Source organism: Lentzea sp. NPDC058436, from assembly GCF_042721515.1.
In the GTDB taxonomy this organism is placed as follows: domain Bacteria; phylum Actinomycetota; class Actinomycetes; order Mycobacteriales; family Pseudonocardiaceae; genus Lentzea.
Window position 1 is genome coordinate 1 of the sequence record NZ_JBHXLF010000001.1, and the last position, 115343, is coordinate 115343.

Genomic DNA, 115343 nt, shown 5'->3' on the forward strand with positions numbered 1-115343 from the left:
AATCACTTTTTTTCGGTTTGCCGCTTGTTTTTTTTTTTTATTTGTGTGTGGGGGGGGGTGGGGGGGGGGGGGGGGGTGGGGGTGGGGGGGTGCGGCCCCCCCCCACGACCACTGAATTCCCTGGCCTGAGCGAAGTACTCAGTACTGGCGCTGGGGGAGCGCGGCCTTCGCCTGCTCCTGCGTGAACGTGCCCTCCTCGGTCACGACGCGGTTCGGCACCTCCTCACCCGCCACGACCTTCTTCGTGAGCTCCATCAACTGCTTGCCCAGCAACGGGTTGCACTCGACGATGAAGTTGATCTCGCCGTTGGCCAGCGCCGTCATGCCGTCCTTCACCGCGTCCACGGTGATGATCTTGATGTCCTTGCCGGGCACCTTGCCCGCCGCCTTGATCGCCTCGATCGCGCCCAGGCCCATGTCGTCGTTGTGCGCGTACACCACGTCGATCTTCGACTGGGACTTGAGGAACGCCTCCATCACCTGCTTGCCGCCGGACCGGGTGAAGTCACCGGTCTGCGAGGCGACGACCTTGATGTCGCCCTTGGCCGCGATCTTCTCCTCGAAGCCCTTCTTGCGGTCGATCGCGGGCGCCGCACCGGTGGTGCCCTGCAGTTCCACCACGTTCGTCGGGCCGGAGGCGTTCGCGACCAGCCAGTCGCCCGCCTTGCGGCCCTCCTCGACGAAGTCGGAGCCGAGGAACGTCTTGTAGAGCGAGGTGTCGTCTGAGTCGATCGAGCGGTCGGTGAGGATCACGGGGATGTTGGCGCGCTTGGCTTCCAGCAGCACCGTGTCCCAGCCCGTCTCGACGACGGGGCTGAACGCGATCACCGACACCTTCTGCTGGATGTAGGAGCGGATCGCCTTGATCTGGTTCTCCTGCTTCTGCTGCGCGTCGGAGAACTTCAGCTCGATCCCGGCGGCCTTGGCCTCGTCCTGGATCGACTTGGTGTTCGCGGTGCGCCAGCCGCTCTCGGCGCCCACCTGGGCGAAGCCCATCGTGATGGTGCCGCTGCCGGACGAGGCGGTGCCGCCGCCACCTCCCGAGCCGCACGCGGTGAGCGCGCTCAGCAGGACCACGCCGGCAATTGTCGTGACCTTCTTCAGCACTGGGATTCCTCCGGTGTGACGACGGTGTCGCGGAGCCTGACCGCCTGTCCTCGGCTGCCAGGTGCACAAGAGTGAACGCTCACAACTGCCGCGTCAAGACCTTGCCAGTAACAAGCACGCAGCCCTATGTTAACGCTCACTTCCGAGCTTGGGGAGGAACCCTGTGTCCCGCAAGCACGTCCTGATGAGCGCCGCACTCGCGGCCTCCCTGCTGGTCGCCGTTCCCGGATCCGGAGCGGCCGCTGAGACCGACTACACGCTCAAGATCGACGCCACGCAGAAGGGCGCCTCGATCGACGACTCGATGTACGGCGTCTTCTTCGAGGACATCAACCGCGCGGCCGACGGCGGCCTGTACGCCGAGCTCGTGCAGAACCGCTCGTTCGAGTACGACCCCGCGGACAACGCGGGTTACCACGGCCTGACGTCCTGGGCGCCGCACAGCGGCACGGTCGACGTGGCCGACGACGGCGAGCGCCTGAACGAGCGCAACCGCCGTTACCTGAAGCTCGGTCTGCCCGCCGGCGTCATCAACTCCGGCTACAACAGCGGAATCGCCGTGCGAGAAGGGCAGCGCTACGACTTCTCCGTCTGGGCGCGCGCTGATCAACAAGCTCAGCTGACCGCCACGGTCACCGATCCCGCCGGCACCGCGCTGGGCGACCCGGTGAAGGTCCAGGTCCGCGGTGACGGCTGGACCCGGTACAGCGGCACGATCCGCGCGAAGAAGTCCACCACGACGGGCAGGCTCCTCGTGACCGGCGGCGGTGCCGGGACCCTGCGCCTCGACATGATCTCGTTGCTGCCGCAGGACACCTTCAAGGGGCACGGCCTGCGGCGCGACCTCGCCGAGAAGGTCGCCGCGCTGAAGCCCGGCTTCGTCCGGTTCCCCGGTGGCTGCCTGGTCAACACCGGCAGCCACTACGGCTACGACGCGCCGGGCTTCGAGCGCCGCCGTTCGTACCAGTGGAAGGACACCATCGGGCCGGTCGAGCAGCGCGCCACGAACTGGAACTTCTGGGGCTACAACCAGTCCTACGGTCTGGGCTACTACGAGTACTTCCAGTTCTCCGAGGACGTCGGCGCGATGCCGTTGCCCGTCGTGCCCGCCCTGGTCACCGGCTGCGGCCAGAACCGCGCCACGGACGACCCCGCGTTGCTGGCGCGGCACGTCCAGGACACGCTCGACCTGATCGAGTTCGCGAACGGCCCCGCCGACTCGGTCTGGGGGCGCAAGCGCGCGGAGATGGGCCACCCCAAGCCGTTCGGGCTCACCCACCTGGCCGTCGGCAACGAGGAGAACCTGCCCGACGAGTTCATGGCGCGCTTCGTCCAGTTCCGCGACGCCATCAACGCCAAGTACCCCGGCATCACCGTCGTCAGCAACTCCGGCCCCGACGACGCCGGCGGCACGTTCGACCGATTGTGGCAGCTGAACAGGCAAGCCGGCGTGAAGATGATCGACGAGCACTACTACAACAGCCCGAGCTGGTTCCTGGAGAACCACAACCGTTACGACTCCTACGACCGCAACGGTCCGAAGGTGTTCCTCGGCGAATATGCCTCGCAGGACAACAAGTTCTTCAACGCGCTCAGCGAAGCGGCGTTCATGACAGGGCTCGAACGCAACGCCGACGTCGTGAAGCTCGCCTCTTACGCGCCGTTGCTGGCGAACGAGGACTACGTCCAGTGGCGCCCGGACATGATCTGGTTCAACAACCACGCGTCGTGGGGCTCGGCGAGCTACGAGGTGCAGAAGCTCTTCATGAACAACGTGGGCGACCACGTCGTGCCGAGCACCGCGTCCGCCACGCCGTCGACCCAGTCGCCGATCACCGGCGCGATCGGGTTGTCGACGTGGGCCACAGCCGCGACCTACGACGATGTGAGCGTTACCAGTGCCTCCGGCGAGACGTTGTTCAGCGACGACTTCTCCGGTGGTGACTCGAAGTGGACGAAGTCCGCTCGTGGCGCGTGGAACGTCGTGAACGGTGCCTACGTCCAGTCCGACGCCGCCGCCGAGGACACGCTCGTCACGGCGGGGGACAAGAGCTGGCGCGACTACACGTTGAACGTCAAGGCGGTGAAGCAGTCCGGGCGTGAAGGCTTCCTCGTCGCGTTCGGCGTGCAGGACACCGGCAACTACTACTGGTGGAACCTGGGCGGCTGGAACAACACCCAGTCGGCCGTGGAGAAGGCCGTCGGTGGCGGCAAGAGCACGCTCATCTCCAACGGCACGCGCATCGACACGGGCCGCGCGTACGACGTGCGCGTCGAGGTCCGCGGACGGCACGTCGCGCTGTTCCTCGACGGGCAGAAGTGGGGCGAGTTCACCGACGACAAGGTCGCCGAGCCGTTCCGCCAGGTCGTCACCCGCGACCTCGCCACCGGTGAGTTGATCGTCAAGGTGGTCAACGCCCAGGACAACGCCGCGCGTACTCGCATCGACCTCGGTGTCCCGGTGGCCCTGACGGCGCGGGTGACCGTGCTGCAGGGCCGTGCCGACGACGTGAACACCGAGTTCACCCAGCCGATCCGCCCTCGCCTGGACCAGGCGCGGGTGGCGAGCAGCTTCACGCACACCTTCCCGCCGAACTCCGTCACGTTCCTCCGGATCAGGAGCCGCTCGTGATCAACCGACGATCTCTGCTGGCCACCGGCGGTCTGCTGGCCGCGACCGGTGCGCTCACGTCCGCCGCGCCCGCCGCCGTCGCCGCCGCACCCGAGGCGGAACTGCCCACCCGCAACCCGCTCGTCGAACAGCGCGCCGACCCGTTCGTCACGCCGCCGACCGACGGCATGTACTACCTGACCGGGTCGGTGCCGGAGTACGACCGCGTCGTCATCCGCGGCGCGTCCACGTTGGACGGTCTGTCCGCTGCCCGTGAGCGCACGATCTGGCGCCGGCCGTCGTCGGGCACGATGGGCGGCTACATCTGGGCGCCGGAACTGCACCGCATCGACGGCAAGTGGTACGTGTACTTCGCGGCGGGCGACAAGGACGAGCCGTTCCGCATCCGCACCTACGTGCTGGAGTCCCCGAACGCCGACCCGCGCGAGAGCGGCTGGGTGCTGCGCGGGCAGATGGTGACGGCGTGGGACACGTTCACACTCGACGCGACCACGTTCGCGCACCGCGGCAAGCGCTACTTCCTGTGGGCGCAGAGCGAGCCCGGCATCGCCACGAACTCGAACCTCTACATCGCCGAGATGGCCTCACCGCTCGCGTTGAAGACCGCTCCCGTGCGCATCGCGACGCCGACGCTGTCGTGGGAGGTGCAGGGCTTCAAGGTGAACGAGGGGCCCGCGGTGCTGATCCGCAACGGCCGGGTGTTCGTGACGTTCTCCGCGAGCGCGACCGACGCCCGCTACTGCATGGGCCTGCTGACCGCCGACGAGAACGCGAACCTGCTCGACGCGCGGTCGTGGACGAAGTCGCCTTCGCCGGTGTTCACGACCAATGCGGCGACCTCGCAGTACGGGCCGGGGCACAACTCGTTCACCACGGTGGGTGCCTTGGACGTGCTCGTCTACCACGCTCGCGACTACCGCGACATCACCGGCGATCCGCTGTTCGACCCGAACCGGCACACCCGCGTGCAGAGAGTGCACTGGAACGCGGACGGCACGCCGTCGTTCGGCGTGCCGGTGGGGAAGGGCGGCCCGATCGTGCGGCTGTCGCCTTTGGACGCTCCGTCGCTGGTGGTGCGGCACTACGAGTACCGGCTGCGGGTCGACGGCAACGTCCGCGAGCTCGGCGACACGCAGTTCCGGTTCGTGCCGGGGTTCCTGGGCGCCGGCACGGTCGCCCTGCAGTCGGTGAACTTCCCGGACCGGTACGTGCGCGGCGATGTGCTCCGCATCGACCCGTTCGAGGACACCGACGCGTACGGCCGCGCGGCGAGCTTTGTTCGCGTTCCCGGGCTTTCGGACTCCGGCGCGGTCTCTCTGCGTGCCGGTGCGGACACGTATCTCGCACACGACAACGGCCGGCTGGTGTTGTCCAGACCAGGCGGCGACCGCGACGCGCGCCGACGTGCCACATTCCGCCTGGAATGAGTGGACAATGAGCACTGCATCGAAGCCGAACTGGTGTTATCGCTAACATCACCGGCGCAGATCAAGGATCGGAGACCGCTAGTGGAGAAGACCTCGCGTGACCCCGCGATGACCGATGTCGCACGACTCGCCGGGGTGTCGCACCAGACGGTCTCGCGTGTGCTCAACAACCACCCGAACGTCCGCGAACAGACCAGGCTGCGCGTGCAGGCGGCCATCAAGGAGCTCGACTACCGCCCCAACCGCGCGGCCCGCGCCCTCGTCACCGGCAAGACGCAGCTCATCGGCGTGGTGGCGCAGAACTCGACGCTCTACGGCCCGGCCTCCCTGCTGTCCGCCTTCGAGGAGGCGGCGGGCGAGGCCGGGTTCAACGTCAGCGTGGGCAGGGTCAAGGTCCTCGACCGCGACTCGATCGCCGCCGCCGTCGAACGCCACCGCGACCAGCGGGTGGCGGGCATCGTGGTGATCGCCCCGAACTCCTCGGCGGCGGACGCGCTGGCGGACGTCCCGGCAGGCGTCCCGCTCGTCACCGTAGACGGCGACCCCGACCGCCCGACGCCCCTGGTCACGGTGGACCAGGCGATGGGCGCGTTCGACGCGACGAAACACCTGCTGGACGCGGGCCACGACACGGTGTGGCACGTCTCCGGCCCCGCGGACTGGTTCGACGCGGCCGGCCGAGTGGACGGCTGGCGCTCGGCCCTCGACGCCGTCGGCGCCGAGGTCCCCCCGGTCGTGTCCGCGGACTGGAGCGCCGCCTCCGGCTACCGCGCGGGCCAGATGCTGGCCAGGATGCCCGAGGTCACGGCCGTGTTCTGCTCGAACGACCACCTCGCCCTCGGCGTGCTGCGAGCCATGAGCGAACGAGGCCGCAACGTCCCGCACGACGTGAGCGTCGTGGGGTTCGACGACGTCCCCGAGGCCGCGTACTTCATCCCGCCGCTCACCACGGTGCGCCCGGACTTCGCCGCGGTGGCCCACGAGACGCTCGGGCTGCTGCTTGAGCAGATCAGCGACGGCGAGACGACCCGGCCGCAGCGCGCGGTGGCGCCGATGCTGGTGAAGCGGAACAGCGTGGCCCCGCCGCCCCGGTAAGCGACGGCCGGTACCCGGTACGCGGCAGTGTCGGGCGGACTGGCGGGCGCTGGCCTGGCGGTCTGCGGGTGATGGTGGGCCGGACTCAACCGGGTCGCGGTTGACGGCCGCTGTCGCCTCCTGCCCGGCCACGCGGCCTCAAGCCGGCTCGCCCCACCTCCCGCCCGCTCCCGACCTCTCGTCGACCCGCCCCATCTCCGCTCCGCGCCCATCACCGGCCTCCCGTCCCACACCCGCCACGGGCCTCCCGGCCTTGCGGCCTCCCGCCTCACCTCTCGCCCGAAGGTCGCCTCCTGCCTGGCCGCCCGGCCTCGCACCGACCCGCCCAACTCCCGGCCCGTGCCTGCCAGCGGCCTCCCGTCCCGCGCCCGCCACGGGCCTTGCGGCCTCCCGCCTCACCTGCCGGTCGACGGTCGCCTCCTGCCTGGCCGCCCCACCTCGCACCGGCCCGCCCTACCTCCCGCCCACACCCGCCACCGGCCTCCAGCACCTTGCCGCCGTCCAGACCGCCCACACCCGCCATTCCTCCCCACCAAGTCCCGCCACCGCGGCCTGGGGCCGCGGCCGCCGCCCCAACCAGCCCCCAAGCGCGGTCCCGTTTGTCGTGCGCTCACCTCCCGGCACAATTCGCTCCCTCCCAGCGAAATCACGATGTCCGGGGCACACCTTGACTCCCTGATTGTTAGCGATAACACTCAGGTCGTGACTGACATGACGATCGACCGCGACGCGTGCGTGGTGGGTGTCGACTTCGGCACGCTGTCCGGCCGCGCCGTGGTCGTGCGCGTCCGCGACGGCGCGGAGCTCGGCACCGCTGTGCACGACTACCGCCACGGCGTGGTGGACCAGGTGCTGCCCGCCACCGGCCGGCCGTTGCCGCCGGAGTGGGCGCTGCAGGTCCCGTCCGACTACGTCGACGTCCTGCGCACCGCCGTCCCGCAGGCCGTCGAGGCGGCCGGGATCTCCGCGGATCAGGTCGTCGGCATCGGCACGGACTTCACGGCCTGCACGATGGTTCCGACAGCGGCGGACGGCACGCCGTTGTGCGAGCTCGAAGAGTTCAAGGAGAACCCGCACGCGTACGTGAAGCTGTGGCGTCATCACGCCGCCCAGCCTCAGGCCGACCGCATCAACGAGCTGGCCCGGCAGCGCAAGGAGCCGTGGCTCGCGCGGTACGGCGGGCTCATCTCGTCGGAGTGGGAGTTCGCCAAGGGGCTGCAGCTCCTGGAGGAGGCCCCCGAGGTCTACGCCGCCACCGCGCACTGGGTCGAGGCCGCCGACTGGATCGTCTGGCAGCTCACGGGTAGGTACACGCGCAACGCCTGCACCGCCGGCTACAAGGGCATCCACCAGGACGGCGCCTACCCGGCGGAGGAGTTCCTCAAGGACCTCAACCCCGAGTTCGGAAACTTCGTCGGCGACAAGCTCGACCACCCGCTGTCCGCCCTGGGCGACAAGGCGGGCACGCTCACGAGCCAGGCCGCCGGGTGGACCGGGCTCCGGGAAGGCATCGCGGTCGCGGTCGGCAACGTCGACGCGCACGTCACGGCACCGGCCGCGCAGGCAGTGGGGCCGGGGCAGATGGTCGCGATCATGGGCACCTCCACGTGCCACGTCATGAGCGGGGCCGAGCTGCGCGAGGTGCCGGGCATGTGCGGCGTCGTCGACGGCGGCATCGTGCCGGGGCTGTGGGGGTACGAGGCCGGGCAGAGCGGCGTCGGCGACATCTTCGCGTGGTTCCTGCGCAACCAGGTGCCGCCTAGCTACCACGAAGAGGCGCACGAGCGCGGCATCACCGTGCACGAGCTGTTGTCGGAACTGGCCGCGCAGCAGGAAGTCGGCGAGCACGGGCTCGTCGCGCTCGACTGGCACAGCGGCAACAGGTCCGTGCTGGTCGACCACGAACTGTCCGGTGTGGTCGTCGGCCAGACGCTCGCCACGAAGGCCGAGGACGTCTACCGCGCGCTGCTCGAAGCCACGGCGTTCGGCACGCGCGTCATCGTCGGCACCTTCACGGACGCGGGGGTCCCGGTCACCGAGCTCGTGATCGCGGGCGGCCTCACCAAGAACACGTTGCTGATGCAGATCTACGCCGACGTGCTGAACCTGCCGCTGTCGGTGATCGGGTCGGCGCAGGGGCCCGCGCTCGGATCGGCGATGCACGCCGCGGTCGCCGCGAACGCGTACGAGAACATCCGTGAGGCGGCGGCGAAGATGGGATCGGTGCGCCGCAACGTCTTCGTGCCCGACGAGAAGAACGTCGAGGCGTACGAACGGCTCTTCCGCGACTACCAGGAGCTGCACGACTACTTCGGCAGGGGCGCCAACGACGTCATGCACCGGCTGCGCGGGTACCGCCGCGCCGCCCTGGAGGGGAAGAGCTGATGTCGCCCACCGCAGAGCTGCGGCGCACGGTCGCCGAGCTGCACCGCGAGCTGACCCGCTACGAGCTGGTGAGCTGGACCGCCGGCAACGTGTCCGCGCGCGTGCCCGGCCAGGACCTGATGGTGATCAAGCCGTCCGGGGTGTCCTACGACGAGCTGGGTCCGCACGCGATGGTCGTGACGGACCTGCACGGCACGCTCAAGGAAGGCGAGCTGGCGCCGTCGAGCGACACCGCGGCGCACGCCTACGTGTACCGGCACATGCCGAACGTCGGCGGTGTCGTGCACACCCATTCCCCTTACGCCACGGCGTGGGCGGCGCGCGGTGAGCCCATCCCGTGCGTGCTCACGATGATCGCGGACGAGTTCGGCGGCGACATCCCGGTCGGGCCGTTCGCGCTGATCGGCGACGACTCGATCGGCAAGGGCATCGTGGACACGCTGAGCACCAGCAGGTCCAAGGCCGTGCTGATGCGCAACCACGGGCCGTTCACCGTCGGTGAGACGGCGGTCAAGGCTGTGAAAGCCGCGGTGCTGCTGGAAGACGTCGCCCGCACCGTCCACTTCGCACTCCAGCTCGGCAAGCCGGACGTGATCGACAAGCAGCACGTCGACCGGCTCTACGAGCGCTACCAGAACGTCTACGGCCAGTGAGCCCAGAAGGAGAGCACATGCCGGACAAGCCCCAGATCTGGTTCCTCACCGGCAGCCAGCACCTCTACGGCCCCGAGACGCTCGACCAGGTCGCGGCCCAGTCCCAGCAGATCAGGCGGATGCTCACCGACTCCGGCCGGATCAGCGCGGAGATCGTCTGGAAGCCGGTGCTGACCGACTCCGGAGCCATCCGCGCGGTCATGCAGGAGGCGAACTACGACCCGTCGTGCGTCGGCGTGATCGCGTGGATGCACACGTTCTCGCCGGCGAAGATGTGGATCACCGGGCTCGACCTGCTGCGCAAACCGCTGCTGCACCTGCACACCCAGCTCAACGAGGCGCTGCCGTGGTCCACGATCGACATGGACTTCATGAACCTCAACCAGGCCGCGCACGGCGACCGCGAGTTCGCCTACGTGCAGACCAGGATCGGGGTGGCGCGCAAGACGGTCGCCGGGCACGCGAGTGATCCCGTGGTGGCCGAGCGGATCGACGGCTGGGCCCGTGCCGCGGCCGGTGTCGCGCACCTGCGCGGCCTGAAGCTCGCCCGCTTCGGCGACAACATGCGCGACGTCGCCGTGACCGAGGGCGACAAGGTCGAGGCGGAGCTGCGGTTCGGCGTCTCGGTCAACACCTACGGCGTCAACGACCTCGTGGCCGTGGTCGACGCGGTGCCCGATGCCGACATCGACCTGCTCGTCGCCGACTACGCCGAGACCTACCGCCTGAGTCCGGAACTGACGCGCGGGGGCGAGCGGCACGAGTCACTGCGGTACGCCGCCCGCATCGAGATCGGCCTGCGGTCCTTTTTGGACGACGGCGGCTTCGGTGCGTTCACCACGAACTTCCAGGACCTGGGCGGGTTGCGGCAGCTGCCGGGCCTCGCCGTGCAACGGCTGATGGCCGACGGCTACGGCTTCGGCGGTGAGGGCGACTGGAAGACCTCCGCGCTGCTGGCCGCGGTGAAGGCGATGGGCACGGGAACCGGCCGCGGCACGTCGTTCATGGAGGACTACACGTACCACTTCGGGCCCGGCGAACCGAAGATCCTCGGCGCGCACATGCTGGAGGTCTGCCCGACGATCGCCGCGGACCAGCCGTCCTGCGAGATCCACCCGCTGGGCATCGGCGACCGGGAGGACCCGGTGCGGCTGGTGTTCGACGCCGCGCCCGGCCCCGCCGTCGTGGTCGGGCTGGCCGACATGGGCGACCGCTTCCGGTTGGTGGCCAACGAGGTCACGGTCGTCCCGCCGGACGAGCCGCTGCCGAAGCTGCCGGTCGCGCGGGCCGTGTGGCGGCCGGCGCCGTCGCTCTCGACGTCCGCCGAGTGCTGGCTCACCGCGGGCGGCCCGCACCACACGGTGATGACGCAGGCCGTCGGAGCCGAGGTGCTGCGCGACTTCGCGCAGATGGCCGCCACGGAGCTCGTGCTGATCGACTCCGCGACGACCCCCGCCTCGTTCACCGACCGGCTGCGCTGGAACTCCGCCTATCACCGCCTGGCGCTGGGGATCAGCTGACGCGCGTGGAACTCGGCGATCTGCCGCCACATCGCGACGGGGTTGGAGTACATGGGGAGCTGCCCGCTGTGCGGGATCTCCGCGAGCTCCACCCCGTTGGCGTCCAGCAGCGGCAGGTAGGACAGTCCGGCGCACTGCTCGCCGTAGAGGTACATCCGCGGGCACGGCAGGGAGAGGAACTTCCGCAGCAGGCTGCCGTGGTCGGCCTGCTCGACCATTGAGCGGAAGAAGGGGGACACGGCACCGCGGCGGACCTTGCTCGGGAGGTTCGCCGCGTACAGGCCGCCGCCGTAGCAGGACGACTCGCGGGTGCGCTCGGCGAGTCCGAAGAGGAACTCGCCGGGATCGCGGTGGTTCAGCGCCTCCCTGCTCAGCACGCAGTCCTCGGGCGCGAGGACGCCCTTGATGTTCACGAAGCTCAGCACCCGGCCCGGCTCGCTGTGCGCCAGCAGGAGCGCGGTGAGGGCCCCGGTCGAGTGCGCGACGACGTGGAACCGGCCGATGCCCGCGCGTTCCAGCACCGCGCGGGCGGTGTCGACGAGGAACGGCAGGTCGATCGCCCCGAGATCGGCGCATTCCGTTGCGCCGCAACCAGGTGCGTCGTAGGCGAGGAACCGGCGCCCTGCGAACTCGTGCCGGTGCGTGATGTCGAGGTAGTCCTCCTTGCTCGTGCCGAAGCCGTGCAGGAGGACGACGGGATCACCGGAGCCTTCGCGGCGCACCGAGGCGATCCTGAGGTTCACCCCGTGGACGCGGAGCGGGAGCTGCTCGTGCATCACTCTGGCTGCCGACGGCATGACTGGTACCCCGGTTTCTCGCAGGTGCGGGACTGCGGAATGATCTGCGAGCATGCCAGCGCCTGTGAACGCTCACAAGTAGTTGAACCTTTCATTTTCCCGGTCCGTATTCCCCTTGTGCCGGCAGAAAACGTCCCCTACTCGTGAGGTTCGGATATGTCGAGAGCGCATGCACGACCGCAACGGAGCAAACGGGTGATCGTGGCCGGACTGGGTGTCGCGGCGACGCTGACCGCGGTGACCGCGGCCGTGGCGTTCGCCGGAGGGGAGACCGCGACGGGTGCCGTCGTGTGCCCGCGGCCGGTCGTCCCCGCGGTGCCCGCCGCCGCCCAGGCCGAGGTGCAGCGGGAACTGGCGAACCTGGACAAGCAGATCGCGGAGGCCAACGAGCGGCTCCGCACGTCGGCCGGTGAGGGCGGGCCGAACTTCGTGCAGAACGCGATCCTCGGCCCGTTGGCGAGCAAGCGCGTCGCGGCGCTGAACCGCATCGAGACCGCCATCGGGCGGGTCGCCGAGAAGCCGGAGGGCCTGGAGAGGTTCGCGACCTGCGGACTCGGGCAGGCTCCCGCCGTGTCCGAGCCGCCGGCGACCTCGAAGCCGACTTCCAGCGGTTCCAGCGCCCCGGTCGCCGGCGGGGCGATCGAATGCCCGCTGCCCGTGGTCCAGGACGTGCCGGCCGCCGCGCGGGCCGAGGTCGACCGTGAACTGGCGAACCTCGGCAAGCAGCTGGCCGAGGCGAACGACCGGCTGCGCACGTCGGCCGGTGAGGGCGGGCCGAACTTCGTGCAGAACGCGATCCTCGGCCCGCTGGCGAGCAAGCGCGCCGCTGCGCTGGACCGGATCGCGATCGCCATCGGCCGCGTGCAGGCGCGGCCCCAGGGGCTGGAACGCTTCGCCACCTGCTCGCTCAAGTAACTCTCCTCGGGGTTCGAGCGAGCGGCTGCCCACAGGGGCGGGCGTTCCCAGGAGGCCTGCCGGACGGACGCGCCTCCGTCCGGCAGGACCTTGACGCACCAGTGGGTTCTCGATAGTTGTTAGCGTGAACATCGCGCGTTCAACGGAGAACCGATGACCAGACTCCCTGCTCTGCTCGCGGCTGTGGCGCTCACGCTCTCCACCGCGACCCCCTCCACGGCCGCCGTCGACGCCGTCACGGTGAGGCCGGATCCGACGTACCAGCAGGAGCCGTTCCAGGGCTGGGGCACGAGCCTGGTGTGGTTCGCCAACGCGACCGGCGGCTATCCGGACGAGATCCGGAACCGGCTGGCCGATCTGCTGTTCGGCGAGGACGGGCTCAACCTGAACATCGCCCGCTACAACATCGGCGGCGGCAACGCCCCGGACGTGCCGGAGTACCTGCGGGCGGGTGCCGCGGTGCCCGGCTGGTGGAAGGCGCCGGCGGGAACAACGCGGGAGGACACCGACTGGTGGAAGCCCGGCGATCCGCGTTTCTTCGACGCGGCGGCGGATCCACGTCAGCGCTGGTGGGTCGACCGGATCAAGCAGGACGTGACCAGGTGGGAGTCGTTCAGCAACTCACCACCCTGGTTCCAGACCGTGAGCGGCTACGTGTCCGGGGGCTTCGACCCGAACGCGGACCAGTTGCGGGAGGACAGGATCGGCGACTTCGCCGCCTACCTCGCGCAGGCGACCGCGGAGCTGGAACGCGCCCACGGCATCAGGTTCGCGACGGTCGACCCGTTCAACGAGCCCAACACCCCCTACTGGCGCACGACGCTCGGCCCTGACGGCAACCCGACGGGCGGACGGCAGGAGGGCGCGCACATCGGTCCCGCGCTGCAGGCGAAGGTCGTGCCCGCGATGGCGGAGGCTTTGCGCGCCGGCGGGCTGAAGGCGGTGGTGTCGGCGCCGGACGAGACCAATCCCGGCATCTTCGCCGACGACTGGGCGGGTTATCCCGCCTCGGTGCGCGCACAGGTCGGTCAGTTGAACGTGCACACCTACGGCACGGGTCGCCGCACGTCCGCTCGCGACATCGCCAAGGGCGCGGGCAAGCCGTTGTGGATGAGCGAGGTCGACGGGCACTGGGGCTCCGGGCAGAGCTTCACGAGCATGGACCCCGGTCTCGGTATCGCCGAGCGCGTGATCGACGACCTGCGCGAGCTGGAACCCCGCGCGTGGCTGCTGTGGCAGGCGGTCGAGGACTACAACAACATGCGGCCCGGCGCGGAGTCGCCGGACGGCATGAACTGGGGCGTGGTCCAGATCCCGTTCGACTGCGGACCGGGGGACACCCTGGCGACGTGCCCGGCGCGCGTGAACACGAAGTTCCACGCGCTGCGGAACTTCACCCACTACGTCAAGCCAGGCGACCGGCTGGTGAAGGTGAACACCACGACCGACGTCGCGGCGGTGCGCGGCACCGAGCTGAAGTCGGTGGTGCACCTGAACAAGACCGACCAGGCGCGGTCCGTGACGCTGGACCTGTCGGCGTTCGGCTCGGTGCGGCCGGGCGCGACCGTCCGTCCGGTCGTGACGGACCAGCACGGCGCGTTGGTCAAGGGCGCCGCTGTGAGCGTGCACAACGGCAAGGCGACCCTGTCGGTGCCCGCCAGGTCGGTCACCACGTTCGAGGTGAGCGGGGTGAGCGGGGTGAACCGCGCGGCGGGGCTGGGCGGGGAGTACCGGCTCACCGGCGTGCAGAGCGGCAAGTCGCTGGTGCCGTCGGGCACCTCGCTCGTCCAGCGGACCACCGACCTCGCCGCGGCGGACCAGGTGTGGCGCGTGGAACGGCGTTCGGGCGGCTACGACCACCGCGCCCAGTTCTCGATCGTCAACGCCGCCACCGGCCAGCGGATCGCGGTGAACGGAGCCGACGTCGTGCTGAGCGCTTCGGACGGTCCGGCCGCCAGGTGGGTGCTGTCGTCGACAGGGGACGGCACGTGGACGTTCGTGAACGCCTCCACCGGCAGCCTTCTCGACGTGATCGGGGAGTCGCGTGAGGACGGTGCCAGGATCGGTTCGTACCACGCCACTTCGGGCGCCAACCAGCGTTGGACAGCCGTTGCGCGCGGCTAGCGGCCTGCTAGTGCTGCTCCTGCTCACGGGCTGCTCGCCGGAGCCGGCCGCGCAGCCGGCGCCGCTCACCAGCACGCCGCGGAAGCCGCCGACGCTGGTCAACGAGCTGGTGCGGTCGGAGAGCGTGCTGCACTTCGTGCGGGACGTGGTCGACGGCCGGACCGTCGAGCTGGCGGACGGCACGAAGGCGCGGATCGCGCAGCTGGCGGCTCCGCCTGCCTGCGGCGAGGCGGGCGCGCTCACGTTCGCCAGGACGACGTTGCTGGCCAGTGCGGTCCGCATCAGCCCGATGCTGTCGGGCGACGTGAAGCTGGTGCTCGAAGACGGCACCGACTACGCGTTGCTGGCGGTGCGGCAGGGTGCCCTGCGCGCGGAGGGCGTGGAAGGCGGGGCTTTGCTGACCGCCGAGTCCGAGGCGGCCGCGGCCGACCGGGGGCTGTGGGGACCGCCCTGCGACGGTCCGGTCGCCCCGCCTCCGACGACGACCACGGTCCGGCCGGCGCCCCGCCCGACGACCACCACGACGCGTCCGCCCGCGCGGACGTGTGCCGTCTCCTACCGCCTGGCAGGGCAGTGGCCCGGCGGGTTCCAGGCGCATGTGACCGTGCGCAACACCGGCACGGCAACGATCACCGGCTGGGCCGTGCGGTGGGCCTTCGGCAGCGGACAGGTGATCACCGAAATGTGGAACGCGACGCCACGGCAGTCCCGTGGAACCGTTGACGCTGTGAACGCTCACTACAACACGCGAATTCCGCCGGGCGGTTCGGTGGAGATCGGGTTCAACGGGTCGGCGCAACGCGGAAACGCCGCTCCGGAGGCGTTCTCGCTCAACAACCAGCCGTGCTCGGTCGAATGATCACGCGCTGTCCCGCACTACGAGCGCCGACGGGTAGAAGGTCGCCCCGGAGGTGTCGCGGCGGTCGAGCACGGCCTGGGCCGCCGCGGTGGCGATCTCCTCCACCGGGTGCGTGCTCGTCGTGAGCGCCGGACGGCTGAGGCCCGCGAACGCGATGTCGTCGAACCCGGCGACCGCCACGTCGTCGGGCACCCGCACGCCGAGCGCGTGCAGTCCGTCGAGGACACCGAGAGCGGTGAGGTCGCTGAGCGCGAACACCGCGTCGGTGTCGGGCCACCGCGCCATGATCTCGATGGCGGCGTCGGCGCCCCGTGCGGCGGTGAAGTCACCGGGGACGACGCGGGGTTCGGTGCCGGTCTCGCGCAGCACGTGCTGGTAGGCCTCGACGGCGCGGTCGCCGCAGGGCAGCCACGACGGTCCGGTGACCATCGCGATCCGACGGCGGCCGGTGCGCGCCAGGTGCCGCACGACGCCGTCGGTGCCCGCGCGGTTGTCGACGTCGTAGGAGGGGACGTCCCTGGCGCCGACCCCGACCGAGGCGACCCGTCCGCGCAGGGTGCGCGGCACGGTTTCGAGCGCCGGTCGCGTCGCGTTCACGACCACGAGTCCACCGAGCCCGCGGCCGTCGGCGAGGCGGGCGAGTGAGCCGGGGTCGTGCAAGGGTAGCCAGTGCAATGAGACACCGACCTCGCGCTCGGCGGCGACGTGCGCCGCCGAGGTCAGCACCCGCCCGACGTACGGGTCGTCGAGCACGGCCGCGGTGTGGCCGATGACGGCGATGGCGAGCCGGGTGCCGGTGCGGGTGACCAGCGCGCGGGCGGACGCGTCCGGTACGTAGCCGAGTGCGGTCACCGCGGCGGCGACCCGGTCCCTCGACCGCTGCGATGCCGGTCCCTGTCCCGTGACAACACGTGAGGCGGTGGCCCGGGACACGCCCGCGGCCCGTGCCACGTCATCCAGCGTGGCGGTGCGTTCAGCCGTCATCTCAGCAGTATTGCGGTGGAAGCGCTTCCATGTGTGGGATAAGAACTTCTGTATCGAGAGAGGGAGGGACCGGGATGTCGGTCACGGTGCCGCGCAGTCAGGTCCGAGCCGCCGCCGCGGGGGTCGCGGTGACCTTCGGGCTCAACGGCGTGGCCGTGGCGACCTGGTTCGCCCGCGTGCCCGCCGCCCGCGACGCGCTGGGCCTGACGCCGGGTGCGCTGGGGTTGCTGCTGCTGTCGATGTCGGCGGGCGCCTGCCTGGCGATGCTCACCGCGGGCGAGGTCACGCACCGCCTCAGGCCGAAGCGCACGGTGTCCGTGTCGGCGGCGACCGTCGCGGTGGGACTGGCGGTGGCCGGCGTGGGCATCGGCGCGTACCCGTCGGCCGTCCTCACGGCGATCGGCATCTTCACCCTCGGCTACGGCTCGGGCCTGTGCGACGTGGCGATGAACGTCGAGGCCGCCGAGGTGGAACGCGCACTCGGCAAGACGGTGATGCCGCGCTTCCACGCCATGTGGAGCCTCGGCACGGTGGCCGCCGCCGGCCTCGCGTCGTTCGTCGCCTGGGCGGCACTGTCCGTCACCGCGCACCTCGTCGTGGTCGCTCTCATCGTGGCCCTCGGCACGCTGCTGGCCGCGCGGACGTACCGGTTCGCCGGCGAGGCGGAGCACGGTTCCGGCAGCGGCGTCATGGCCGCGTGGCGCGAGCCCCGCACGTTGCTGATCGGCCTGCTCGTGCTGGTGCTGGCGTTCACCGAGGGCACCGCGAACGACTGGGTGGCGGTCGCGTTCATCGACGGCTACACGGTCGACCCGGCTTTGGGCGCGCTGGTGTTCGGCGTGTTCGTCACGACCATGACGTTCGGCAGGATCTTCGGCACCATCGCGCTCGACCGGTGGGGCCGCGTGCCGGCGATCCTCGTGTCGATGGTGCTGGCGGCGTCCGGCGTGACGCTCGCGGTGTTCGCCGGGTCGCCCGCGGTGGCGATCGCCGGTGTCGCGGTGTGGGGGCTCGGGACGGCACTCGGGTTCCCGGTGGGCATGAGCGCGGCGGCCGACGATCCGGCGCGGGCGGCGGCTCGGGTCAGCGTGGTGGCGGTCATCGGGTACACGGCGTTCCTGGCGGGGCCGCCGTTGGTGGGGTTCCTGGGGAACGAGGTCGGGGTGCTGCGGGCCTTGCTCGTGGTGCCGGTGTTGTTGCTGCCCGCGCTGGCGCTGGTGCCGATGCTGCGCCCGGTGAAGGACTGACACGCAACTCACCGCGATCGCGGGCCGATAGCACCTGACCGACGCCGCGACGAGCCTGGTGTTCGCCGAGGAGGCGACGGAGTCGGTCACCCAGGGCCGGTACCGGTTCTACGCGTTGCTCAAGGACGGCGGCCGCGACCGGTGGCAGGCGTACCGCCTCGCCCCGGAGGAACTGGCGCCACGCGTGATGGCCCGCCTCCGCGAGCTCGGCGGCCAAATGAACTGAAACGCCCACTCGTTCGACGGCATTCGATTCGAACAATCGTCGAATACCGAGTCGAATTGTCGAATGAATTCACTTCGTTGACGCACGGCGGACGCATTCGTAATACTCGTTTCACGATCGTGGACGGTGTTCAAGAATGTGAATCCTTTCTGAAGGGTATTCCGTCATGCGGCTTTTCGTCAGCGCGCTGGTTCTGGCCTGCGCGGGGACCGGGGTGGTCCCGGCGCACGCCCACGACCCGGCCCGGCAGGTGCTGGCCGCGGGGGACGGCTGGGCCTCGGCCGGGCCGGGCACGAGCGGGGGAGCGAAGGCTCCTGCGGGGAACGTGCACGTGGTGCGCACGCGCGCCGAACTCGTCAGGGCACTGGCAGCCCCCGGCCCGAGGATCATCAAGGTCAGAGGTGTGATCGACGCCAACACGGCGGACGACGGCACGCCGTTGCGGTGCCAGGACTACGAGACGGACGGGTACACGCAGGCCGCGTACTTCGCCGCCTACGACCCGGCGGTGTGGGGCTGGGAGCGTGAGCCCGAGGGGCCGTTGGAGGAGGCGCGCAAGGCGTCGGCCAAGAAGCAGGAAGCGACGATCGCGCTCGACGTTCCTGGTGACACCACGATCATCGGGCACGGCAGGGGTGCCGGGATCACGGGCGGCAGCCTGCGGATCCACAACGCGCGCAACGTGATCGTGCGCGACCTGACCTTCCGCGACACCCGTGACTGCTTCCCGCAGTGGGATCCGACGGACAACAGTCCCGGCTCGCCGCCCGGCAACTGGAACTCGCTGTACGACTCGGTGTCGGTCCAGCGCTCGGAGAACGTGTGGGTGGACCACAGCACGTTCACCGACCAGCCGAACCCGGACAGCGCCCAGCCGCTCCACTTCGGACGGCCCTACCAGGTGCACGACGGGCAGCTCGACATCACGAACGGCGCCGACCTCGTCACGGTGTCCCGCAACGTCTTCGCCGAGCACGGCAAGACCATGCTGATCGGGTCGTCGAACAGCTCGACGGTCGACCCCGGCAAGCTGCGGGTCTCGGTGCACCACAACGTCTTCCGCGACGTGCTCGAACGCGCGCCGCGGGTGCGGTTCGGGCAGGTGCACGTCTACAACAACCTGTACGAGGGCGCGCAGACCTACAGCTGGGGCGTCGGCGTGCAGTCGCAGGTCTACGCGCAGAACAACTTCGTCCGGGGCATCGCGCCGGAGGAGGTCGTCTACAACTGGGGCGGCACCAGGATCACCGACGTCGGCAACCTCGCGAACGGCAGGCCGCTGAGCTTCGTCGACGCGCACAACGCCGCGTTCCCCGACAAGGCGCTCGGCACGGACGCCGGGTGGACGCCGACGCTGAACCGCGGACTTGAGCCCGCGCACCGGATCCGGCACCTGAAGGCGGGCGCGCACCGGTGAGGACCCGCACGTGGGCGCCCTACGCCCTGATCGCCCCGACGCTGGTGCTGATGGCCGTGTTCCTGGTCTACCCCATCGCCAGCGTCGGGTGGTTCAGCCTGCGCCAGCACACCGTCACGCAGCCGTGGAAGAACGGCTTCATCGGGTTCGAGAACTTCCGCCGGATGTTGTTCGAGGACCAGCTGTTCTGGCAGAGCCTCGCGTTCAGCGCCAAGTGGGTCGTGGTCGAGGTCGGCCTGCAGTTGGTGCTGGGGCTGGTCCTCGCGCTGATCGTCAACGAGACGTTCGTCGGACGGGCACTGGCGCGGGCGCTGGTGTTCTCGCCGTGGGCGGTGTCCGGGGTGCTCACCACCGGCATCTGGATCCTGCTCTACAACCCGTCCACGGGCATCTTCCAGCAGCTCGCGCAGTGGGGCATCGGTGATCCTGGCACGTCGGTCCTCGGTGACCCGGGGACCGTGTTCGAGGCCACCGTCGTCACCGAGCTGTGGCGCGGGGTGCCGTTCTTCGCGATCCTGCTGCTCGCCGACCTGCAGACCATCCCGAACGACCTGTACGAGGCCGCGTCCGTCGACGGCGCCGGGCGGTGGCGGCGGTTCGTGAGCGTCACGCTGCCGCACCTGCGGGACGCGATCGTGCTGTCCACGTTGCTGCGGGCGGTGTGGGAGTTCAACAACGTCGACCTCATCTACACGCTCACCGGCGGCGGGCCGGCGAACCAGACCACCACGCTGCCGCTCTACGTGGCGCGCAAGGCCGTCGACTCGCACGACTTCGGCTACGGCTCGGCGCTCACCATGGCGGGCTTCGTGATCCTGCTGTTCTTCTCGATCCTCTACCTGAGGCTGTCCAAGTTCGGGAGCCGGGCATGACCCAGACGCTGATCCGCCCGGAGACCCCGGTCGTGCCACCGCCTTCGCCGCCACGGCGCAGGAAGCAACGCGACCCCGGCCGGTACCTGAGGCTGCACCTGCCGCTGGTGCTCTACCTGCTGTTCACGCTGATCCCGTTCTACTGGATGCTGGTGTTCGCGCTGAGGCCCGCGGGGGAGACCTCGCTCGTGCCGTGGCCGATCACGTTCGAGCACTTCGACACCGTGTGGAACGGCGTCGGCTTCGGGTTGTTCTTCCAGAACAGCCTGATCATCGGGCTCGGCACGCTCGTGGTCGTCACCGTGTTCGCGCTGATGGGCGGCTACGCGCTGGCGCGCTTCAAGTTCCGCGGCCAGCGGGTGTTCCTGCTGGCGTTGCTGTGCACGCAGTTCATCCCCGGCGCGATGATGCTGATCCCGCTGTTCGTGATCTTCAAGTCCGCCGGGCTGCTGAACAGCCTCACCGGCCTGATCATCGCGGACACCGCGTTCCAGCTGCCGCTCGCGCTGATCCTGATGAGCGGGTTCGTGCGCAACGTGCCGGTCGAGCTCGAAGAGGCCGCGATGGTCGACGGGTGCACGCGGCTGCGCGCGTTCTTCGCGGTGACGCTGCCGCAGCTCAAGCCCGCGCTCGTGGCCGTCGGGTCGTTCGCGTTCATCGGCGCCTGGAACAACTTCCTGTTCGCGCTGATGTTCGCGAGCAAGCAGGACAAGTTCACGCTCCCGGTCGGGCTGAGCTACGCGCTGGGGGAGTTCAACACCGACTTCGGGGCGCTCGCGGCCGGTGGCGTCGTCGCCGCCGTGCCGGTCGTGCTGGTTTTCGCCGTCGTGCAGCGGTTCCTCGTGCAGGGGCTGAGCGCGGGTGCGGTCAAGGGATGAGGGAGAGATGATGAAGAGACTGCTGGTCGCGCTCGCGCTCGTGGTGAGCGCGTGTTCCGCCGGGCAGGACGGTCCCACCACGATCACGTTCTGGGACAACAACGGCGGCCCCGGCCGCACCCCGATCTACACCGAGCTGATCAAGCGGTTCGAGGCGGCGAACCCGGACGTCAAGGTCGAGTACGTCGGCATCCCGAGCTCGTCGGTGCAGCAGAAGTACGACACGGCCATCGCGGGCGGCGCGACACCGGACGTCGGTGGCGTCACGACGTCCTACCTCGCCCACCTCGTCGGGCAGGACGCGCTCGAACCCGCCGACGACCGGATCGACAACGGCGCGCTCAAGGGAAAGTTGTTGCCGGGCCTGCTGGAGACCGTGCGGCAGACCTCGCCCGACGGCAAGCTCTACGCCGTTCCCGCGTCCGGCAACATGGACGTGATCTGGTACCGGTCCGACAGGTTCGAGGAGAACAAGATCCCCGAACCGTCCACCTGGGACGATCTGGCCAAGGCCGCCACGCAGCTCACCAAGGCGGCGGACAACCAGTACGGCTTCACCATCCGCGGTGGCGCGGGGTCGATCTTCCAGCTGCTGTCGGAGGCCTACTCCTACTCCGGCGTCGAGAAGTTCTACGACGGCGGCAAGAGCACGGTCGCCGACCCGCGCAACGCCGAACTGGTGCGCAAGGTCGCGGAGCTGTACAAGAAGGCCACCCCCGAGGCCGACGTGAACAACAACTACACGCAGATGGTCGCCCAGTTCACCGGCGGCACGGTGGCGATGATGCACCACAACCTCGGCTCGACCGCCGACGTGATGAAGGCGCTCGGCCCCGAACGCGTCAGCGCCATGCCGCTGCCGAAGGGACCGTCGGGCAAGCGGACCGTGGTGCCGAACCCGACCGACGGCTTCGCCGTGTTCAAGGGTTCCAAGAACCGTGATGCCTCCTGGAAGTTCGTCGAGTTCCTCACGTCGGCCGAGAGCAACGGCTACTGGAACGAGAAGGTCGGCCAGATCCCGGCGAACACCGACGTGCGCGGCGCCGAGTGGATCCAGAAGAACCCGGCCGTGAAGATGGCGCTCGGCGTGCTGGAGGACCCGGCGACCGTGCTCGTGCCCGCGCCGGTCTACCTGCCGGAGTACTCGTCGATCACCAAGACCGACACCGAGCCGCTGTACCAGAAGGTGTTGCTGGGCCAGATGCCCGCGCAGGAGTTCCTCGACCAGCTCGCGGCCAAGCTCACCACCGCCCAGCAGGACTGGGAGAAGCGCAAGTGATCGAACGGGTGGTGGTGCGGACGTTCAAGACCACGGTGGCCACGTCCGTCGACCCGGAGGGCCACCGGCACCCGGCGCCCGAGCACGAGGTCGTCGAGGCGCTGCTGGAGGTCACCGACACCGACGGCGTCACCGGGTACTGCCAGGTCCAGCCCGACCAGGTGCGTCCCGCCGTGCTGGACAAGCACGTCCGGCCGGTGCTGCTGGGCCAGGACCCGTGGGACCGCGAACGGCTGTGGCGGCTGCTCGCGCGCCGGCAAAGGGGATCGCACGGCGGGTTCACCGACCGTGCGCTCGGGTTCGTGGACCAGGCGCTCTGGGACCTCGTGGCGCGCAGGGTGAACCTGCCCGCGTGGAAGCTCGCCGGCGGCGCCCGAGACCGGATACCCGCCTACGCCAGCACGATGTGCGGCGACACCGACGGCCTTGCGACACCGGCCGACTACGCGGACTTCGCGAAACACCTGGTGTCGGTGGGATACCGGGCGATCAAGCTGCACACCTGGATGCCGCCGATACCGGGCGCGCCGAGCGTCGCGCGCGACGTCGAGGCCTGCCGGGCCGTGCGGGAGGCGGTCGGACCGGACGTCGCGCTGATGCTCGACGCGAGCCACTGGTACTCGAGAACCGACGCGCTGCGCCTCGGCAGGGCGTTGCAGGAGCTGGACTTCTACTGGTTCGAGGAACCGATGGAGGAGGCCTCGGTCAGCTCCTACCGGTGGCTGGCCGAGCAGCTGGACATCCCCGTGATCGGCCCGGAGGTGGCGTGGGGCAAGCACATGACCCGCGCCGAGTGGGTCAGCACCGGGGCGTGCGACATCCTCAGAGCGGGCCCGGCGGGCAGCGGCGGCATCACACCGGTGCTCAAGACCGTGCACCTCGCGGAGTCGTTCAACGTGGACTGCGAGATCCACGGCAACGGGTCGGGCAGCCTCACCGTGCTCGGCGCGACCGACGCCGGCCGGTGGTACGAGCGCGGCCTGCTGCACCCGCACGTCGACTTCGACCGGGTCCCGCCGCACCGGAACTCGATCGCCGATCCGCTGGACGAAGAGGGGAACGTATCGTTTCCGGAGATATCCGGAATCGGTGACGACTGGAATTTCGAACACATCGGAGTTCACACTCTTGAAGTGTGGTGAGAAATCGAAGTTCTTATTATCGAATATCTTCGAATTGGTTGACCGCTCTGCCCGGTGCTGGTTTCGTGAGTTCTACCGCCGCTCACCTGATTTGGGAGCGTGAATGAATTCGAAACGTGCAGCACTGATTTCCGCGGCCGCGCTCGTCATCGGCGTGGTCTCCATTCCCCAGGCGACCGCCGCACCGTTCGGGCTGGTCGGCTGGGCCACCCAGGGAGGAAGCACGACGGGTGGTGGTAGCGCCACCCCGGTCACCGTGACCACGGCGTCCGCGTTCGTGGCGGCCGCGAAGGCGTCCGGCTCGGCGGTGATCAGGGTCTCCGGGACGATCTCGCTGTCGAGCATGACGAAGGTGGCCTCGAACAAGACCATCGAGGGTGTCGGCTCGTCGTCGGCGATCACCGGTCAGGGCCTGAACATCGCCAACGCCTCGAATGTGATCGTGCGCAACCTCAACTTCAAGAGCTGGGGCGACGACGCGATCAACGTGCAGTACTCGACCCGCGTGTGGATCGACCACAACACCTTCTCCAACGGCTACGACGGTGCGGTCGACGTCAAACGCGCCTCGGACTACGTCACGGTGTCCTGGAACAAGTTCACCAGTCACAACAAGACGATGCTGCTGGGCCACAGCGACGACAACGGCTCAGAGGACCGCGGCAAGCTCCGGGTGACCTACCATCACAACTGGTTCGCCGGCACCCAGCAGCGCCACCCGCGCGTGCGGTTCGGCAACCCGGTGCACGTCTACAACAACTATTACGGCGGCGTGACCGACTACGGCGTCGCGTCGACCGTCGAGGCCGGTGTCCTCGTCGAGGGCAACTACTTCGAGAACACCGAGGACCCGTTCCACCGCGGTGAGGGCAGCTCGCCCGGCGGTTCGCTGGTGGCGCGCAACAACCACTTCGTCAACTCCGGAACGGGCGACCAGGGCGGTTCGGTCAAGAGCCTTCCCTACTCGTACCCGCTGGACAGCGCGAGCAGCGTGAAGAGCGTGGTCACGGCCGGTGCCGGAGCCGGGCGCGGCTGATCAGACCAGGGGGCGCCCCCAGCGGCGCGGGCGCCCCCTTCCTCGCCTGGGACCGCTCCCAGAATTCCACTCGAAGGGAGCAGTAAGAGGAACCGGTAGAGCAACCTGTGTTGTGCCGCAAGGGCTAGTGCGGAGATCTGAACGGCGCAAAACCTGTTGCACCTGTGATCGATTGGTCGCTGTGGGCCACGTTACAGTGCCGTGAACTCTGGGAGCGCTCCCAGTTGTCGAGAGGGCGGCGGCATGACTCGACGAAAAGTGGCGTTGGCGGTTGCGGCGGTGGTGCTGATCGGCGGAACTCCCGCCGTCGCGGCACCGGCCGCGGTGGCGTGCACCGTCACCTACCAGGTCACCAACGAGTGGAACAACGGATTCGGCGCTGCTGTGTCGATCCGCAACGACGGGGAGGCGCTGAACGGCTGGAACCTCACGTGGACGTTCCCGGACGGGCAACGCGTCACGCAGGGGTGGAGCGGCAACTTCACGCAGACCGGCGCTGTGGTGAGCGTGACCAACCCGGCATGGGCACCCACGTTGCCCTCCGGCGGCACCGCACAGGTCGGCTTCAACGGCAGCAAGGGCTCGACGAACCGGCCACCGACGGACTTCGCCGTGAACGGCGTCTCCTGCACCGGCCCGAACCAGGCGCCGTCCGTGGCGCTGACGGCACCGGCGAGCGGCAGCAGCTACACCGTCGGAGCGCAGATCCCACTGGCGGCGACCGCGCAGGACACCGACGGAACGGTGGCCAAGGTCGACTTCTACGCCGGTGACACGCTCATCGCGACCGACACCAGCTCGCCGTACACCGGCACCTGGACCTCGGCGCCGGCGGGCGACCACAGCATCACCGCGCGGGCCACGGACAACCGCGGCGCCACCACGACCTCGGCACCGGCCGCGGTCAAGGTCCTCTCCGGGCCGGCGGTGCTCGCGTCCCCCAGCGCGGTCTCGGTCAAGCAGGGCCAGACGGCGACGTTCGACGTCTCCCTGGCCACGGCACCGAGCCAGCCGGTCACCGTCACCATCGCCCGCAGCGGCAGCACGGACCTGACGGCGACCCCGGCGACGCTCACGTTCTCCAGCACCGCGAAGCAGACCGTCACGGTGACCTCGGCGAACAACGGAGGCGCGCTCGGCACGGCCACGTTCACCGCGTCGGCCACCGGCTACAGCGCGGCGACCGTCACGGTCAAGGAGCTGGATCCGTCCATTTCGGACTTCAACAAGGCGTTCCTCGACCAGTACAACAAGATCAAGGACCCGGCGAGCGGCTACTTCCGCAAGTTCGGCGACCTGCTCGTGCCGTACCACTCGGTCGAGACGCTGATGGTGGAGGCACCGGACCACGGTCACCAGACCACGTCCGAGGCGTTCAGCTACTACCTGTGGCTGGAGGCGAGCTACGGCCGCGTCACCGGGGACTGGGCGCCGTTCAAGTCCGCGTTCGCGTCGATGGAGAAGTTCATCATCCCGGCGAAGGCAGACCAGCCGACGAACGACAAGTACGACCCGTCGAAGCCGGCGACCTACGCGCCGGAGCACCCGAGGATGGACCAGTACCCGGCGGTGCTGGACAGCGCCGTCCCGGTCGGTCAGGACCCGATCGCGGCAGAGCTCAAGACCGCGTACGGCAACTCGGACGTCTACGGCATGCACTGGCTGATCGACGTCGACAACACCTACGGCTTCGGCCGGTGCGGCGACGGCACGACGGCGCCCGCGTACATCAACACCTATCAGCGCGGTTCGTCGGAGTCGGTGTGGGAGACGATCCCGCAGCCCTCGTGCGACACGTTCAAGCACGGCGGCCCCAACGGCTTCCTGGACCTCTTCACCAAGGACGCCTCCTACGCCAAGCAGTGGAAGTACACCAACGCACCGGACGCGGACGCCCGCGTCGTGCAGGTGGCGCTGCTCGCCCAGCAGTGGGCCACGGCGCAGGGCAAGGCCGGCGACATCTCCGCGGAGATCGGCAAGTCCGCGAAGATGGGCGACTACCTGCGGTACGCCATGTTCGACAAGTACTTCAAGCGCATCGGCAACTGCAGCAGCCCGTCGTCGTGCCCCGGCGCGACCGGCAAGAACAGCGCGCACTACCTGATGTCCTGGTACTACGCCTGGGGCGGCGCGACCGACACGTCCGCCGGTTGGGCGTGGCGCATCGGTGACGGTGCCTCGCACCAGGGCTACCAGAACCCGCTGGCAGCGCACGCTCTCGCGAACGTGCCGGCGCTCAAGCCGTTGTCCGCCACCGGGCAGCAGGACTGGGCGACGTCGCTGAGCAGGCAGCTGGAGATGCTGCAGTGGCTGCAGTCGGCCGACGGCGGTCTCGCCGGCGGCGTGACGAACAGCTGGGAGGGCCAGTACGGCGCGGCTCCCTCGGGCACGCCGACGTTCTACGGCATGTACTACGACGCCCACCCGGTGTGGCGCGACCCGCCGAGCAACCGGTGGTTCGGCTTCCAGGTGTGGGGGATCGAGCGCACGGCCGCGCTGTACCGGCTGACCGGTGACGCGCGCGCCAAGAAGATCCTCGACAAGTGGGTGCCGTGGGCGATCGCGAACACCACGACCGGCACGAACTTCCAGATCCCCTCGGACCTGGAGTGGTCGGGAGCGCCGGACACGTGGAACGCCACCAACCCCGGCACGAACGCGAACCTGCGCGTGCGCGTGCTCAACCACAGCCAGGACGTCGGTGTGGCGGCGTCGTACGCCAAGGTGCTGCTGAACTACGCGGCGCGGTCGGGCAACGCCTCGGCCAAGACCACGGGTGAGTCGCTGCTGACGTCGTTGCTGCAGCACCAGGACAGCCTGGGCATCGCGACGCCGGAGACGCGCACGGACTACAACAGGTTCGACGACGTCTACAACACCAGCACCCGCGAGGGTCCGTACGTGCCGTCCGGCTGGACCGGGAAGATGCCGAACGGCGACACGATCGGCCAGGGCTCGTCGTTCCTGTCGATGCGGTCGATGTTCCGCAACGACCCGCAGTGGCCGAAGGTGCAGTCCTATCTGGACGGTGGACCGGCCCCGACGTTCACCTACCACCGCTTCTGGGCGCAAGCCGAGATCGCGACGGCGTTCTCCCTGCACGCCGAGATCTACGGGTGAGGAGTCCCGAGATGAGGAAACGAATAGCTCTCCTGGCAGTCGCTGCCGCTGTCGGCGCCGTTCTGGTGCACACCGGCGGCACGGCGGTCGCGCACGGGTCGATGGTCTGGCCAGGCAGCCGCACCTACCTCTGCTACGAGGACGGCCGCGCCGGCAGCGGTGGCGGCGATCTGCAGCCCACCAACCCGGCCTGTCAGGCCGCGGTCGCCCAGGGCGGGAAGCAACCGCTGTGGGACTGGTTCGGCAACCTGATCAGCAACGCCGCCGGGCGTCACCGGGAGATCATCCCGGACGGCAACCTGTGCGGTCCCACCACGAAGTACGCGGCCTACAACCTGACGCGCGGCGACTGGCCCACGACCCAGGTGCAGGCGAACAGCACGGTCACGTTGCGGTACAACGCGTGGGCGCCGCACCCCGGCACCTGGGAGCAGTACGTCACCAAGGACGGCTTCGACGTGACGAAGCCGCTCAAGTGGTCCGACCTCGAGTCGGCGCCGTTCGACAAGGTGACGAACCCGCCGCTCGCGAACGGTGAGTACGCCTGGCAGGCCCGTCTGCCCAACAAGTCGGGCCGGCACGTCATCTACTCGCTGTGGCAGCGCTCGGACAGCCCCGAGGCGTTCTACAGCTGCTCGGACGTCGTGTTCGGCGGGGGCACCGGCACCCCGGACACCACGGCGCCCTCGACGCCCGGCACCCCTGTCGCCTCCGGCGTCACCAGCAGCACCGTGAAGCTGGACTGGTCCGCGGCGACCGACAACATCGGTGTGACCGGCTACCGCGTCTACAGCGGTGGCCAGGTGGTCGCGACGTCGTCGACGAACTCGGTGACGGTCAGCGGCCTGAGTGCGGACACCTCGTACTCGTTCACCGTGGTGGCAACGGACTCCGCGGGCAACGCGTCGGCGGCCTCGTCGGGCGTCACGGTCAGAACCTCGACCGGCGGCGGCACCCCCACGGGTTCCTGCACGGTGGCCTACACGCGGCCGAGCACGTGGAACGGCGGCTTCACGGCGAACGTGGTGGTGTCCAACACCGGCACCAGTGCGATCAGCGCGTGGCAGCTCGTGTGGGCTTTCCCATCCGGGCAACAGCTCTCGCAGGCGTGGTCGTCGACCGTGACCGTCGCGAGTGGACAGGCCACGGCGAAGGGCGTGTCCTACAACGCGGACATACCGGCCGGCGGCTCGGTCTCGTTCGGGTTCAACGCCACGACGTCGTCCACACCGACGGATCCGACGTCCTTCACGCTCAACGGTTCGGCGTGCGCCGTCCGGTGACGAGGGCGTTGCTCGCCCTTCTGGTGGTGGGTTCGGTGACGTTCGCCCTCCTCGTAGGACGCGCCGAACCCACCCCGGACCTCAGCAGGGGCGTCGACGGCATCGCCGCGTGGCTGCACGACCTGACAGACGAGTGCTCGACCGTGCGGCGCGGTGACGACTTCACCGAGTTCGCCGGTCCGGTGCGGTCGAAGGTCTACGCGCCGTTCGTCGCGGAGTGGGGGACCTGCGCCAAGGAGCCGTACGGGCGGCTCGGGCTGCTGGTCCTGAGGCCTGGCCTGGACCAGGCCTGGCTGACGGCGCTCGCGGAGGGCGAGGTCCGGGGCGATCCGGACCTCGCCTTCGGGGACGGGTTCGCGCTCACCGGCTCGATCGGCATGGAGTACCTCGGCCTCAAAAGACTCGAGTGCACGCCCAGCGCGTGTTCGCTCGTGGAGATCAAGCACCATTGACAGACAGGAGATCCGGAGCAATGAAGCTCAACGGACAGAGGCGGTGGGCCGCGGCGGGAGTCGTGGTCGCCACTGCCGTGGCAACGTTCGGGGTGGCGATGAGCGCACCCGCGGGCGCCGCACCAGGGTGCCGTGTGGACTACACGGCGAACAGCTGGGGCGGAGGGGGTTTCGGTGCTGCGGTGAAGATCACCAACCTCGGTGACGCGATCTCAGGTGGCTGGACGCTCAAGTTCTCGTTCCCGGGAAGCCAGCGCGTGGCGCAGGGCTGGAGCGCGAACTGGTCGCAGTCCGGCAAGGACGTGACCGCGACGAGCCTGTCGTGGAACGCGAACCTCGGCACCAACGCCTCCATCGACCTCGGTTTCAACGGCAGCAACGCCGCGACCGGTGACGCGAACCCGTCGACGTTCACGTTGAACGGCACGACGTGCACCGGAACCGTGCCCACCAGCACGACCACGACGACCACGACGACGACCACCACGACCACGTCCAACGGCCCTGGCCCCGGCAACCGGGTCGACAACCCGTACGCGAACGCCAAGGTGTACGTGAACCCGGACTGGGCGGCCAAGGCGAGCGCGGAGTCGGGCGGCAGCAGGATCGCGAACCAGCCGACCGGCGTGTGGATGGACCGCATCGCGGCGATCACCGGCACCACCGGTGCCCGCGGACTGGCCTCGCACCTGGACGAGGCGGTGCGCCAGGCGGCGGGCTCACCGCTCGTCATCCAGCTGGTGATCTACAACCTGCCCGGTCGTGACTGCGCGGCTCTCGCGTCCAACGGCGAGCTCAAGGCCACGGAGATCGACCGGTACAAGACCGAGTACATCGACCCGATCGCGTCGATCCTCGCCCGGCCCGCGTACGCGAACCTGCGCATCGTGACCGTCGTGGAGATCGACTCGCTGCCGAACCTGATCACCAACGTGACGCCGCGGCCGACGCAGACGCCCAACTGCGACGTGATGAAGGCCAACGGCAACTACGTCACCGGTGTCGGCTACGCGCTCGCGAAGCTCGGCGCGGTGCCGAACGTCTACAACTACATCGACGTCGGCCACCACGGCTGGCTGGGCTGGGACGACAACTTCGGCCCGTCCGCGGAGCTGCTGTTCCAGGCCGCCAACGCGTCCGGCAGCACCAAGGCCAACGTGCACGGCTTCATCGCCAACACCGCGAACTACGGCATCCTGACCGAGCCGAACTTCTCGATCGACGAGTCGATCAACGGCACGCAGGTCCGCCAGTCGAAGTGGGTGGACTGGAACCGCTACACCGGTGAGCTGCCCTACGCCCAGGCGTTCCGGCAGAGGGCCGTGCAGGCGGGCTTCGACGCGAACGTCGGCATGCTGATCGACACCAGCCGCAACGGCTGGGGCGGCTCGGCACGCCCGACCGGACCTGGTCCGCGCACGTCGGTGGACGCCTACGTCGACGGCGGCAGGCTCGACCGGCGCATCCACCTCGGCAACTGGTGCAACCAGTCCGGTGCCGGTCTCGGCGAGCGTCCGAAGGCCGCGCCCGCCGCGGGTATCGACGCCTACGTGTGGATCAAGCCGCCGGGCGAGTCGGACGGCGCGAGCGAGGACATCCCGAACAACGAGGGCAAGGGCTTCGACCGGATGTGCGACCCGACGTACACCGGCAACGCCAGGAACAACAACAACATGTCGGGCGCGCTCGGGAACGCGCCGCTGTCCGGACACTGGTTCTCCGGTCAGTTCCAGGAGCTCATGCGCAACGCCTATCCGGCGCTGTGAGCTGCGGGATGTGAGCGTGCCCATGCGGCCGGCCTCGTTGCCCGAGGTCGCGCCGCGTGGGTGCGCTCTTCCGGCCTGTTCCCGAGTTCTGTCGGGCAAGTTTCCAGACGGTGCTGAATTCGTCTGGACCATCCGAAATGCGCAATGTTAACGCACACATAACACTTGATGTGATCAGAAGGTGCTCCCTATGGTGTCGGCACGCTCACTGAGCGCAAGCGCGAGAGGAGGCTGTGTGGTCACCATCGCGGACGTCGCAAGGCACGCAGGGGTAGCCCCGAGCACGGTCTCCTACGTCCTCACCGGCAAGCGGTCCATCTCTGCGGACACGAAGACGAGAGTCCGCGAGAGCATCAGAGCCCTGGGCTACCAGCCGCACGCCTCCGACCGCACCATGTCGGCGGGCCGCACGAACGTGATCGGGCTCGTCCTCCCGCTGCGCGCCGGCACGCACCTGCCCGCCGTGATGCGCTTCGTCACCGCCGCGGTCACCACCGCCCGCCGTTACGACATGGACCTGCTCCTCATGACCGCGGACGACGGCGCGGCCGGCCTGCGCCGGGCGGCGAACGGCGCCCAGGTCGACGGGTTCCTCGTGATGGACGTGGAGATGGACGACGACCGGGTGCCGTTGCTGCGGCAGCTGGCCAAGCCGTCCGTCCTCATCGGACACCCGGCGGCCGCCCGCGGACTCACCTGCGTGGACCTGGACTTCGAGGCGGCGGGCGCGAAGTGCGTCGACCACCTGGCGGACCTCGGCCACCGCTCGATCGGTTTCCTGGGCGCGCCCAGCGCCGTCTACCGGCGCAGCACCGGCTTCGCCCACCGCACCATGAACGGCTTCAGCGCGGCCGCGATGCGCCGCGGGATCGCCGCCACCGCACTGGCCGTCGAGGGCGACCACGACTCGGTGCTGCGGGCGACCAAGGCCCTGATCCGCGCACACCCGTCGATGACGGCCCTGGTGGTGCACAACGAGGCCGCCCTGGGCTGGATCACGACGTGCCTGCGGGCGGCGGGCCGGCAGGTGCCGGGGGACGTCGCGGTGGTGGCGATCTGCCCGGACGAACTGGCGGAGCAGACGTCGCCGTTGCTCACCTCGGTGCGGTTGCCGGCGGAGGAACTGGGGCGGCACGCCGTCGACCTGCTCGTGGCGAAGCTGGAGGGGAAGCAGCCGCCGCCGTTGATGTTGTTGCCGCCGCGGTTGTCGCGGCGCGCGAGCACACCGGATCCGGCGCCGCACCGCGGCACGGCCTGACTGGCCCATCGAGCGGACGGTCGCAGGGCGGCGTCAGCCTGCGCGGAAACGCGGCGCGCGCGGGCAGGGCGCGCCCGCAGACCGTCCCGGAGGAGTGCGCGACGCCACGGCGGAGCGACGGTCGCGCACTCCTCCACCCACCGGACCTAGACTCGCGCGGGTGGAACTGGCGGAAGCACTGGCGCGCAACGTGGTCGTGCTCGACGGCGGCATGTCGACGGCGCTGGAGCTCGCCGGGCACGACCTGTCCGACGAACTGTGGTCGGCGCGGCTGCTGCTCACCGACCCGGACGCCGTGCGCGCCGCCCACCTCGCCTACTACCGGGCGGGTGCCCAGGTCGCCATCACCGCGAGCTACCAGGCGAGCTTCGAGGGCTTCGCGAAGCGGAACATCAGCGCGAGCGAGACGGCCCGCCTGCTCAGGACCAGCGTGGAACTCGCGCGCTCGGCCGCGTCCGAAGTGGACGGACCGCGCTGGGTGGCGGCGTCGGTCGGACCGTACGGGGCGGTGCTCGCGGACGGGTCGGAGTACCGCGGCCGCTACGGGCTGACCAGGCGGGAGCTCGTGGCGTTCCACCGGCGGCGGATCGAGGAGCTGTGCGCGGCAGGGCCGGACGTGCTCGCGATCGAGACCATCCCCGACGTCGACGAGGCGGAGGCGGTGCTGGAGATCGTGCGTGGGCAGGGAGTTCCGGTCTGGCTCTCCTACAGCGCGCGCGGCGACCGGACCTGTGCGGGACAACCGCTTCGCGAGGCGTTCGGGTTGGCGGAGGCCGGCGAGGTGATCGCGGTCGGGGTGAACTGCTGTCCGCCGGAGGACGTCACGAACGCGGTCGCCACGGCGGCACGGGTGACGGGGAAGCCGGTCGTCGTGTACCCGAACAGCGGGGAGACCTGGGACGCGCGGAACCGGTCGTGGGGCGGCGACGGGACCGGGTTCGCGGCGGGGGAGTGGGTCGAGGGCGGTGCCCGGCTGGTGGGAGGGTGCTGCCGCACCGGGCCCGAGGCGATCGCGGTGCTCGCGGAGGAGTTGGCGGGGAGGTCCTGAGCGGACCGGGCCGGGGCGGTGGTCGCCCCGGCCTGGTCGGCGCTTCGGTCAGGCGGCGGTTGCCCTGGCCCGGTTTGTGCTTGTGTCAGGAGGTGGTCGCCCCGGCCGGGTGCGCGTTGCGGTCAGGCGGCGGTCGCCCCGGTCCGTGCTGCGGCCAGGGCAGCGGTCGCCGCCCTGGCCGTGCTTCCGTCAGGCGACGGCGCACTGCACGCCGTTGAGCGTGAACCCGCCGGCGGCCGCGCTGTTGCCCGTGTGCGTGGCCTGGAAGCCGATCGACACCTGGGCTGAGGGCGCGATCTGCCCGTTGTAGGAGACGTTCGACGCGGTCACCTGGCCGCTGGCAGGCGAGTAGGTCGCGCTCCAGCCGCCCGTGATCGTCTGTCCACCTGGGAGCGCGAACTGCAGCCTCCAGCCGTTCACCGCCGTCGACGACGTGTTGGTGATGGTGATCGTCTCGGTGAGGCCGTTGTTCCAGGCGTTCACCGCGGCCTTGACCGAGCAGCCCCCGGTCGGGGGCGGAGTGGTGGTCGTGGTCGTCGTCGTGGTGGTGGGATCCGTGGACGGGCGGTCCAGGCCGAGGAACGTGATGGCGTACCCGACCATCCCGGAGGTCGGGACGTCGTGGCCGGTGCCCTGGGCGCTGATGCCCTCGACGACACCCGTGGTGCCGTAGCGGGTGCGGGTCCAGTTGGACTGGGGCTGGTCCGTGGACGCCGGCGTCCTGCTCACGCCGTGCACGTTCGTCCACTGGTCGAGCGCCTCGCCGAAGTTCGGGTACGCCAGCGTGGTGTCGTTCGTGCCGTGCCACAGCTGCATCCGCGGGTAGGTGCCCGTGTAGCCGGGGTACATCGCCCTGGCCTGGTCGCCCCACTGCTGCGGCGTCTTCTGCAGGGTGCCGCCCGAGCACTGGCTGTTCCACAGCGAACCGTCGGTCGTCGCGAAGCACCCCGCGGGGACACCGGCGAAGGCCGACGCCGCGCTGAACACGTCCGGGTACTCGGCGGCCAGCACGTTGGTCATCATCGCGCCGGACGAGATGCCCGAGACGACGATGCGCGACGGGTCGACGTTGTAGCGCTGCCGTGCGTGCGCGACCATCGACATGATGCCGGTGGAGTCGCTGCCCCCGTTGCGGCGCAACGCGTTCTGGGTGGATACGTCGAAGCAGCGGCCGTCTCTCGTCGCCTCGGGGTAGACGATCACGAAGCCGTGGCGGTCCGCGGCGGTGACGTAGTCGCGGCCGCCGCCGTTGTGCACCGCGCTCGCCGTCCCGGTGCAGTAGTGGATCATCAGGAGCAGCGCGGGACGGGCGGCCAGCCGGTCCGGCGCGTAGACGTACATGTTCAGGTTGGTCGGGTTGGCACCGAAACCGGTGACCTGGGTGAGGGACGCGGCGTGTGCCTGCCGCGGCGCGAAGGAGAAGGCGACTGCGGCGATCAGCGACAGCGCGGCGGCGACCAGGGCGACGACGCGGTACCTGGTCACGCGCCGGTCGTGGTTCGGAATGGTCATGACGACCTCGTTCTCTTGCCGGTGTGGAGCGCGAGGGCAGGCCGGCGCCCGCGGAGGACGTCACGTCGCTCCGCGGGGCCTGCCTGTGGTGGGGGACGTCAGCGAGCCGTGCAGGTCGGGTTCAGGCCCGATCCGTTGCCGCTGCCCTGGAAGCCGAACTCGGTGGACCCGCCCGCGGGCACGCTGGCGTTGTAGTCCACGTTGGTCCAGTTGACGGTTCCGCTGTTGCCGCTGCGGGTCGCGCTCCACGCACCCGTGACCGTGCCGTTCGACAGAGTGGTCGTGACGGTCCAGCCGCTCAGCGCCCTCGAACCCGCGGTGACCTTGATCGTGGCGACGAAGCCCTCGTTCCACTGGTTCAACGACACCGTCGCCGTGCAGCCGCCGGTGCCGGGGTCGTTGCTCGTCGTCGTGGTGGTGGTTGTGGTCGTCGTCGGGTCGGTGCCGCCACCCGCGTTGAGCGCGTCCAGCGTCGAGTTGTAGGCGGCCTTCTTGTTGCCGCTGCCGTCGAACAGCAACGGGGTGCCTGACGCGCGCCACGAGTCGGTGTCGCGGATGCCCCACACGGTGATGCCGGTGCACCGGGTGACGGCGAGGCAGGCCTGGGTGACCCGCTGGAAGTTCTGGGCCTGCGTGCTGCCGGAACCCTCGATGTCGAGCTCGGTGATCTGCACGTCGACACCGAGGTTCGCGAAGTTCTGCAGCGTGGTCTGGTAGTTCGACGGCACCGGGCTGTTGCTGTTGAAGTGCGACTGCAGACCGACGCAGTCGATCGGGACGCCGCGGGACTTGAAGTCCTGCACCATCCGGTACACCGCCTGGGTCTTCGCGTGCGACCAGTCGTCGGTGTTGTAGTCGTTGTAGCAGAGCTTCGCGCCGGAATCGGCCGCACGAGCCGCGCGGAAGGCGGCCTCGATCCAGTCGTTGCCGGTGCGCTGGAGGTTGGAGTCGCGGCGGGCACCGCTGCTGCCGTCGGCGAAGGCCTCGTTGACGACGTCCCAGGCGTAGATCTTGCCGCGGTAGTACGTCGCGACCTGGGTGACGTGGTTGAGCATCGCGTTGCGTAGGGCCGTGCCGGACATGTTCTGCATCCAGCCCGGCTGCTGCGAGTGCCACGCCAACGCGTGTCCGCGCACCCGCTTGCCCTGGTTGCGGGCCTGGTTCACGATCCGGTCGCCGTTGGTGTAGCTGAACTGGTTCTGGTTCGGCTCGGTCGCGTCCATCTTCATCTCGTTCTCGGCCGTGACCATGTCGAACTCGCGGTTGAGGATCCCCACGTAGGTCGAGTCGCTCAGCTTGTTCGCGGAGACGGCGGTGCCGAAGTAACGGCCGCTCTGCTGGGCCGCGGCGGCGAGAGTGGTCGCCGCGTTCGCGGCGGGAGGTGCGATCAGGGTGGCGCCGATTACCGCTGTCGCGACCGTCACGATGATCGGGATCAGGGCCACTGACTTCGATGTCAGTTTCATCTTCCACACTTTCCGTGGTCGACCCGGAATGCAGGGCGGGTGATGGGCAGGGCAGAAGGCCGGACCCGGTGCGCCATTGCCGGATCTCGGTGGGCGGTGAGAATTGACGGAAGTTGTTCCGCCGCCGCCCTCCGTTGCCGTTCCGGAGTGTCGCAGCCGCCGGTCCGCGGTTACAAGAAGTGTCCGTCGAATTCGACTGCAGGTTGCCCTGATCGGCCTAGTGGTTTGAGGGAGCGCTCCCAACTACCACGTCACGACGTTGATCGCATTCCCTGTAAGCGTTTTCGAAACTTTCTTGGGGATGTCGCCGGCAGCGCTTCCGCCGTTGACGATTTAGCGTTCCCTGGTTACGTTGGCCGAAACTCGCATTCGCCTCTCCCTTGTTGCGAGAGCGCTCTCGCGTTGCTGGTCGTCACTTTCGGAAAGCAATGACGCTGCGAGAACCGAATCACTGCAACCGAGTGAACTGGAGACACCATGACACGGTGGAAGCGGGGCACGGGCGCGTGCGCACTCGCGGGCGCGGTCGTCGCCGGGGTCACCGCCCTGGTCGTCGGCGGCGGCGCGACGGTCAGTGCGGCCGAGTCGGCGTTCTACGTCGACCCGGCGACCGCGGGCGCGCGGTGGGTGGCCGCCAACCCCGGTGACTCGCGGGCGGCGGTCATCCGCGACCGCGTCGCGTCGGTGCCGCAGGCGCGGTGGTACACCACCACGAACACCTCGACGGTGAGGTCGGAGGTCAGCTCGTTCGTGGGAGCGGCGGCCTCCGCGGGGAAGATCCCGATCCTGGTTGTCTACAACATCCCCAACCGCGACTGCGGCGGCGCCAGTGGTGGTGGAGCGTCGTCCCACGCGGCGTACCGCGCCTGGGTCGACGAGGTCGCGGCGGGCCTCGCCGGCCGTCCGGCGACGATCGTGCTGGAACCGGACGTGCTGCCGTTGATGACCAACTGCCAGAACGCGGACCAGCAGAGCCAGACCAGGGCGTCGATGGCCTACGCGGGCAAGAAGCTGAAGTCCGGCTCCGGCCAGGCCAAGGTCTACTTCGACATCGGCCACTCCTCGTGGCTCACCCCGTCGGAGGCCGCGAACCGCCTGCGCGGCGCGGACATCTCCAACAGCGCCGACGGCATCTCGACGAACGTGTCCAACTACCGGTCCACCTCCGACGAGGTGAACTTCGCGAAGAACGTGCTCAACGCCGTCGGTGACAGCCGCCTCAAGGCCGTGGTCGACACCAGCCGCAACGGCAACGGCCCCGCCGGCAGCGAGTGGTGCGACCCGGCCGGACGCGCGATCGGCACGCCCAGTACGACGAACACGGGCGACTCGAAGATCGAGGCGTTCCTGTGGGTCAAGCTGCCGGGCGAGTCGGACGGCTGCATCGCGCCCGCAGGCCAGTTCGTGCCCCAGCGCGCCTACGACCTCGCGATGGCGGCGGGCCCGATCACGACGACGACCACCACGACCACGACCACGTCGGGCGGCGGCAACCCCGGTGGCGGCTGCACCGCGACCCACCGCGTGACGAGCCAGTGGCAGGGCGGCTACTCGGCGGAGGTCGTGATCGTGAACCGCGGCTCGGCGATCAACGGGTGGACGTTCTCGTTCTCCGCTCCGGGAGTCTCGGTGACGCAGGGCTGGAACGGCACGTGGACCGACGCGGGCGACGAGGTCCGGGTGGCCAACGCGGCGTGGAACGGCTCGATCGCGTCCGGTGGCCAGCTCAGCATCGGCTACAACGCGAACTACAACGGCACACCGCCGTTCTCGTCGCCGGTGCTGAACGGCGTCGCCTGTTCCTGACGCGGTGAGGTCCCCGGCCTGGATCAGGCCGGGGACCTTTTGCGTGTTTGCGTTAACAGGGGAGTGACAATGCGCTTCACTCAGAGCGTTCCGGAATCCAGCGATTCCGAAGGTTAGCGATAACATCGAGCTCTTTTATGGCTCGATGACGCCGTTCTCCTGCAGCGCGAGCCTCAACGCGTGCAAGCCGTGCTGCAGCCGCGTTTTCACGGTGTCCCGAGGCAGTCCCAACGCGTCGGACACCTCGGCCACCGACTCACCGCGGTAGCAGGCCCGCACGACCACCACCCGGTGCTCGGGTTCGAGCGCAGACAGGGCGTCGGCGACGAGTGAGGCACCGGCTGGGCGGGATTTACGCGCGTTCACAGGACGTCTAAGCGCGCAGGGCCGGTGCGCGGCGTCCGTCGAGGCTGTTCAGGAGTGCGCGCCGGTCCACCTTTCCGCGCGCGGTGGTGGGCAGCGCGTCGAGCGGGACGATCAGCGTGGGCACGCAGTAGTGCGGCAGCCGTTGGGAGACCGCGCGCCTGGCCAGCTCCGGTGCCGCGGTGCGGGGGCTGATGAACCCGACGAGTCTCCCGTCGTGCACCACGGTCGCGGCCCTCTCGCAGGCGCGCTCCAGCGCGGCGGTGACGGTGAGCAGCTCGAACCGGTGCCCGAGCACCTCGACCCGGTCGCCGGCCCTGCCGCGGTGCTCCAGCTGACCGTCGGCCGTCCACCTGCCGAGGTCGCGCGTCCGGAACATCACCCCGCGGCCGAGGAACGGGTCGGGGAGGTAGCGCTCCGCTGTCAGGTCGAGATCGCCCGCGTACCCGGCGGTCACGCCCGCGCCGCCCACCCACACCTCGCCGATCTCGCCGACGGGACGTGGCCGCAGGTCGTCGTCGAGCACGTACGCGGTCGTGTTCGGGACGGGCCGTCCGGCGGTGAGCGGTCCGGTGCCCGGCTCGTAGCGCTGCACGGTGCTGACGACGGTCGCCTCGGTGGGTCCCCAGGCGTGGTGGAAGGCCGCCCGGCGGGACCACGTGTCCGCCAGCGCCTGCGGGCACCGTTCACCGGCGACCACGACCGTGCGCACCCGGTGACACGCTTCAGGGGACAGGGAGGCCAGCAGTCCGGGTGTGGTGATCAGGACGTCCGCGGTGCTCGCCGCCCGTTCGGCGTCCTCGCCGCGCAGCACCAGGGTGCCGCCGTTGGCGAGCGTGCCGAGCACCTCCCACATCGCGAGGTCGGACCCGATGTCCAGCAGCTGGGCCACCCTCGTCCCCGGCGTGACGCCGAGTGATCCGGGAGCGGTGAGCACGAGGTTGCACAGGCCGGCGTGCGTGACGCGCACACCGGTGGTGCCGGCGAAGACGACGGCGGCGACGTCCGACTCGGCGGTGATGGTCCGGCAGAAGCCGCCCGCACCGGGCAGGGCGTCGATGGTGATGACGGTGGCGAGGTGCTCGGGCAGCACGTCCGCGCTCGTGGTGAGCACGACGTTGATGCGCGCGGTGCGGACCACGTGCCGCAGCTGCGCCTCCGGCGTGGTGCTCACGTCCTGCGGCACGTAGGACGCCCCGGCCTTGAGCACGGCGAGAACGCCCACGACCATCGAGATCGACCGCGTGAGGAACAGTCCCACGTGGTCACCCGGCCGCACACCGGCGCGGACCAGCAGTTCGGCCAGCAGCCCTGCCCTGGTGTCCAGTTCGGCGTAGGTGATCGACTCGCCGAGGTGCTCCACCGCTGTCGCGCGAGGACGCCGAGCGGCGTGCGCCTCGAAGGCGTGGTGGACGTGGTCGGACGGCGGTGTGCGGATCGGCCCGGCGCCGAACGCCCGGAACAGCGCGCGGTCGGTGGTGGTCAGCTGCCTCAAGGCGGTTTCCAGGAACTCGGCTGTCACGACAGGACCTCCCCACGAGTGGTGTTCTCCCCATCTTGAACGAGACAGACCATGCGTGGTGACAACCTGTCGATTCGCCAGTCGAATCGATAAAGTCGTTGTGCCGCAGCGACTTGCGCGGTATTGCCCCAAACGACGGGAATCGGAAGTGGACGAGGGCACGAACATCGTGATGGTCAACCCCGCGGGCCAGGTGCTGCTGTACCTGCGCGACGACAAGCCCGAGATCAGGTTTCCGAACACCTGGTGCCTGCCCGGCGGTTATCTGGAGGAGGGCGAGACCCCGCACGAGTGCGTCCGGCGGGAGATCGAGGAGGAGATGGGCGTCGTCCTCGCGGCGGGCGACGTCCACCACCTGGCCTCCGAGCAGCGGTTCTACGGAGTGGAGCACACCTTCTGGGCCGAGGCGGACCTCGACCTCGACGAGGTGGTGCTCACCGAGGGCCAGCGACTGAGGTGGTTCACGCGCGAGGAGGTCGAGGCGCACGAGCTCGGCTACGAGGACAACGTGATCCTCGCCGAGTTCTTCGCACGCGCGGGCCATCACCCAGGTGGATGATCATCAGCCCGCCGGTTTGTCATGGTCGTCTGCGCATATGAGCATCTGTCCTATGACGACAGTCGAGCACGCTCCCGCCGAACTGCACCGCCACACCCACGGACCCGGCTGCGGCCACGACGCGATCGTGCACCGCGACCACGTCGACTACCTGCACGACGGCCACCTGCACCGCGAACACGTGACGGACCGCGGCGTGCACTACGACGAGTGCGACAAGTGCCGATGCGCGCACTGCGCGGACTCCTGCGCGCAGTGCGACTGCTCGGAATGCGACTGCCCGACCTGCAACCACGCCATGTGCGCGTGCGACGGCTGCAACGACTCGTGCGCCAACTGCACGTGTGCGGAGTGCAGTTGCCCCACGTGCGCGCACGCGGCGTGATTCAGTCCGCAGTGGACAGTTGGAACACCGTCTCCTGGTGGTAGACCTCGCCGGGGCGCAGCACCGTGCTGGGGAAGTCGGGGCGGTTCGGCGAGTCCGGGAAGTGCTGCGCCTCCAGGGCGAAACCGGCACCGGGCCCGTACGCGCGCCCACCGGTGCCGACCAGCTCGTCGGTGAGGAAGTTGCCCGAGTAGAACTGCAGGCCCGGCTCGGTGGTCCACATCGTCAGCAGACGGCCGGACGCCGGGTCGCAGGCCTGCGCGGCGAACGACGCCCCGGACGAGTCCAGCACCCAGTTGTGGTCGTAGCCGCCCGCGATGCCGAGCTGCGGGTGGGACGCGCCGATGCGGGCGCCGATGGCGGTCGGCAGCCGGAAGTCGAACGGGCTCGCGTCCACGGGAACGGGATCTCCCACCGGGATGAGCGTGTCGTCGACCGGGCAGAACCGGCCCGCGTTGAGCATCAGCGTGTGGCCGTGCACGTCGCCGCTGCCCTCCCCGGCCAGGTTCCAGTAGCTGTGGTTGGTCATGTTGAGGACGGTGGGCGCGTCCGCGGTCGCGCGGTAGGTGATCGTCAGGCGGTTGTGCCGGTCGAGCCGGTACGTCACCTGCGCCGCCACCGCGCCGGGGAAGCCGCCGTCGCCGTCCGGGCTCACCAGGTCGAGCCGCACGCCCACGCTGTCCGGTTCGCGCAGTTCCGTCGCGGACCATACCCGCGTGTCGAACCCCTCCGGCCCGCCGTGCAGGCTGTTCGGGCCGTCGTTGACCGGAAGCCGGTACCCGACGTCGTCGAGGGTGAACGCGCCGCGGGCGATCCGGTTGGCGTAGCGGCCGACCGTGGCTCCGAAGAACACCCTGTTCGCGCCGGGCTCGCTGTTCTTGACGTAGTCGTCGAGCGAGGGGAAGCCGAGCACCACGTTGGCGGGGACGCCGTCGCGGTCCGGCGCCTCCAGCGACTGCAGGACGCCGCCGTAGTCCAGCACCCGCGCGGTGAGCCCGCCGGGCCACGTCAGGACGTACCGGTGGACGGCGGTGTCACCGATGTGGCCGAACAGCTCCCGGTGGAGCGCGGGTTCCCGCTGCGACATCGAACTCCTCGTGATCAGTTGACCAGGCCGCGGCCGGATCCGTTGTGTTGCCCTGCTTTCCAGGGCGGTCCGGCAGGGACGGCTGAGCCGTCCTGATCGAACCTCGTCCTGTCTATCGTGGTCTCCCGGTCAGTGCCATCCCCATCCGGGATGGCGAACGCCCGCGCTTCGAGTCAATCGTGTGCGAATGACCGGATCAAGGTGACGTCGCGCGGGGGAGCGCGGCCACCTCGGCGCCGGACAGCGCCCGGTCGTACAGGCGGACGTTCTTCATCCTGCCGAGCAACGGCTTGTCGGCCGCGTAGACCGACCGGCCGAGGTGGTTGGCCGTCGTGATCCCGCCGCCGATGTCGGACGGCCTGGTCGTGACGCCTGTGGTGCGCGCCACCTCGACACCGTCCAGGTAGAGCGCTTCCACGCCGTCGCCGACGGTCAGCGTCACCGTCTTCCAGACGCCGCGCGGCAGGGCGAGTCCGGAGTTCACGCCCTGCTCGGTCGCCCAGTTGCCGGTGGCGATCGCGCCGCGATAGGTGTCGCCGGTGCTGAACAGGTAGCCGTCGCCGACGCCGTTCGCCGCCGTGTTGCCGAAGCCGTAGAGGAAGTACGGAGTCTGCTGGGCTGGGTCGACCAGCACGTCGGCGGAGATCGTGGCCGCCGCGGCGCCGGTCAGCAGGTTGTTCGGCAGCTGGACGTGCCCGCCCCTGAGCAGCAGGGAACCTTCGGACCACGTGGCGTTGCCGGCGAGCACGCCGTCGTAGCCGTGCCCGGTGACGTCGGTGGCGGACCCGTTGAGCGGCCAGTGCGCCACCAGGCCGCGCGCGTCCGCCCGGACCGGTGACGGGGGAGCGGTGAGGCGGTTCAGCTCCGCCCGCGTCACCGGCAGCACGGTGCCGTGCCGGGGAGAGGCGGGCAGGCGGGCGCCGGTCGACATGGTCCACCTCCCGGACGCCAGATCGGTCGTCTCGAACGGCACATAACCACGTCCGCCGTACTCGTCGATGAACAGGTACCACCTGTCCTCGGTGTTGGACTTGAACCCGGTCGGGCCCTCTCCGGCGCTCAGGCCGGGGCTCGTCGGGGTGGCCTTGCCGATGCACTCGGCGACGAAGTCGTAGGCGGGAGCGAGCAGGTCGGCCGACTTCTCTGCGGTGATGTACTTGCTGCACGGCGAGGACGACGAGTTGTTCCGCTCGTCCTTGGTGTAGCGGTAGTACGTGCCGTCGTGCTCGATCACCGTGGAGTCGATCACCGAGTAGCCGGGGTCGATCCACACCTTCGCCGGGCTGAACGTCACGAAGTCGCGCGTGGTCGCGTACATCATCCGGTTGTAGCTGGTGCCGGTGTGGCCGGGATCGCTCTCCGCGTAGAGCTTCGAGGCCCAGTAGACGACGTAGGTGCCGCGCCGGGCGTCCCAGAACGCCTCGGGCGCCCAGGTGTTGCCCGCGGTCGGCGGGGAGACCTGGACACCGCGCTGACGTGACCAGGTCCGCAGGTCCGTCGACTCCCACACCATGATCGACCGGCTGCCGGTGCGTTGCGCCGCGTCCCAGCCGCGGCCTCCGTTGATCTTCAGATCCGTTGCCAGCAGGTAGAACCTGTCGCCGTCGGGGGAGCGCAGGACGAACGGGTCGCGCACGCCGAGTTCGCCGAGACCGGACCTCAGGATCGGCCTGCCGTTGTTGACCTCGGAGAAGTCGAGGGGATTGTTGCCGTTGCTGGCGGCGGCGTAGATCTGCTCGCCGATCGGGCTGCTCTCGCCGGTGAAGTAGAAGAAGCCGTAGCCCTCCAACGGTTCCGCGACGGGCAACGGGACCACGGTGGCGATCAGCGCGCGCGTGGCGCTGTGCCGGCCGCGGCTGACCTTCGCCGTCAGCACGACCTTCACCGGTCTGGCACCGGAGCGAGGACGGTTCACCTCGCCGGTCGTGGTGATCACCCTGGTGTTGGACGACCTCCACGTGATGGTCGTGCCGTGGGCGCCGGTGGCCGGAAGCGTGAGGTGGCCGCGGACGTCGCCGATGTTCGGCACCTCCACGGCGGCCGCCGCCGACCGCACGAGCGGTTCGGCGGCGGCCGGTACGCCGGGGAGCAGCGCGGCCGTAACGACCACGACGAGGCTGAGGTGGCGCAGGGATGCCATGGTCGCCTTCCGGGAGAGGTCAGGCGCGTCGCTTGGTCCACACGTCGTAGGCGACGGCCACGAGCAGGACGAGACCCTTCACGAGCATCACGCGTTCGCTGGGCGCGCCGATCAGCGACATGCCGTTGTTGATCACGCCCATGATCAGGCCGCCGGTGATCGCGCCGACGACCTTGCCGACACCGCCCTGCACCGCAGCGCCGCCGATGAACGCGGCCGCGATGGCGTCGAGCTCGAAGGACATGCCCGCGGTCGGACCGGCCTGGTTGAGCCGCCCTGCGAAGATCACGCCGGCGAGCCCGGCGAGCGCGCCCATGTTGACGAACACCCAGAACGTGACGGCCTTGACCTTCACGCCGGACAGCGTGGCGGCCTGCAGGTTGCCGCCGATCGAGTAGATGTGCCGCCCGAACACGGAGTTGTTCGCCATCAGCGAGTAGCCCAGCGCGAGCGCGGCGAGGAGCACCAGCACCCACGGCAGGTTGCGGAACCGGGCGAGCTGGACGACGACCGCCATCACGACGACCGCCACGCCCGCGATCTTGAGCGCGAACACCGGCATCGGGTCGACGGTCTGGCCGTAGCCGAGCCGCGCGGACCGCTTGCGCCACTGCGACAACGCGAAGCCCGCGACGCACGCGAGACCGGCGAGCAGGCTCACCAGGTCGGCGCCGCCCAGCGGCCCGAGGCCGATGTTGCCGAGGTAGCCGCCCGTGAACCCGTTCGACAGCGACCGGATCTCGTCGGGGAACGGCCCGATGCCCTGGTTGCCGAGCGTGGTCAGCGTGAGCGCGCGGAACACCAGCATGCCCGCCAGCGTGACGATGAACGCGGGGATGCCGAAGTACGCGATCCAGTAGCCCTGCGCCGCGCCGATCACCGCGCCGGACAACAACGTCAGCAGCACGGCCACCGGCCACGGCAGTCCCCATTGGACGGTCAGCACCGCGCAGATCGCACCCGTCAGCGCCACGGTCGAGCCCACCGACAGGTCGATGTGCCCGCCGATGATCACCAGGATCATGCCGATCGCGAGGATCAGCACGTACGAGTTCTGCACGATGATGTTCGAGATGTTCTGCGGCTGCAGCAACGCGCCGTCCGTCAGCACCGTGAACAGCACGACGATCAGCGCGAACGCGACGTAGATGCCCGACTGCCGCAGGTTGATCGAGAACCGCCGCGGCTGCGACGGGGGAGCGGCGGCAGGTGAGGGCGCGATCTTCGTGGTCATGAGCTCTGTCCTCGCGTCATGTATTGCATCAGCCGTTCCTGCGTGGCCTCTTCACGGCTCACCTCGCCGGTGATGCGGCCCTCCGACAGCGCGTACACGCGGTCGCACAGGCCGAGGAGCTCCGGCAGCTCCGAGGAGATCACCAGCACCGCGCGGCCCTGGGCGGCGAGGTCGTTGATGATCGAGTAGATCTCGTACTTGGCGCCGACGTCGATGCCGCGCGTCGGTTCGTCGAGGATCAGCACGTCCGGGTCGGTGAACATCCACTTCGCCAGCACGACCTTCTGCTGGTTGCCGCCCGACAGCGTGCCGGTCGGCGTCGACACGGAGGCCGTCCTGATGCCCATCGAGCCGCGGAACCGTTCCGCGACCGTGTACTCCTCGTTCTCGTTCACCCACCCGCGGCTGGAGAGCTTGTCCAGCGCCGCTGCGGAGACGTTGCGCTGCACGCCGTCGATCAGGTTGAGCCCGTAGCGCTTGCGGTCCTCGCTGACGTACGCGATGCCGTGGTCGATGGCTCCGCGCACGGTGCGCGTGTCGATCTCGCGGCCGTCCTTGACGACGCGTCCGGAGATGCCGACGCCGTACGACCGGCCGAACACGCTCATCGCGAGCTCGGTGCGGCCGGCGCCCATCAGGCCCGCGAGACCGACGATCTCCCCGCGCCGCAACGTGAGCGTGGCGTTGTCGACGACCCTGCGGTCCGGCTGGGCGGGGCTGTGTACGGTCCAGTCCTCGATGCGCAGGATCTCCTCGCCGACGTCCGGCGTCCGCGGCGGGAACCGGTGTTCGAGGTCGCGGCCGACCATGCCGGCGATGATGCGTTCCTCGCTGAGTCCCTTGGCGGGCAACGTCTCGATCGTCCTGCCGTCACGCAGCACGGTGACCGTGTCCGCGATCCTGGTGACCTCGCCCAGCTTGTGGGAGATGATCACGCAGGTGATGCCCTGCGACCGCAGCCCGTCGAGCAGGTCGAGCAGGTGCTGCGAGTCGTCGTCGTTCAGCGCGGCCGTCGGCTCGTCCAGGATGAGGAGGCTGACCTCCTTGGACAGCGCCTTGGCGATCTCGACGAGCTGCTGCTTGCCGACACCGAGGTCGTTGACCGGCGTCGTCGGGTTCTCCCGCAGGCCGACGCGGTCGAGCAGCGCCTGCGCCTCGTGGTTGGTGCGGTTCCAGTCGATGAACCCGCGCCGCGCCCTCTCGTTGCCCAGGAACAGGTTCTCCGCCACGGAGAGCTGACCGCACAGCGCCAGCTCCTGGTGGATGATCACGATGCCGCGGCGCTCGCTGTCACGAACGCCGTTGAACGAGCACGGCTCGCCCTCGAAGAGGATGTCGCCCTCGTACGTGCCGTGCGGGTGCACCCCGGACAGCACCTTCATCAGCGTGGACTTGCCCGCGCCGTTCTCACCGCAGATCGCGTGGATCTCACCGCGCCGCACGGTCAACGAGACCTCGTGCAGCGCGGTGACCCCCGCGAACCTCTTGGTGATGCCGCGCATCACCAGGATTTCGTCGGACACCGGACCTACCTGAGCTGGTCGGCGGTGTAGTAGCCGGAGTCGATCAGTTCCTTCTGGTAGTTCGCCTTGTCCACGGGGACGGGCTGCAGCAGGAACGACGGCACGACCTTGTTGCCGTTGTCGTAGTCCTTGGTGTTGTTGACCTCGGGCTTCTCGCCCTTGAGGACCGCGTCGGCCATCTTCACCGTGACGTCCGCGAGCAGGCGGGTGTCCTTGTGGATGGTGGAGTACTGCTCACCGGCGATGATCGACTTCACCGAGGCGACCTCGGCGTCCTGACCGGTGACGATCGGGTAGGCCTGGCCGGCCGTGCCGTAGCCGCCGCTCTTGAGCGCGGAGAGGATGCCGATCGAGATGCCGTCGTAGGGCGACAGCACGCCGTCGACCTTGGCGCCGCCGTAGGTCGAGGTGAGCAGGTCCTCCATGCGCTTCTGCGCGGTCGCCGGGTCCCAGCGCAGGATCGCGACGGTCTTGAAGTCCTTCTGGCCCGACTTGACGCTGAACTTGCCCTGGTCGATGAGCGGCTGGAGCACGGACATCGCGCCGTTGAAGAAGAACGTGGCGTTGTTGTCGTCCGGCGAGCCCGCGAACAGCTCGATGTTGAACGGCCCCTCGCCCTTGGTCTTGAGACCCGCGACGAGAGAGTTCGCCTGCTCCACGCCGACCTTGAAGTTGTCGAACGTCGCGTAGTAGTCGACGTTCGGGCTCTTGCGGATCAGGCGGTCGTAGGCGATCACCGGGATCTTCGAGTCGGCGGCCTGCTGCAGCTGCGACGTGATCGCGGTGCCGTCGATCGAGGCGACGATCAGGAGCTTGGCGCCCTTGGTGATCTGGTTCTCGATCTGGTTGGCCTGGGTGGGGATGTCGTTCTCCGCGTACTGGAGATCGACCTTGTACCCCTTGCCCTCCAGGGCTTTCTTGATGTTGTCCCCGTCGTGGATCCAGCGTTCCGACGACCGCGTGGGCATGGTGACACCCACCAGCGCGCCTTCGCTGGACCCGCTCTGCTGTTCGGTCGTCTTCTGCGCCGAACCGCAGGCGGCGAGAGTGACGGCCAGCGCGGTGGTGGCCGCGATCCGGGCAAGCCTCATTGCTTCTCCTCGATGGCACCGACAGGCAACAGTGCTGTAGGCGGCGAGTGTTATCGCTAACAACATGTCCGTCAAGTTCCATCTGGATAACGCCAGGTGACGCCTGTTAGCGCTCACAGGGGGTGATCGGGGTGCGGTGAGGGAGGTCGCCAGGAGGTCTCGCGGGGGCTGTTCGGGCGGCAGTGATGAGCCGGTGGGCGTAGCGGGCATTGCTCGGCAGGTGGTGCCGGAGTGACTGAGGGTGCGGCCCGTCCGAGTTGGAGCGAGGTGGGTTGCTGCCGCTGCAGTGGCTGAGGGTGCGATCTGTCCGAGTCGGAGTGCGGCAGGGGTTCCCCGGAACGCCGTGCGCCCGCCGCCACCGAGGTGACAGCGGGCGCACATCCCTGGTGCCGGGTCAGACGGTCCGGCAGGTCTTCCCGTTGACGGTGAAGACGCTCGGATCGGCCCCGGAACCGGACCCGTTGAATCCGATCTGGACGGACTTCCCGGGCTTCACCTCCCCGTTCCACGAGAGACTGGCCGCCGTCACGTCCCGCCCGGTCTGGCTCCAGGTCGCGGACCAGCCGGAGGTGACCCGCTGCGTCCCGGGGAGCGCGAACCCGAGCTTCCACGACGTCCACGCGGCCTTGCCGGTGTTCGTGATCTTCACCTGCGCGGTGAGGCCGTCGTTCCAGCGGCCGGCGCTGAAGCTCACCTCGCACTCCGGCCTCGCCACCGTCGTGCCGGACTTCTCGGCGGCCCAGCCCGACACCCAGGCGAGGGCGGAGTTCCAGTTGATCGCGACCTCGTTCACCGAGTAGGCGCCGATGTCGTCCACCCAGCACTTCTGCTGCGGGCACCCCGCCAGCAGCCGCTGGGCCACCGGGTCCTGCAACGCGCTGTTCGGGCCGCCGGACAACGATCCGGGCGGCGCGATCGGCAGGGACGGGTCGTTCTGGTGCGCCCAGAAGCGGTGGTGAGCGTTCACCATCGCCTGGTCGCCGTAGCCCGCCACGTACGACGTGCTGAGCGGGTTGCGGCCGAGGACGTAGTGCAGCGCCTCGAACACGCCCTCGCGGTACTTCGCGGTGCCGGTGAAGTCGAAGGCGAGCGCCAGCACCTGGGCGTTGTTCAAGACCGTGGAGTTCGAGCCCCAGACGTACCCGGCGGTGCTGTTGTCGTACGGCGCGGCGTAGCCCATGCCCGCCATCGCGGTCAGGTGCTGGTCCGCGACCGAGGCGAACGCCGACCTGATCGCGGACACGTCGGACGCGGGCAGGCCGTTGGGCGCCAGGGCGAGGGTGATGTCGCCCAGCGGAGCCGTTCCGCCCCAGTGGAAGCCGCCGCGGTTCAGGCTCGCCGCCTTGTAGTGCGAGGAACCGGTCACGTCGGTGCGGTAGGCGCCGTCGCCCGTGGTCGCGTACAGCTCCGAGGCGGCCCAGTAGAACTCGTCGGTCACGGTGTCGTCGCTGTACGCGCCGCCGCCGGTGCCGTCGTTCGGGTCGGCGAGCTTGGCGGGGTTCGCCTTCGCCGCCGCGTAGGCCTTGCGGGCCGCGGTCAGCAGAGTCGCGGAGTACGCGGGGTCGATGCTCTTCCACAGCCGGGACGCCTGCGCGGCGACCGCGGCCAGGTTCAGCGTCGCGGCCGTGCTGGTCGCGGACAGGCGGCGCGGCTGGTCGTCCAGTTCGGGACGGGTGGGCAGCGCGGTCCAGTTCGCGTCGTGGATCTTGTGGTGCGCCATGCCGTCGGGCGCCTGCATCTTCAGCAGGAAGTCGACCTCCCAGCGCGCCTCGTCGAGGAGGTCCGGCACGCCGTTGGCCTTCTCCGGGATGTTCAGCGAGCCGTCGCGGTACGCGGTGGCGTCGCCGATGCGGGAGGCGCGCTCGTAGGCGTTGAGCAGCTGCCAGGTGGCGATGCCGCCGTTGACCACGTACTTGCCGTGGTCGCCCGCGTCGTACCAGCCGCCGCGCACGTCGAGCGTGTAGCCGCACGCGAGGTCGGCGCGGCACGGAACGTTGTTGTCGCCCTGGTTGGGCGCGACGTTCAGGTGGCCGGCGGGACGCGCGTACTCGTCGCCGACGTACTGCGCCTCGATCGGCGTGCCGCTGCGCTGGTGGTAGAAGAACGCGAGCGAGTCGTAGCGCAGCCGCTTCACCGGGTCCGCGGAGATGTCGAACGGGAAGCTGCTGTCCTCGCCGACGACCAGCGTGTAGCCGGTGCCGGGCGTGTCGAACGACGAGAAGTCGATCAGGTGCACCGAGTCGCCGGACGTGGCGTCCAGGCCCTTCGGCGTGCTCTGGCCGGACGCCACGGCCGCACCCGCGGAGTTCTTCAGGGTCCACGTCTGCGCGGTCGTCGCCGTGGACACGAGCGTCGCGCGCTTGGGCAGGCCCGGCACGTAGGCGACCAGGTCGACCTGGACCTTCTTGGCGGGGTTGGGGTTCACGCCGCCGGGAGGCTTCACGCCGCCGACCAGTGAGACGTTGTCCACGCAGATCGTGTTGTCGGACGGCTGGCCGCCCAGCTGGAACGCGACCTGCCCGTTGCCCGCGTCCGGGAAGTCCAATGTGGACGTGAAGGTGAACGAGAAGCGTTGCTTCTCCGGTGAGAGCGCGAACTGCTGGCTCGCGATGCCGCGGTAGGGGCTGACGCTCTCGCCCGCTGCGGCCGTCACGGGCTGCGCGGTCGTGGCGCGGGCGTCGAACGAGAACGTGTAGGACTGGCCGGTCTCGAACGGCACCCCGTTCTGGCCGATCAGCGCGTCCCAGGGGTTCGTCGTGCCGCCGGTGACCGCCGCGCACAGTTCGCCGCCGGTGACCCGGTTGGTGACGCCGGCTCCGCTCCACCAGGGATCGGCCGACCCGCTCTCGAACGTTCCGTTGAGCACGCGTTCGTAGTCCGCAGCCGCGGCGGAGGCGTGGAGTGAGGCCGCCGTCAGCGTCGCGAGCAGGGTCGCGGCGAGCAGGCGTGGGGGTTGGAATCTCATGGGACTGAGGTTCTCCGTCCTCGTCGACGGTGCTGCGTTCTGGGAGCGCTCCCAGAACGCACCGTAGGGCGAGTGCGGCAACGGCTACAACCCTTGGCGGGCGACCGATTCCGTTCGACTGTCGATTTCGACTCGATCCTCAGCCCAGGAGGCGGTCGAGCAGGTCGTGCCAGCCGGCTTCGAGTCGCTCCAGCGACGCGCCGGGCCGCAGGAAGTGGTCGACCAGAACGACGTCCACCGACGCGAGGAGCGTGTGGGCGAGCAGTTCCGCGTCGGCGTCCGGGAGCGCGGTGCGCAGGAGCAGGGCGACGTGCCGGTGGCGCAACCGCCTGGCCGGCACGGTGAACCGGCGTTCGGGCGTCGGCTCGGCCGCGAGGTAGAGGTCGCGGTGGGCGTGCTCGTGGCGCAGCAGGGCCGGTCCGAACGCCCTGAGTCGCGCCGCCGCGTCGGCGCCGGGTCCGAGCGGCGGCGGCCCGCTCAGGAACGCCTCCTGGAACAGGACCTCCGAGCGGTCGAGCAACGCCTGCAGCAGCCCGTTGCGGTCGCCGAAGCGCCGCGACACCGTGCCCTTGCCGACGCCTGCCTCCGCCGCCACCGTCTCCATCGTGATCGCCGCGGCACCCCGTTCGTCCGCCAGCCGGGCGGCCGCCTCCAGCAGCAGGGCGCGGTTGCGCACGGCGTCCGCCCGCAGGTGCGACTGCGGGCCGGCGAGGGGCAGGGATGTGCCGTCGATCACCTCCACAGCCTAGACGGAAGATAAACGGGCCGCATCCCGTTTAGGCTGTAGTCGTTCAACCACAGTCTGCATCTGGGAGTCACGTCATGGCCGTTCGGATCCTCACGCTCGTCGGCAGCCTCCGGTCCGGTTCGCACAACCGCAGGCTCGCCGAGGCCGCGGTCCAGATCGCGCCCGAGCACGTCGAGCTCGGCGTGTACGACGGCCTGGGCGCCATCCCGTTCTACAACGAGGACATCGACCACGAGGGCACCGTTCCCGCCGAGGCCGTGAAGCTGCGCGAGGCCGCCGCCGAGGCCGACGCGCTGCTCCTCGTGTCGCCCGAGTACAACGGCACCATCCCCGCCGTGCTGAAGAACGCCATCGACTGGCTGTCGCGCCCCTACGGCGCGGGTGCCCTGTCCGGCAAGCCGGTCGCCGTCGTCGGCACCGCGTTCGGCCAGTACGGCGGCGTGTGGGCGCAGGACGAGGCCCGCAAGGCCGTCCGGATCGCCGGTGGCGTGCCCGCCGAGGACCTGACGCTGTCGATCCCCAGCTCCGTGGTCCGCTTCGCCGAGCTGCACCCGGTGGACGACGCCGAGGTCACCGAGAAGCTGACCGGCGTGATCGAGGGCCTCGCCGCGAAGGCGACCGCCACCGTCTGACGCACCTCAGCGCATCGTGACGGCGCGCCAGTCGTCCGCGTTGTCGTCAGGGCCGGTACCGGGGCGGTTGTCCTGGTACCAGGCCATGATGCGGCGCCGGCCCTCGTCGGTGATGTGGTAACCGAGGTGGTCGCCGACGGGCGCCCAGATCAGCTCCTCCTTGAGCGCGTGCTTGATGGCGTCGCGGCGGCACATGCTCTGCAGCAGCCACGGCCACACCATTCCCTGCGCGGTCATCCACAACACGCGCAGCACCGCGGTCTCCGGCAGCTCCGGACCGCCCGGTGACTCGTCGAAGAATCGGCCCGCCTGCATCCGCAACCCCCGCTCGACTTCGCTCGTACGTCGTAATACGGCCTGGTCGGGGCGCTGGTTCAGGGTTTCGGGCGATTGTTTCCGCTGCGAATGGATCAGGCGCTGGCCCTGCGCACCAGCGAGGTCGGCAGCAGCATCGACTGCGGCAGCTTCTCCTCGCCCGCCAGTTCGGCGAGCAGCCGCCACGTCATGGTGCGCCCGAAGCCCTCCACGTCCTGCCGCACCGTCGTGAGTGGAGGGACGGCCGTCGAGGCGAGCACCGAGTCGTCGAACCCCACCACCGCCACGTCGTCCGGGATCCGGTAGCCGCGGGTCTGCAGCACCCGCAACGCGCCCAGCGCCATGATGTCCGCGGCGACGAAGACCGCGTCGAGGTCGGGGGCGCGGCGCAGCAGCTCCTCCATGGCGAGCGCGCCGCTCTCCGGCGTGAAGTCGGTGGCGTGCGCGACGAGTTCCACGGGCATGCCGTGCTCCGCGAGCCCGCACCGCCAGCCGCTCAGGCGGTCCATGCCGACGGCCATGTCGTGCGGCCCGGCGATCGTGGCGATCTTCTCGCGGCCCAGCGATATCAGGAATCGAACGGCGCCCAGCGCGCCGTTGAAGTTGTCCGCGTCGACGAACGGGACGGTGCCGCCCACGAGCGGACGGCCGCCCACCACCGTGGGCAGCCCCGTCTCGTGCAGCGTTCTCGGCAACGGGTCCTCGCCGTGCAGGCTCACGACGAGCGCCCCGTCGACGTGCCCGCCGGTGAGGTAGGCGACCTGGTCCTCACCGTCGAGCGGCTGGTTCATCATCAGCAGGAGCTGGACGTGCCGTCCGGCGAGCTCGGCGTGCACCCCGCGCAGCACTCCGGCGAAGAACGGGTCGGCGAGGACCCGGCTGCCCTGCTCGGAGATCACCAGCGCGATCGCGTTCGCCTTGCTGCCCGCCAGGGTTCTCGCGGCGTGGTTCGGGCTGTACCCGAGCATGGCGATGGCGCGGTGCACCGCCTGGCGCGACCGCTCGCTCACGTACTTCTCGCCGTTGATCACCCTGGAGACGGTGGACTTCGACACCCCGGCCACGCGCGCGACCTCCTCGATGCGCGGGCCGGGGCGGCGACTCCTGCCTTCCGTCATGAGACGGCGACCAGCGCGTTGTCGCGAGCCACCCTGCTGAACCACCTCGCACTCATCTTCGGCGTGCGGATCTGCGTGTCGTAGTCGACGTGGACGATGCCGAACCGCTTCGCGTACCCCTCTGCCCACTCGAAGTTGTCCAGCAACGACCAGCAGAAGTAGCCGCGCAGGTCCACTCCCGCCTCGATCGCCGCGTGGGCGGCGCGCAGGTGGGAGGCGATGAAGCCGGTGCGGTCGACGTCGTCGATCGCACCGGTGCCCGAGAAGTCGTCGCGGAACGCCGCCCCGTTCTCCGTGATGTAGAGCGGAAGCCGCGGGTAGTCGTTGTGCACCCGCGTCAGCACGGTCGTGAGCCCGTCCGGCCTGACCTCCCAGCCCATGTCGGTGACGGGGGCGTCGCGGGGCGGGAACGAGGCGTGCTGGACACCGATCCACGGTGACGGCCCGGCCTCGCCGTTCGGCGTCGAGCTGACGTAGTGCTCGGTGTAGTAGTTGACGCCGAGCATGTCCATCGGTCCGGAGATGATCTTGAGATCACCGTCGTGGACGTGCTCGCCGAATCCCAGCGGCTCCAGGTCCGCGAGGACGTCGGCCGGGTACTCGCCGCGCAGCAACGGGTCCAGGAAGATCCGCTGCTGCAGCCCGTCGAGCCTGCGCGCGACGTCGAGGTCGGCCGGGTTCGCCGGGTCGACCGGGATGATCGGGTACATGTTGAGCGTGATGCCCACCTTGGCGTCCGGCTGGGCGGCGCGGATGGTGTCGTTCGCCAGCCCGTGTCCGAGCAGCAGGTGGTGCACGGCCGCCGCGGCGGCGGCCGGTTCCGTGCGGCCGGGGGCGTGGATTCCCGCCGCGTAGCCGAGGAACGCCGAGCACCACGGCTCGTTCAGCGTCGTCCAGGTGCCGACCCGGTCACCGAGCGCCTCGACGGTGGCGGCCGCGTAGTCGGCGAACCGGAACGCCGTGTCGCGGTTCGCCCAGCCGCCCGCCTCCTCCAGCTTCTGCGGGAGGTCCCAGTGGTAGAGGGTCGGCCACGGCACGATGTCGTGCGCCAGCAGCGAGTCGATCAGGCGCTGGTAGAAGTCGAGACCGGCCTGGTTGACCTTGCCGCCGTCCGGCCGCACGCGCGGCCAGGCGATCGAGAACCGGTAGGCCTTGATCCCCAGGTCCGCCATCATGGCGACGTCCTGCTCGAAGCGCCGGTAGTGGTCGGCGGCGGGTTCACCGCAGTCGCCGCCCACCACCTTGCCGGGTTGCCGGCAGAACTCGTCCCAGATGGAGTCGGTGCGACCGTCCACTTCGGTCGCCCCCTCCACCTGGAACGCGGCGGTCGCGGCTCCCCACAGAAAACCCTGCGGGAAAACAATGTTCTCCATTTTCACCCCTTGACGGCGCCCTGCATCACACCGGCGACGATCTGCCGCCCGAGCACGAGGAAAACGATGAGGACCGGAACCGTGGCGAGCGTGGTCCCGGCGAGGACGAGCGAGTAGTCGACGTAGTAGCCGCTCTGCAGCTTCTCCAGGGCGACCTGCAGCGTCGGGTTGTCGGCGTTGAGGACCACCAGCGGCCACAGGAAGTCGTTCCAGGACTGCATGAACGTGAACACGCCCAGCATCGCGGCAGCCGGGCGGGCGGCGGGCAGGGCGACGTGCCAGAACGCGCGCCACAGGCTGCAGCCGTCCATCCGCGCCGCCTCGACGAGCTCGTCGGGGATGGCGTCGAGGAGGTACTGGCGCATCCAGAACACGCCGAACGCGGTCACGAGGTTCGGCACGATCACGGCTTCGAGCTCACCGGCCCAGCCGAACTCGGCCATCGCCATGTACAGCGGGATGATGCCGAGCTGGGTCGGCACTGCCAACGTTGCCACCACGAACAGGAACAGCACGCCGCGGCCGCGGAACCGGAGCTTGGCGAAGGCGAACCCGGCCAGCGTCGACAGCAGCACCACCGAGAACGTCACGGTGCCGGACACCAGGAAGCTGTTGCCCAGCGCCTTCCAGAACGGGACCGTGTCGAACACGCGCACGGCGTTCGTCCAGAAGTTCCCGCCGGGGATCAGCGTGAAGTCGCCGGTCAGCACCGAGTTGTCGCGGCTCGCGACCAGGAACGACCAGTAGAACGGGAAGGCGGAGCCGAGCACGAACGCGCCGAGGATCCCGTAGATCGCGAAGGACGGTCGCTTCATCATTTGACGGCCCTCCTGGTGAGGAAGAAGTTGAGGCCGGCGACGGCGATGACGACCATGAACAGCACCCACGCGATGGCGGAGGCGTAGCCGAGGTCGAGGCCCTGGAACGCCGACTGGTACAGGTAGAGCACGACGGTCTGGTACTGGTGCTCCGCGCCGCCGCCGCTGCCGCCGGAGGGCTCGAACAGCTTCGGCTCGGTGAAGATCTGCAGACCGCCGATGGTCGACGTGACGACCACGAAGATCAGCGTCGGCTTCAGCAACGGGAGCGTGATGCTGAAGAACCGCCGCAGCGCGCTCGCGCCGTCCACCAGCGCGGCCTCGTAGACGTCCTTCGGGATCGCCTGCATCGCGGCGAGCACGATCAGCGCGTTGTAGCCCGTCCACCGCCAGTTGACCATCGACGCGATGGCGACGTGGCTGCCGAACGTGCTGGCCTGCCAGTCGATCGGGTCGATGCCGACCAGCCCGAGCACGTCGTTCACCAGGCCGTACTGCGGCCCGAAGAGGTTGCCGAAGATGATCGTCAACGCCACGAGGCTCGCCACGTAGGGGAGCAGCACGCCCATCCGCCACCCGGTGCGGGCCCGCAGGTTCGCGTTCAGCAGTGCCGCGATCAGCACCGCGACGACGATCTGCGGTGCGCTCGACAGCAGGAAGATGCTGAAGGTGTTGAACAGCGCGTTCCAGAACTGGTCGTCCTGGAACAGCGTGCTGTAGTTCTCCAGGCCGATGAACAGCGGCTCGTCGGCGCCGACCTCCCAGTCGAACAGGGAGACGTAGGCCGTGTAGAGCAACGGGAACAGCCCGACGGCGATGAAGAGCACGAAGAAGGGAGCGACGAACAGGTAGGGCGACACCTTGGCGTCCAAGTTGGACAGCCGGTACCGCCGCGGAGGCCGCGGGCGAGCCTCCTGCGCTCGCCCGCGGTCCACCTTGGAGAGAGTGGCGGTCACTACTTGGCCGCCTTCTGAGCGCCTTCGACGGCCGCCTTCCACGCTTCGTCGGAGGTCTTGCCCTGCTCGACGGACAGCAGCGCCGGGCTGAAGACCGTCTCCTGGATCTGGCCGTCGGCCGGACCCTTGTACTGCGCGGCCTTGATCTTCTTGGCCTGGGTGGCGAACAGCGCGCCGGCCTTGACGTCGCCGAAGTAGGCGTTCGTCTGCTCCAGCAGTTCGGGCGCGTCGAGGGCCTTGACCTGGCTCGGGAACGTGCCCTTGGCCTTGAACGCCTTGATCTGCTGCTCCGGCGCGGTCAGCCAGGCGGCGAGCTCGGCGGCCTTCTTCGCGTTCTTGCTCTGCTTCGGCACGGTCAGGTACGAGCCGCCCCAGTTGCCGCCACCGTTCGGGAACGCGTCGGTGACCGCCCAGAGACCCTTGTTCTCGGGACCCGCCTGCGACTCCACCACGCCGAGCATCCACGACGGGCAGGTCTTGGTGGCGAACTTGCCGAGCTTGAAGCCGGTGTTCCACTCGTTGCTGAACGCGCCGAGCCGCGCCGACTGTCCCTTCGCGACAGCCGCCGTCACCGTGTTCCAGTTGGCCTTGATCGCGGCGTTGGAGTCGACGACCAGCTTGTCGGACTTGTCGTAGTAGCCGGTCTCCAGCTGGTTGTGCATGGCGTTGTAGACCTGCGCGGCGCTGTCGAACCACGCGACACCGGGAACCTTGGCGATGAACTGGTCACCGGCCGCGAAGTAGCTGTCCCACGAGGCGAAGAGCGCCTTGACGCCCTCGGGGTCGGACGGCAGGCCGGCCTTGTCGAACAGGTCCTTGCGGTAGCACATGGCGAGCGGGCCGATGTCGGTCCCGTAGCCCATGAGCTTGCCGTCCTTGGTGGTGATCGCCTGCGTCTTCCACGCCAGCCAGCGGTCGTCCTCGACCTTCGGGCCGATCTCCTTGAGATCGTTGAACTGCCCGGCCTTCGACATGAACTGGCTGAGGTAGCCCTCTTCGACCCCCTCGATGTCCGCGAGACCGGAGCCCGCACCGAGCTTGGTGAACAGGTTCTGGTGGTGCGGCTGGCCCTGGCCGGTCTTGCGCTGCGTGATCTTGACGTCCGGGTGGGCTGCCTCGTACTCCTTGAACAGCTCCTCGTACCCGAACTCGTTGAACGTCGCGATCGTGAGCTCGGTCTTTCCATCCGCGGACTGACTGGCCCCGCCTGACCCGCACGCAGTGGTGGCGGCGGCGGACACGGCGGCACAGATCAGCACGCTGATCCAACGGTGTCGCACGGGAGAACTCCTCTGGTCTCGGCGGCGGGTTCTGGGAGCGCTCCCAGACGGGGAGGAGTGTCGTCCCGGCTTCGAACGTGTGTCAAGACACACTTCGGGCCGCACCAGGCGTTTTCCGGCGCTCTCGACCTGGTGACCTGGCTGTTCATGGCTCAGGTCACAGTTGGGAAACCTGGGAGCGCTCCCGGAGATGTGACCGATGGGTTAACAGTGCGTGCTGAGATCGGCACGGAAAGCGTCAGCGAGGGGTGAGAGCGGGGGAGGGGGCGTGGCCGCTGTGGGAGGGGCCTGGCGGTGCGTGATTCGCCGTGCCGGTGGTTCCGGGCAACGGCCTTCGCCACGGGCGCCCCGAATCCGATCTGCTCGTGGGTTGCCGCCCCGCAGGCCCACCGAACCCGGCCGCGCTACCGCCCTCCGCTCCCGTCGCGCCACCCGTTCCCCGGTGGCGCCTCCGTCAGGCGCTCGCCCGCCGCACCAACGAGGTCGGCAGCAGCAGCGAGGGCGGCAACCCGGAGTCGCCCGCCAGCTCGCCCAGCAGCCGCCACGTCATCGTCCGCCCCAGCTGCTCGACGTCCTGCCGCACGGTCGTGAGCGGCGGAGTCGCGGTCGAGGCGAGCAGTGAGTCGTCGAAGCCGACCACCGCCACGTCCTCCGGCACGCGCAACCCGCGGGCGTGCAGCACCTGCAGCACGCCCAGCGCGATGATGTCGGCCGCCACGAACACGGCGTCGAGGTCGGGGGCGCGGCGCAGCAGGTCCTCCATCGCACTGGCGCCGCTCTCCGGCGTGAAGTCGGCCTCCACCACGAGGTCCGCGGACAGCCGCGCCTCGCCGAGACCGCGCCGCCAGCCGCTGAGCCGGTCGAGGCCCGCCGCCATGTCGCGCGGGCCCGCCACGGTCGCGATCCTCGTGCGGCCCAGGGACACCAGGTGCCGCACGGCGTCCAGGCCACCCGTGAAGTTGTCCGAGTCCACGAACGGGACGGTGCCCGCGGCGAGGGGGCGGCCGCCGACCACCACGGGCAGGCCGATCTCCTGGAGCAGGTGCGGCAACGGGTCGTCGCCGTGCAGGCTCACCAGCAGCGCGCCGTCCACGTGGCCGCCCGCCAGGTACGCGAGGAGGTCCTCGTGGTCCTCCGGCCGGCTGAGCATGAGCAGCAGCTGGATGCGCCGCCCGGTCAGTTCGGCGTGGACGCCGCGCATCACGCCCGCGAAGAACGGGTCGCCGAGGACTCGGCTGCCCTGTTCGGACACGATCAGCGCGATGGCGTTGGCCTTGCTGCCCGCGAGGGAGCGCGCCGCCTGGTTCGGGCTGTACCTGAGGTGCGTGATCGCGTCGTGCACGGCGTCGCGGGCCTTGGCGCTCACGTACTGCTCGCCGTTGATCACCCTGGAGACCGTCGACTTGGACACCCCGGCGAGCCGCGCGACCTCCTCGATCCGCGGGCCGGGCCGTCGTTGCCGGTCGATCTCCGTCATGGCGCTCATCGTAGGAGTCCGCGAACATCAATTCGAATGTGACGAAACGCCCGCGTGTCACATCGTGGGAGCGCGTTCCCGGCACGCCGCTGTGCCGGGAACGCGGCTGGGGGTCGGGGCGGGACGCCTGTGCCGCGCAGAACGTCCCGCCCCGAGGTCTGTCAGGGCTCTGCGCCCCACACGAGCGTGCCGCCGGTGTGGGCGGTCACCCGGTCGAAGTCCGTGAGAGCGCTCACTCGGTAGCTGTGGTCGTCGGCCTGGTTGAAAGCGGACCAATCGGACTTCGCTGTCCTCACCTGGATCTCGCCCGTGCTCGCCCCCGCCGCGAGGCTGCCGGACGTGAACGCCACCTCGACGTACGCGTCGGCTCCCGGACGTGCGGTCGCGAGCTTGACGACGCGCACCTGGACGGTGGCGCAGCCGATCTGCGCCCAGTCGCACCACACCTGGTAGCTCGGCGACGGCGCGTCACCCGTGAACCAGTAGCGGATCGTCGTGCCGGTGAGGCTGACGGGTGTCGTGCCGCGGTTCGTCAGCTGGAGCGTGGCACCGATCTGGTTGGACGTCGCCGCACCGGATCCCCTGTGCTGCACCGCAAGCGTGCTCGCGACACCGGGCAGCGTGCGCGCGGAGACCGGCGTGCTGGCCGCCGAGGTGTTGCCCGCCGCGTCCCGGGCGCGCACCGAGAACGAGTACGGCGTGTCCGGGGTGAGGCCGGTGACCGTGAAGCCGGTCGCCGAGGTCGAGCCCGTGACGGTAGTGCTGCTGAGCACGTCGTACCCGGCGACCCCGACGTTGTCCGTCGACCCCGTCCAGTTCAGCGTCACGCTGGTGCTGGTTGCGCCCGACGCGGTCAGTCCACTCGGGACCGACGGCGCCTCGCTGTCCGGCACGCCGCCGCCGGGTTCGTTGCCCCACACGGTCCTGCCGTCCTGGCGCAGCACGATCCGGTCGGTTTGGGCGACGGTGTTCCCGCTGCCGAGTCCGGCGTGCGACCAGTCGTTGGACGGGTCCCACGTGCCGGTGCTGGTGATCCGGAACTGGACCTCCTTGCGGTACGCGGACTGCCCGGCGGGAGCCACGCCGGGACACGGGACGTCCACGTAGTACACCGAACCGCTGTGCTGGACGGGCGCGCTCGGGGTGCCGCACTGGTTGTAGTTCGTGGTGACGGTGATCTGGCTCGGCGTGGTCGAGCCGTCGAGGGTGAAGTAGTAGCGCAGCGAGCCGTTGAACGTCCGCGCGGGCCAGGCGCTCTTGTTGAGCACGAATGCCTTGATCTCGGTGAACTGGGCGGCGCTCTGGTTCACCGACGCCTGCACGGTCAGTTCGGGGCCGTCCGGGGTCTCCGCCACCGGGAACGAGGTGAGCGGGGTGCCGCCGAACTCGCCGTACAGGCGGGCGAGGGCGCCGGTGAAGCCCGCGTTGTAGTCGAGCGCGACCTCGTTCATCACGTAGTCGCTGCGGCTGTCGGTGTACGCGTCGTTGTTGGTGCTCGGGCCGCCGACCAGCGCGCCGTACAGCACGTGCCGGCTGACGGCCGGTTCCTGGATGCTGTCGGCCCACGAACCGTGCGCGCCGCGGTGGTGCGGGTTGCGCGGCGGGTTGGTGCCGAAACCGACGACGTAGCTCGCGTTGCGCGGGTTGTCGCCGAGGGCGTAGTTGATCTGCCGGACGCCGAAGTCGTGGTAGGTCCGCGCGCGGGTGCTGTCGCGGGTGGACAGCCAGTCCGAGTACGTGAGGGCGGCGAACGCGGTGTTGGCGGCGTACCGCAGCGATCCCCAGCTGTCCAATACCGCCTGGCCGCCGGGGGAGTAGCGCACCCGGTTGCCGTTGTAGCCCGTGGTCCAGAAGTCGAGCCAGCGGTTCGCGTCGCTGATGTACGTCTGCTCACCGGTCAGCTGAGCCATCAGAACGTAGGCGCCATAAGACTTGTCGTCCCACGCGATGGTCCACTTGTAGGAGCGTTCGGAGCTCTGCGGTTCGGTGCCGAGCTTCTGGTACTCCGTCCTGGCCTTGGTCAGGTAGCTCGCGTCCCCGGTCGCGCGGTGCAGCCAGATCGCGCCCCACACCAGTTCGTCCTGGTAGCCGCTCCACGAGTTGTAGAAGTTCGCGGCGTCCGTGATGCACGAGCTGTACTTGCCGCGGTAGGTGTCGGCGAACGAGTAGAGCTGCCTGGCGTGCGTGAGCAGGGTGGCCGAGTAGGTCGGGTCCGTGCTCTTGAAGACCATCGATGCCGACGCCATCGCCGCCGCGTACTCGCCCGCGAGGTCGGAGCCGGGACACGAACTGTCCACTTTGTACGACGGGCGCGCCATCGTCATGACCTCGGGCGACCCCCACCAGGCGTGGTCGGGGTTGCCCGCGCCGACCTGCCCGTAGACGACGTTCGGCGACGGGTGCGCCTTGATGATCCAGTCGGTGCCGTGCCTCAGGTTCGCCAGCAGGTGCGGGAGCTGCCCGGAGCTCGCGTAGGCGGCCCGGTTCTCCACGGCTCCCCAGGCGAGCATCGACACGCTGAACGCGAACGGCAGCCCGAACTTGACGTGGTCACCGGCGTCGTAGAAGCCGCCGGACAGGTCGAGCCCGGCGTCGGAACCGTCGCGCAGGGCCGAGTCCGCGCGCCAGCTCACGCGGTTGCCCGCCGGCAGCTGACCCGACCGCTGCGCGTCGTAGAACCAGACCGACTTCTGCAGCGCCTCGCCGTAGTTGAACGCGGGCGCCGCCGCCGACGGTGACGCGAAGGACCCGGTGATCCCCGCCAGCGCCACGGCGAGGACGGCTGCCACGGCGCTCGACCTGCGACTGTGCACGTCAGCCTCCAAAGACGGAATCTGGGAGCGCTCCCAGGCCGGGACTGTAACGGTCATGAATCCGGTGCGACAGAGGCGTTTTCGCGTTCGACGTCGAATCGACGGCACGTCTGTCCGCCTTCTTGGCCGCTCATTACAGTCCCGAAGTCTGGGAACGCTCCCAGATTCTGGAGGTGTGTCATGACCGGAAGGCGTGTCGCCGCACTGGCGGCGGCTTTCGTCTCGGTGGCGGCGAGCGTCGGCCTTGCGATCGTGGCCCCCGCCGCCGCGGCGCCGGGCTGCAAGGTCGACTACGCGGTGCCGAGCCAGTGGCAGAACGGCTTCACGGCGAACGTGTCCGTGACGAACCTGGGGGAGCGCGTCGACGGCTGGCGGCTGACTTGGACGTGGCCGTCCGGGCAGCAGGTGACCCAGGCGTGGAACGCCACCGTCACCTCGTCGGGCGCCCAGGCCACGGCCGTGAACGTCGGCTACAACGCGGTGATCGAACCGAACGCCAAGGTCTCGTTCGGCTTCAACGGCAGCTGGTCCGGCACCAACACGGCGCCGCAGTCGTTCGCCCTCAACGGTGTCACGTGCACCGGCGAGCCCGGTCCGTCCCCGACGACGACCACCACCACGACGGGAAACCCGGTGCCGGGCGACGCGATGGCGCAGGTCGCGGCGATGCAGCCGGGCTGGAACCTCGGCAACACGCTGGACTCGACCGGCAGCGACGAGACGTCGTGGGGCAACCCGCGCGTCACGGAGGCCTTGCTGGACAACGTGAAGGCGCAGGGCTTCAAGAGCATCCGCATCCCCGTGACGTGGGGGCAGCACCAGGGCTCGGACAACGTCATCGAGGCCGCGTACCTCAACCGCGTCAAGGAGGTCGTCGGCTGGGCGCTCGCGGACGGCTTCCAGGTGATGATCAACATCCACCACGACTCGTGGCAGTGGATCTCCGCCATGCCGTCGAACAGGACCGGCGTGCTCACCCGGTACAACGCGATCTGGACGCAGCTCTCGGCCGCCTTCAAGGACTCACCGGGCAAGCTCGTGTTCGAGAGCATCAACGAGCCGCAGTTCACCGGCAGCTCGGGTGACGCGCAGAACGCCCAGCTGCTTCACGAGCTGAACTCGTCGTTCCGCGACATCGTGCGGCGCTCCGGCGGCAACAACGCCAGCAGGCTCCTCGTCCTGCCCACCCTGCACACGTCGTCCGACCAGGCCCGGCTCGACGAGCTGGCGACGTCGATCCGCGGGTTCAACGACCCCAACCTCATCGCGACCGTCCACTACTACGGCTACTGGCCGTTCAGCGTGAACGTGGCCGGCGGCACGCGGTACGACGCCACGGCGCAGAAGGACCTGACGGACTCGTTTGACCGCGTGTACAACACATTCATCGCGCAGGGCGTGCCGGTGATCCTCGGCGAGTACGGACTGCTCGGGTTCGACCGGCACACCGGCACGATCGAGCAGGGCGAGAAGCTGAAGTTCTTCGAGCACCTCGGCTACTACGCGCGCACCAAGAAGATCACCACGATGCTGTGGGACAACGGCCAGCACCTCGGCCGCACGTCCTTCCAGTGGAGCGATCCCGAACTGGCCGCGCAGATCAGGTCGAGCTGGACCACCCGTTCCGGCACGGCGTCGACCGACCAGGTGTTCAGCGCCCGGTCGAGCGCGATCGCCGCCAAGACGATCACGTTGAACACCAACGGAACCACGTTCAGCGGCCTGCGCCAGGGCACGACGGAACTGGTGCGCGGCACGGACTACACGGTGTCCGGTGACCAGCTCACCCTGACCGCCTCGGCGATGACCAGGCTGAGCGGATCACGCAACTACGGCACGAACTCCGTGCTGACAGCGCACTTCTCCGCGGGCGTGCCCTGGCGGGTCAACCTCGTCACTCACGACGTACCCGTGCTGACGGCTGCTACCGGCACGACGAGCTCGTTCTCGATCCCGACCACGTTCCGCGGCGATCTGCTCGCCACGATGGAGGCGAAGTACGCGGACGGGTCGAACGCGGGCCCGCACAACTGGACGTCCTTCAAGGAGTTCGACCGGACGTTCGCGCCGAACTACAGCACCGGCGCGACGACGCTGACCCCGGAGTTCTTCGCCGAGGTCAACGACAACGCGCGGGTGACGCTGACGCTCCACTACTGGAGCGGCGCCACCGTCACCTACTACGTCACGAGGTCGGGAAGTTCGGTCACGGGGACTCCGTGACCTTGAGGCCGCGGCGGAGCGCGTCGATCTCGTCGGAGAACATCCGGCGCGTGATCGCCGCGCTCTCGACCAGCGCCGTGCCGTGGAAGGTCGCGGGGTAGAGGCGCAGTTCGGTCGCCACGCCCGCGTGCGCCAGACGTCGCGCGTACTCCATGCCCTCGTCGCGCAACGGGTCGTACTGGCAGACCGTCACGAAGGCGGGCGGAAGCCCGGCCAGGTCGGTGGCGCGGGCGGGCGCGGCGTACGGCGAGACGTCGTCGCCACCCGGTTCGGTGCCCAGGTAGGCGGTCCAGCTGTAGATCGCGTTGGGGCGGTTCCACAGCGGGGTGTCGACGTAGTCCCGCATCGAGTCGGTGTCGAGGCGGTCGTCCAGTTCGGGGATGCCGAGGTACTGGAAGGAGAGCGCGGGGCCGCCGCGGTCGCGCGCCAGGAGCACGGTGCCGGCGGCGAGCCCACCGCCTGCGCTCTCCCCGCCCACGCCGAGGCGGGCGGGGTCGATGCCCAGCTCGTCCGCCTTGGCCGCCGTCCACACCAGGGCCGCGTAGCAGTCCTCGACCGGTGCCGGGAACGGGTGCTCGGGCGCCAGCCGGTAGTCCACCGACACGATGACGACGTCGAGCTCGTCGATGATCTTCAGCGCGTGCGCGTCGAACATGTCGACGCTGCCCACGATGAACCCGCCGCCGTGGATGTACACCAGGCCGGGCACGGGGTTCTCGGTACCGGCGCGGCGGTAGACGCGCACGCGGACGTCGGGGGCGCCGGACGGGCCGGGGACCGTCTCGTCGCGGACGTCGATCTGGTTGACGGGCTCGTAGGTCGGCATGAGGTGGGCCAGCTCGGACTGCTGGGAGCGCGCGAACGTCACGGCCTCGTTGCTGGTCATGTCGAACTGCGGCAGCATGTCGAGCCAGGGCAGGACCTCGGGATCGATGTCGTAGCTCATGTCGTTGATCCTCGGCTCGGAACGGCGCTGCGGGCAGCCGACACGTGGCGGGTGATCCGAGTCTCGGACCAGCCACCTGTCGGGGGCTATGGTGTCAAAATGAGAGGTTTGCTGCTGAGGCTGTCCGGGCTGGACGCCGACGCCGAGAGCGCGGTGAGGGTGATCGGGTTCTTCGATCGCCTGATCACCGAGCGCGCGAGCCTCGACACGTTGGTGCGCAGCACGTCCGAGCTCGCCGGCTGCCCGGTCGGCCTGCACGCGCCCGGCCAGGGCCTCTCGCTGCGCGCCGACGCCGGTGGTGCCGTCACGGCCGGTTCCGTGCCCGCGCGGGCCTCGGTGCGCGCGCTGGAAGGCGGCGTGGAGGTCTGGGTCGCGCGGCAGGGCACGGCCGTTCCGCTCGACGACATGCTGCTCGAACGGTTCGCGATCGCCGCCGCCGTGCTGCTGGAACACTCCAGCGTGCCGTTGCCGGAGCTGGGCGATCCCGCGCTCATCGAGCTCGTCCTCTCGGAAAGCGTTGGCACGGCGGAACGTTCGCGTGCCCTGCACCTGCTCGGCATCGCCGCCACGGCGTCGTTGCGCGTGCTGGCCACGACCGGGGAGGTGCCCGGCCGCTCGGTGGTGCTGGGCAACGTGCGGGCGGTGCTGAGCACCGACGTGCCGGAGACCGGCGGACGGCTCGGCGTCGGACCGCTGCTGCCCGCGATGGACGCGGCGAAGTCGTGGCAGGGCGCGCGAACGGCGCTGCGGTACACATCGGACGGTGAGCCGGTCGTGTGGTGGGACAGGCTCGGCAGCCTCGGACTGCTCGCCGAGCGGCTCACGCCCGCGGACGTCACGGCGTTGCCCGACGTCGGCGCGCTCGACCGGCTGGCGGCGGAGCCGGGCATGATCACGATGCTGGACGCGGTGTGCGCCACCGGTTCGCTGCGCAAGGCCGCGACGGTGCTGCACCGCCACCACAGCACGATGACGGCCCGTCTCGCGCGCGCCGAGTCGGTGCTGGGGTTCGGGCTGGACGAGGCGCACGGCCGGTTGCGGCTGCACCTGGCGCTGATGCTGCGGCGGCTGCGGGAGAACGCCGCCGACTAGGGTGTTTTGCATGATCGACTTGACTGCCGAGTCCGTGGAACAGCTCGCCGTCGGCTGGCGCGCGATGGTGCTGGACCGGGACCCGGACGCCGACGTGCGCGACCTGCCCGGCATCGCGGTGAGGTGGGCCGACTGCGGGTTCCCGTTCTGGAACTGCGTCACGCTGACCGAGACCGACGCCGACCTGCTCGCGCAGCGGTTCGCCGAGGCGGCCGAGGTCATGCGCGCGAAGGAGCGGTTCGGGTTCCTGTGGGTGTTCGAGGGTCTGGTGCAGGGCGTGGACCTCGACGCGCTGGCGGCCCGTGCGGGGCTGGAGTTCGCGTTCCCCGGCACTGGGATGGCGGGTGACCTGCTGGCGATTGCGGAGCCGTCGCACCCCGAGCTGACGTTCGAACGGGTCACGACGGACGAGCAACTGCTGGCGTACGCCGACCTCAACTCCCGCGCGTACGCGTTCGAGCAGGGCGCCGGACGCGACGGTATCGGCGGGTCGGCGTTGTGGAAGAGCGAGGTGCGCGCGTACCTCGGGCTCCGCGACGGCGTGCCGGTGACGTGCGCGGCGACCGTCGAGACGGCCGGGCGGTTGTTCGTGGTGCTGGTCGCGACCGATCCCGCGTGGGAGCGCCACGGCTACGGCGAGGCCGTGACGCGCAAGGCGGTGTACGAGGGGTGGCGGGCGACCGGAATCACCCGCGCCACGCTGCACGCGACCGTCGCCGGAGCGCCGGTCTACCGCCGGATCGGGTTTGAGCCGAGCTCGCCGATCCGGTTCTACGCGCTCAAGGGCTGACCGGCGCCTGCCACAGCCCGACGAGGGCGTCGACCAGCCCGGTGGCGGCGTCGTGCCAGCTCGCGCGCGGGGTCCGCGTGTTCTCGGCGAGGGCGCGCTCGCGTTCGGCGATCATGTGCACGAGCAGCTGCCGGGCCATGTCGTGGCGTTCGGCCCGCACGTCGTCGGGCAGGTCGGTCAGGCACGCGTTCAGACCGGCCAGGATCCGGACCTGCGACGGGGACGAGCGCGTCTCCTCGATGATGATCGGCCGCAGCGTCGGGTCGGTCATGACCTGCGCGCCGAACCGCGCGAACCACGTCGGGCTGCCGACCGCGTCCAGGTGCTCGATCACCGGGCGGACGAGGCAGGTGAGCCAGTCGCGCAGGTCGGGGTCGGGACCGAGGTCGGAGACCATCCGCTGCCGGATCTCCTCGACCTGCGCGAGGTGCTTGCGCGCGACGGCCCGCACGAGGTCGGCCTTGGTGCCGAAGTGGTAGCCGACGGCCGTGTTGTTGCCCTGCCCGGCGGCCTCGCTGACCTGGCGGTTCGACACGGCCAGGACCCCGTGCTCGGCGAACAGGCGCTCCGCCGCGGTCAGGATCAGCTCGCGGGTGGCGTGGGCCCGTTCCGCCCGGGACGGGTTGTCGACCTTGCTCATCACGCCACCATCTTCCACCGGGAGCAGCTCCGGACATCACGGACATCATCCGGCCGCTCCAGATTAAGTCAAGTGACTGACTTAGACTCGTGTCGTGCTCCTCGAAGAAACGCGTCCGGTGACGCGCCCGAACGTCGTCGTGGCCGTGCTGGCGATGGGCGGCATCGTCGTCTCGCTGATGCAGACCCTCGTCATCCCGCTCCTGCCGAGGTTCCCGCAGCTCCTGGGCTCGTCGCCCGGCGACACGACCTGGGTGATCACCGCGACGCTGCTGGCCAGCGCCGTCGCGACACCCGTCATCGGCCGGCTCGGCGACATGTACGGCAAGCGCCGCATGCTGCTGGTCAGCCTGGCGATGGTGGTCGTGGGCTCGGTGATCGGAGCGCTGAGCTACTCGCTGGTGCCGCTCATCGTGGGACGCGTGGTGCAGGGCATGGCGGTCGGCGTCATCCCGCTCGGCATCAGCATCATGCGCGACGAACTCCCCAGGGAACGGCTGGCCGGCGCGACCGCGTTGATGAGCGCCTCACTCGGCGTCGGCGGCGCGCTCGGCCTGCCCGCGGCGGCGTTGCTGGTCGAGCAGAGCGACTGGCACATGCTGTTCTGGACGTCGGCCGGAGCGGGTGTCCTGGCCGTGATCGCGGTGCTGGTCTGGGTGCCGGAGTCGCCGGTGCGCAGCGGAGGCCGGTTCGACGTGCTGGGAGCACTGGGTCTCTCGGTCGCGCTGATCAGCCTCCTGCTCGGCGTGTCGAAGGCGTCGGAGTGGAGCGGCGGCACCGTGACGGGCCTGTTCGTGGTGGCGGCCGCCGTGCTCGGGCTGTGGGGCTGGTGGGAGCTGAGGTCGCCCCAGCCGTTGGTCGACCTGCGCACCACGGCCCGCCGCCAGGTGCTGCTGACGAACATCGCGTCGGTGTCGTTCGCCTTCGCCCTCTTCGCGCAGTCGCTCGTGCTGCCGCAGGTCCTGCAGCTGCCGGCGTCCACTGGCCACGGCCTCGGGCAGTCGCTGCTCGTCACGGGCCTGGTGCTGGTGCCGTCCGGCCTGGTCATGATGGCGACGGCGCCGATCTCCGCCCGCATCTCGAACGCCAGAGGCCCGCGCGTCACCCTGATCCTGGGCGCTCTGATCGTCGCTTTCGGTTACGGCGCAGGGGTTTTCATGCTGTCGTCGATCTGGCAGCTCGTCGTCGTCTCGGCCGTGATCGGCGCGGGCATCGGCCTGGGTTACGGCGCGATGCCCGCCCTGATCATGGCCGCCGTGCCGGCGTCGGAGACGGCCGCGGCCAACAGCCTCAACGCGTTGATGCGCGCGATCGGCACGTCGGTGTCGAGCGCGGTGGCCGGCGTGGTGCTGACGCAGGTGGGCGCGCCGTTCAGCTTCCAGCTGATCATGGGGCTGGGCGCCGCGACCGCGCTGCTGGCAGTCGTGGTCGCGACGTTCATCCCCGCGCACCAGGTGCGGCCGGTCAGCTGAAGAAGCGGGTGATCTCGCGGGCGACGACGTCCGGCTGCTCCTCCGTGAGCCAGTGGCCGGACCCGTCGACCCGCACGACCTCGTACTGGTTCGCGACGGTCGGCAACGCGCCCGTGAACTGGTCGTAGGACAGCACCGAAGCGAGCCCCAGCACCGGCGGCGTGAGCTTCGCGTAGGTCTTGCCGTCCGCGATGTCCTGGTGGAACGCCTGGTACCAGCCGTTGCCCGCGCGGATGGCCTCTGGAGAGTTGTAGGCCCGCGCGTAGATCTGCCGCGTCCGCTCGTCGATGGCGGCCGGCGTGAACGCGGTGTTCGCGAACAGCCAGTCGAGCAGGTGCCGGAACCGGACGGCGAGCAACTGCTCCGGAAGTTGCCGGACCTGGTTGAACGCGAACCACCACGGCGTGAAGCCGCCGGGCGGGGGCAGCAGCGGGAGCTGGTAGAAGCTCTCGTCGGGGTGCAGCACGTCCAGGAACGCCGCCTTGGCGGTGGCCTCGGGGAAGTTCGCCGCGAACGAGAACGCCGTCATGGCGCCGATGTCGTGCCCGACCACGTTGACCTTGCCGTACCCGAGCCTGCGCACCAGCTCCCGGACGTCGGTCGCCATCGTCCTCTTGTCGAACCCGCCCTGCGGCTTCTCCGACGAGCCCTGTCCGCGCAGGTCGACGGCGATGACGCGGAACTTCGTCGCGAGCGCGGGCATGATCTTGTGGAACGTCCACCAGGTCTCCGGCCAGCCCGGCAGCAGCACGAGCGGTTCGCCGCGACCGCCGGTGACGTAGTGCAGGCGCACGCCGTTGACCTGCGTGTAGTTGTGCTGGAAGCCCGCGAGGTTCGGCTCCGGTGCCGGCCCGGCGTGAGCGGTTCCCGTGCCTGCGGCGAGTGCGGCGCCCGCACCCAGTGCGAACACGCTGCGTCTGTTGAGTTCCATGTCCATCGGCCCCCAGCCTCTGTTCGGAGCGGACATCCGAACAGAGGGACCGACCTGCGTCAACCCAGCTCGGCGGAGTCCGTGAGCCGCAGTTTGCGCCGTGCCCGCTGGTAGAACGTCGTCATCCCGAGCCGCACCACGCGGGCTGCGGCGGCGCGTCCGCGCAGCGACACCCGCTGGCCCGGTTCGACGTAGCCCGCGACCTGGCCGTCCACCTCGACGGCCAGGCGGCCGCTGGACGGGAGCAGGTCCAGCTCGACGTGGTCGTTGACCGAGAGGACGACGCCCCGGCTGTAGGCGGAGTGCGGGGCGGCGGGGGTGACCAGCAGTGCTTCGACGGACGGGCTGGTGATCGGGCCGCCCGCCGAGAAGCTGTACGCGGTGGAGCCGGTCGGGGTGGCGACGATGACGGCGTCGGCGGCGTAGCTGACGAACGGCTGGCCCGCCACGCGGACGGCGACCCGTGCGCCGCCCTCGCCGGGGATGCGGACCACGGCGATGTCGTTGAACGCGGTGACCTTCTGGTCGTGGAACTCGGCGTCGACGGCGAGGCGGGGTTCGACGGTGAAGTCGTGGGCGTCGATCGCGCTCAGGGCGGCGGGCAGGTCCGGGACGTCGACCTCGGCCAGGAAGCCGAGCCTGCCCAGGTTGACGCCCAGGACGGGAGCCTTCTCGCCGTCGGCCAGGCGCATGGCGCGCAGCATCGTGCCGTCGCCGCCGAGGCTCACGACCAGGTCGGCGCGGCGGCCCAGCTCCTCCGCGGTGACCGGGGTGGCCTCGCAGCGCAGGCGCTGGATCTCGTCCGCGATGCCGAGGATCTCGACACCGCGGTTGGTCGCCCAGCCGAGGACGGCCTCGACGGCGGCGGCGGAGTCGCGTTGCGGGTGCAGCACCAGGCCGGCGGCGTGCACGTCAGGTCGTCCTCAGTCGGGTCACGGGTCCAGTCTGCCGAATTTCTCCTCCGTGTGCGCCCCTCGTCCGAACGGCTGATGTTCACGGTCTTGAACCGGCCGTTCGGCGTGCGGGCGTGGCCGTGAGGAGGAGTCCGCAGTGGACGCACGTTCCTAGGTTGGCTGCATGACCATCCTGCTAGCCGATCCGGTCGTGCGCGCCGTTCGCGTGCTCGACAACGGAGATCCTTTGGTGCCACTGGACTTCGCACCTGGCGTGTGGGTGCGGGAAGGGCTCGCGCGGCGGCTCGACGTGGCACGGGCGCTGCTTCCGTCCGGTGTGGACCTGCGGGTGATCGAGGGGCATCGCGGCGTCGCCGACCAGAACGCGATCATCGAGCGCTACACGGCCGAACTGCGTGAGCTGCACCCGGCCGCGGACGCCGTCGAGCTCGGCCGGTTGTCCAGCCGGTTCGTGGCGCCGCTGGCCGTCGCGCCGCACGTCGCGGGCGCGGCCGTGGACCTGACGCTGGTCACGGCTTCGGGGACGGACCTGTGGATGGGCACGGAGGTCGACGCGACGCCCGAGGAGAGCGACGGCGCGTGCTTCTTCGGCGCGCCGGTCGACGAGGAGGCCCGCCGCAACCGGACGGTGCTGGCCGACGCGCTGGCGGCGGCCGGACTGATCAACTATCCGACCGAGTGGTGGCACTGGTCCTACGGTGACCGCTACTGGGCGTTGCTGACGGGCGCCGACCACGCCGTCTACGGACCGGTGGAGGTGCCTGCGTGGGCGCGCTCGTGACGAGCGTCCGGCAGGTGTCGGCGGCGCCGGAGCTGTCGGTCGACCTCGCCGCGGTGGCCGCCAACACGAGCCGGTTCGTCTCGTGGGCCCGTGGCGCGGTGATGGCGGTGGTGAAGGCCGACGGGTTCGGGCACGGGCTCGGGGACGTCGCGCGCACGGCCGTCGCGAACGGGGCTTCGTGGATCGGGGTCACGTCGCTGGCGGAGGCCGTGCGGGTGCGGGAGTCCGGTGTGGACGTTCCGGTTCTCAGCTGGCTCAACCCCGCCGACGTGGACGTGCGCACGGCCGTCCGGTACGGGATCGACCTGAGCGTGCCGAGTCTGGAGCACCTCGGCGCGTTGCACGGGCGGGTGCGCGTGCACCTGCAGCTGGACACGGGAATGGCGCGGGACGGGGCCGCGCCGGAGTCGTGGCTGTCGCTGATGTCGGCGGCACGCCGTGCGGAACTGGCCGGGAGGGTCTCGGTCGTCGGAGTGATGGGACATCTGCCATGTGCGGACACGCTTGGAGCGAATGAGCCGGGCAAGCGGGCGCTGCGGCGAGGGGTCGAGATGGCGCGCCAGGCCGGTCTGCGGCCCTCGGTGCGGCACCTCGCGGCCACGAGCGCCGCGCTGACGGATCCCGGCACCCACCTGGACGTCGTCCGGATCGGGGCCGGGCTGGTGGGGATCGACCCGTCCGGGACGACCCGGCTGCGTTCCGCGTTGCGGTTCACGGCGCCGGTGGTGCAGGTGCGCAGGGTCGCCGCGGGGACGGGGATCGGGTACGGGCACGCGCACGTGACCGACCGTGCGACGACGTTGGCGTTGCTGCCGGTGGGCTATGCGGACGGCCTGCCGCGCAACGCTTCCGGTCACGCGGAGGTGTGGCTGGCCGGACGTCGCCGGCCGGTCGCCGGGGTGATCTCGATGGACCAGGTCGTGGTCGACGTCGGTGATGACGTCGTGGTGGCGGGCGAGGAGGCGGTGGTGTTCGGGCCGGGGGACGACGGCGAGCCGACGGTGGGGGACTGGGCCCGGTGGGCGGGAACGATCCCGCACGAGATCGTGACGGGGATCGGGGCGAGGGTGCGCAGGTGCGTTCGATGAGGGGGATCCGCGTCGCCGTGATCGGCGGCGGCCAGAACTGCGAGCACGACGTCTCGGTGGCGTCGGCGGCGTCGGTGCGCCAGGCGCTCGACCCGGCGAAGTACGAGGCGGTGGCGCTCACCATCGGCCGCGACGGCCGGTGGCACGGGCCGGACGGGCAGGTGCTCGACACGCTGACGTCCGGCAGCCTCGCCGCCGCGCTCGACGTGCTCGCGACCTGCGATGTGGTGTTGCCGCTGGTCCACGGGCCGCTGGGGGAGGACGGCACGCTGGCGGGCCTGTGCGAACTGGCGGGCGTGCCGTACGCGGGCTCACCGCTGCGGGCCGGGGCGCTCGCGATGGACAAGTGGGCCACCAAGCTCGTCGCGGAGGCGGTCGGGGTTCGCACGGCCGCGGGCAGGCTGGTCACGAACCCGTCCACCGTGGACTTCACCGGGCCCGTCGTGGTGAAGCCGGTGGCGGCGGGGTCGAGCTTCGGGGTGACGCTCGTCGAACGCGAGGAGGACCTCGAACCCGCTGTGCGCCGGGCGCTGGAGCTGGACGACCGGGTGCTGGTCGAGGAGGTCCTGGCCGGGCGGGAGATCGACGTCGCCGTGCTGGACGACCCGGACGAGGGGCGGCGGACCGGGCCCCCGCTGGAGATCCAGGTGCCCGGCTTCTTCGACACCACCGTGAAGTACGACGGCAGCGCCCGGTTCGTGATCCCGGCCCCGCTGGCCGGCACCGAGCTGAAAGCGCTGGAGGACTCGGCGTTGCGCGTCTACGAGGCGCTCGGCTGCCGTGGCCTCGCGCGGGTCGACTTCTTCCTGACTCGCGACGGGTTCGTGCTCAACGAGGTCAACACCATGCCGGGCATGACGGCGGAGTCGCAGGTGCCCAAGATGTTCGCGGCCGCCGGACTGTCCTATCCGGACCTGCTGGACAAGCTCGTGCGCGGAGCGATGCGGTGAAGCGCATCGCCGGACTGGACGTGTTGCGCGGCATCGCGATCCTCCTCGTGATGCTGCGCCACGCGTTCCCCGACGTGTTCCCCGGTGCGGGCGTGGTCGGCGTGGTCGTGTTCTTCACGTTGAGCGGGTACCTGATCACCGGCGTCCTGCAGAGGGAGCTGACCAACACCGGACGCGTCGACTTCAAGCGGTTCTACCTGCGCCGGGCGCGCAGGCTGCTGCCGGCGCTGATAGCGCTCGTGGTGGTGTTCGCGGTGGTCACGCTCGTGTTCGACCCGTTGGGGGAGCGCGACAAGCTGCTCAGGACGGTGATCGTCCTGGTGACGTTCACCGGCAACCTGCCGATCGGCGGCGTGAGCCCGGCGGCGTTCCACGGCTGGACGCTCGCCACCGAGGAGCAGTTCTACCTGCTGTGGCCCGCCCTGCTCGCGTTCGCGTGGGTGCGCGACCGGACCGGCGCGGTCCTGGTCGTCACCGCGCTGGGCGCGCTCGCGGCCTGCACGGCGACGCTGGTCTGGCTGTGGCCGAACGCCGACAACGCCTACGCGCTGCCGACGTCGTGGTTCGTGTGCTTCGTGATCGGCGCCGCGACCAGGCTCAAGCTGACGAACGCCCCGCGCTGGGCCGTGCCGGTCGCGCTGACCGGGCTCACCGTGCTCTCGGTCGTCCCGCTGCGGGGCCACGCGCTGACCTACCTCGTCGCGGGTCCGGCGATCGCGGTCTGCACCGCCGTGCTGCTGCTGGTCTGGTCGAAGTGGGAACAGGTCGCGACGCCGATCCGGCCACTGGTGGCGCTGGGCACCCTGTCCTACGGCGCCTACCTGTGGAACTACCCGCTGACGCTGTGGCTGCGGCCCGAGCTGGGCGCCGCCGCCGGGCCGATCGCGGCGGTGCTCACGATCGTGGCGGCGGCGCTGAGCTGGCGTTACGTCGAGGAGCCCGTGATGCGGTCCCGCGTGCTCAGCGGCAGAACTCCCTGATCGTGCCGGTCAGGACGTCCGTGAGCCGGTCGAGCGACGCCAGGTCGACGTACTCGGTGGCCGCGTGGGCGCCCGCGCCGTCGACGCCGAACAGCAGGCACGGGATCCCCGCGCGGTCGAGCAGGGCGCAGTCGGTCCAGAACGGCTCGGCGCGGATCACAGGGGGGTCTCCGAGGCAGTCGACAAGCGTGCGGACGATCTCCGCGTCCGGATCGGCCTCGAAAGGGTCCCTGGCCAGGCCTCGCGTCAGCGTGGCGCGGAAGTCCGGGACCGTCGCGGTGAGGTGGTCGAGGATCGTCCGCAGCTCGTCCTCCGTCTGCTGCGGGGACTCGCCGGGGACCGTGCGGCGTTCGAGGGTGATCCGGCACGCCGACGGGTAGGTGGAGGCCTCCTCGCCGCCGCTGATCAGCGACGCGTGGACCGTGCCGGTGCCGAGCAGGGGGTGCTTCGGGCCTTCAGCGAGGTCGGCGCCGAGCCGGTCCAGCGCCACCAGGAAGTGGCCGGCCTTGGCGATGGCGTCGATGCCGAGCTCGGGCCGGGAGCCGTGGGCCGCCCTGCCCGCGACCTCGACCTCGAACCACACGAAACCCTTGTGCGCCAGCGTGACCTCCAGGTGGCTGGGCTCGGTGACGATGGCGGCGTCGGCGGTGAAGTGAGCGAGAACCTCCTCCGTGCCGAAGCTGCCGTGCTCCTCGTCGGCCACGCACGCGACGATGACGTCGCCTCGCAACGGACGTTCGGTGGCTCGGGCGGCGGCGACCATCATCGCCGCGATGCCGCCCTTCATGTCGAACGTGCCGCGGCCGTACATCCTGCCGTCCCTGACCTCGGGTGCGAGCGGGTCGCCGTCGTAGCCCGCGAGGCCGACCGTGTCGACGTGACCGTTGAGCATCAACGACCTCCCGCCGCCGGTGCCCTTCCTGACGGCGACGAGCGACGGTCTGCCGGGACGTTCCTCCAGGCGGTGGACCTCGAAGCCGCGGGCGTGGAACCAGTCGGCGCAGAAGGCGACGATCTCGCGTTCGCCGTTGCCGCCGGGGACGAGGTCGGGGTTGACCGAGTCGATGGAGATCAGGCCGGCCAGCAGGTCACGTGGGTTCACGGGCGTCCTTCGGTGCTGATGAGCACTGCGGTGTCGATGTCGCCGAGTTCGGCGCGGAGGGCACGCAGACCTGCGAGAGGTGCGGCACCGCACGGTCCGGAGTGGACGTTCAGGGCGTGGAGGTCCTTCATCGCTGTGGTGCACTCGTCCTCGGAGATCGCCACGGCGGCGTCCAGGCCGTTGAACAGGAACGGCCACGAGGTGGCGGACGGGGTGCCGCAGTTCAGCCCGGCCATGATCGTGTCGCCGGTGGGGACGGTGGTGAGTTCGCCTGCCTTCAGGCTCGCGAGGACGCAGGCGGCGCTGTCGGGTTCTACGGCGAGGAGTCTCGTGCGGGACTCACGGCTGCGGTAGTGGGTGATCACGGCCTGGGCGAACGAGCCGACGCCGACCGGGACGACCACCAGATCGGGTTCGTCGTCGAGCTGCTCGTCGATCTCGTGGCAGAGCGTGCTGTAGCCCTCGACGATCCAGGCCGGGACCTCCTCGTAGCCCGGCCACCCCATGTCCTGCACCAGCACGCCGTCAGCTCGCGCGGCTTCGGCGACCGCGTCGTCGTAAGTGCCGTCGACCACCGTGACCTGGGCGTTCTCGGCGTGGATGGCCTCGATCGCCGGGGCGGGCACGGTGTTCGGCACGAAGACGTGGGCACGTTGGCCGTGCAGACGGGCCATGCGGGCGACCGCGCGGCCGTGGTTGCCGTCGGTCGCGGTGGTGAGCGTGACCGGGCCCGTTCGCTGCAAGAGGACGCGGTGAACGGCCCAGGACGCGCCCAGAGCCTTGAAAGCGGGCAGGCCGAGCCGGGAGGATTCGTCCTTGACGAACAGGCGGCCGATCCCGAGCTCGGCGGCGAAAGCCGGCAGCTCCGTCAGCGGCGTCGGCGCGTAGCCGGGCAGTCCGGAGTGGAAGTCCCGCACCTCGGTGGGCGCGGGCGGGCATCGCCAGCTGCGGGCCTGCGGCCGCGAGAACGTCATGGGAGACAGCCTGCGGTGGTCCGGATCATCGGTCCAGCGCATGTTTTCGACCTGTATCGGTGGGAGAATTCGACGAGTCGGGGAGGAGGTCGCCGGATGAGCGACGAGGAGCTGATCGTCGAGTTCGCGCTGGTTCGCCTCGACAACCCCGGCCTCGACCTGGAGGAGGTCGCCGCGCTGGTGGTCAGGCGGGTCGGGCCGGAGCGCATGGTCGAGTTCGCCGGTCAGACCCTGGTGCACCGCGACGAGCTGCGGGGAGCGGTGTTCCCGGCGGCCGTCGAGCACGTGCTGCGAGTGGTGCTGACGTTGCGCGGACCACGCGACTAGAGCCGTTCGGTGACCTGCCTGGTCAGCTCGATCACGCGGGTGGCCAGCGGGGACAGCGTGCGGTTCGCCTGCCAGGCCAGGTAGATCTCACGCGGGGGCAGCGCCGGTTCGAGCTCGTGCGTGTGCAGGTCCGTGGGCAGGTCCAGCGCCAGTCTCGGCATCACGGCCAGGCCCATGCCGGCGCGGACCATCGAGACGACGCCGCGGTTGTCGGCCGTGCGGAAGACGATCAGCGGGGCGATCCCGGCGTCGGCGTAGACGCGTTCGATCCTGACCTGGTCGCAGATCGGTGGCTGGGCGACCATGGCGACGCCGTGCAGCGCCTGGAGCGGGACCGGCCCCTGCGGGAACTGGCCGGGCCGGGTGACCAGCACGTACGGGTCGTCGAGGATCTTGGTCTGCTCCACGTCACCGGTGAGGCGGCCGTCGAAGAAGACCAGGTCGAGGCCGTCGGCGGTGGGCTGGTCGGTCTCCTCCTCGAACAGCCTGATGTCGGCCTGAGGGTGCTCGGTGAGGAGCTGGCGCACCACCGCCGGGAGGATCACGTTGGTGACGCTCTGGAAGGTGCCGATGTCGACGCGTCCCTCGCCCGCTTTGAAGCGTTCGACGGCGTCCTCAGTCGCTTTGGCCCGTGCGAGGATCTCGCGTCCGTGGGCGAGCACGACCTCGCCCAGCGGCGTGAGGCGGACGGGTTTCGGCCCGCCCGGCCGGTCGAACACGGCGCCGCCGACGGCCTTCTCCAGCGCGGCCACCTGCTGGCTCACGGCCGACTGGGTGTAGCCGAGGCGGTCCGCCGCCCTGCCGAACGTGCCTTCGGTGGCCACGGCGTCGAGGGTGGCGAGGTGGCGGAGGTCCATCACGGCTCTGATGATAAGCACAGCTTGTTGTTCTGAGCAGAATCTATCGCTTTTGTTAATGCTCTCCGGTTTCTAGCGTTGCCGTCATGACCACACGATGCGCACTTTGGTTGCCGCTGTTCGACGCGCTCGCCGATCCGTCGCTCGTCGCCCGGCTCGCCGCCGAGGCGGAGGAGGCGGGCTGGCACGGGCTGTTCGTCTGGGACCACGTCCGGTGGCGCGAGCCCGTGACGCACGTGGCCGATCCGTGGATCACCCTGGCCGCGGTCGCCGCCGCCACCTCGACGCTGCGGTTCGGGCCGATGGTCTCGGCGATCACCCGGCGGCGGCCCGTGAAGCTGGCCCGCGAGACCGCGTCGCTGGACCTGCTCGGTGGCGGGCGGCTCGTGCTCGGCGTGGGGCTGGGCAGCGACCGGTTCGCCGGGGAGTTCTCGCGGACCGGCGAGGAGTGCGACGACCGGGTGCGCGGGCGGATGCTGGACGAGTCGCTGCAGCTCCTGCGGGCGGCGTGGTCCGGCGAGCCCGTGCACCACCGCGGTGAGCACTACACAGTGGACGGCGTGACCTTCCTGCCTCGGCCGGTGCAACGGCCCGGAGTGCCGGTGTGGGCCGCGGGCTTCCCCGGGAACCCGCGTCCGCTGCGCCGGGCCGCCCGCCTGGACGGCTTCTTCCCGGTGAACCTGTCCTCGGCTGGTGAGTTCGCGGACGCCGTGGGGCAGGTGGAGGCTTTGCGCGGTGGTGACGGGCCGTTCGACCACGTCTGCGAGGTCGAGCCCGGTGCGGACGTCACGCCGTTCGTCGAAGCCGGTGCCACGTGGTGCCTGACCGCGTTCGACCCGGCTTCCCTGTCCGTGGATCACGTGCGCGGCGTGCTGCGCGACGGACCGGCGGTGCGGTGATGGACGTCAACGGCGTGGAGTTGTGCGTTGAGACCTTTGGGGACTCGTCGGATCCCGCGGTCCTGCTGATTCACGGCGCGTGCGCGTCCATGTTGTGGTGGGAGACGGAGTTGTGCACGGCTCTCGCGGCACGGGGTCGGTTCGTGATCCGTTACGACAACCGCGACACCGGGTTGTCGGTGAGCTATCCGCCGGGTCGGCCGGGGTACGCGTTGTCCGACCTGGTGCTGGACGCCGTGGGGATCCTCGACGCGTTGGGCGTCGCACGGGCCCATGTGGTGGGGCGGTCGATGAGTGGGGCCATCGCGCTGGCGTTGGGCGTGGAGCACGCGGACCGGGTGGCGTCGCTGACGTTCGTGGCGACCACGACCGGTGACCCGGACCTGCCGCCGATGACCGAGGCGTTCCTGTCGGCGTCGGCGGAGGAGGCCTCGTCCGACGTGGAGAAGATCGTGTCGGTGCTGCGCGCGTACGCGGGTCCGTCGCCCTACTTCGACGAGGAGCACGTGCGGCGGCTGGCCGTCGAGGACGTCGCACGGACGGTGAACGTGGCGTCTGCGATGACCAACCACTTCTGCATCGAGTTCGACGCTCCCCGTGTTCTTGGGTTCGGTGACGTCGTCGCGCCCACCTTGGTGGTGCACGGTTCACTCGATCCGGTCTTCCCGCTCGCGCACGGGAAAGCGCTGCGTGACGCGGTGCCCGGTGCGTCGTTGCTCGTGCTGGAGGCGGTCGGGCACGACCTGCCGCGCCCGGTGTGGCCGGAGTTCGTCGAGGCCCTGGTGGAGCACACGGCGTCGTGACTTCGCCTCGGCTGGTCCGTTCGGCCGATCAGCGCGTGCCGTTCATCGGGCCCAAACGACCTGTCGTCCTGTCCGCGTCTCGCCTGAAGGCGGATCGCTGATCGACTCGGTGGGGTGGGTAGGACGTATGAGCGGGCCGAGGTGCTCGCGGCGCGGTTCGCCGGCGACTTGCTGCTGGACGAGGTGACGGGTGGTGAGCTCCAGATCCCGGTGGGTGCCGACGTCCTGCGCCTGGTGCCGTCCTCGGACGACGACGTGGTCGCGTGGCTGGACGTGTGGAACTCGGCGAACGCCCGTCACCTCGCCGACAGCGACACCGGCACGTTCGACGAGCGCCTGGTCGCCCGGTTGACGTGGGACGTGCTCGTCGATCTGCTGCGCGGTGGACCTGGCGACGGCCTGTTGCGGGAGCTGTTGTCGTTCTCCCCGTTGACGTCGAGTCCGGCGGTGATCGAGCTCCTGCAGGAGAGGGCGCACGTGTCGAGGCGTCGCGACGAGCTCGCGGACCTCGTGCGGCGGCTGTTCGCCGCGGCGTCCGACTCCGGTCAGCCGGTGGCCAGGTGTGCGGTCCACACCCTGAACCTGGTGCTGCTGCACGTGGTGCTCTCGCCGTCGTGCTCCTCGCTGGACGTCGGGGTGGAGGACTGGCCGAAGCTCGCGGCGTTCTGGAGGTCGCAACTGTCCGATGAGGACTGGCGCACGCTGGTCGCGTCGGTGCACGTGAGCTGGGATCAGGCGCCCGCACCGGTTCTGGGCATCGGGACGGCCGGACCGGGCACAGTGGACCTCAGCGGGCTGGTCTGCGACGTGCCGTTGCGCGAGGCGGCGATGGAGGCCCGCTTCACCGGTGATCCCGCGGGAAGCGGGTTCGGCTACGTGCTGGAGGCGTTGCCGCCGGGCCGTCGCGACGTCCACTACGCGCGGGCGGTGCTGGAGCTCGCCGCGTCACCGGTCGAACCGTGGGTGCGTGCCGCGCACTACGTGTGGTGGTCGGACAAGTTCCCCGACCTGGTGCTGGACTGCCTGCGCCGGGACGTCACCGTGGGTGCGGAGACCATGAGGGAGCTCGCGAAGACACCGGTGGCGGAGAGCAGCGCGTTCGTGGTGCAGATCTGCGACCGCATTGGCAGGGGAGGCGACGATCCCGGCCTGCTCGACGTCTTCGACGGCCTCGGGACGCCGCGCAGCGACCACGGCTCCCGGGTCGCGGTGCTGGACGCGTGGCTGCGACTGCACGAACAGGGGTACCGGCATCCTCCGCACCGCCGGACGGACTTGAGGGCGGTGTTGCGCGCGGTGGACTTCGACGAGATCCGGCGCCACCGCCCGGATCTGGTCTACCGGGCGGGGACGGTGGCGCACGAGATCGGCCTGTTCGAGTGAGCTTTCGAGTGAGTTGAGGGGGACTCGACCGCGGCTCCAGCCGCGACCGTCCATTTTTGTCAGGGGTGCCGGGTAACGTCCCGTTCATGAGTGCTGGGGATCGGATTCAGGAGCTCGCCGCGCGGATCGTCGAGCTGCGTGACGCGTACTACCAGGGCGAGCCGTTGGTGGCGGACGCCGAGTACGACGCGATCGAGGACGAGTTCCGCGGTCTGGTCGCCGAGCATCCCGAGCTCGCGCCGGAGGACAACCCGCTCGACCACGTGGGCGCGCCGTCGGTGCTGCACGCGCCGGTGCGGCACTCGCGGCCGATGCTGTCGCTGGAGAAGGCGAACAAGCCCGAGCAGGTCGAGTCGTTCTTCTCGCGGTTCCCCGGCCAGCCGGTGGTCGTCATGCCGAAGCTCGACGGCCTGTCCCTGGCGCTCGTGTACGAGAACGGACGGCTGGCGCGCGCTGTCACGCGTGGCGACGGCACGACAGGCGACGACGTCACGTTCCTGACGCGCGCGTTGTGCGATGGCGTACCGGACAAGGTGGACGCGCCGGGCCGCGTCGAGGTGCGCGGCGAGTGCGTGATGCTGCGCTCGACGTTCGACAAGTACAACGCCGCCCACCCGGACAAGCCGTTGATCAACCCCCGCAACGCCGCCGCAGGCACGTTGCGCGCCAAGGACCCGAAGGCGGTCGAGGGCAGGCGGATGCAGTTCTTCGCGTTCGACCTGACGACCGAGCCGGAGAGCGCCGACTCCGACCTCGACGCGGGCCTGCGCAAGCTGGGCTTCAGCGTCGCGGAGATGAAGCACTGCTCGACCGCGGCCGAGGCCCAGGAGCTGATCGGCGGCATCGAGACGGCCCGCAACACGCTCGACTACGACCTCGACGGCGCCGTGCTGCGCCTGGCGAACCGCGACGCGTTCGCCGCGGCGGGCACCCGTTCGTCGTCCCCGCGCGGCGCGATCGCGTACAAGTTCGCGGCCGAGGAGAAGACGACGGTGCTGAAGGACGTCGTCTGGGACGTGGGCAAGACGGGCAAGATCGCCCCCGTCGCGTGGCTGGAGCCGGTGTTCGTCGGCGGCACCACCGTCACGCGGGCGACGCTCGCGAACCAGGAGGTCATCCGCTCGAAGAACATCAAGATCGGTGACACGGTCCTGGTCCGCCGCGCCGGCGACGTGATCCCGTTCGTCGCGGGCGTCCTCGACGAGTCGAAGCGCACCGGCACCGAGCAGGAGATCGTGCCGCCCTCGGAGTGCCCGTCCTGCGCGCAGCCGCTCACCGAACAGGGCAACAGCCGCGAGCTGTTCTGCACCAACGCCGCCTGCCCGGCGCAGACCGTCCGCCGCCTGATCCACTGGTCCTCCCGCGCGGCCGCGGACATCGACGCCATCGGCCAGGTGTGGATCGAACGCCTCGCCGAGACGGGCGACCTGGTGAACCCGTCCGACTTCTACACCCTGACCAAGGAACGCCTGCTGGAGTTCGACCGCGTGGGCGAGGTCTCCGCGACGCGCATGATCGAGTCGATCGACCGCAGCCGCTCCGTGGGCCTGCGCAGAGCCCTGATCGGCCTCTCGATCCCGATGGCCTCCGAAGGCACGGCCGCCCGCCTGTGCCGAGCGGGCTTCGGCTCCCTGGAGGAGGTGGCGGACGCGGGCGTCGAGAAGCTCGTGGCGGTGGAGGACATCGGCCAGAAGGTGGCGGAGTCCCTGACCCAGCACCTGGCCCGCCTGCGCCCGGAGATCGAACGCCTCCGCGAACGCGGCGTCTCCCTGGAGGTCCGCGACGAGGACCTGCCCCCGGTGGTCGTCGCCGGCGCACCCCTGGAAGGCAAGTCCGTGGTCATCACGGGCTCGATCAGCGACCCCCGCTCAGGCGAGAAGGTCACCCGCCCGACGTTCCAGAAGATGTGTGAACGGGCCGGCGCCACCGCCGCCTCCTCGGTGTCCGCCACCACCGACCTCCTCATCACGGGCGAGGGCGTGGGCGCGAACAAGCTGACGAAGGCGGAGAAGCTCGGCGTCGAGGTGGTGGACCAGGGCGAGATCTGGACGAAGCTGATCGCGGCGGGCATCGCCTGACTCCGGCGGGCATCGCCTGACCCTGGCGGGCATCGCCTGATCCAGGCGGTGCAGCGGGTCCGCGTTGCGTGGGTTGGACCCGCGCTGCGTGGGGGTGGGGCCGGTTGGGGTGGAGGCTTCAAGCTGTTTGACGGCGACCCAGGTGCGGTACGCGCCCCAGACTGCCTGAGTAACCTGCACCTGTCGCTGGAAGGCACCTGACGCTGCCTGAACAGTGCCGCCGCGCGATGCCGGTAGGTTCCTGCGCCGGCCGGTAGCGGCGAGCAGGAGCCCTTCCCGGAGCGTGCGGCCGCGTCAAAGCGGAAAGGCCCCTACGCTGCCTGGGGGAGGACAGCAGCCTAGGGGCCGGGAAGCCCTCAATCCGTTTGGGGGTAACGACTTGAGGGCGGAGCTTGTGGTCGGTGCGGCGGTCGCCTCTCGGCGGTGGGCACGACGCGGCTCCTGCTGAAGCGGTGTTCCGCGAAGGCGATTGTGTTGGGGCCCGGGGACTCGTTCCGCACCGACCACCCCGTTCAACGGAGCGGGGTTCTGTTGTGTTCCAAGGGGTCCTGTGTGCTCGCTTACCGCGCGTAATGCTGATCAACCTGTGGTGCAAGGGAATCGCTGTTCCCGAAGTTGAGGACCCTCAAGCCGCCGGGGGGTGACGACTTGAGGGTGGAGCCGGCGGAACCGTGGACTCCCTCTTGGGGGTGAGGGCACGTTCCCGCCGGCAGGAAGCCCTCAAGTCGTCTGGGGGGTAGCAACTTGAGGGCGGAGCTTGTGGTCGGTGCGGCGGTCGCCTCTCGGCGGTGGGCACAACGCGGCTCCTGCTGAACGGTATTCCGCGTAGGCGATTGTGTTGGGGCCCGGGGACTCGTTCCGCACCGACCAACCTGTACAACGGCGCGGGGTTCTGTTGTGTTCCAGGGGAAGCTGTGTGGCGGGTCACCGTCCGAACGGACGAAGACCTTCCCGCACAACGACAAACGGGTGGTCGGCGCGGCAGGAGAGGTCCGCGCCGACCGGACGCCCTCAAGCCGCCTGTCGGGGAGGCCGACGGCTTGAGGGCGAGTTCGGTGAGGCCGGTGCGATCGGTCGCCTCTCGGCGAGTGGCTCTGCGCGGTACCAGCGAATGGTGCTCCGCGGAGGCGTTGAGGTGAGGCCCGGGGGACACGGATCGCACCGACCAACACGTATAACGGGTGTGGTGCCCGAAGTGTTTCCGGAATGATCTGTGTGGTCGCTCACCGTGTGCCGGGAACTCCGCGAAAACCAGGACCTGCAGGCCAACGCTGGACTTCACGGCCAACCTTGGACCTGTCAGCCAACTCTCGCCCTTGTGGGTGACGGTTCGCGTCACAGGCCGCGACGCACAGGTCGTGACGCACCGACTAGGTCGCAGGTTGCGAAACACGGTTCTACGTCACACGTTGCGACGCACCGCCCACGTCACAGGTCGCTAAACACCGCCCCACATCACAGGTTGCGGAGACCTGGCGGCGTTCGTAGTCCCAAACATCAGCCCCACCGCCCACCACCCACCGCCCACCTCTCGCGCCACGCGGGCGGAGCCGGGCGACGGCGAAAAGACGCTCCTGCCCGCCACGTCCGAGGCGTCCCCGGACGTGGCGAGCAGGAGCGGGGCTCAGTAGAAGCAGCCCGTGCGGGGCAGCGACGAGGGCGCCGGAGGCGTCCGGCCGTCGTAAATGGCGAGCAGGAAGTTCTGCGGGCAGTAGGACGTCCCGCTGATCTTGATCGCGATGTGCAGGTGCGGGCCCGTCGAGTTGCCCGTGTTGCCGGTCGTGCCGACGCGGTCGCCCGCCTTGACGGACGCGCCGTTGGAGACCGACCACGACGAGAAGTGGCAGTAGATGTAGTCGACGCCGCTCTTGACGATCCGCAGGCCGTTGCCGCAGCCGCTCGGCTCGTTGATGCGGTAGGCGGTGCCGGTGACCATCGCGTACGCCGGCTTGCTGTTCACCGGCAGGTCGATGGCGGGGTAGTCGTGGTGCGGGTCGTCGTACTCGCTGCGCGGCAGGGCGCTCTTGGCGAGCGGGAGGCTGTAGGTGCCGCCGCCTCCGCCGCCCGAGCCCGCGCCGCCCACGAGGGTCTGCCACGTGTTGGGGCCGACGATGCCGTCTGCGGTCAGGCTCTTCGACTTCTGGAACGCCACGGCGGCGCTGTGCGTGCCGCCGCCGAAGTCGCCGTCCTCGGCCAGGCCGTAGTTGTAGCGGTTGAGCTGGACCTGGGCGGCGCGGACTGCGTTGCTGTTGTTGCCCTGCTTGACGCTCACGATCAGCTTCGGCCAGGTGTTCGGGCCGATCTGGCCGTCCGCCGAGAGGCCGTTGGCGCTCTGGAACTGCTTGACCGCGGCCTCGGTGGCGGGGCCGAAGTCACCGTCGGCGCTGATGTTGTAGCCGCGGTGGCGCAGCAGGTGCTGGGCGGTCAGCACGTTCGCGCCGTTCTGGCCCTCCTTGACGTTCGGCCACGACGGCAGGGCCGCCTGAGCAGGGCTGACGACACCTATCAGCACCCCGAACGCGATCAGGGCGGCAACGAGGATTCTCATGGCCAGCACGCTAGGAACGCACCGCAGACGGGCGCCCTAGTCGCGAGACCAGTTGTGTGCGGTCTCGGCAGCCGAACTTCCGCAGCAGGTTCGACACGTGGTACTTCACGGCGCTGACGGTGATGAACATGGCCGCGGCGATCTCCGCGTTCTCGTGTCCCTCGGCGACCAGTCGCAACGTCTCGCGCTCGCGAGCGGTCAGCGACGCGGGCGGGGGACCGGGCAGCAGCGACGACACCAGCCGCGGCGAGACCCAGCCGCCGTGACGGTGCACGTCGTGGACCGCCCGCACGATGTCGTCCGGTGGGTCGTCGGCGAGCACGAGGCCGGTCACGCCGAGGCGCACCAGGCCGTCCACGGCGTCGAACGACGACAGGACGGCGACGGTGCCCGGACCGGCGGCGTCGGAGGCGTCGGCGACGACCACGTCGGCGGGATGGCGGAGAACGGCCCAGGGCGCGGCGGCGAGGCGGGACGAGATCTTGTCCGTCAGCAACGCGCTGCGCAGCGACAGCGAGACGTGGATGGTTCGCACGTTCCGGAACAGTCGGGACAGGACCGTATTTTCGCGTATCGGGTGCGTATAACGGCAGGTCGTTGTTACCGTTCCGCCGATCATCGGGGGAGGGTGCGTGCGGTTCCGGGTGCTGGGTCCGGTCGTCGTCATGGCGGGGGAGAACGAGGTTCCGCTGCGGTCCGCGAAGCAGCGCACCCTGCTCGCGATGTTGTTGCGGCACGCGAACACGCCCGTCTCCCCGCAGCGGCTGATCGAGGCGCTCTGGGAGCGGCCGCCGGCCTCCGCGCAGGAGAACGTCCGGCTGTACGTCCACCAGCTCAAGCGCGGCCTCGGCCTCGCCGACCGGATCACCCGCAAGCCGGACGGGTACGAGCTCAGGACCGAACCCGGCGAGCTCGACGCGGACGTGTTCCGCCGGTTGGCCGCGGACGGTGAACGCTCACTCGCGGCAGGAGACCCCGCCAAGGCCGCTGAACTGCTCACGGAGGCGCTCGGCCTGTGGCGGGGCGCCGCCTACCCCGACCTGGCCGACCAGTTCGCCGCGAGGCTTCAGGAAGCCCGTTTGCGTGCCGCTGAGACGAGGGCCACCGCCGAGCTGGCACTGGGCCGGCACGCCGAGGTGATCGGTGGTTTGGCCGAGCTGGCGGAGGCGAACCCCTACCGGGAACCCCTGCACGCGCAGCTGATGACGGCCCTCTACGGCGCGTCACGGCAGGCGGAAGCGCTGGAGGTGTTCCGGAGAGCCCGCGAACGGCTCGTCGGCGACCTCGGCATCGAACCTGGCGCCGAGCTGCGCGGCCTGCACGAGACGATGCTGCAGGGCGCGCCGCTGCACGAACCCGCGCCGCCTAAGCCCGCCCGCGCGGACTGCCCGTACCGCGGCTTGATGGCTTACCAGCCGGAGCACCACCCGTGGTTCTTCGGCCGTGGCGACCTCGTCGACCTGGTCACGCGCCGGATCGAACGGCATCCGGTCGTCGGCGTGTTCGGGGCGTCCGGCAGCGGCAAGTCCTCGCTGCTGCGCGCCGGTGTCGTCGGCGGGCTCGACGCGACCTGGCGGCCCGTCGTCATCACGCCGACCGCGCACCCGGTTCAAGCGCTGACGAACGCGCTCGCGTCGATCACCGGCAAACGGCCAGACATCGGCGCTGACCCGTCGGCGTTCGACGTCGAGGTGCGCAACGCGCTCGCGAACGGCCCGGACGACGTGCGCGTGCTGCTCGTGGTGGACCAGCTGGAAGAGCTGTTCACGTTGTGCACCAACGAAAGTGAACGCTCACAGTTCATCGGGGTGCTGCTCGACGCAGCCCAGGGACCGCACCGCCGCACACGGGTCGTGCTCGGTGTCCGCGCCGACTTCCTCGCTCACGTCACGCAGCACCCCGGCCTGGTGCAGGCGCTGGCGGACGAGGCGACCGTGCTGGTCGGGCCGCCCTCCGCCGCCGACCTGAGGGACATCGTCCTGCGCCCGGCCGCGATGAGCGGGCTGTCCGTCGCGTCCGACCTGCTCGCGACCGTTCTCGCCGACGTGGACACCGCACCGGGCGCGCTTCCGCTGCTGTCGCACGCGCTCGTCGAGACGTGGCAGCGGTCCGGCGCGGAGCTGACCCTGGCCGCTTACCGGGCCGGTGGCGGGGTGCGCGGGGCGATCGCGCAGACCGCCGAACGCGCCTACGACGAGCTGGAGGACGCCGAGAAGCAGGCCATGCGCCGCATCCTGGTGCGGCTCACCGCGTTCGGCGACGGCACCGAGGACACCCGCAGGCCGATCCGCCGCGCCGAGCTCGACGGCATCGCCGCGCCCGAGGTGATCAACGGCGTGCTCGGCCGTCTGGTCGCCGAACGGCTGGTCGTCCTGGACGAGGACACGGCGGAGATCGCTCACGAAGCGCTGATCCGCGCGTGGCCCCGGTTGCAGCGCTGGTTGTTCGACGACCGCTCGACGTTGCTGGTGCACCGCAGGCTGACGGCCGCCGCGGACACCTGGACCGAGCTGGACCGCGACGAGGGCGCGCTCTACCGGGGCGCCCAGCTCGTCGCCGCGGCCGCCTGGGCCCAGGACCACCCCGGCGAGCTGAACGCGGCGGAGGAGGCGTTCCTCGGGGCGAGCCGCGCGCGCGACGAGGCCGAGCAGGTGACCGTGAAGCGGCGCACCAGGCTGCTCACGAGACTCGTCGCGATCATGGGCGTGCTGCTCCTGCTCGCGGCGGGCGGTGGTGGCGTCGCGTGGTGGCAGTCGCGGGAAGCCCGGCTGCAGCAACGGATCGAGCAGGCGCACCAGCTCGCGTTGTCCGCCAGGGGCCTCGTCGACACGGCACCCGACCTGGCCGGGCAGCTCGCCGTCTCCGCCCACCGGCTGCACGCGGACGACGACACCCGTGGCGCCCTCCTGAGCGCCGCGTCCGCGCCACGCCGGCGCATCGAGCTCAACGCGGACGGCCCGCCCGTGCTCGACGTGAGCGTGTCGCACAAGGGCGACGTGATCGCGACGGCCGACCGCGACGGCCACGTCACGCTGTGGGACCTGCGAACGCGCTCGCGGAAACTCCTGCTGGCCGACCACAACGCGTTCACCGACGGCGGGTACGCCCGGCAGGCCGAGTTCAGCGCGGACGACAGGTTCCTCGCCTCGACCGCGTCGCTGCCCGCACTGGCCGGAAGCCGCGGGGACGTGGTGGTGTGGGACCTCACGGCCGGTGAAGCCGTGTTCTCGCACCAGTTCGACGTGCTCACCGCCGGGCTCGCGTTCCACCCGTCCGGCACGTCGTTCGCGGTCGGGGTCGCCGGCGGCGCGGTCGAGGTGTGGGACATCGCCTCCAGGACCAGCCGGACGTTCCAGGGCCACAGGCACGAAGTCACCGCGCTGGCGTTCAGCCCGGACGGAACGCGGCTGGTCACCGCGAACGGCAAGGAACACCCGCAGGTGTGGGACGTCGTCTCCGGCACGCGGGTCGGTGAGATCGGGGCGCTGGAGGTCGGCAGCGTCGCGTTCGACGGCCCGGCGATCGTCACCGCGAGCCTGCGCGACGGCGTGAAGTTCTGGGACGCGAACGGAAAGCTGCTGTCCGAGCTGCCGAAGCAGGGCGCGTACGCGTGGGAGGCGTCCGCGCCGGTGGGCGGCCGGATGGCGGTGGCGGACGAGGACGGGCTCATCACCATCTGGGACGTCCGCGCCGGCCGTCCCGTCACGACCTACCGCGACCGCGGCCGCACCGAGTCCAGGGCGATCGCGCTCGGCCGCGACGGCACGCTCCTGGTCTCCGGCGGCTACGGCCGGATCGTCGCGGTGCGCGAGGAGGCGGTGCCGCCGTTCACCGGGCACGCCGACGGCATCAACGACATCGCCGTGCACCAAGGCCTGGTCGCATCGGCCGGAGACGACAGGACCGTGCGGCTGTGGGATCTCGACGGCACCGCACTGGCCACTTTGGACGGTCACTCCGACCGGGTGGAGTCGGTGGCGTTCAGCCCGGACGGCTCCCGGCTGTCCGCGCTGACCCGCGACCACGCGGTGTCGATCTGGGACGTCGCCCGGCGCGAACGGGTGTCGTCGTTGTCCTACAGCGGTCTGGGCGCCTCGACCGACATCGCGTACCAGCCGGACGGGCGCGGGATCGTCGCCGCGTCGCTCGGCCGGTTCCGCTGGAGTCTGCCCGAGCTGAAGGAGAAACCGCTCTCCGGCGGCCCGTACATCGCGAGCGCCGTCGAGTTCACGCCGGACGGCCGCCTGCTGATCTCCACCGACCCGGCGGGCGGCGCGATGCTGTGGGACCTGGCTTCCGACAGGCTCGAACGGCGGGTCAGCACGGGCCAGGGCGACGTGCGGGACGTCGCGGTCAGCCCGGACGGCACGAGGTTCGCGACGGCCGGAGCCAACCGGACGGTGAAGGTGTGGGACGTGGCCACGGGCGCCGAGCTCATGACGCTGACCGGGCACTCCGCTCCGGTGGTGGCGCTGGCGTTCAGCCCGTCCGGCACCACGCTGGCGTCCGGGGGTGAGGACGACGCGGTCGTCGTGTGGGACCTCGGCACGCGCGCCGGCACGACGCTCACCGGGCACGCCGGTCCGGTGCAGGCGCTCGCGTTCACGCGGGAGGACGAGCTCGTGTCCGGCGCGAACGACGCGCGGATCATCCGCTGGTCGCTGTCGCTCGCGGACGCCGAGGCGCGGATCTGCGCCGAGGGCTACCCGCGTTCGGAGGTCTGCGGCACGACCAGGCCCGACTCGTAGGCGACCACGACGAGCTGGGCCCGGTCGCGGGCGTGCAGCTTCGCCATCGCGCGGTTCACGTGGGTCTTCGCCGTCAGCGGGCTGATCACCATGCTCGCGGCGATCTCGTCGTTCGACAGGCCGCGCGCGACGAGGACGACGGCCTCGCGTTCGCGGGTGGTGAGGTGGGCGAGGTTCCGTTGCCGCACAGGCGGTTGGGTGACGTAGCGGTCGATCAACCGGCGGGTGATCGACGGGGCCAGCAGCGCGTCGCCGCGGGCCGCGACCCGGACGGCGTGCAGGAAGTCCTCCGGCAGCACGTCCTTCACCAGAAACCCGGCCGCGCCCGCCTTCAGCGCGTGGAAGACGTGCTCGTCCAGGCCGTAGTTGGTGAGGATGACGACGTGCGTGCCGCTCAACGCCGGGTCGGCGGCGATCCGGCGGGTGGCCTCGATGCCGTCCATCTCCGGCATCTGGACGTCCACCAGCGCGATGTCCGGGAGGTGTTCGCGTGCAAGGGAAACACCCTCAACGCCGGTCGCGGCCTCGGCGACGACCTCGATGTCGTCCTCGGCCTCCAGCAACGCGCGGAACCCGCTGCGGATCAACGGCTGGTCGTCCACCAGCAGGACGCGGATCACGGCTGCACCACCGGGAGTTCGGCCCGCACGCGGAATCCGCCTTCGCTGCGGGGTGCCGCCTGGAGGTGGCCGCCGAGCGCGGTCACGCGTTCACGCATGCCGAGCAGGCCGACGCCCGGCAGGGGATTCCCCGCGACCGGCTCGCCGTCGTCGTCCACGCGGACGATCAACGCGTCCGGGCGGTAGTCGAGGTGGACCTGGGCGGAGACGGCGGCGGAGTGGCGGGCGATGTTCGTGAGCGACTCCTGCACGATCCGGTACGCCGTCCGCTCGACGGCGGCAGGGACGTCGTCGTGACTGCCCTCGATCGTGAGCCTGGCGTCCAGACCGGTGGATCGAGCCCGTTCGACGAGGCCGGGGACGTCGTTGATGCCGTGTGGCGGGTTCTTGTCGTCGTCCCGCAACGCTTCGAGGGTCGCGCGGAGCTCCCTGGCGGCCTCCCGGCCGGCGTCGCGGATCACCAGGAGCGACTCGGGCACGTCCTCGCCGCGCTTCTGCGCCAGGTGGACGGCGACCTCCGCCTGCAGCTTGATCACCGAGATCTGGTGGGTGAGTGAGTCGTGCAGCTCGCGGGCGATGTGCAGGCGTTCCTCGCCGGCGCGCCTGCGTGCGGTCTCCTCGCGGGTGCGTTCGGCCTCGTCGGCCCGTCGTTCGGCCTGTCTCAGGGCCTCACCGGCCGCCGCGGCGGCTATCAGCCACGCGATCTGCAGGACGTCCCGGGTCTGCGCGAAGGCCTCGTACGTCGTGAGGTCGCGCGGCGAGACGAGTGCGGCGAGGGGGAGCGTGGCGAGCATCAGCACGGAACCGGCGAGCGTGACGACGCGGTGGCCCGCCCGCATCGTCGAGTAGACGGCGAACAGGAACGCGACCACCGGCACGTCCGCACCGGTCGCCTGGTAACCGAGCGCGAGGAGCCCGGTCGCCGCGAGCACGGCGACGGGTGCGGTCCTGCGTGCCGCGAGCACCAGCCCGCTGAGCGCCAGCAACGCGTAGCCCGGTGCGGTGGCGGGATGTCCGGCCACGACCAGGCTCGCCGCGACCCCCGCGGCGATCGCCCAGTCGAGCCGGCGGTTGCTCATGCGTGTACCCTAAACCCCCGTTCGCGCTGGTAGATCGTGCGCGGGGAGGATGTTTCGACTACCGCGGGCGCAGTAGTCAGGTGTCTGCGGCCGCACGACGACCCGTGGCCCGTGACGGCGCAGGCTCGTGTCCATGTTGCTTTCCGCTGCTTATGAGATGACGGCCGGTCGCGTGTGGTCGTTGGTCGGGATCGTTGTCGGTGCGCTGGGCTTGGCGGCGCTCAAACGGGGGTGGTGGGCCGTTGCGTTGGGTGGCGTGGGAGCCGTGGTCGGGCTCGTGGTCGTGCTGATGGCGAAAGGCGGCCCTGGCACCGGTTACGGGATCGTCGGCGGCTACGTGTCGCTGGTGGTGGGCCTCGTCGCCGTCGTGCTCGGTGCGCTGGCTAGGCGAAGAGCCGCTCGGGCTGCTGCACCGCACGCCTCGTGATGAGCCCTGCCGCTCCCCGTGCCACCGCGAACTCGCCGAGCGGTGAGGAGATCAGCCGCGTGTGCCGTTCGCCGCCCGCGAGCACCCGTCCGTCCATTTCGGACTGAACGGCGGCGCTGAGGTGTTCGTGCAGCACGGCGTAGCTGCCGCCGAGCACGACCGTCGGCACGTCGAAGAGGTTCATCAGCGTCGCGAGGCCGACGCCGAGCGCCTCACCCGCTCGACGCACCGCCAGCACGGCCTTGGGGTCGCCGGTGTCGAGGGCCTTGCGGAGGGAGTTCAGCGTGCGCCGTCCCGCCTCGCGCAGGATGACGTCCAGGCCCGCGTACCGCTCCACGCAGCCACGGCTGCCGCACGTGCACGGGACGCCGTCGCGTTCGATGACGACGTGCCCGAGTTCGCCGGCGAACCCGCTGACGCCGCGGTAGACCTCGCCGTTGAGCACCACGCCCGCGCCGATGCCGACGTCCGCCGTGACGTGCACGAAGTCCTCGCCCGCCAGGTGGCGTGGCCACAGATGGGCGAGGGCGGCGAGGTTCGCCTCGTTGTCCAGCACGACGTCGAGGCCGAGGCGCCGGCCCAGGGCTTCGGCCAGTGGCGAGCCGACGAGCTTCGGCAGGTTCGGGGTCCTGATGACGAGGCCGTCGTGCACGACGCCGGGGATCGCGAGGCCCGCGCCGAGCAGCTTGCGCGGGCCGGTGACCTCGCGGATCAGCGCGGCGACGCGGTCCAGCACCTCGTCCGCCGAGGCCTTGCGCATGTCGGCGGGCACGAGACGGCGTTCCAGCGTCTCGCCGTCGAGCCCGAGGGTCTCGACGGCGAGGTGGCTGACGTTGATCTCCGCGCCGACCGCGACCGGGCCTTCCGGGTGGAAGCGCAACGGCTTGGACGGCCTGCCCATGCCCGCGAGCGTGGCGGGTTCCTCGACCAGGATCCCTTGGGAGAGCAGCGGTTCCGTGAGGTTGCCGAGCGTCGCCTTGGTGAGGCCGGTGCGGGCCGCGAGGTCTGCCCGCGACCCGGGGCGGTCGACGAGGGCGAGCAGCACCGTCCGCAGGTTGCCGAGGCGAACCTGCCTCAGGTGGTCGACGGTGGTCATCGACTCAGGTATCGCTGCGCCGCGTCCCCGTACCGCGCCCGGACCTCCGGCACCGCGTCCGCCTCGTACCGCGTGCTCTCCGCCAGCGTCCACTCCGGAGGCGTCGCCGCACCCGTGAGCGTCCAGGCCGCCTGCCGTGCCGCGCCGTCCGCCACGTACTCACCCGGCGCGGGCACCGTCACGGGCACGCCGAACACCATCGGCGCGATCTCCCGCACGGCCCTGGACGCCGCCGCTCCACCCACGAGCCGCACGCCGCTGACGTCGGCGCCTTGCTCGGCCAACGCGTCGAGGCCGACCGCGAGACCGCACAGCATGCCCTCGACCGCCGCACGCGCGATGTTCGCCGGCGTGGCGTTGGTGAGCGTCAGGCCGTGCAGCGCACCGGTGGCGTCGGGAAGGTTCGGCGTCCGCTCGCCTTCCAGGTACGGGACCATCACGACGCCCTCGGCGCCCGGCTTGGCGGACAGGGCGAGGTCGCTGAGCTTCGCGAGGTCGACGCCCAGCATGCGGGCGGTCGCGTCCAGCACGCGGGCGGCGTTGAGGGTGCAGGCGAGGGGCAGGTAGCGGCCCGTGGCGTCGGCGAACCCCGCCACGATGCCGGACGCGTCCGACGCGCGGACCTCGGCGGTCGCGGTGACGACGCCCGAGGTGCCGAGCGACACCACGACGTCCTTGCCGCCGCCCACGCCGAGCATGGCCGCCGCGTTGTCCCCGGCACCCGCGCCGAGACGGAACGGCCCGTCCACGAACTCCGACGGACCGAGGACGCGCGGCAGCACCACGTCGGAGCGGCCCAGCGCCAGCGAGACCAGGTCAGGCGCGTACTCACCCGACACCGAGTCGAAGTAACCGGTGCCCGACGCGTCCGACCGGTCCGTCACCAGGTCGGCGAGCGCACCGGTGCCGCGCAGCCGCCACGTCAGCCAGTCGTGCGGCAGGCAGACGGCGGCGGTGCGCTTGGCGTTGTCCGGCTCGTGCTGCGCGAGCCAGCGCAGCTTCGTGATCGTGAACGACGCGACCGGCACCAGTCCGATCCGCGTCGCCCACTCCTGTGCGCCCAGTTCGGCGGTGAGGTCGGCGGCCGCCGCCGCGGAACGGGTGTCGTTCCAGAGCAGCGCCTCCCGCACGACCTCGCCGTCGTCGTCGAGGCAGACCATCCCGTGCTGCTGACCCGCGACGCTGAGCGCCGCGACGTCGTCGAGCCCGCCCGCGTCGGACAGCGCCGACCGCAACGCGCTCCACCAGTGAGAAGGGTGCACCTCGGTGCCGTCCGGGTGGGACGCGCGTCCCTCCCGGACGAGACGGCCCGTCTCGGCGTCGCGGACCACGATCTTGCAGGACTGCGTGGACGAGTCGATGCCGGCGACGAGCGTCATGTCAGCGTGCTCCCGTGAGGTGCTCGATGGCGAGCTGGTTGAGCCGCACGAAGCCGTAGCCCCGTTCGCCCGCCCGCTCGGGGTCGAAGTCGGTGTCCTTGATCAGGTCATCGTAGGACTCCCCGGCGTCGAGCGTGGGCAGCGACAGCTCCGCGACGCCCGCGGTCGCGAGCGCCTCCTGCACCTCGGGGTCGGCGCGGAAGGCCGCGGCCCGGTCGCGCAGCAGCAGGTAGGTGGCCATGTTCGCCTTGGCCGAGTCCCAGACGCCCGTGAAGTCCTCGGTGCGCGACGGCTTGTAGTCGAAGTGCCGCGGACCCTCGTACCCGGCCGTCTCCAGCAGGTCGACCAGCGCGAACGCGTTCATCAGGTCGCCGTGCCCGAACACCAGGTCCTGGTCGTACTTGATGCTGCGCTGACCGTTGAGGTCGATGTGGAAGAGCTTGCCGTGCCACAGCGCCTGCGCGATGCCGTGCACGAAGTTCAGGCCGGCCATCTGCTCGTGCCCGACCTCGGGGTTGACGCCGACGAGCTCGGGGCGGTCCAGCTCGGAGATGAACGCGATCGCGTGGCCGACCGTGGGCAGCAGGATGTCGCCGCGCGGCTCGTTCGGCTTGGGCTCGATCGCGAACCGGATGTCGTAACCGCGGTCCGTGACGAACTGCGTGAGCAGGTTCATCGCCTCGCGGTACCGGTCGAGCGCCGCCCGCACGTCCTTCGCGGTGTCGTACTCGGAACCCTCGCGCCCGCCCCACAGCACGAACGTCTGCGCGCCGAGCTCGGCCGCCAGCTCGACGTTGCGCAGCACCTTCCTCAGCGCGAACCGCCGCACGCCGCGGTCGTTGCTGGTGAAGCCGCCGTCCTTGAACACGGGGTGGCTGAACAGGTTCGTCGTCACCATCGGGATGACGAGCCCGGTGTCCTTCAACGCGCCCTGGAGGCGGTCGATCTGCTGCTCGCGGTTCGTGGCCTCGAAGCCGAACAGGTCGTCGTCGTGGAACGTCAGCCCGTACGCGCCGAGCTCGGCGAGCCGGTGCACCGCCTCGACCACGTCGAGCTCGGGCCGCGTGGCCTCGCCGAAGGGGTCACGACCCTGCCAGCCCACGGTCCACAGACCGAAGGAGAACTTGTCCGCCGGAGTGGGCGCGCTCATCATCCACCTCATTCGTTCAATGCTTGAACTTAGTGTGGACAGTACGACGCCACGGCCTTGATCGCAATCGGTCAGACCCGGCGGCGGTCCGCCACGGCCTCGACGGCGGGGGCGAGGGCTGCGGCGATCTCGCGGTAGCCGGCGCCCGACGGGTGGAAGCGGTCGGACGCGAACAGGGACGGGTCGGCGGCGAACCGGGACGTGACGGCCTGTTCGACGTGAGCGACCACGCCTCCCGCGCGAATCACGGCCTGCTGCTGCGTCACGGCGTACTGGCGGCTGGCGGCCGAGACGACGTCGCGCAGTGCGGGAGGTACGTGGGCCACGACGCTGAGGTCGGGCGCGGTGCTGACGACGACCTCGGCGCCGGCCGCCCTGAGGTCCGCGACGGCGTCGTGCAGCTGCTGGGCGCCGACCTGCGGCGGGACGAACCTGGTCAGGTCGTTCGCGCCGATCACGATCACCGCGATGTCGATGCGGCCCGCCGCCCGCACCTGGGCGCGCAGGTCCGCGGACCGTGCGCCGGGGACGGCGCGCACGTCGAGGTCGACCTGATGGCCCGCCTTCCTGAGAGCGTCGGCGAGCAACGGGCCGAGCGTGTCCTCCCGGCGCGTGCTGCCGACTCCGGCGGCGATCGAGTCGCCGAGCAAACACAAGCGCATACCTGGTGAACGTTGAGCATCGTGGACGTGTTCCGCGTCAAAAGGCGTTGTGAGGCACCGCTCGGGTGTCTACACTCCACGATCATCATCACCGAGACGAGAGGGGACCGGCCGTGCGTACCGCCGTTGTCGTCCTCCCGTCCCGTTTCGACGTGATCCTCGTGTCCCCGCACCCCGGTCGCCTGCTGCGCGCCGGGCGCCGGAGTGTCTGACGAACCCCTGAGGGTGTTCGCCGGGTCATCGCGCTGACCCCGTAAGTCCTTGAGAACAAAGGCAAAAGAGCCATGCGCACGATCACGTTGAACGCTGTCCGCAACCTCGGCATCCTCGCCCACGTCGACGCCGGCAAGACCACGCTCACCGAACGCGTCCTGTTCGCGACGGGCAGCACCCACAAGCGCGGCGAGGTCCACGACGGCAACACCGTCACCGACTTCGACCCGCAGGAACGCGACCGCGGCATCACGATCTTCGCCGCTGCCGTGAGCTGCACGTGGGACGGGCATCGCATCAACCTCATCGACACGCCGGGGCACGTCGACTTCGCCGACGAGGTCGAACGGTCCCTGCGCGTGCTGGACGGGGCCGTCGCGGTGTTCGACGGCGTCGCCGGGGTGGAGCCGCAGAGCGAGTCGGTGTGGCGGCAGGCGGATCGGCACGGCGTGCCGCGGATCGCGTTCGTCAACAAGCTCGACCGGGCGGGCGCGGACCTCGACCACGTCGTGGAGTCGATCCGCACGCGGCTGCACACCGTGCCGCTCGTCGCGCAGCTGCCGATCGGTGTGGAGGACGGGTTCGTCGGTGTCGTCGACCTGGTGCGCCTGCGGGCGCTCGTGTGGGACGACGGCATGACCGAAGGGCCCGTGCCGGAAACACTGCTGGCAGAGGCACAACGACGGCGCCGGCTCCTGGAGGAGGCGGTGGCGGAACTGCACCCCGAGGCGTTGGAGGAGTTCTTCGCGGGAGGTCTGTCCGAGGAAACGCTCGTGCGAGCGCTGAGGGAACTGACCCGGAGTGGTCTGGCGACCGTCGTGCTGTGCGGCTCGGCGTACCGCAACCGAGGCGTGGAACCGTTGCTGGACGCGGTGATCGCGTACCTGCCGTCCCCTGTGGACGTTCCGGCGGTGCGCGGCGTCGACGGCCAGGAACGGCAGCCGGATCCGGACGCGCCGTTCTCGGCGCTGGTGTTCAAGGTGAACGCCACCGCCACCGGACGGCTCGCGTACGTCCGCGTCTACTCGGGCACCCTCCACAAGGGAGACTCGGTGCTCGTGGCGGGCCGTACGGAACGCATCGGGCGGATCCTGCGCGTCCAGGCCGACCGGCACACCCCGGTCGACCAGGCCGTCGCCGGTGACATCGTCGCGCTGGTCGGGCTGAAGTCGGCCCGCACCGGGACGACGCTGTGCGCGCCGGACGCCCCGCTGCTGCTCGAACCCGCCGTGTCGGCCGAACCGGTCGTGTCCGTGGCCGTGGAGACGTGGACCAGCGCGGACAACGCCCGGCTGGTCGAGGCGCTGGCGCACCTGGTCGACGAGGACCCGTCCCTGCGGTTCGGGACGGACCAGGAGACCGGGCAGACCGTGTTGTCCGGCCAGGGAGAGCTGCACCTGGAGGTCTCGGTGGAGAAGGCGCGCACGCTGCACCGCGTCGAGATCACCATGGGACGGCCGCGCGTCTCGTACCGCGAGACGGTGGCCTCCGGCGTCACGGGATTCGTCTACCGGCACGTGAAGCAGGACGGAGGGCAAGGGCAGTTCGCTCACATCGTGATCAGCACCGAGCCGCTGGAGACCGGTTTCGAGTTCCGCTCGGCCGTCACCGGCGGGCGCGTGCCGCAGGAGTTCGTCCGCGCGGTCGAACAGGGCTGCCGGGACGCGCTGGCCGAGGGACCTCTCGGCCACCCGGTGACCGGTGTGCGGGTCACGCTCACCGACGGGTCCACGCACGTCAAGGACTCCTCGGAGATGGCGTTCCGCACGGCGGGACGGCTCGGGCTGCGCGAGGCGCTGAGGGCCGGCGCCATGACGCTGCTCGAACCGATCGCCGAGGTGTCGGTGACCGTGCCGGAGGAGTACCTCGGTGGTGTGCTCGGTGATCTGGCGACGCGCCGGGGCCGGATCCTCGGTTCGGAGGCCAGGCTCGGCACGACGGTGGTCACGGCGAGCGTGCCGGTGGCGGAGATGTTCGGCTACGTGACGAGGTTGCGGAGCCGGACGCAGGGCCGCGGCTCGTTCACGAGCACGCCGACCGGTTACGCGCCTGCATGACATGAGATGGGGCCGCTCTCCCCGAGGGCGGCCCCATCGCGCCTGTGCGATGCTGGGTCAGGTGTCGACCTTGAACGTCATGTCCCTGAACCTGAGGTTCGCCTCGACCGTCGAGCCGAACTCCTGGCCCACCAGGCGTCCCGTGATGGCTCAGTTCCTCCGGCAGGAGCTGCCGGCGTTGATCGGCACGCAGGAAGGCCTCTACGGACAGATCAGCGACGTGGCGCACGACCTGCCCGACCACTACGACTGGATCGGCCTGGGCCGGCACGGTGGCAGCCACGACGAGTTCATGGCGATCTTCTTCGACACGAACCGGCTGCAGCCGCTGGAGTTCGACCACGAGTGGCTCTCGGACACGCCGAAGGTCGTGGCCTCCAGGTCGTGGGGCAACAACGTGATCCGCATGGTCACCTGGGTCCGGTTCGCCGATCGCCTGACGGGCGAGCAGTTCGTCGCCGTCAACACGCACTTCGACCACGAGTCCGCGAACGCGCGCCTGTGCAGCGCCCAGGTCATCCACGACCGCCTCCGGGCCCAGCAGCTCCCGGTCGTCGTCACCGGTGACTTCAACGACGTCCCCGGCTCGCCGGCCTACGCCGTGCTCACCGAGGACCTCGCCGACACGTGGCTCGCGGGCAAGCAGACCACCCCCGCGTACGGGACGTTCCACGGCTTCGGCCCGCTGGTCCCCGACGGGCCGCGCATCGACTGGATCCTGACGCGCGGGGCCACCGTCGAGACCGCCGCGATCAACACGTTCCAGCGCGACGGCCAGTTCCCGACCGACCACCTCCCGATCCAGGCACTGATCAGTTTCTAGGCGCCCACTCCGGCGGCAGTTCGTGCGAGCAGGTCGGCGCGCCGGCCGCGCGTGCCTGCCGCTGGTCGAGGTACGGACCGGCGATCTGGTCCCGTGGCAGCGGGGCCAGGGCCGTGATCGCGTCGCCCGCGGCCAGGACCTGGCGCCGCATGCGTTCGTGGTCGACGGCCTGCTCGCCGAACGAGGGCGCCCAGAGCGTCCACGGCCCGGAGATCATCGCCATCGTCGGTATCAGGTGCGAGTGGAAGTGCGTGCCGATGCCGCCGAACGAGCACTGCGGCGGCACGCGTCCCGGCACCGGCAGGTCGCTGCCGGGCAGGACGAACGTGCGGTCCACCGCACGCCCGGCCAGTGCGGCAGCCGCCGCCTGGGAGAGCGCCGGACTGCCCGCGAACCAGCCGGAGAACTCGGCCTGACCGGTCGGCTGCAGCGAACCCGACACCGGCAGGAACTCCCGCGTGCCGAGATGTTCGAGGACGAACGCGAACGCCACGGAACCCGAGTCGTACTCGGCGTCGAGCGCGCGGGCGCGGAACTCGCTGCCCTCCGCTGGGCGGTGCAGGTGCCCGGTCGCGAAGACGAACTCGATCGTGCGCGGGCGGCAGCGCAACGGCAGGCTCGCGAAGTGCTCGGCCAGCGCCAGCAGCGCGACCGTGCCGTTCTCCTGGACCCAGCCCACGCCGTCGGTGTTGGTGTCGAGGACGATCCGCTCGCTGCTCAGACCGGGCAGCGTGGCGATCAGCGAACGGGTGGTGGCCGGTGCGCGTCCGGCCACCACGCCGATCGTCGTGTGCGTGCCTGGAACCAGCCTCGAAGCCGCGTCGGAGCCGACGAACACGCCCGGCACGCGGTAGTGGGTGCCGAGGTGGGGGTCCCAGTAGCCCTTGACCTGCTCGTGCGGGAACGGGAAGGCGACGACGACCCCGGCGGCGCCCGCTCTGCCGGCGTCGACCATGTCCGCGTTGAGCAGCGGTTCGGCGAGGTAGCCGCGGTCGAGGGCGGGGAAGTCGCGCAGGACGACCTTGCCGCGGGCGTTCTCGGAGGTGATCGGCGTGCCGGCGGGCAGGTGGACCAGTTCGCCGGACCGCACGCCGGGATCGGAGTAGGGGATCGCGCCCGCGACCGGCACGAGCCCGTTCGAGAGCAGGAAGCCGGGGCCCGGCTGCCAGCGCTGGATCTCGAAGCGCTCGGACCGCACGGACACCCCCGGCAGCCTGTCCGCGCGACGTTCGAGCCACGAGATCAGGCCGTTGTGGGCCGGGCTGCCGGTGGCGCGCACGCCGAACCCGGCGACGGTGGCGTTGAGGGAGCGGAGCTCGCGGGCGGAGGCGAACGACCGCTCGTCGACGGTGGGGGAGCAGTCGTCCGACGCGAGCGCCGGAGTCGTCAGCTGGAGGGCGAAAACCGTTACGACACCTATGAATGCGATGCATCTGGCGGGCTGCACGGCGCTCACTGTGGCCCTCGCGCGACCGACTCACAATCCGCTGTCCAGGTAGCCAGTTGAGACCGTTGTCAACGGTCAACGGAAATGGTTTATACCAATTTCCGCTACGGTCCGCTGGATGCGCCTGAAATCGACGTACGGCCGCGTCGCGGTGATCGCGTACGCGCTGCTGTTCACGCTCGGCTCGACAGCGGTCGCGAACGCCTCGCCCGGCCGCGAGTGCGCCACCCCGTCCATCGACCGGTACCAGCAGTGGATCGCCAGTGGTGAAGGTGCCACGGAGCCCGCGACCGGCAGCATCCTCGTGCCCGAGGGACGGCACGACCACACCGCGAAGATCAAGTTCCTGGCCGACGACTGGGCCGTCATGGTCGTGTGGCTGGGCAACAAGTTCGAGGCACAGACCGACCTGTCCGACTCGGCCGGTTTCTGGCTGACCTACCGCGCCACGAACGACCTCTACGTCCAGTTGCGACCGGCGGAGTTCTGGAGCGGTGGCGACAAGTGGGTCACGAAGATCCCGTCCACCGGCGGCAAGCTCGTGAAGCGGTTCTTCAGCTTCAAGACAAAGAACTGGACATATCTTCCCGCACTCGGCAAGCCGTCCTACCCGCTCGCCGACGCGCTCGACGACGCCCGTGGCCTGGTGTTCGTCGGCAACACGAAGAACGACCTGGAGTTCCAGGGCCTGAAAGTCGACGGTTACCGGCCACCCTGCGTTTACTGAACACCGGTTAGTGTCCCGGGACGTGAGAGCGCTCCCGGTCTTCCTGGTCACTGTCCTCACCGCCACGCTGGCGACTCCCGCGAGCGCGGCGGTGAGAGACGACACCCGGTACGTCGACCCGCTGATCGGTTCGGCGGGCGGCGGCAACACCTATCCCGGCGCGGTCCGGCCGTTCGGGATGATCTCGTGGAGCCCCACGTCGACCCGCGGCGACCAGACGAACACGGGCGCCGCCAACGGGTACGCCTACGACGCCACGCGGGTGCGGGGCTTCAGCCTCACGCACGTCAACGGCGCGGGCTGCCACCCCGGTGCGGCGGGGGACATCCCGATCATGCCGCACGTCGGCGAGATCACCTCGTCTCCGACCGCGGACACGAAGGACCAGATCTTCGCGAGCGACTTCTCGCACGCCGACGAGAAGGCCGAGGCCGGTCGGTACAAGGTGGGCCTGAAGTCCGGCGCCACGGCCGATCTCTCGGTGACGACGCGCGCCGGCATCGGCGAGTTCACGTTCCCCGTCAACGGGTCACTGCTGTTCCGCACCTCGAACTCGCTCAACGGCAGCGAGGACGCCGACATCACCATCGACCCGGCGACCAACAGCGTGTCGGGCTCGGTGCTGACCGGCGCGTTCTGCGGACGGCGCGCGAACGGTGGCACGAACAACCAGAAGACCTACTACCGCCTGCACTTCACGGCCTCGTTCGACCGTCCGATCGCGAACTACGGCACGTGGGTCAACAGCGAGCTGAAGCCCGGCAGCACGACCGCGAGCGGTGGCGAGGGCTACCTGACCGGAAGCGCCCGCGCGGGCAAGGGGTCCGGCGGGTACGTGTCCTTTGCGGACAGCTCGGTGCGCATGCGCGTCGGCATCTCCTACACCAGCCTCGACGCGGCCAAGCGCAACCTGGCCGCCGAGATCCCGAAGCGCGCGACCGTCGCCGACGTGGCCGAGGATGCGAAGAAGGCCTGGGCGAAGCAGCTCAGGGCGGTCGAGATCGACGGCGGCACGGCGGACGAGCGCACGATCTTCTACACCGCGCTCTACCACGCATTCCTGCAGCCCAACGTGACCACCGACGTCGGCCAGGACGTGCGGTACGGCAACTTCTCCGGCTGGGACCAGTACCGCGCCCACACCCAGCTCCTGGCGCTGCTCGCGCCGGACGTGGCGAGCGACTACGCCCAGTCGTTGCTGGAGATCTCGCGGAAGAACGGCGGCGTCTGGGACCGCTGGGTCCACATCACCGGCCCGACGCACGTCATGACCGGCGACCCGTCCGCTCCGGCCGTCGCGGGCATGTACGCCATGGGCGCCGAGGACTTCGATGTCAACGCCGCCTACGACTCGTTGCTGCGCCAGGCCACCGTCCCGCACCCGGACGGCCTGTCCGACAAGGGCTGCCCCGGCCAGTGCGAGGGCCAGCGCCCGAACCTCGCCGAGTACATGCGCCTCGGCTACGCCCCGCACGACACGTGCCACTGCTGGGGCGGTGCCGCCGAGACTCTGGAAGACTCCGTCGCGGACCAGGCCCTCGCGGACTTGGGCCGCAGGCTCGGCCGTCCCAGCGCCGAGATGGAGGAACGCGCGGGCTGGTGGCGCAACACGTTCAACCCGGCCACCGGCTACCAGCAGGCCCGCAAGGCCGACGGCACGTGGGTGACCCCGTTCAACCCGGCCTCCGACCAGGGCTTCGCGCAGGGCAGCAGCGCCACCTACACGTGGATGGTGCCGCACGACGTCCAGGGTCTCGCGGAAGTCATGGGCGGCAAGGACACAGCCGTCACCAGGCTCGACGGGTTCTTCAAGCGCGCGGACGGCTCGTGGGCGACCGGCGGTGACGCGCTGCGGTACGACCCGACGAACGAGCCCGGCATCCACACGCCGTGGATCTACAACGAGCTGGGCCATCCGCGCAAGACCCAGGAGACCGTGCGCGCCATGGCCCGCCTCGTCTACAAGACGGGCCCCTCCGGCCTGCCCGGCAACGACGACCTCGGCACGATGTCCGCCTGGTACGTCTTCGCCGCGCTGGGCCTCTACCCGCGCACGCCGAGCAGCGCCGAACTGCACCTCTCCAGCCCGATGTTCCCGAAGGCCAGGATCACCGCGAAGAACATCACGGTCCTCGCCACCGGCACGCCGGGCGTCTACGTCAAGGAGACGCGGTGGAACGGCCGCAAGGTCGAGCAGCCGTGGCTGCCGGAGTCGTTCGTCAAGCGCGGAGGGGTGCTGGTCTCACGTCTTGAAGGGTGACCCGGCGCCCTCGGCACGGGTGTGGCTGCGTCGCGCGGTCGCCGACAACGGCATCGCGACGTCCTCCAGCGACTTGTTCTCCGCGTCCACCGCGAGGAACCGCGCGACCAGCCCGCCCGCGATCATGATCACCGCGCCGACCAGGTACCCGATGAACAGCCGCACGGGCTGGTCGCCGGTGCCGATCAACGCGCCGTAGATCACCGGTCCGAGCGCGCCGAAGCACTGGGCGATGGCGAAGAAGACGCCGATCGCCTTCGCCCGTACCTCCAGCGGGAAGATCTCGCTGACCGTCAGGTACGCGGCGCTGGCACCGGCCGAGGCGAAGAAGAAGATGACGCACCACGCGATGGTCTGCGTGAGCGCGTTCAGCACCCCGGCGTAGAACAGCACGGACGTGACCGCCAGAAGCGCACCGGAGATCGAGTACGTCAGGAACAGCATCCGGCGGCGGCCGATGGTGTCGAAGAGGTGCCCGATGGTGAACGGCCCGACGAGGTTGCCGACCGCGAACGCGATCAGGTACAGCGGTGTCACCTCGGACGGGACGCCGTAGAACTTGCCCAGCACCAGCGTGTACGTGAAGAAGATGGCGTTGTAGAGGAACGACTGGGTGATCATCAGGGTCGCGCCCAGCACCGCGCGGCTCGGGTACTCCTTGAACAGCACGCGGGCCAGCGCGAGGTATCCGATCTCCTCGGCCGGCTTGACCTCGATCGCCTTCTTCTCGTCCACCGCGGGCAACGCCTTGCCGGACTCCTTCTCGACCTCCTCCTCGATGCCCTTGATGGTCTTCTCGGCGGCGTCGGTGCGGCCGTGCATGATCTGCCAGCGCGGGCTCTCCGGCAGGTGCCTGCGCACCACCAGGATCACCAGGCCCAGCACCGGTCCGACGAGGAACCCGAGCCGCCAGCCCAGCGACAGCTCCACGTGGTTGAGCAGGATGTACGAGCTGAGCGTGCCGAGCACCGCGCCCGCCCAGTACGTGCCGTTGACGGCGATGTCGACGCGGCCCCGGTAACGGGCGGGGATGAGCTCGTCGATCGCGGAGTTGATCGCCGCGTACTCACCGCCGATGCCCATGCCGGCGATGAACCTGGTGAGGTACAGGAAGACCAGCCACCCGGCGCCGTTGCCGAGCGTGAACGCGGTGAGCCCCGAGCCGACCAGGTAGACAGCGAGCGTGATCATGAACAGGTTGCGGCGGCCCAGTTTGTCGGAAAGGTGGCCGAAGAACAGCGCGCCGACGACCTCGCCGAGCAGGTAGACGGTGGCGAGCAGGCCGACCGCGGTGGAGGAGAGGCCGAGCGTCTCCGGTTTGGTCAGGGTGTCGGCGATCGCGCTGGCGACCGTGATCTCCAGGCCGTCCAGGATCCACGCCACGCCCAGTGCGACGACCATGCGCGTGTGGAACGGCGACCAGGGGAGCCTGTCGATCCTCGCGGGGATCAGCGTGCGCACACCGGCGTCTGCCATGTCAGCTCCCTGCCACGATGAGCGCCTGCGGCGCGCTCTGCTTGATCCGGGTTTTCAGCCAGGCCAGCTGGCGTGCGGTGTCCTGCTCACAGGCGCTCACGACGTCCATCAGTTCCTTGTCGCGCAACCCTTGTGCGGCCTGGCCGACGACGGTCCAGGTGACGTCGGTGAACGACGCGAGCGCGTAGAGGTCCTGGAGGTCGCGCAGCAGGCTCGGCTCGGGGTCGCCGCTCTCGCCGTAGCGGTCGACGACGGGCTTGAGCTGCTCGGCCTGCCGGTCGATGCGCTGGGCGAGCAGTGCGCAGATGTGCCGGACGTCGGGCTCGTCGCCGTGGCGTGCGGCGACCTCCCGGAACGTCTCGGCCAGCGTCCCCAACGTCGAGTGCAGCACACCGAGGTGGTTGGCGAGGAGCACGGTCACACCTTCCTGATCCGCACGGCGCTGATCTTGAACATCGGCTGCTTGGACACCGGGTCCCACTCGGTGAGCGTGACCTCGTTGGCGGCCTGGAAGCCGTAGTGGAACGGCAGGAACACCACGCCGTCGCGGCACCGTCCAATGCGGACAGGCACCTCGACGCCACCGCGTTCGGACTCGACCCTGACCACGTCTCCTTCGTCCAGCCCCAGGTTTTCGGCGTCGGAAGCCGACATCTCTACCCACGGGTCCGGAGCCGCCTTCTGCAACTCCGGGGCCCGCTTGGTCTTGGTGCGGGTGTGGAAGTGGTAGACCGAGCGCCCGGTCGTGCAGAGGAACGGGTGCTCGTCGTCCGGCTGCTCCGGTGGCGGAGTGTGTTCGGCCGCCTTGAGGAACGCCCGCCCGTCCGGTCGGCGGGCCTGGTAGTCGGTCGGCGTGGTCGACGCTCCGGTGAGCAGGTCGTGGCCGTAGTCCTCGCAGTGGTCGGCTTCGGTGGGAAAGACGCCGTCGCCGTACAGGCGCTCGCCGCCCCAAGGGATTCCGCTGCCGCCGCGCAACTTGTCGTAGGAGAGATCGCTGTAGTCGCAAGGTCGGCCGCGGCTGCACTCGCGCCACGCGTCGAACGCGCCTTCCGCGTCCTTCCACTTGATCAGGGGATCGCCGTCGCGGTCGCGGAAACCCATGCGGGAGGCGTAGTCCAGGAAGATGTCGAGGTCGCTGCGGGCCTCGCCCGGCGGTTCGACGGCCTGCTCGGAGAGGTGCACGACACGCGAGAGGTTCGTGAACGTGCCTTGCTTCTCGCCCCACATCGCGGCGGGCAGCACCACGTCCGCGAGTTCGGTGGTCTCGGTGCGGAACGCGTCCTGCACGATCACGAACAGGTTCTCCTGGCGCAGGACGTCCCGGATGCGCGCGAGGTCGGGCAGTGAGACGGCCGGGTTCGTCGCGGAGATCCACAGGAACCTGATCGAGCCCTGCTCGGCGTACCGCCAGATCTGCATCGCGTGCGTCGGCGGCGCCCAGTGCGGGATCACCAGCGGGTCGACGTTCCAGAGCTTCGCCAGTTCCTCGACGTGCGCCGGGTTGTCCCAGTTGCGGAAGCCGGGCAGGTCGCCGTTCGCCCCGCTCTCGCGCGTGTTCTGCGCGGTGGGCTGGCCGTTCATCTGCAGCACACCGCTGCCGGGCCCGCCGATCTGACCGCGCAGCAGGTGCAGGTTGTTCACCTGGCACGACGCCGCCGTCGCCTGGTGTGACTGGTAGAAGCCCTGCAACACGGTCGAGAGCACCCGTTGCGACGTCCCGAAGATCTCGGCGGCCCGCCGGAGGTCGGCGGGGGAGATGCGGCAGATCTCCGCGACGCGCTCGGGCGTGTACGGCTCGACGGTAGCTTTGAGCTCGTTGAAGCCGAGCGTGTGGGCGCAGATGTACCCGGCGTCGATCCAGTCGTGCTCGATCAGTTCGCGCAGGAGGCCGTTCAGCAGCGCCTGGTTCGTGCCGGGCAACGGCGCCAGGTGCACGTCGGCGGCCTCGGCGGTCGGCGTCGTCCGGGGGTCGACGACGACCAGCCGGGGCCTGTCCGGTCCCTCGATCCGGTCGAGCACGCGCGACCACATCACGGTCTGCGTGGCGGCCATGTTGTGCCCGAACAGGAACAGGGCGTCGCACAGGTCGATGTCCGCGTGGCAGGCGGGCTGGCCGTCCGCGCCGAACGACTCCTTCAACGCCGCCGCGGCGGTCGCGGTGCACAACCGGGTGTTGCCGTCCATGTGCGGCGTGCCCAGACCGGCCTTGCCGATCACGCCGAGCGTGTAGTACTCCTCCAGGAACAGCTGCCCGCTCGTGTAGAAGCCGTGCGACAGCGGTCCGGACTCGGCGAGAAGTCGTTGGGAGCGCTGGACGATCTCGCCCATCGCGGTGTCCCAGCCGGTCTCGACCAGCTTGCCGTCTCGCCGGATCAACGGTGTGGTCAGACGGTCCTTGCCGTGCGCCTGCCAGGAGCCGTGAAGGCCTTTGGGGCCGAGCCTGCCGCGGTTGACGACGTCCTCCGCACGCCCGCGCACACCGACGATCCTGCCGTCCTTGACCGCGATGTCGCAGCCGCACCCGTTGCTGCACAACACGCACGCCGACTGCACCCAGCGGTCCACATCGGACTCGCCGACGCCGTCCGCGAGCAGCTGGTCGACCCGTACCGGCCAGCTCGTCCCACGACCGTGCGGAGTGCGTGCGCCCCATACGTCGGCGATGCGATCCATCTTCGAGCCATACCCGGCCCCACCTGCCCGAAACCGAAAAAACATTTGTTCCGAAAGGACCGAATTGTCCGGGTGACCTGGTGTTTGCCGCCTCCGATCACGGGAAGACCTGCGACACGTACATCGGGAGGCGAAGCAATGAAGGCTGTCGTGTGGCACGGCGTAGGTGACATCAGGCTCGACGACGTCGAGGACCCCAAGCTCCAGGAGCCGACGGACGCGGTCGTGCGGATCACCCGCAGCGCCATCTGCGGCACCGACCTGCACATGGTCCGCGGCACGATGCCGGACATGGTCGAGGGCACCGTGCTCGGGCACGAGGCGGTCGGCGTCGTCGAAGAGGTGGGCTCCGCCGTGCGCGGGTTCTCGCCCGGTGACCGCGTGGTCATCCCGTCCACGATCGGGTGCGGCACCTGTTCCTACTGCCGGGCCGGCTACTACGCGCAGTGCGACACCGCGAACCCGAACGGGCCGTCGGCGGGGACCAGTTTCTTCGGCGGCCCGAAGGCGACCGGGCCGATCAACGGCCTGCAGGCCGAGTACGCCCGCGTCCCGTACGCGGCGACGTCGATGGTGCGCATCCCGGACGGGGTGAGCGACGACCAGGCGATCCTGCTCTCCGACATCTTCCCGACCTCGTGGTTCGGGTCCCGCCTGGCCGAGGTCGGTTCCGGCGACACCGTGCTGGTGCTGGGCGCGGGCGTGGTCGGCCAGTTCGCGATCGCCTCGGCGAAGCGGCAGGGCGCCGGTCGCGTGATCGTGGTCGACGGCATCGCGTCCAGGCTGGACAAGGCCCGCGAGCAGAACGCCGAGACCGTCGACTTCAACTCCGAGGACCCCGTCGAGGTCGTGAAGGACCTGACCGGCGGCATCGGACCGGACCGCGTGATCGAGGCGGTCGGTGTCGACGCGGAGAGCCCCGGCGAGCGCGAGGGCGAGCAGTGGAAGCCCGGCGACTCCCCGGCGCAGGCGCTCGACTGGGCCGTCGAACTGGTCGCGAAGGCCGGCACGATCGGGATCATCGGCGTGTACCCGCCGGGGTTCGAGCAGTTCCCGATCGGCGCCGCGATGAACAAGAACCTCACGCTGAGGATGGGCAACTGCAACCACCGCCGATACATCCCGCGGCTGCTCGACCTGGTGCTCACCGGCGTGGTCGACCCGACGAGGTTCATCACGCAGCACGAACAACCCAGTGCCGCGATCGACGCCTACAAGACGTTCGACCTGCGCGAGGACGGCTGGCTGAAGACGGTCCTCGATGTCGCGTGAGCGCTGACCCCGAAGCGGGTACCCGTCCTCCAGGTGGACACCTGGAGGACAACCGTGCCCAGAGCGCACATGAAGGTCGTCGTCACCGGCGCGACCGGGAACGTCGGAACGGCGTTGCTGCGCCGGCTCGCCGAAGAGCAGGACATCGAGGTCCACGGGGTCTCCAGGCGCAAGCCGGGAGACGCGGCGCCCTACCGCGGCGTCACGTGGACACCGGTCGAGATCGGGCGGCCGGGTGCGGAGGAGGTCCTCGCGGAGGCGTTCGCGAACGCTGACGCCGTCGTGCACCTCGCGTGGCGCATCCAGCCCGCGCGGGACGAGCGGAGCACGTACCGGACGAACGTGGCGGGGTCGGCGCAGGTCTTCGGCGCGGCCGTCGCCGCAAAGGTGCCGCACCTCGTGCACATGTCGTCGGTCGGCGCGTACTCGCCGGGCGTCAAGGACCGCGCGGTGGACGAGTCGTGGCCGGTCGACGGCGTGAGAACGTCGTTCTACAGCAGGCACAAGGCCGCCGTCGAGCACATGCTGAACAAGTTCGAGGGCGACCTGCTCATCAGCCGGCCGCGGCCGGGCCTGATCCTGCAGTCCGACGCGGGTTCCGAGATCCGCGAGTACTTCCTCGGCAAGCTGGTGCCGAGAGCGCTGTTCCGGCAACGGATTCCGCTCGTGCCGCTGCCGCGCGACCTGGTGATGCAGTTCGTGCACGCGGACGACGTGGCGGACGGGCTGGTCCGCATCCTCCGGCAGCGACCGCACGGCGCCGTCAACCTGGTGGCGGATCCGGTCGTCACACCGCGCGTGCTCGCGGAGGTGCTCGGTGGACGGCCGATCTTCATCCCCGCCGGACTGATGCGCCTGCTGGCGAACGTGACCTGGCGCCTGCGGCTGCAGCCCACGCCACCCGGTTGGGTCGACCTCGCCCTGAAGTCGCCGCTGCTGGACGCGTCCCGCGCGCGAACGGAACTCGGCTGGAGTCCGGAGTTCGACGCGCAGGAGACGCTCCGGGCGCTCGTCCGGGGAATCGGGGAGGGCAAGGAGGTTCCGGCCAGTCCGGCGTTGTGAACCGCTGGGTTCCCGCAACGCCGTCGCGGGTAGTCGACCCGCATGACCGGTGAGGACGAATTAGCGGAGCTCGACGCGGACTCGTTGCACAACAGCGAGGCGTTGCCCACGAGGCGGCCGCACCCGGTCATCATCGCGGCCAGTCTCACCGCCCGCGGCGGCCTCCTCTGGCTGCCCGTCGCCGGCCTGCTCGCATTGGCAGGCAAGGAAAAGGTCGCGAAGAGAGCCCTGACGGCGGCGGTGATCGCCATGCCCATCGGGCACCTGATCAGCCTCGTCGTGGACCGGCCCAGACCGCAGGCGGCCGGCATTCCGGCGAGACAGGCGCTGCCGGAACACCCGGACTCGTCGTCGTTCCCCTCCAAGCACGCGGTGACGGCCGCCGCGTTCGGCACCGCGTGCCTGGAGGACCGCGGAGCCGCTCTGTTCGTGACACCGCTGGTGCTCCTGGTCGCCTACAGCCGCCTCAGAACCCGTGTGCACTGGCCCACGGACGTTCTGGGCGGCCTGGCGATCGGTGCTCTGGTGGCGGTGGCTCAGGCCGGGATCGGACGCTCCGCCAGTGCCAGGGCGACGGCGTGCAGGTTGGCGGCCATGGTGCGGCCGGTCTTCTCCGACCACTCGTGACCCTCGTCGGTGTCGGAGTAGCTCGGGCCCGGTCCCGGACCGCGGTTCCAGTACGTCCAGGCCTGGCCGGGGATCGTGTAGCCGATGTCCCCGAGGCCACCGCAGATCTCGCTGATCACGTGGTGCGCGCCGTCCTCGTTGCCGGTCACCACCACGCCCGCGACCCGGTTGTAGGCCACCGGCCGGTCCTGGTCGTCGGTCTCGGAGATCATCGCGTCCATCCGTTCCAGCGCCCGTTGCGCCAGCGAGGACGGACGACCGACCCACGTCGGCGTCGCGATCACCAGGATCTCGGCGTCGAGCAGCAACCGGTGGACGTTCGGCCACTCGTCACCGCCGCCGAGGTCGGTCTCGACGCCGGGCGGGATCTCGTGGTCCGCCAACCGGAACGACGTGACCTCGACGTCCTTCTTGGTGAGCTCGTCGACCACCACCTGGGCCAGCAGGTCGGTGTTGGACGGGTCGGGCGACTTCTTCAGGGTGCAGTTCAGGACGACCGCGCGCATCAGGTCTGCCTCCACTTCTCGTCGGTCATCAGCTGGCTCGCCTGCGGGCCCATCAGGGACATCCCGCCGTCCACGACGAACGACGACCCGGTCACGTAGGACGCGGCAGGTGTGGCGAGGAACGCGACCACGGCCGCGACCTCCTTCGCGTGACCGGGCCGGCCGAGCGGGATGCCCGGCCGCGCCTCGGTGTGCGGGTCCACGTCCTCCTGACCGGTCATCGGCGTCGAGATCTCGCCCGGTGCCACGGAGTTCACGGTGATGCCGTGCTCGGACAGTTCGAGGGCGAGCACCTCGGTCAGCGCGCCGAGCCCGGCCTTGGCGGCGCAGTACGGCGCGGCGCCCACCCGCGGCAGGTGCTCGTGGACGGACGTGATGTTGATGATCCGGCCACCGCGTCCGGCGGCGATCATGCGCCTGGCGGCCCGCTGGCAGCACAGGAACGCGCCGTCCAGGTCGACCGACAGCACCGTGCGCCAGGTGTCGAAGTCCATGTCCACGGCCTTCTGGCCGCTACCGGTGCCGGCGCAGTTCACCAGGACGTCCAGGCCGCCCAGCTCCTCGGCCAGTTCGTCGACGACGGAGGCCGCGGCGGGCAGGTCGGTCAGGTCGAGCCGCCGCACGGCACACCTGACACCGGCCTCGCGGACCTCGCCGGCCGTCCTGGCGGCTCCGCCGGCGTCCTCGTGGTAAGTCACGCCCACGTCGACGCCCCCGCCCGCGAGCGCGACGGCGATCGCCCTGCCGATACCGGAGTCCGAGCCGGTCACCACCGCGACGGTCATGAGACGCGAGTACCCGTCGGCTCGGCCGGCATGCGGAGGCCGAAGTGGTTGAGCGTTCCTGGCAGCGGCGTGCCGAGCGCGGGGAACGAGAGGTGCTCGCTCAGCACGTCCAGCATCGTCGCGGCGACGGTCAGCACCAGGTCGCGGCCGGGGCACACGCCGGGGCCCGCGCTGAACGGCACGATCGCCGGGTCGCGCGGCCCGTCCCAGTACTCCGGCGCGTACCGGTCGGCGAACGGGAGGCGGTCCGGGTCGCGGTGGAAGAACGGCGTGAACACCACGAACTCGGTGTTCGCCGGCAGCCACGTGCCGTGCCAGCGGGTCGGTTTCCCGCTCTCGCGCAGGATCACCGGTGTGGTGGGCCACAGCCGTGCGGACTCCAGGATGCCGTTCGTTCCGCGCGCTCCGAGGGCCAGCGCCCGCAGCGTGACGATCCCGGCCGCGTCGAACGCGAACAGCCAGTGCGGCACCTGACCGGACAGGTCACCCGGCTGGGCGGCGAGACTGCCTTCCTCACGGCGCGCCAGGTGCTCGTCGAGCCTGGACTGGAAACGTTCGCGCAGGTCACGGCGCTTCGGGTGGAGGAAAGCCCAGTTGGCGTTCTGCCGCAGCGCCTTGAGGTCGTCTGTGAGCCGGTCGTCGCCGCGGGCGCCGTCGCCGAGGACGATCCTGCGCACGATCCGCCACCACGCCTGGTCGAACGACTGCCAGGTCAGCTCGCCGGTGCTCATCACGTGCCGGGTGAGCAGGTCCGCCTCGTCGCGCACGACCGCCTCGGCGGGCACGTTCTCCGGACGCAACGCGCGTTCGTTGAGCTCGCGGAGCTGTTGCCGCTCCGGGCCGTCGGAGATCAGCACACCGTGCGGCTGGAAGTGGCTCAGCGCGGCCTTCTTCTCCCTCGTGGCCAGCGCGAACGGGTCGGGTGACTCCGCGAGCAGCCTGCCGACGTCGGCGGGGTCGACCAGCATCGCGACGCTGCGTCCGGTGATGCGCAGCCGCACCGGTTCCGGGCCGTAGCGGTCGCGCAGCCTGCGCATCGTGTCGATGGCCCGCGTGTCGGACTGGACCTTCTCGGCGGCCGCCATCACGCCTGGCCGGCGCACGACGACGCCCTTGGCGAGGGTGGGCAGCAGCACCGTCGCCAGCACGCGCGCGGTGTCGAGTCGTGTGGAGATCGCCATGGCCCCGGCTACCCGGTCACCCGTGTGTGAACCTCCCTGAACGGGGTATTCGCGGGTCAGCACCGAGTCAGGAGGTCGTGATGCCCGCGGGATCGAACGCGAAGCGCGAACGCCAGTACGAGCACATCAAGGACTCCGCGCAGGACCGCGGCGCGTCGCCCAAGCGCGCCAAGGAGATCGCGGCGCGGACGGTCAACAAGAACCGCGCCCAGGCCGGTGAGTCCAAGACGGCGAGCAAGTCGTCCACAGAGGACATGTCACCGCAGAAGCGCGGTGGCCAGCGGTCGGGCACGAACCGCCCGAAGGGCCTCACCAAGGAGCAGCTCTACAACGAGGCCAAGAAGAAGAACGTCAAGGGCCGCTCCACCATGACGAAGAAGGAACTGGCCAACGCCCTTGGGCACTGACGTGCAGGACGTGGACAAGACCTCCGCGCTGACGATCCTGACCATGGAGCACAACACGCTGCAGATGATCCGCACGGCGACGATCACCGACGCGACCGGTCGTGCGGGCCACCTGCTGACGACGATCTCCGCGTCCATGATCGCCCTCGGGTTCGTCGCCCAGGTGGTGCCGCTGACGGTGCTG

95 protein-coding genes (1 of these 95 running past the window's edge) are annotated in these 115343 nt (G+C 70.1%); 51 read left to right on the forward strand and 44 right to left on the reverse strand.

Annotated elements, in window-relative coordinates; translation table 11 throughout:
* Window positions 1-138 precede the first annotated feature (138 nt).
* Complete coding sequence (locus ACFWN2_RS00005) at window positions 139-1107, reverse strand: ABC transporter substrate-binding protein (protein ID WP_382423845.1); 969 nt, start codon at window positions 1105-1107, stop codon at window positions 139-141.
* A gap of 163 nt (window positions 1108-1270) precedes the next feature.
* Between ACFWN2_RS00005 and ACFWN2_RS00010 the strand changes: the two genes are divergently transcribed.
* From ACFWN2_RS00010 to araA, 6 genes are all read left to right on the forward strand, one after another.
* A complete protein-coding gene (locus ACFWN2_RS00010) occupies window positions 1271-3739 on the forward strand; it encodes an alpha-L-arabinofuranosidase C-terminal domain-containing protein (RefSeq protein WP_382423846.1) in 2469 nt (822 codons plus the stop codon).
* Window positions 3736-5166 (forward strand): family 43 glycosylhydrolase, encoded by a 1431-nt coding sequence (locus ACFWN2_RS00015; RefSeq protein WP_382423847.1) that lies wholly within the window; start codon window positions 3736-3738, stop codon window positions 5164-5166. The genes ACFWN2_RS00010 and ACFWN2_RS00015 overlap by 4 nt, the downstream gene beginning before the upstream one ends.
* A 108-nt stretch (window positions 5167-5274) precedes the next feature.
* On the forward strand, window positions 5275-6261 hold the full coding sequence (locus ACFWN2_RS00020; RefSeq protein WP_382425560.1) for a LacI family DNA-binding transcriptional regulator: 987 nt from the start codon (window positions 5275-5277) through the stop codon (window positions 6259-6261).
* 711 nt (window positions 6262-6972) lie between these two features.
* On the forward strand, window positions 6973-8646 hold the full coding sequence (araB, locus tag ACFWN2_RS00025; protein ID WP_382425562.1) for a ribulokinase: 1674 nt from the start codon (window positions 6973-6975) through the stop codon (window positions 8644-8646).
* On the forward strand, window positions 8646-9299 hold the full coding sequence (locus ACFWN2_RS00030; protein WP_382423848.1) for an L-ribulose-5-phosphate 4-epimerase: 654 nt from the start codon (window positions 8646-8648) through the stop codon (window positions 9297-9299). Before araB ends, ACFWN2_RS00030 begins: the two co-directional genes overlap by 1 nt.
* Before the next feature lie 17 nt (window positions 9300-9316).
* On the forward strand, window positions 9317-10819 hold the full coding sequence (gene araA / locus ACFWN2_RS00035; RefSeq protein ID WP_382423849.1) for an L-arabinose isomerase: 1503 nt from the start codon (window positions 9317-9319) through the stop codon (window positions 10817-10819).
* On the opposite strand, the gene ACFWN2_RS00040 is transcribed toward araA, so the two are convergent.
* Window positions 10792-11616 (reverse strand): alpha/beta fold hydrolase, encoded by an 825-nt coding sequence (locus ACFWN2_RS00040; protein ID WP_382423850.1) that lies wholly within the window; start codon window positions 11614-11616, stop codon window positions 10792-10794. The two genes, araA and ACFWN2_RS00040, sit on opposite strands and share 28 nt — an antisense overlap.
* A 195-nt stretch (window positions 11617-11811) precedes the next feature.
* On the opposite strand from ACFWN2_RS00040, the gene ACFWN2_RS00045 reads away from it, so the two are divergent.
* The 3 genes from ACFWN2_RS00045 (at window position 11812) to ACFWN2_RS00055 (ending at window position 15514) form a co-directional block, all read left to right on the forward strand.
* Entirely contained in the window at window positions 11812-12531 is a 720-nt protein-coding gene (locus ACFWN2_RS00045; RefSeq protein WP_382423851.1) for a hypothetical protein, read from the forward strand.
* Window positions 12532-12684: 153 nt separating this feature from the next.
* Window positions 12685-14655 (forward strand): RICIN domain-containing protein, encoded by a 1971-nt coding sequence (locus ACFWN2_RS00050; protein ID WP_382423852.1) that lies wholly within the window; start codon window positions 12685-12687, stop codon window positions 14653-14655.
* A gap of 10 nt (window positions 14656-14665) precedes the next feature.
* Window positions 14666-15514, forward strand: coding sequence for a cellulose binding domain-containing protein (locus ACFWN2_RS00055; RefSeq protein WP_382423853.1), 849 nt, complete (start codon window positions 14666-14668; stop codon window positions 15512-15514).
* Here the strand turns inward: ACFWN2_RS00055 and ACFWN2_RS00060 are convergent, their stop codons facing one another.
* Window positions 15515-16498 carry a LacI family DNA-binding transcriptional regulator gene (locus tag ACFWN2_RS00060; protein ID WP_382423854.1) on the reverse strand — a complete coding sequence of 328 codons (984 nt, stop codon included), beginning with the start codon at window positions 16496-16498 and terminating at the stop codon, window positions 15515-15517.
* A gap of 74 nt (window positions 16499-16572) precedes the next feature.
* Between ACFWN2_RS00060 and ACFWN2_RS00065 the strand changes: the two genes are divergently transcribed.
* From ACFWN2_RS00065 to mmuM, 14 genes are all read left to right on the forward strand, one after another.
* Window positions 16573-17745 (forward strand): MFS transporter, encoded by a 1173-nt coding sequence (locus tag ACFWN2_RS00065; RefSeq protein WP_382423855.1) that lies wholly within the window; start codon window positions 16573-16575, stop codon window positions 17743-17745.
* A 58-nt stretch (window positions 17746-17803) separates the two neighbouring features.
* Window positions 17804-17971 (forward strand): hypothetical protein, encoded by a 168-nt coding sequence (locus ACFWN2_RS00070; RefSeq protein WP_382423856.1) that lies wholly within the window; start codon window positions 17804-17806, stop codon window positions 17969-17971.
* A gap of 166 nt (window positions 17972-18137) precedes the next feature.
* Window positions 18138-19388, forward strand: coding sequence for a polysaccharide lyase family 1 protein (locus ACFWN2_RS00075; protein WP_382423857.1), 1251 nt, complete (start codon window positions 18138-18140; stop codon window positions 19386-19388).
* Window positions 19385-20260, forward strand: coding sequence for a carbohydrate ABC transporter permease (locus tag ACFWN2_RS00080; RefSeq protein ID WP_382423858.1), 876 nt, complete (start codon window positions 19385-19387; stop codon window positions 20258-20260). Before ACFWN2_RS00075 ends, ACFWN2_RS00080 begins: the two co-directional genes overlap by 4 nt.
* The gene (locus tag ACFWN2_RS00085) at window positions 20257-21138 is read left to right on the forward strand and encodes a carbohydrate ABC transporter permease (protein ID WP_382423859.1); all 882 of its coding nucleotides are present in this window, start codon (window positions 20257-20259) and stop codon (window positions 21136-21138) included. Before ACFWN2_RS00080 ends, ACFWN2_RS00085 begins: the two co-directional genes overlap by 4 nt.
* 7 nt (window positions 21139-21145) lie before the next feature.
* Complete coding sequence (locus tag ACFWN2_RS00090; protein ID WP_382423860.1) at window positions 21146-22417, forward strand: ABC transporter substrate-binding protein; 1272 nt, start codon at window positions 21146-21148, stop codon at window positions 22415-22417.
* Entirely contained in the window at window positions 22414-23559 is a 1146-nt protein-coding gene (locus ACFWN2_RS00095; RefSeq protein ID WP_382423861.1) for an enolase C-terminal domain-like protein, read from the forward strand. The genes ACFWN2_RS00090 and ACFWN2_RS00095 overlap by 4 nt, the downstream gene beginning before the upstream one ends.
* Before the next feature lie 103 nt (window positions 23560-23662).
* The gene (locus ACFWN2_RS00100) at window positions 23663-24595 is read left to right on the forward strand and encodes a polysaccharide lyase family 1 protein (RefSeq protein ID WP_382423862.1); all 933 of its coding nucleotides are present in this window, start codon (window positions 23663-23665) and stop codon (window positions 24593-24595) included.
* Window positions 24596-24838: 243 nt separating this feature from the next.
* Window positions 24839-27715: a glycoside hydrolase family 48 protein gene (locus ACFWN2_RS00105; protein WP_382423863.1), complete on the forward strand. Its 2877-nt coding sequence runs from the start codon at window positions 24839-24841 to the stop codon at window positions 27713-27715.
* Window positions 27716-27726: 11 nt separating this feature from the next.
* The gene (locus ACFWN2_RS00110) at window positions 27727-28998 is read left to right on the forward strand and encodes a lytic polysaccharide monooxygenase (protein ID WP_382423864.1); all 1272 of its coding nucleotides are present in this window, start codon (window positions 27727-27729) and stop codon (window positions 28996-28998) included.
* Entirely contained in the window at window positions 28983-29450 is a 468-nt protein-coding gene (locus ACFWN2_RS00115) for a hypothetical protein (RefSeq protein WP_382423865.1), read from the forward strand. The genes ACFWN2_RS00110 and ACFWN2_RS00115 overlap by 16 nt, the downstream gene beginning before the upstream one ends.
* Before the next feature lie 20 nt (window positions 29451-29470).
* Window positions 29471-31216: a glycoside hydrolase family 6 protein gene (locus tag ACFWN2_RS00120; protein WP_382423866.1), complete on the forward strand. Its 1746-nt coding sequence runs from the start codon at window positions 29471-29473 to the stop codon at window positions 31214-31216.
* A 235-nt stretch (window positions 31217-31451) separates the two neighbouring features.
* Window positions 31452-32474, forward strand: a complete 1023-nt coding sequence (locus ACFWN2_RS00125; RefSeq protein ID WP_382423867.1) for a LacI family DNA-binding transcriptional regulator — start codon at window positions 31452-31454, stop codon at window positions 32472-32474.
* A 160-nt stretch (window positions 32475-32634) separates the two neighbouring features.
* On the forward strand, window positions 32635-33522 hold the full coding sequence (gene mmuM, locus ACFWN2_RS00130) for a homocysteine S-methyltransferase (RefSeq protein WP_382423868.1): 888 nt from the start codon (window positions 32635-32637) through the stop codon (window positions 33520-33522).
* 189 nt (window positions 33523-33711) lie between these two features.
* On the opposite strand, the gene ACFWN2_RS00135 is transcribed toward mmuM, so the two are convergent.
* Both ACFWN2_RS00135 and ACFWN2_RS00140 read right to left on the reverse strand, forming a co-directional pair.
* Complete coding sequence (locus ACFWN2_RS00135; RefSeq protein ID WP_382423869.1) at window positions 33712-35034, reverse strand: PHB depolymerase family esterase; 1323 nt, start codon at window positions 35032-35034, stop codon at window positions 33712-33714.
* A gap of 98 nt (window positions 35035-35132) precedes the next feature.
* On the reverse strand, window positions 35133-36500 hold the full coding sequence (locus tag ACFWN2_RS00140) for an endo-1,4-beta-xylanase (protein ID WP_382423870.1): 1368 nt from the start codon (window positions 36498-36500) through the stop codon (window positions 35133-35135).
* Between the two features lie 477 nt (window positions 36501-36977).
* Between ACFWN2_RS00140 and ACFWN2_RS00145 the strand changes: the two genes are divergently transcribed.
* On the forward strand, window positions 36978-38306 hold the full coding sequence (locus tag ACFWN2_RS00145) for a glycoside hydrolase family 6 protein (protein ID WP_382423871.1): 1329 nt from the start codon (window positions 36978-36980) through the stop codon (window positions 38304-38306).
* A 135-nt stretch (window positions 38307-38441) separates the two neighbouring features.
* Here ACFWN2_RS00145 and ACFWN2_RS00150 read toward each other — a convergent pair whose 3' ends face one another.
* Entirely contained in the window at window positions 38442-38672 is a 231-nt protein-coding gene (locus ACFWN2_RS00150; RefSeq protein WP_382423872.1) for a sigma factor-like helix-turn-helix DNA-binding protein, read from the reverse strand.
* 7 nt (window positions 38673-38679) lie between these two features.
* Window positions 38680-40191: an AMP-binding protein gene (locus ACFWN2_RS00155; protein ID WP_382423873.1), complete on the reverse strand. Its 1512-nt coding sequence runs from the start codon at window positions 40189-40191 to the stop codon at window positions 38680-38682.
* Window positions 40192-40339: 148 nt separating this feature from the next.
* Between ACFWN2_RS00155 and ACFWN2_RS00160 the strand changes: the two genes are divergently transcribed.
* Window positions 40340-40750, forward strand: a complete 411-nt coding sequence (locus ACFWN2_RS00160; RefSeq protein ID WP_382423874.1) for an NUDIX domain-containing protein — start codon at window positions 40340-40342, stop codon at window positions 40748-40750.
* A 52-nt stretch (window positions 40751-40802) separates the two neighbouring features.
* Entirely contained in the window at window positions 40803-41135 is a 333-nt protein-coding gene (locus ACFWN2_RS00165) for a hypothetical protein (protein WP_382423875.1), read from the forward strand.
* A gap of 1 nt (window position 41136) precedes the next feature.
* Here the strand turns inward: ACFWN2_RS00165 and ACFWN2_RS00170 are convergent, their stop codons facing one another.
* The 7 genes from ACFWN2_RS00170 to ACFWN2_RS00200 form a co-directional block, all read right to left on the reverse strand.
* The gene (locus ACFWN2_RS00170) at window positions 41137-42222 is read right to left on the reverse strand and encodes an aldose epimerase family protein (RefSeq protein ID WP_382423876.1); all 1086 of its coding nucleotides are present in this window, start codon (window positions 42220-42222) and stop codon (window positions 41137-41139) included.
* A gap of 196 nt (window positions 42223-42418) precedes the next feature.
* Window positions 42419-44362, reverse strand: a complete 1944-nt coding sequence (locus tag ACFWN2_RS00175; RefSeq protein ID WP_382423877.1) for an immunoglobulin-like domain-containing protein — start codon at window positions 44360-44362, stop codon at window positions 42419-42421.
* Window positions 44363-44381: 19 nt separating this feature from the next.
* Window positions 44382-45596, reverse strand: coding sequence for a multiple monosaccharide ABC transporter permease (gene mmsB / locus ACFWN2_RS00180; protein ID WP_382423878.1), 1215 nt, complete (start codon window positions 45594-45596; stop codon window positions 44382-44384).
* A complete protein-coding gene (mmsA, locus tag ACFWN2_RS00185; RefSeq protein ID WP_382423879.1) occupies window positions 45593-47119 on the reverse strand; it encodes a multiple monosaccharide ABC transporter ATP-binding protein in 1527 nt (508 codons plus the stop codon). Before mmsA ends, mmsB begins: the two co-directional genes overlap by 4 nt.
* A gap of 5 nt (window positions 47120-47124) precedes the next feature.
* The gene (gene chvE / locus ACFWN2_RS00190) at window positions 47125-48210 is read right to left on the reverse strand and encodes a multiple monosaccharide ABC transporter substrate-binding protein (protein WP_382423880.1); all 1086 of its coding nucleotides are present in this window, start codon (window positions 48208-48210) and stop codon (window positions 47125-47127) included.
* Window positions 48211-48604: 394 nt separating this feature from the next.
* Complete coding sequence (locus tag ACFWN2_RS00195) at window positions 48605-51175, reverse strand: glycoside hydrolase family 9 protein (RefSeq protein ID WP_382423881.1); 2571 nt, start codon at window positions 51173-51175, stop codon at window positions 48605-48607.
* Between the two features lie 139 nt (window positions 51176-51314).
* Window positions 51315-51911: a TetR/AcrR family transcriptional regulator gene (locus ACFWN2_RS00200; RefSeq protein WP_382423882.1), complete on the reverse strand. Its 597-nt coding sequence runs from the start codon at window positions 51909-51911 to the stop codon at window positions 51315-51317.
* An 86-nt stretch (window positions 51912-51997) separates the two neighbouring features.
* Here ACFWN2_RS00200 and ACFWN2_RS00205 point away from each other — a divergent pair, with 86 nt between their 5' ends.
* Window positions 51998-52555, forward strand: coding sequence for an NAD(P)H-dependent oxidoreductase (locus ACFWN2_RS00205; RefSeq protein ID WP_382423883.1), 558 nt, complete (start codon window positions 51998-52000; stop codon window positions 52553-52555).
* A 6-nt stretch (window positions 52556-52561) separates the two neighbouring features.
* Here ACFWN2_RS00205 and ACFWN2_RS00210 read toward each other — a convergent pair whose 3' ends face one another.
* The 8 genes from ACFWN2_RS00210 to ACFWN2_RS00245 form a co-directional block, all read right to left on the reverse strand.
* The gene (locus tag ACFWN2_RS00210) at window positions 52562-52870 is read right to left on the reverse strand and encodes a hypothetical protein (RefSeq protein WP_382423884.1); all 309 of its coding nucleotides are present in this window, start codon (window positions 52868-52870) and stop codon (window positions 52562-52564) included.
* Between the two features lie 95 nt (window positions 52871-52965).
* The gene (locus ACFWN2_RS00215; RefSeq protein ID WP_382423885.1) at window positions 52966-53988 is read right to left on the reverse strand and encodes a LacI family DNA-binding transcriptional regulator; all 1023 of its coding nucleotides are present in this window, start codon (window positions 53986-53988) and stop codon (window positions 52966-52968) included.
* Complete coding sequence (locus ACFWN2_RS00220; protein ID WP_382423886.1) at window positions 53985-55361, reverse strand: GH1 family beta-glucosidase; 1377 nt, start codon at window positions 55359-55361, stop codon at window positions 53985-53987. The genes ACFWN2_RS00215 and ACFWN2_RS00220 overlap by 4 nt, the downstream gene beginning before the upstream one ends.
* A gap of 2 nt (window positions 55362-55363) precedes the next feature.
* Window positions 55364-56179, reverse strand: coding sequence for a carbohydrate ABC transporter permease (locus ACFWN2_RS00225; protein ID WP_382423887.1), 816 nt, complete (start codon window positions 56177-56179; stop codon window positions 55364-55366).
* The gene (locus ACFWN2_RS00230; RefSeq protein ID WP_382423888.1) at window positions 56176-57114 is read right to left on the reverse strand and encodes a carbohydrate ABC transporter permease; all 939 of its coding nucleotides are present in this window, start codon (window positions 57112-57114) and stop codon (window positions 56176-56178) included. The genes ACFWN2_RS00225 and ACFWN2_RS00230 overlap by 4 nt, the downstream gene beginning before the upstream one ends.
* A 20-nt stretch (window positions 57115-57134) precedes the next feature.
* Window positions 57135-58415, reverse strand: coding sequence for an extracellular solute-binding protein (locus tag ACFWN2_RS00235; protein ID WP_382423889.1), 1281 nt, complete (start codon window positions 58413-58415; stop codon window positions 57135-57137).
* Window positions 58416-58869: 454 nt separating this feature from the next.
* Complete coding sequence (locus ACFWN2_RS00240; RefSeq protein ID WP_382423890.1) at window positions 58870-59892, reverse strand: LacI family DNA-binding transcriptional regulator; 1023 nt, start codon at window positions 59890-59892, stop codon at window positions 58870-58872.
* A 161-nt stretch (window positions 59893-60053) separates the two neighbouring features.
* A complete protein-coding gene (locus ACFWN2_RS00245) occupies window positions 60054-62705 on the reverse strand; it encodes a glycoside hydrolase family 9 protein (RefSeq protein WP_382423891.1) in 2652 nt (883 codons plus the stop codon).
* 180 nt (window positions 62706-62885) lie between these two features.
* On the opposite strand from ACFWN2_RS00245, the gene ACFWN2_RS00250 reads away from it, so the two are divergent.
* On the forward strand, window positions 62886-64928 hold the full coding sequence (locus ACFWN2_RS00250; RefSeq protein ID WP_382423892.1) for a cellulase family glycosylhydrolase: 2043 nt from the start codon (window positions 62886-62888) through the stop codon (window positions 64926-64928).
* Here ACFWN2_RS00250 and ACFWN2_RS00255 read toward each other — a convergent pair.
* A complete protein-coding gene (locus ACFWN2_RS00255) occupies window positions 64912-65874 on the reverse strand; it encodes an alpha/beta hydrolase (RefSeq protein WP_382423893.1) in 963 nt (320 codons plus the stop codon). The two genes, ACFWN2_RS00250 and ACFWN2_RS00255, sit on opposite strands and share 17 nt — an antisense overlap.
* A gap of 99 nt (window positions 65875-65973) precedes the next feature.
* Between ACFWN2_RS00255 and ACFWN2_RS00260 the strand changes: the two genes are divergently transcribed.
* On the forward strand, window positions 65974-66966 hold the full coding sequence (locus ACFWN2_RS00260) for a helix-turn-helix domain-containing protein (protein ID WP_382423894.1): 993 nt from the start codon (window positions 65974-65976) through the stop codon (window positions 66964-66966).
* Window positions 66967-66976: 10 nt separating this feature from the next.
* On the forward strand, window positions 66977-67756 hold the full coding sequence (locus ACFWN2_RS00265) for a GNAT family N-acetyltransferase (protein WP_382423895.1): 780 nt from the start codon (window positions 66977-66979) through the stop codon (window positions 67754-67756).
* Here ACFWN2_RS00265 and ACFWN2_RS00270 read toward each other — a convergent pair.
* Entirely contained in the window at window positions 67746-68396 is a 651-nt protein-coding gene (locus ACFWN2_RS00270) for a TetR/AcrR family transcriptional regulator (RefSeq protein WP_382423896.1), read from the reverse strand. The genes ACFWN2_RS00265 and ACFWN2_RS00270 overlap by 11 nt on opposite strands.
* A gap of 154 nt (window positions 68397-68550) precedes the next feature.
* On the opposite strand from ACFWN2_RS00270, the gene ACFWN2_RS00275 reads away from it, so the two are divergent.
* Window positions 68551-69867: an MFS transporter gene (locus tag ACFWN2_RS00275; RefSeq protein ID WP_382425564.1), complete on the forward strand. Its 1317-nt coding sequence runs from the start codon at window positions 68551-68553 to the stop codon at window positions 69865-69867.
* Here the strand turns inward: ACFWN2_RS00275 and ACFWN2_RS00280 are convergent.
* Together ACFWN2_RS00280 and ACFWN2_RS00285 are read right to left on the reverse strand one after the other, a co-directional pair.
* Complete coding sequence (locus ACFWN2_RS00280; RefSeq protein ID WP_382423897.1) at window positions 69860-70798, reverse strand: alpha/beta fold hydrolase; 939 nt, start codon at window positions 70796-70798, stop codon at window positions 69860-69862. The two genes, ACFWN2_RS00275 and ACFWN2_RS00280, sit on opposite strands and share 8 nt — an antisense overlap.
* Before the next feature lie 59 nt (window positions 70799-70857).
* Entirely contained in the window at window positions 70858-71709 is an 852-nt protein-coding gene (locus ACFWN2_RS00285) for an NAD(+)/NADH kinase (RefSeq protein ID WP_382423898.1), read from the reverse strand.
* A gap of 166 nt (window positions 71710-71875) precedes the next feature.
* Between ACFWN2_RS00285 and ACFWN2_RS00290 the strand changes: the two genes are divergently transcribed.
* From ACFWN2_RS00290 to ACFWN2_RS00305, 4 genes are read left to right on the forward strand one after another with little or no spacing between them, the layout of a single operon-like run.
* The gene (locus ACFWN2_RS00290; protein WP_382423899.1) at window positions 71876-72493 is read left to right on the forward strand and encodes a M15 family metallopeptidase; all 618 of its coding nucleotides are present in this window, start codon (window positions 71876-71878) and stop codon (window positions 72491-72493) included.
* Window positions 72478-73581, forward strand: a complete 1104-nt coding sequence (gene alr, locus ACFWN2_RS00295; protein ID WP_382423900.1) for an alanine racemase — start codon at window positions 72478-72480, stop codon at window positions 73579-73581. Before ACFWN2_RS00290 ends, alr begins: the two co-directional genes overlap by 16 nt.
* A complete protein-coding gene (locus ACFWN2_RS00300) occupies window positions 73578-74531 on the forward strand; it encodes a D-alanine--D-alanine ligase (RefSeq protein WP_382423901.1) in 954 nt (317 codons plus the stop codon). The genes alr and ACFWN2_RS00300 overlap by 4 nt, the downstream gene beginning before the upstream one ends.
* A complete protein-coding gene (locus tag ACFWN2_RS00305; RefSeq protein WP_382423902.1) occupies window positions 74528-75511 on the forward strand; it encodes an acyltransferase family protein in 984 nt (327 codons plus the stop codon). The genes ACFWN2_RS00300 and ACFWN2_RS00305 overlap by 4 nt, the downstream gene beginning before the upstream one ends.
* Here ACFWN2_RS00305 and ACFWN2_RS00310 read toward each other — a convergent pair.
* Window positions 75492-76613 (reverse strand): ArgE/DapE family deacylase, encoded by a 1122-nt coding sequence (locus ACFWN2_RS00310; protein ID WP_382423903.1) that lies wholly within the window; start codon window positions 76611-76613, stop codon window positions 75492-75494. The genes ACFWN2_RS00305 and ACFWN2_RS00310 overlap by 20 nt on opposite strands.
* Window positions 76610-77629, reverse strand: a complete 1020-nt coding sequence (locus ACFWN2_RS00315; RefSeq protein WP_382423904.1) for a pyridoxal-phosphate dependent enzyme — start codon at window positions 77627-77629, stop codon at window positions 76610-76612. Before ACFWN2_RS00315 ends, ACFWN2_RS00310 begins: the two co-directional genes overlap by 4 nt.
* A 54-nt stretch (window positions 77630-77683) precedes the next feature.
* Here ACFWN2_RS00315 and ACFWN2_RS00320 point away from each other — a divergent pair, with 54 nt between their 5' ends.
* Window positions 77684-77914, forward strand: a complete 231-nt coding sequence (locus tag ACFWN2_RS00320) for a hypothetical protein (protein WP_382423905.1) — start codon at window positions 77684-77686, stop codon at window positions 77912-77914.
* Here the strand turns inward: ACFWN2_RS00320 and ACFWN2_RS00325 are convergent.
* Window positions 77911-78771: a LysR family transcriptional regulator gene (locus ACFWN2_RS00325; protein WP_382425565.1), complete on the reverse strand. Its 861-nt coding sequence runs from the start codon at window positions 78769-78771 to the stop codon at window positions 77911-77913. The two genes, ACFWN2_RS00320 and ACFWN2_RS00325, sit on opposite strands and share 4 nt — an antisense overlap.
* Window positions 78772-78857: 86 nt before the next feature.
* On the opposite strand from ACFWN2_RS00325, the gene ACFWN2_RS00330 reads away from it, so the two are divergent.
* The 4 genes from ACFWN2_RS00330 (at window position 78858) to ligA (ending at window position 83934) form a co-directional block, all read left to right on the forward strand.
* Window positions 78858-79670, forward strand: coding sequence for an LLM class flavin-dependent oxidoreductase (locus tag ACFWN2_RS00330; RefSeq protein WP_382423906.1), 813 nt, complete (start codon window positions 78858-78860; stop codon window positions 79668-79670).
* Complete coding sequence (locus tag ACFWN2_RS00335; RefSeq protein WP_382423907.1) at window positions 79670-80473, forward strand: alpha/beta fold hydrolase; 804 nt, start codon at window positions 79670-79672, stop codon at window positions 80471-80473. Before ACFWN2_RS00330 ends, ACFWN2_RS00335 begins: the two co-directional genes overlap by 1 nt.
* A 114-nt stretch (window positions 80474-80587) precedes the next feature.
* A complete protein-coding gene (locus ACFWN2_RS00340) occupies window positions 80588-81856 on the forward strand; it encodes a hypothetical protein (RefSeq protein WP_382423908.1) in 1269 nt (422 codons plus the stop codon).
* 86 nt (window positions 81857-81942) lie between these two features.
* Window positions 81943-83934 (forward strand): NAD-dependent DNA ligase LigA, encoded by a 1992-nt coding sequence (gene ligA, locus ACFWN2_RS00345; RefSeq protein ID WP_382423909.1) that lies wholly within the window; start codon window positions 81943-81945, stop codon window positions 83932-83934.
* A gap of 1624 nt (window positions 83935-85558) precedes the next feature.
* Here the strand turns inward: ligA and ACFWN2_RS00350 are convergent.
* Window positions 85559-86482 carry a peptidoglycan-binding protein gene (locus ACFWN2_RS00350; RefSeq protein WP_382423910.1) on the reverse strand — a complete coding sequence of 308 codons (924 nt, stop codon included), beginning with the start codon at window positions 86480-86482 and terminating at the stop codon, window positions 85559-85561.
* Between the two features lie 10 nt (window positions 86483-86492).
* Window positions 86493-87017, reverse strand: coding sequence for a LuxR C-terminal-related transcriptional regulator (locus ACFWN2_RS00355; RefSeq protein WP_382423911.1), 525 nt, complete (start codon window positions 87015-87017; stop codon window positions 86493-86495).
* Window positions 87018-87114: 97 nt separating this feature from the next.
* On the opposite strand from ACFWN2_RS00355, the gene ACFWN2_RS00360 reads away from it, so the two are divergent.
* Window positions 87115-91230 carry a BTAD domain-containing putative transcriptional regulator gene (locus ACFWN2_RS00360; protein WP_382423912.1) on the forward strand — a complete coding sequence of 1372 codons (4116 nt, stop codon included), beginning with the start codon at window positions 87115-87117 and terminating at the stop codon, window positions 91228-91230.
* Here the strand turns inward: ACFWN2_RS00360 and ACFWN2_RS00365 are convergent.
* The gene (locus tag ACFWN2_RS00365; protein ID WP_382423913.1) at window positions 91185-91850 is read right to left on the reverse strand and encodes a response regulator; all 666 of its coding nucleotides are present in this window, start codon (window positions 91848-91850) and stop codon (window positions 91185-91187) included. The two genes, ACFWN2_RS00360 and ACFWN2_RS00365, sit on opposite strands and share 46 nt — an antisense overlap.
* Window positions 91847-92929: a sensor histidine kinase gene (locus tag ACFWN2_RS00370; protein ID WP_382423914.1), complete on the reverse strand. Its 1083-nt coding sequence runs from the start codon at window positions 92927-92929 to the stop codon at window positions 91847-91849. The genes ACFWN2_RS00365 and ACFWN2_RS00370 overlap by 4 nt, the downstream gene beginning before the upstream one ends.
* 133 nt (window positions 92930-93062) lie before the next feature.
* On the opposite strand from ACFWN2_RS00370, the gene ACFWN2_RS00375 reads away from it, so the two are divergent.
* A complete protein-coding gene (locus tag ACFWN2_RS00375; protein WP_382423915.1) occupies window positions 93063-93356 on the forward strand; it encodes a DUF6223 family protein in 294 nt (97 codons plus the stop codon).
* Here the strand turns inward: ACFWN2_RS00375 and ACFWN2_RS00380 are convergent.
* The 4 genes from ACFWN2_RS00380 to ACFWN2_RS00395 all read right to left on the reverse strand — a co-directional run bounded on the left by ACFWN2_RS00380 (window position 93313) and on the right by ACFWN2_RS00395 (window position 97643).
* Window positions 93313-94452: an ROK family protein gene (locus ACFWN2_RS00380; protein WP_382423916.1), complete on the reverse strand. Its 1140-nt coding sequence runs from the start codon at window positions 94450-94452 to the stop codon at window positions 93313-93315. The genes ACFWN2_RS00375 and ACFWN2_RS00380 overlap by 44 nt on opposite strands.
* The gene (xylB, locus tag ACFWN2_RS00385; protein ID WP_382423917.1) at window positions 94449-95831 is read right to left on the reverse strand and encodes a xylulokinase; all 1383 of its coding nucleotides are present in this window, start codon (window positions 95829-95831) and stop codon (window positions 94449-94451) included. Before xylB ends, ACFWN2_RS00380 begins: the two co-directional genes overlap by 4 nt.
* A 1-nt stretch (window position 95832) precedes the next feature.
* Window positions 95833-96984, reverse strand: coding sequence for a xylose isomerase (gene xylA, locus ACFWN2_RS00390; protein WP_382425566.1), 1152 nt, complete (start codon window positions 96982-96984; stop codon window positions 95833-95835).
* A gap of 68 nt (window positions 96985-97052) precedes the next feature.
* A complete protein-coding gene (locus ACFWN2_RS00395) occupies window positions 97053-97643 on the reverse strand; it encodes an SGNH/GDSL hydrolase family protein (RefSeq protein ID WP_382423918.1) in 591 nt (196 codons plus the stop codon).
* A gap of 284 nt (window positions 97644-97927) precedes the next feature.
* On the opposite strand from ACFWN2_RS00395, the gene fusA reads away from it, so the two are divergent.
* Both fusA and ACFWN2_RS00405 read left to right on the forward strand, forming a co-directional pair.
* Window positions 97928-99913 carry an elongation factor G gene (gene fusA / locus ACFWN2_RS00400; RefSeq protein WP_382423919.1) on the forward strand — a complete coding sequence of 662 codons (1986 nt, stop codon included), beginning with the start codon at window positions 97928-97930 and terminating at the stop codon, window positions 99911-99913.
* Window positions 99914-99992: 79 nt separating this feature from the next.
* On the forward strand, window positions 99993-100736 hold the full coding sequence (locus tag ACFWN2_RS00405; RefSeq protein ID WP_382423920.1) for an endonuclease/exonuclease/phosphatase family protein: 744 nt from the start codon (window positions 99993-99995) through the stop codon (window positions 100734-100736).
* Here ACFWN2_RS00405 and ACFWN2_RS00410 read toward each other — a convergent pair.
* Window positions 100726-102183, reverse strand: coding sequence for a PA domain-containing protein (locus ACFWN2_RS00410; RefSeq protein WP_382423921.1), 1458 nt, complete (start codon window positions 102181-102183; stop codon window positions 100726-100728). The two genes, ACFWN2_RS00405 and ACFWN2_RS00410, sit on opposite strands and share 11 nt — an antisense overlap.
* A 118-nt stretch (window positions 102184-102301) precedes the next feature.
* Between ACFWN2_RS00410 and ACFWN2_RS00415 the strand changes: the two genes are divergently transcribed.
* Window positions 102302-102910 (forward strand): hypothetical protein, encoded by a 609-nt coding sequence (locus tag ACFWN2_RS00415; protein ID WP_382423922.1) that lies wholly within the window; start codon window positions 102302-102304, stop codon window positions 102908-102910.
* A 22-nt stretch (window positions 102911-102932) separates the two neighbouring features.
* Window positions 102933-105170 (forward strand): GH92 family glycosyl hydrolase, encoded by a 2238-nt coding sequence (locus ACFWN2_RS00420; RefSeq protein WP_382423923.1) that lies wholly within the window; start codon window positions 102933-102935, stop codon window positions 105168-105170.
* Here the strand turns inward: ACFWN2_RS00420 and ACFWN2_RS00425 are convergent.
* From ACFWN2_RS00425 to ACFWN2_RS00435, 3 genes are read right to left on the reverse strand one after another with little or no spacing between them, the layout of a single operon-like run.
* Window positions 105153-106646: an MFS transporter gene (locus tag ACFWN2_RS00425; protein ID WP_382423924.1), complete on the reverse strand. Its 1494-nt coding sequence runs from the start codon at window positions 106644-106646 to the stop codon at window positions 105153-105155. The two genes, ACFWN2_RS00420 and ACFWN2_RS00425, sit on opposite strands and share 18 nt — an antisense overlap.
* A 1-nt stretch (window position 106647) precedes the next feature.
* Window positions 106648-107061: a hypothetical protein gene (locus ACFWN2_RS00430; protein WP_382423925.1), complete on the reverse strand. Its 414-nt coding sequence runs from the start codon at window positions 107059-107061 to the stop codon at window positions 106648-106650.
* 2 nt (window positions 107062-107063) lie between these two features.
* Entirely contained in the window at window positions 107064-109319 is a 2256-nt protein-coding gene (locus ACFWN2_RS00435; RefSeq protein ID WP_382423926.1) for a molybdopterin oxidoreductase family protein, read from the reverse strand.
* A 138-nt stretch (window positions 109320-109457) separates the two neighbouring features.
* On the opposite strand from ACFWN2_RS00435, the gene ACFWN2_RS00440 reads away from it, so the two are divergent.
* From ACFWN2_RS00440 to ACFWN2_RS00450, 3 genes are read left to right on the forward strand one after another with little or no spacing between them, the layout of a single operon-like run.
* On the forward strand, window positions 109458-110591 hold the full coding sequence (locus ACFWN2_RS00440) for a zinc-dependent alcohol dehydrogenase (protein ID WP_382423927.1): 1134 nt from the start codon (window positions 109458-109460) through the stop codon (window positions 110589-110591).
* 54 nt (window positions 110592-110645) lie between these two features.
* Complete coding sequence (locus tag ACFWN2_RS00445; protein ID WP_382423928.1) at window positions 110646-111653, forward strand: NAD-dependent epimerase/dehydratase family protein; 1008 nt, start codon at window positions 110646-110648, stop codon at window positions 111651-111653.
* A 42-nt stretch (window positions 111654-111695) separates the two neighbouring features.
* On the forward strand, window positions 111696-112280 hold the full coding sequence (locus tag ACFWN2_RS00450; RefSeq protein ID WP_382423929.1) for a phosphatase PAP2 family protein: 585 nt from the start codon (window positions 111696-111698) through the stop codon (window positions 112278-112280).
* Here the strand turns inward: ACFWN2_RS00450 and ACFWN2_RS00455 are convergent.
* From ACFWN2_RS00455 to ACFWN2_RS00465, 3 genes are read right to left on the reverse strand one after another with little or no spacing between them, the layout of a single operon-like run.
* Window positions 112190-112786 carry a flavodoxin family protein gene (locus ACFWN2_RS00455; RefSeq protein WP_382423930.1) on the reverse strand — a complete coding sequence of 199 codons (597 nt, stop codon included), beginning with the start codon at window positions 112784-112786 and terminating at the stop codon, window positions 112190-112192. The genes ACFWN2_RS00450 and ACFWN2_RS00455 overlap by 91 nt on opposite strands.
* On the reverse strand, window positions 112786-113571 hold the full coding sequence (locus ACFWN2_RS00460; protein ID WP_382423931.1) for an SDR family oxidoreductase: 786 nt from the start codon (window positions 113569-113571) through the stop codon (window positions 112786-112788). Before ACFWN2_RS00460 ends, ACFWN2_RS00455 begins: the two co-directional genes overlap by 1 nt.
* Window positions 113568-114752, reverse strand: a complete 1185-nt coding sequence (locus ACFWN2_RS00465) for a cytochrome P450 (RefSeq protein WP_382423932.1) — start codon at window positions 114750-114752, stop codon at window positions 113568-113570. Before ACFWN2_RS00465 ends, ACFWN2_RS00460 begins: the two co-directional genes overlap by 4 nt.
* Before the next feature lie 80 nt (window positions 114753-114832).
* Between ACFWN2_RS00465 and ACFWN2_RS00470 the strand changes: the two genes are divergently transcribed.
* Window positions 114833-115159: a plasmid stabilization protein gene (locus ACFWN2_RS00470; protein WP_382423933.1), complete on the forward strand. Its 327-nt coding sequence runs from the start codon at window positions 114833-114835 to the stop codon at window positions 115157-115159.
* A protein-coding gene (locus ACFWN2_RS00475) for a hypothetical protein (RefSeq protein ID WP_382423934.1) crosses the window boundary here: on the forward strand, window positions 115149-115343 show its start. The gene runs 480 nt beyond the window's last position; 195 of the gene's 675 nt are visible here — the first part of the coding sequence; its start codon is at window positions 115149-115151; the stop codon falls past the right edge of the window. Before ACFWN2_RS00470 ends, ACFWN2_RS00475 begins: the two co-directional genes overlap by 11 nt.

Excerpts from the sequence above, each read along its gene's own strand:
- ACFWN2_RS00020 (WP_382425560.1), top strand. The coding sequence starts at position 5,275 with ATGACCGATGTCGCACGACTCGCCGGGGTGTCGCACCAGACGGTCTCG.
- araB (WP_382425562.1), top strand. The coding sequence starts at position 6,973 with ATGACGATCGACCGCGACGCGTGCGTGGTGGGTGTCGACTTCGGCACG.
- ACFWN2_RS00030 (WP_382423848.1), top strand. The coding sequence starts at position 8,646 with ATGTCGCCCACCGCAGAGCTGCGGCGCACGGTCGCCGAGCTGCACCGC.
- araA (WP_382423849.1), top strand. The coding sequence starts at position 9,317 with ATGCCGGACAAGCCCCAGATCTGGTTCCTCACCGGCAGCCAGCACCTC.
- ACFWN2_RS00040 (WP_382423850.1), bottom strand. The coding sequence starts at position 11,616 with ATGCCGTCGGCAGCCAGAGTGATGCACGAGCAGCTCCCGCTCCGCGTC.
- ACFWN2_RS00050 (WP_382423852.1), top strand. The coding sequence starts at position 12,685 with ATGACCAGACTCCCTGCTCTGCTCGCGGCTGTGGCGCTCACGCTCTCC.
- ACFWN2_RS00060 (WP_382423854.1), bottom strand. The coding sequence starts at position 16,498 with ATGACGGCTGAACGCACCGCCACGCTGGATGACGTGGCACGGGCCGCG.
- ACFWN2_RS00065 (WP_382423855.1), top strand. The coding sequence starts at position 16,573 with ATGTCGGTCACGGTGCCGCGCAGTCAGGTCCGAGCCGCCGCCGCGGGG.
- ACFWN2_RS00075 (WP_382423857.1), top strand. The coding sequence starts at position 18,138 with ATGCGGCTTTTCGTCAGCGCGCTGGTTCTGGCCTGCGCGGGGACCGGG.
- ACFWN2_RS00085 (WP_382423859.1), top strand. The coding sequence starts at position 20,257 with ATGACCCAGACGCTGATCCGCCCGGAGACCCCGGTCGTGCCACCGCCT.
- ACFWN2_RS00090 (WP_382423860.1), top strand. The coding sequence starts at position 21,146 with ATGATGAAGAGACTGCTGGTCGCGCTCGCGCTCGTGGTGAGCGCGTGT.
- ACFWN2_RS00100 (WP_382423862.1), top strand. The coding sequence starts at position 23,663 with ATGAATTCGAAACGTGCAGCACTGATTTCCGCGGCCGCGCTCGTCATC.
- ACFWN2_RS00105 (WP_382423863.1), top strand. The coding sequence starts at position 24,839 with ATGACTCGACGAAAAGTGGCGTTGGCGGTTGCGGCGGTGGTGCTGATC.
- ACFWN2_RS00110 (WP_382423864.1), top strand. The coding sequence starts at position 27,727 with ATGAGGAAACGAATAGCTCTCCTGGCAGTCGCTGCCGCTGTCGGCGCC.
- ACFWN2_RS00120 (WP_382423866.1), top strand. The coding sequence starts at position 29,471 with ATGAAGCTCAACGGACAGAGGCGGTGGGCCGCGGCGGGAGTCGTGGTC.
- ACFWN2_RS00135 (WP_382423869.1), bottom strand. The coding sequence starts at position 35,034 with ATGACCATTCCGAACCACGACCGGCGCGTGACCAGGTACCGCGTCGTC.
- ACFWN2_RS00140 (WP_382423870.1), bottom strand. The coding sequence starts at position 36,500 with ATGAAACTGACATCGAAGTCAGTGGCCCTGATCCCGATCATCGTGACG.
- ACFWN2_RS00145 (WP_382423871.1), top strand. The coding sequence starts at position 36,978 with ATGACACGGTGGAAGCGGGGCACGGGCGCGTGCGCACTCGCGGGCGCG.
- ACFWN2_RS00165 (WP_382423875.1), top strand. The coding sequence starts at position 40,803 with ATGACGACAGTCGAGCACGCTCCCGCCGAACTGCACCGCCACACCCAC.
- ACFWN2_RS00170 (WP_382423876.1), bottom strand. The coding sequence starts at position 42,222 with ATGTCGCAGCGGGAACCCGCGCTCCACCGGGAGCTGTTCGGCCACATC.
- ACFWN2_RS00175 (WP_382423877.1), bottom strand. The coding sequence starts at position 44,362 with ATGGCATCCCTGCGCCACCTCAGCCTCGTCGTGGTCGTTACGGCCGCG.
- mmsB (WP_382423878.1), bottom strand. The coding sequence starts at position 45,596 with ATGACCACGAAGATCGCGCCCTCACCTGCCGCCGCTCCCCCGTCGCAG.
- chvE (WP_382423880.1), bottom strand. The coding sequence starts at position 48,210 with ATGAGGCTTGCCCGGATCGCGGCCACCACCGCGCTGGCCGTCACTCTC.
- ACFWN2_RS00195 (WP_382423881.1), bottom strand. The coding sequence starts at position 51,175 with ATGAGATTCCAACCCCCACGCCTGCTCGCCGCGACCCTGCTCGCGACG.
- ACFWN2_RS00205 (WP_382423883.1), top strand. The coding sequence starts at position 51,998 with ATGGCCGTTCGGATCCTCACGCTCGTCGGCAGCCTCCGGTCCGGTTCG.
- ACFWN2_RS00210 (WP_382423884.1), bottom strand. The coding sequence starts at position 52,870 with ATGCAGGCGGGCCGATTCTTCGACGAGTCACCGGGCGGTCCGGAGCTG.
- ACFWN2_RS00215 (WP_382423885.1), bottom strand. The coding sequence starts at position 53,988 with ATGACGGAAGGCAGGAGTCGCCGCCCCGGCCCGCGCATCGAGGAGGTC.
- ACFWN2_RS00220 (WP_382423886.1), bottom strand. The coding sequence starts at position 55,361 with ATGGAGAACATTGTTTTCCCGCAGGGTTTTCTGTGGGGAGCCGCGACC.
- ACFWN2_RS00225 (WP_382423887.1), bottom strand. The coding sequence starts at position 56,179 with ATGATGAAGCGACCGTCCTTCGCGATCTACGGGATCCTCGGCGCGTTC.
- ACFWN2_RS00240 (WP_382423890.1), bottom strand. The coding sequence starts at position 59,892 with ATGACGGAGATCGACCGGCAACGACGGCCCGGCCCGCGGATCGAGGAG.
- ACFWN2_RS00250 (WP_382423892.1), top strand. The coding sequence starts at position 62,886 with ATGACCGGAAGGCGTGTCGCCGCACTGGCGGCGGCTTTCGTCTCGGTG.
- ACFWN2_RS00255 (WP_382423893.1), bottom strand. The coding sequence starts at position 65,874 with ATGAGCTACGACATCGATCCCGAGGTCCTGCCCTGGCTCGACATGCTG.
- ACFWN2_RS00260 (WP_382423894.1), top strand. The coding sequence starts at position 65,974 with ATGAGAGGTTTGCTGCTGAGGCTGTCCGGGCTGGACGCCGACGCCGAG.
- ACFWN2_RS00265 (WP_382423895.1), top strand. The coding sequence starts at position 66,977 with ATGATCGACTTGACTGCCGAGTCCGTGGAACAGCTCGCCGTCGGCTGG.
- ACFWN2_RS00270 (WP_382423896.1), bottom strand. The coding sequence starts at position 68,396 with ATGAGCAAGGTCGACAACCCGTCCCGGGCGGAACGGGCCCACGCCACC.
- ACFWN2_RS00275 (WP_382425564.1), top strand. The coding sequence starts at position 68,551 with ATGGGCGGCATCGTCGTCTCGCTGATGCAGACCCTCGTCATCCCGCTC.
- ACFWN2_RS00280 (WP_382423897.1), bottom strand. The coding sequence starts at position 70,798 with ATGGAACTCAACAGACGCAGCGTGTTCGCACTGGGTGCGGGCGCCGCA.
- ACFWN2_RS00290 (WP_382423899.1), top strand. The coding sequence starts at position 71,876 with ATGACCATCCTGCTAGCCGATCCGGTCGTGCGCGCCGTTCGCGTGCTC.
- ACFWN2_RS00300 (WP_382423901.1), top strand. The coding sequence starts at position 73,578 with ATGAGGGGGATCCGCGTCGCCGTGATCGGCGGCGGCCAGAACTGCGAG.
- ACFWN2_RS00315 (WP_382423904.1), bottom strand. The coding sequence starts at position 77,629 with ATGCGCTGGACCGATGATCCGGACCACCGCAGGCTGTCTCCCATGACG.
- ACFWN2_RS00320 (WP_382423905.1), top strand. The coding sequence starts at position 77,684 with ATGAGCGACGAGGAGCTGATCGTCGAGTTCGCGCTGGTTCGCCTCGAC.
- ACFWN2_RS00325 (WP_382425565.1), bottom strand. The coding sequence starts at position 78,771 with ATGGACCTCCGCCACCTCGCCACCCTCGACGCCGTGGCCACCGAAGGC.
- ACFWN2_RS00330 (WP_382423906.1), top strand. The coding sequence starts at position 78,858 with ATGACCACACGATGCGCACTTTGGTTGCCGCTGTTCGACGCGCTCGCC.
- ACFWN2_RS00335 (WP_382423907.1), top strand. The coding sequence starts at position 79,670 with ATGGACGTCAACGGCGTGGAGTTGTGCGTTGAGACCTTTGGGGACTCG.
- ligA (WP_382423909.1), top strand. The coding sequence starts at position 81,943 with ATGAGTGCTGGGGATCGGATTCAGGAGCTCGCCGCGCGGATCGTCGAG.
- ACFWN2_RS00350 (WP_382423910.1), bottom strand. The coding sequence starts at position 86,482 with ATGAGAATCCTCGTTGCCGCCCTGATCGCGTTCGGGGTGCTGATAGGT.
- ACFWN2_RS00370 (WP_382423914.1), bottom strand. The coding sequence starts at position 92,929 with ATGAGCAACCGCCGGCTCGACTGGGCGATCGCCGCGGGGGTCGCGGCG.
- ACFWN2_RS00375 (WP_382423915.1), top strand. The coding sequence starts at position 93,063 with ATGTTGCTTTCCGCTGCTTATGAGATGACGGCCGGTCGCGTGTGGTCG.
- ACFWN2_RS00380 (WP_382423916.1), bottom strand. The coding sequence starts at position 94,452 with ATGACCACCGTCGACCACCTGAGGCAGGTTCGCCTCGGCAACCTGCGG.
- xylB (WP_382423917.1), bottom strand. The coding sequence starts at position 95,831 with ATGACGCTCGTCGCCGGCATCGACTCGTCCACGCAGTCCTGCAAGATC.
- xylA (WP_382425566.1), bottom strand. The coding sequence starts at position 96,984 with ATGATGAGCGCGCCCACTCCGGCGGACAAGTTCTCCTTCGGTCTGTGG.
- ACFWN2_RS00395 (WP_382423918.1), bottom strand. The coding sequence starts at position 97,643 with ATGCGCTTGTGTTTGCTCGGCGACTCGATCGCCGCCGGAGTCGGCAGC.
- fusA (WP_382423919.1), top strand. The coding sequence starts at position 97,928 with ATGCGCACGATCACGTTGAACGCTGTCCGCAACCTCGGCATCCTCGCC.
- ACFWN2_RS00405 (WP_382423920.1), top strand. The coding sequence starts at position 99,993 with ATGTCCCTGAACCTGAGGTTCGCCTCGACCGTCGAGCCGAACTCCTGG.
- ACFWN2_RS00415 (WP_382423922.1), top strand. The coding sequence starts at position 102,302 with ATGCGCCTGAAATCGACGTACGGCCGCGTCGCGGTGATCGCGTACGCG.
- ACFWN2_RS00425 (WP_382423924.1), bottom strand. The coding sequence starts at position 106,646 with ATGGCAGACGCCGGTGTGCGCACGCTGATCCCCGCGAGGATCGACAGG.
- ACFWN2_RS00435 (WP_382423926.1), bottom strand. The coding sequence starts at position 109,319 with ATGGATCGCATCGCCGACGTATGGGGCGCACGCACTCCGCACGGTCGT.
- ACFWN2_RS00440 (WP_382423927.1), top strand. The coding sequence starts at position 109,458 with ATGAAGGCTGTCGTGTGGCACGGCGTAGGTGACATCAGGCTCGACGAC.
- ACFWN2_RS00450 (WP_382423929.1), top strand. The coding sequence starts at position 111,696 with ATGACCGGTGAGGACGAATTAGCGGAGCTCGACGCGGACTCGTTGCAC.
- ACFWN2_RS00455 (WP_382423930.1), bottom strand. The coding sequence starts at position 112,786 with ATGCGCGCGGTCGTCCTGAACTGCACCCTGAAGAAGTCGCCCGACCCG.
- ACFWN2_RS00460 (WP_382423931.1), bottom strand. The coding sequence starts at position 113,571 with ATGACCGTCGCGGTGGTGACCGGCTCGGACTCCGGTATCGGCAGGGCG.
- ACFWN2_RS00465 (WP_382423932.1), bottom strand. The coding sequence starts at position 114,752 with ATGGCGATCTCCACACGACTCGACACCGCGCGCGTGCTGGCGACGGTG.
- ACFWN2_RS00470 (WP_382423933.1), top strand. The coding sequence starts at position 114,833 with ATGCCCGCGGGATCGAACGCGAAGCGCGAACGCCAGTACGAGCACATC.